At 68.3% G+C, this 85,101-nt stretch carries 81 protein-coding genes, 5 pseudogenes and 1 riboswitch (1 of these 87 running past the window's edge); of the genes and pseudogenes, 44 read left to right on the top strand and 42 right to left on the bottom strand.

Features of this window, described 5'->3' with window-relative positions:
- Positions 1–2: 2 nt before the first annotated feature.
- From J2X34_RS15330 to J2X34_RS15315, 4 genes are all read right to left on the bottom strand, one after another.
- Positions 3–779: a hypothetical protein gene (locus J2X34_RS15330; protein ID WP_429518167.1), complete on the bottom strand. Its 777-nt coding sequence runs from the start codon at positions 777–779 to the stop codon at positions 3–5.
- A gap of 127 nt (positions 780–906) precedes the next feature.
- On the bottom strand, positions 907–1,341 hold the full coding sequence (locus J2X34_RS15325; RefSeq protein WP_429518165.1) for a PPOX class F420-dependent oxidoreductase: 435 nt from the start codon (positions 1,339–1,341) through the stop codon (positions 907–909).
- Positions 1,342–1,359: 18 nt separating this feature from the next.
- Positions 1,360–2,295 carry a hydroxymethylglutaryl-CoA lyase gene (locus J2X34_RS15320; RefSeq protein ID WP_174909226.1) on the bottom strand — a complete coding sequence of 312 codons (936 nt, stop codon included), beginning with the start codon at positions 2,293–2,295 and terminating at the stop codon, positions 1,360–1,362.
- A complete protein-coding gene (locus tag J2X34_RS15315; protein WP_429518163.1) occupies positions 2,295–3,530 on the bottom strand; it encodes a CaiB/BaiF CoA transferase family protein in 1,236 nt (411 codons plus the stop codon). Before J2X34_RS15315 ends, J2X34_RS15320 begins: the two co-directional genes overlap by 1 nt.
- A 132-nt stretch (positions 3,531–3,662) precedes the next feature.
- Between J2X34_RS15315 and J2X34_RS15310 the strand changes: the two genes are divergently transcribed.
- The 3 genes from J2X34_RS15310 to J2X34_RS15300 all read left to right on the top strand — a co-directional run bounded on the left by J2X34_RS15310 (position 3,663) and on the right by J2X34_RS15300 (position 6,165).
- Complete coding sequence (locus J2X34_RS15310) at positions 3,663–4,538, top strand: SDR family NAD(P)-dependent oxidoreductase (RefSeq protein WP_114718517.1); 876 nt, start codon at positions 3,663–3,665, stop codon at positions 4,536–4,538.
- 175 nt (positions 4,539–4,713) lie between these two features.
- The gene (locus J2X34_RS15305; RefSeq protein ID WP_114718518.1) at positions 4,714–4,914 is read left to right on the top strand and encodes a hypothetical protein; all 201 of its coding nucleotides are present in this window, start codon (positions 4,714–4,716) and stop codon (positions 4,912–4,914) included.
- A gap of 72 nt (positions 4,915–4,986) precedes the next feature.
- Entirely contained in the window at positions 4,987–6,165 is a 1,179-nt protein-coding gene (locus J2X34_RS15300; protein ID WP_429518161.1) for a hypothetical protein, read from the top strand.
- A 39-nt stretch (positions 6,166–6,204) separates the two neighbouring features.
- Here the strand turns inward: J2X34_RS15300 and J2X34_RS15295 are convergent, their stop codons facing one another.
- Positions 6,205–6,423 carry a hypothetical protein gene (locus J2X34_RS15295; protein ID WP_429518159.1) on the bottom strand — a complete coding sequence of 73 codons (219 nt, stop codon included), beginning with the start codon at positions 6,421–6,423 and terminating at the stop codon, positions 6,205–6,207.
- Positions 6,424–6,758: 335 nt separating this feature from the next.
- Between J2X34_RS15295 and J2X34_RS15290 the strand changes: the two genes are divergently transcribed.
- Together J2X34_RS15290 and J2X34_RS15285 are read left to right on the top strand one after the other, a co-directional pair.
- Complete coding sequence (locus J2X34_RS15290) at positions 6,759–7,253, top strand: DUF7700 domain-containing protein (protein WP_429518157.1); 495 nt, start codon at positions 6,759–6,761, stop codon at positions 7,251–7,253.
- 115 nt (positions 7,254–7,368) lie between these two features.
- Positions 7,369–8,826, top strand: coding sequence for an alpha-L-fucosidase (locus J2X34_RS15285; protein WP_429518155.1), 1,458 nt, complete (start codon positions 7,369–7,371; stop codon positions 8,824–8,826).
- 16 nt (positions 8,827–8,842) lie between these two features.
- Here J2X34_RS15285 and pdxS read toward each other — a convergent pair whose 3' ends face one another.
- Together pdxS and J2X34_RS15275 are read right to left on the bottom strand one after the other, a co-directional pair.
- Positions 8,843–9,730: a pyridoxal 5'-phosphate synthase lyase subunit PdxS gene (gene pdxS / locus J2X34_RS15280; RefSeq protein WP_429518190.1), complete on the bottom strand. Its 888-nt coding sequence runs from the start codon at positions 9,728–9,730 to the stop codon at positions 8,843–8,845.
- Complete coding sequence (locus J2X34_RS15275) at positions 9,694–10,287, bottom strand: TetR/AcrR family transcriptional regulator (protein ID WP_429518153.1); 594 nt, start codon at positions 10,285–10,287, stop codon at positions 9,694–9,696. The genes pdxS and J2X34_RS15275 overlap by 37 nt, the downstream gene beginning before the upstream one ends.
- A gap of 371 nt (positions 10,288–10,658) precedes the next feature.
- Here J2X34_RS15275 and J2X34_RS15270 point away from each other — a divergent pair, with 371 nt between their 5' ends.
- The 5 genes from J2X34_RS15270 to J2X34_RS15250 all read left to right on the top strand — a co-directional run bounded on the left by J2X34_RS15270 (position 10,659) and on the right by J2X34_RS15250 (position 17,291).
- Positions 10,659–11,882: a DegT/DnrJ/EryC1/StrS family aminotransferase gene (locus J2X34_RS15270; protein ID WP_429518151.1), complete on the top strand. Its 1,224-nt coding sequence runs from the start codon at positions 10,659–10,661 to the stop codon at positions 11,880–11,882.
- 239 nt (positions 11,883–12,121) lie between these two features.
- Complete coding sequence (locus J2X34_RS15265) at positions 12,122–13,357, top strand: amidohydrolase family protein (RefSeq protein WP_429518149.1); 1,236 nt, start codon at positions 12,122–12,124, stop codon at positions 13,355–13,357.
- Positions 13,354–14,220 (top strand): SDR family NAD(P)-dependent oxidoreductase, encoded by an 867-nt coding sequence (locus J2X34_RS15260; RefSeq protein WP_114724272.1) that lies wholly within the window; start codon positions 13,354–13,356, stop codon positions 14,218–14,220. The genes J2X34_RS15265 and J2X34_RS15260 overlap by 4 nt, the downstream gene beginning before the upstream one ends.
- Positions 14,217–15,083 carry an amidohydrolase family protein gene (locus J2X34_RS15255; RefSeq protein WP_429518147.1) on the top strand — a complete coding sequence of 289 codons (867 nt, stop codon included), beginning with the start codon at positions 14,217–14,219 and terminating at the stop codon, positions 15,081–15,083. Before J2X34_RS15260 ends, J2X34_RS15255 begins: the two co-directional genes overlap by 4 nt.
- Before the next feature lie 6 nt (positions 15,084–15,089).
- The gene (locus J2X34_RS15250) at positions 15,090–17,291 is read left to right on the top strand and encodes an acyl-CoA dehydrogenase (protein WP_429518145.1); all 2,202 of its coding nucleotides are present in this window, start codon (positions 15,090–15,092) and stop codon (positions 17,289–17,291) included.
- A gap of 554 nt (positions 17,292–17,845) precedes the next feature.
- On the opposite strand, the gene J2X34_RS15245 is transcribed toward J2X34_RS15250, so the two are convergent.
- Positions 17,846–18,211 carry an excalibur calcium-binding domain-containing protein gene (locus J2X34_RS15245; protein WP_429518188.1) on the bottom strand — a complete coding sequence of 122 codons (366 nt, stop codon included), beginning with the start codon at positions 18,209–18,211 and terminating at the stop codon, positions 17,846–17,848.
- 494 nt (positions 18,212–18,705) lie between these two features.
- Between J2X34_RS15245 and J2X34_RS15240 the strand changes: the two genes are divergently transcribed.
- The gene (locus tag J2X34_RS15240; protein WP_429518143.1) at positions 18,706–19,062 is read left to right on the top strand and encodes a hypothetical protein; all 357 of its coding nucleotides are present in this window, start codon (positions 18,706–18,708) and stop codon (positions 19,060–19,062) included.
- A 25-nt stretch (positions 19,063–19,087) separates the two neighbouring features.
- Here the strand turns inward: J2X34_RS15240 and J2X34_RS15235 are convergent, their stop codons facing one another.
- A complete protein-coding gene (locus J2X34_RS15235; RefSeq protein WP_429518141.1) occupies positions 19,088–20,212 on the bottom strand; it encodes a T3SS (YopN, CesT) and YbjN peptide-binding chaperone 1 in 1,125 nt (374 codons plus the stop codon).
- Positions 20,213–20,412: 200 nt separating this feature from the next.
- Between J2X34_RS15235 and J2X34_RS15230 the strand changes: the two genes are divergently transcribed.
- Positions 20,413–21,585: an alpha/beta hydrolase gene (locus J2X34_RS15230; RefSeq protein WP_114724276.1), complete on the top strand. Its 1,173-nt coding sequence runs from the start codon at positions 20,413–20,415 to the stop codon at positions 21,583–21,585.
- Here the strand turns inward: J2X34_RS15230 and J2X34_RS15225 are convergent.
- Positions 21,567–22,208 (bottom strand): DUF4232 domain-containing protein, encoded by a 642-nt coding sequence (locus J2X34_RS15225; RefSeq protein ID WP_114724277.1) that lies wholly within the window; start codon positions 22,206–22,208, stop codon positions 21,567–21,569. The genes J2X34_RS15230 and J2X34_RS15225 overlap by 19 nt on opposite strands.
- Positions 22,209–22,433: 225 nt before the next feature.
- On the opposite strand from J2X34_RS15225, the gene atzF reads away from it, so the two are divergent.
- Both atzF and J2X34_RS15215 read left to right on the top strand, forming a co-directional pair.
- Positions 22,434–24,164, top strand: coding sequence for an allophanate hydrolase (gene atzF / locus J2X34_RS15220; RefSeq protein WP_429518138.1), 1,731 nt, complete (start codon positions 22,434–22,436; stop codon positions 24,162–24,164).
- Between the two features lie 253 nt (positions 24,165–24,417).
- Positions 24,418–25,116 (top strand): GntR family transcriptional regulator, encoded by a 699-nt coding sequence (locus tag J2X34_RS15215; RefSeq protein ID WP_114724279.1) that lies wholly within the window; start codon positions 24,418–24,420, stop codon positions 25,114–25,116.
- Between the two features lie 98 nt (positions 25,117–25,214).
- Here J2X34_RS15215 and J2X34_RS15210 read toward each other — a convergent pair whose 3' ends face one another.
- A complete protein-coding gene (locus J2X34_RS15210) occupies positions 25,215–25,484 on the bottom strand; it encodes a chorismate mutase (protein ID WP_114724280.1) in 270 nt (89 codons plus the stop codon).
- A gap of 131 nt (positions 25,485–25,615) precedes the next feature.
- On the opposite strand from J2X34_RS15210, the gene J2X34_RS15205 reads away from it, so the two are divergent.
- Together J2X34_RS15205 and J2X34_RS15200 are read left to right on the top strand one after the other, a co-directional pair.
- Entirely contained in the window at positions 25,616–26,152 is a 537-nt protein-coding gene (locus J2X34_RS15205) for a MarR family winged helix-turn-helix transcriptional regulator (protein ID WP_429518136.1), read from the top strand.
- Positions 26,145–27,938, top strand: coding sequence for an AMP-dependent synthetase/ligase (locus J2X34_RS15200; protein ID WP_429518186.1), 1,794 nt, complete (start codon positions 26,145–26,147; stop codon positions 27,936–27,938). Before J2X34_RS15205 ends, J2X34_RS15200 begins: the two co-directional genes overlap by 8 nt.
- 5 nt (positions 27,939–27,943) lie before the next feature.
- Here the strand turns inward: J2X34_RS15200 and J2X34_RS15195 are convergent.
- Positions 27,944–28,716 (bottom strand): annotated as a pseudogene (locus J2X34_RS15195) (SIR2 family NAD-dependent protein deacylase).
- Positions 28,717–28,814: 98 nt separating this feature from the next.
- On the opposite strand from J2X34_RS15195, the gene J2X34_RS15190 reads away from it, so the two are divergent.
- The 3 genes from J2X34_RS15190 to J2X34_RS15180 all read left to right on the top strand — a co-directional run bounded on the left by J2X34_RS15190 (position 28,815) and on the right by J2X34_RS15180 (position 31,915).
- Positions 28,815–29,687 carry a uracil-DNA glycosylase gene (locus tag J2X34_RS15190; RefSeq protein ID WP_114724316.1) on the top strand — a complete coding sequence of 291 codons (873 nt, stop codon included), beginning with the start codon at positions 28,815–28,817 and terminating at the stop codon, positions 29,685–29,687.
- Between the two features lie 109 nt (positions 29,688–29,796).
- Positions 29,797–30,315 carry a VOC family protein gene (locus J2X34_RS15185; RefSeq protein ID WP_254622867.1) on the top strand — a complete coding sequence of 173 codons (519 nt, stop codon included), beginning with the start codon at positions 29,797–29,799 and terminating at the stop codon, positions 30,313–30,315.
- A gap of 61 nt (positions 30,316–30,376) precedes the next feature.
- The gene (locus J2X34_RS15180; protein WP_429518133.1) at positions 30,377–31,915 is read left to right on the top strand and encodes an FAD-binding protein; all 1,539 of its coding nucleotides are present in this window, start codon (positions 30,377–30,379) and stop codon (positions 31,913–31,915) included.
- Positions 31,916–31,987: 72 nt separating this feature from the next.
- Here J2X34_RS15180 and J2X34_RS15175 read toward each other — a convergent pair whose 3' ends face one another.
- From J2X34_RS15175 to J2X34_RS15155, 5 genes are all read right to left on the bottom strand, one after another.
- Positions 31,988–32,683 carry a hypothetical protein gene (locus J2X34_RS15175; protein WP_429518131.1) on the bottom strand — a complete coding sequence of 232 codons (696 nt, stop codon included), beginning with the start codon at positions 32,681–32,683 and terminating at the stop codon, positions 31,988–31,990.
- A gap of 309 nt (positions 32,684–32,992) precedes the next feature.
- Complete coding sequence (locus J2X34_RS15170) at positions 32,993–33,754, bottom strand: ABC transporter ATP-binding protein (protein ID WP_114724285.1); 762 nt, start codon at positions 33,752–33,754, stop codon at positions 32,993–32,995.
- On the bottom strand, positions 33,747–34,529 hold the full coding sequence (locus tag J2X34_RS15165; protein ID WP_429518184.1) for an ABC transporter permease: 783 nt from the start codon (positions 34,527–34,529) through the stop codon (positions 33,747–33,749). Before J2X34_RS15165 ends, J2X34_RS15170 begins: the two co-directional genes overlap by 8 nt.
- A gap of 40 nt (positions 34,530–34,569) precedes the next feature.
- On the bottom strand, positions 34,570–35,595 hold the full coding sequence (locus J2X34_RS15160; RefSeq protein WP_429518129.1) for an ABC transporter substrate-binding protein: 1,026 nt from the start codon (positions 35,593–35,595) through the stop codon (positions 34,570–34,572).
- A complete protein-coding gene (locus tag J2X34_RS15155) occupies positions 35,592–36,332 on the bottom strand; it encodes a TenA family protein (protein ID WP_114724318.1) in 741 nt (246 codons plus the stop codon). Before J2X34_RS15155 ends, J2X34_RS15160 begins: the two co-directional genes overlap by 4 nt.
- Positions 36,326–36,422, bottom strand: a riboswitch (TPP riboswitch). Its footprint overlaps the gene before it by 7 nt.
- 90 nt (positions 36,423–36,512) lie before the next feature.
- Between J2X34_RS15155 and J2X34_RS15150 the strand changes: the two genes are divergently transcribed.
- Entirely contained in the window at positions 36,513–38,081 is a 1,569-nt protein-coding gene (locus tag J2X34_RS15150; protein WP_114724288.1) for a carboxylesterase/lipase family protein, read from the top strand.
- A 10-nt stretch (positions 38,082–38,091) separates the two neighbouring features.
- Here the strand turns inward: J2X34_RS15150 and J2X34_RS15145 are convergent, their stop codons facing one another.
- The 3 genes from J2X34_RS15145 to J2X34_RS15135 all read right to left on the bottom strand — a co-directional run bounded on the left by J2X34_RS15145 (position 38,092) and on the right by J2X34_RS15135 (position 40,810).
- Positions 38,092–38,442 (bottom strand): zinc ribbon domain-containing protein YjdM, encoded by a 351-nt coding sequence (locus tag J2X34_RS15145; protein WP_114724289.1) that lies wholly within the window; start codon positions 38,440–38,442, stop codon positions 38,092–38,094.
- 80 nt (positions 38,443–38,522) lie between these two features.
- Entirely contained in the window at positions 38,523–39,605 is a 1,083-nt protein-coding gene (locus J2X34_RS15140) for an acyl-CoA dehydrogenase family protein (protein WP_429518126.1), read from the bottom strand.
- A gap of 23 nt (positions 39,606–39,628) precedes the next feature.
- A complete protein-coding gene (locus J2X34_RS15135) occupies positions 39,629–40,810 on the bottom strand; it encodes an acyl-CoA dehydrogenase family protein (protein ID WP_429518124.1) in 1,182 nt (393 codons plus the stop codon).
- Between the two features lie 256 nt (positions 40,811–41,066).
- Between J2X34_RS15135 and J2X34_RS15130 the strand changes: the two genes are divergently transcribed.
- Entirely contained in the window at positions 41,067–41,885 is an 819-nt protein-coding gene (locus J2X34_RS15130) for a hypothetical protein (RefSeq protein ID WP_429518122.1), read from the top strand.
- Between the two features lie 21 nt (positions 41,886–41,906).
- Here J2X34_RS15130 and J2X34_RS15125 read toward each other — a convergent pair whose 3' ends face one another.
- The 6 genes and pseudogenes from J2X34_RS15125 to J2X34_RS15100 form a co-directional block, all read right to left on the bottom strand.
- Positions 41,907–43,112 (bottom strand): acyl-CoA dehydrogenase family protein, encoded by a 1,206-nt coding sequence (locus J2X34_RS15125; protein ID WP_429518180.1) that lies wholly within the window; start codon positions 43,110–43,112, stop codon positions 41,907–41,909.
- Between the two features lie 24 nt (positions 43,113–43,136).
- Positions 43,137–44,198, bottom strand: a pseudogene (locus J2X34_RS15120) (acyl-CoA dehydrogenase family protein); the annotation flags it as partial.
- A gap of 158 nt (positions 44,199–44,356) precedes the next feature.
- Complete coding sequence (locus J2X34_RS15115; protein ID WP_114724290.1) at positions 44,357–44,653, bottom strand: DUF2470 domain-containing protein; 297 nt, start codon at positions 44,651–44,653, stop codon at positions 44,357–44,359.
- Positions 44,650–45,915 (bottom strand): MFS transporter, encoded by a 1,266-nt coding sequence (locus J2X34_RS15110; protein WP_429518120.1) that lies wholly within the window; start codon positions 45,913–45,915, stop codon positions 44,650–44,652. Before J2X34_RS15110 ends, J2X34_RS15115 begins: the two co-directional genes overlap by 4 nt.
- Positions 45,916–46,023: 108 nt before the next feature.
- On the bottom strand, positions 46,024–48,534 hold the full coding sequence (locus tag J2X34_RS15105) for an FtsX-like permease family protein (protein WP_429518118.1): 2,511 nt from the start codon (positions 48,532–48,534) through the stop codon (positions 46,024–46,026).
- A gap of 2 nt (positions 48,535–48,536) precedes the next feature.
- Complete coding sequence (locus J2X34_RS15100) at positions 48,537–49,307, bottom strand: ABC transporter ATP-binding protein (protein ID WP_114724292.1); 771 nt, start codon at positions 49,305–49,307, stop codon at positions 48,537–48,539.
- A 109-nt stretch (positions 49,308–49,416) separates the two neighbouring features.
- Here J2X34_RS15100 and J2X34_RS15095 point away from each other — a divergent pair, with 109 nt between their 5' ends.
- Together J2X34_RS15095 and J2X34_RS15090 are read left to right on the top strand one after the other, a co-directional pair.
- Positions 49,417–50,667: a sensor histidine kinase gene (locus J2X34_RS15095; protein WP_429518116.1), complete on the top strand. Its 1,251-nt coding sequence runs from the start codon at positions 49,417–49,419 to the stop codon at positions 50,665–50,667.
- A complete protein-coding gene (locus J2X34_RS15090) occupies positions 50,655–51,299 on the top strand; it encodes a response regulator (protein ID WP_114724294.1) in 645 nt (214 codons plus the stop codon). Before J2X34_RS15095 ends, J2X34_RS15090 begins: the two co-directional genes overlap by 13 nt.
- Here the strand turns inward: J2X34_RS15090 and J2X34_RS15085 are convergent, their stop codons facing one another.
- A complete protein-coding gene (locus J2X34_RS15085) occupies positions 51,300–51,584 on the bottom strand; it encodes a hypothetical protein (protein WP_114724295.1) in 285 nt (94 codons plus the stop codon).
- Between J2X34_RS15085 and J2X34_RS15080 the strand changes: the two genes are divergently transcribed.
- Positions 51,540–51,803, top strand: a complete 264-nt coding sequence (locus tag J2X34_RS15080) for an Rv1535 domain-containing protein (protein WP_429518113.1) — start codon at positions 51,540–51,542, stop codon at positions 51,801–51,803. The genes J2X34_RS15085 and J2X34_RS15080 overlap by 45 nt on opposite strands.
- A gap of 113 nt (positions 51,804–51,916) precedes the next feature.
- Here the strand turns inward: J2X34_RS15080 and J2X34_RS15075 are convergent.
- Both J2X34_RS15075 and J2X34_RS15070 read right to left on the bottom strand, forming a co-directional pair.
- Positions 51,917–54,193, bottom strand: a pseudogene (locus tag J2X34_RS15075) (cation-translocating P-type ATPase); the annotation flags it as partial.
- A gap of 1,634 nt (positions 54,194–55,827) precedes the next feature.
- Positions 55,828–56,331 carry a hypothetical protein gene (locus tag J2X34_RS15070; RefSeq protein ID WP_429518111.1) on the bottom strand — a complete coding sequence of 168 codons (504 nt, stop codon included), beginning with the start codon at positions 56,329–56,331 and terminating at the stop codon, positions 55,828–55,830.
- Positions 56,332–56,779: 448 nt separating this feature from the next.
- Here J2X34_RS15070 and J2X34_RS15065 point away from each other — a divergent pair, with 448 nt between their 5' ends.
- From J2X34_RS15065 to J2X34_RS15040, 6 genes and pseudogenes are all read left to right on the top strand, one after another.
- Complete coding sequence (locus tag J2X34_RS15065; RefSeq protein WP_429518109.1) at positions 56,780–57,187, top strand: hypothetical protein; 408 nt, start codon at positions 56,780–56,782, stop codon at positions 57,185–57,187.
- A gap of 121 nt (positions 57,188–57,308) precedes the next feature.
- Positions 57,309–57,782 (top strand): annotated as a pseudogene (locus tag J2X34_RS15060) (class II aldolase/adducin family protein); the annotation flags it as partial.
- Between the two features lie 66 nt (positions 57,783–57,848).
- Positions 57,849–58,757 (top strand): ABC transporter substrate-binding protein, encoded by a 909-nt coding sequence (locus J2X34_RS15055; protein WP_258558173.1) that lies wholly within the window; start codon positions 57,849–57,851, stop codon positions 58,755–58,757.
- 80 nt (positions 58,758–58,837) lie between these two features.
- A complete protein-coding gene (locus tag J2X34_RS15050) occupies positions 58,838–59,710 on the top strand; it encodes a spermidine synthase (RefSeq protein ID WP_181818955.1) in 873 nt (290 codons plus the stop codon).
- Positions 59,711–59,755: 45 nt separating this feature from the next.
- Entirely contained in the window at positions 59,756–59,971 is a 216-nt protein-coding gene (locus J2X34_RS15045) for a helix-turn-helix transcriptional regulator (protein ID WP_174909285.1), read from the top strand.
- A 2-nt stretch (positions 59,972–59,973) separates the two neighbouring features.
- Entirely contained in the window at positions 59,974–60,459 is a 486-nt protein-coding gene (locus tag J2X34_RS15040) for a DUF2029 domain-containing protein (RefSeq protein ID WP_429518106.1), read from the top strand.
- Between the two features lie 256 nt (positions 60,460–60,715).
- On the opposite strand, the gene J2X34_RS15035 is transcribed toward J2X34_RS15040, so the two are convergent.
- Positions 60,716–61,459: a hypothetical protein gene (locus tag J2X34_RS15035; RefSeq protein WP_174909288.1), complete on the bottom strand. Its 744-nt coding sequence runs from the start codon at positions 61,457–61,459 to the stop codon at positions 60,716–60,718.
- 324 nt (positions 61,460–61,783) lie between these two features.
- Between J2X34_RS15035 and J2X34_RS15030 the strand changes: the two genes are divergently transcribed.
- From J2X34_RS15030 to J2X34_RS15015, 4 genes and pseudogenes are all read left to right on the top strand, one after another.
- Positions 61,784–63,199, top strand: coding sequence for an MFS transporter (locus tag J2X34_RS15030; protein WP_429518104.1), 1,416 nt, complete (start codon positions 61,784–61,786; stop codon positions 63,197–63,199).
- Positions 63,200–63,236: 37 nt separating this feature from the next.
- On the top strand, positions 63,237–63,449 hold the full coding sequence (locus tag J2X34_RS15025; RefSeq protein ID WP_114724304.1) for a heavy-metal-associated domain-containing protein: 213 nt from the start codon (positions 63,237–63,239) through the stop codon (positions 63,447–63,449).
- Positions 63,394–63,807 (top strand): annotated as a pseudogene (locus J2X34_RS15020) (hypothetical protein); the annotation flags it as partial. The gene J2X34_RS15025 and the pseudogene J2X34_RS15020, both read left to right, overlap by 56 nt.
- 139 nt (positions 63,808–63,946) lie before the next feature.
- Positions 63,947–64,081, top strand: coding sequence for a hypothetical protein (locus J2X34_RS15015; protein ID WP_258558174.1), 135 nt, complete (start codon positions 63,947–63,949; stop codon positions 64,079–64,081).
- On the opposite strand, the gene J2X34_RS15010 is transcribed toward J2X34_RS15015, so the two are convergent.
- Positions 64,078–64,455, bottom strand: coding sequence for an SdpI family protein (locus tag J2X34_RS15010; RefSeq protein ID WP_114724305.1), 378 nt, complete (start codon positions 64,453–64,455; stop codon positions 64,078–64,080). The genes J2X34_RS15015 and J2X34_RS15010 overlap by 4 nt on opposite strands.
- A gap of 34 nt (positions 64,456–64,489) precedes the next feature.
- Positions 64,490–65,275, bottom strand: coding sequence for an enoyl-CoA hydratase/isomerase family protein (locus tag J2X34_RS15005; protein WP_114724306.1), 786 nt, complete (start codon positions 65,273–65,275; stop codon positions 64,490–64,492).
- Positions 65,276–65,433: 158 nt separating this feature from the next.
- On the opposite strand from J2X34_RS15005, the gene J2X34_RS15000 reads away from it, so the two are divergent.
- Entirely contained in the window at positions 65,434–66,360 is a 927-nt protein-coding gene (locus J2X34_RS15000) for an SPFH domain-containing protein (RefSeq protein ID WP_114724321.1), read from the top strand.
- 11 nt (positions 66,361–66,371) lie between these two features.
- A complete protein-coding gene (locus J2X34_RS14995) occupies positions 66,372–66,572 on the top strand; it encodes a hypothetical protein (protein WP_114724307.1) in 201 nt (66 codons plus the stop codon).
- A 100-nt stretch (positions 66,573–66,672) separates the two neighbouring features.
- Here the strand turns inward: J2X34_RS14995 and J2X34_RS14990 are convergent, their stop codons facing one another.
- The 8 genes from J2X34_RS14990 to J2X34_RS14955 form a co-directional block, all read right to left on the bottom strand.
- The gene (locus J2X34_RS14990; protein ID WP_114724308.1) at positions 66,673–67,671 is read right to left on the bottom strand and encodes an MBL fold metallo-hydrolase; all 999 of its coding nucleotides are present in this window, start codon (positions 67,669–67,671) and stop codon (positions 66,673–66,675) included.
- A 108-nt stretch (positions 67,672–67,779) separates the two neighbouring features.
- Positions 67,780–68,058, bottom strand: coding sequence for a GNAT family N-acetyltransferase (locus J2X34_RS14985; RefSeq protein ID WP_429518099.1), 279 nt, complete (start codon positions 68,056–68,058; stop codon positions 67,780–67,782).
- Between the two features lie 225 nt (positions 68,059–68,283).
- The gene (locus J2X34_RS14980) at positions 68,284–68,754 is read right to left on the bottom strand and encodes a hypothetical protein (RefSeq protein ID WP_429518097.1); all 471 of its coding nucleotides are present in this window, start codon (positions 68,752–68,754) and stop codon (positions 68,284–68,286) included.
- Between the two features lie 159 nt (positions 68,755–68,913).
- Positions 68,914–69,306: a DUF4240 domain-containing protein gene (locus J2X34_RS14975; protein ID WP_429518095.1), complete on the bottom strand. Its 393-nt coding sequence runs from the start codon at positions 69,304–69,306 to the stop codon at positions 68,914–68,916.
- A gap of 130 nt (positions 69,307–69,436) precedes the next feature.
- Positions 69,437–70,891, bottom strand: coding sequence for a hypothetical protein (locus J2X34_RS14970; protein ID WP_429518093.1), 1,455 nt, complete (start codon positions 70,889–70,891; stop codon positions 69,437–69,439).
- A 36-nt stretch (positions 70,892–70,927) separates the two neighbouring features.
- Positions 70,928–71,323 (bottom strand): DUF7144 family membrane protein, encoded by a 396-nt coding sequence (locus J2X34_RS14965; RefSeq protein WP_114722303.1) that lies wholly within the window; start codon positions 71,321–71,323, stop codon positions 70,928–70,930.
- 158 nt (positions 71,324–71,481) lie between these two features.
- A complete protein-coding gene (locus tag J2X34_RS14960; protein WP_429518090.1) occupies positions 71,482–72,909 on the bottom strand; it encodes a T3SS (YopN, CesT) and YbjN peptide-binding chaperone 1 in 1,428 nt (475 codons plus the stop codon).
- A gap of 128 nt (positions 72,910–73,037) precedes the next feature.
- Positions 73,038–73,733 carry an NUDIX hydrolase gene (locus tag J2X34_RS14955; protein WP_114722301.1) on the bottom strand — a complete coding sequence of 232 codons (696 nt, stop codon included), beginning with the start codon at positions 73,731–73,733 and terminating at the stop codon, positions 73,038–73,040.
- Positions 73,734–73,796: 63 nt separating this feature from the next.
- Here J2X34_RS14955 and J2X34_RS14950 point away from each other — a divergent pair, with 63 nt between their 5' ends.
- The 3 genes from J2X34_RS14950 (at position 73,797) to J2X34_RS14940 (ending at position 76,431) form a co-directional block, all read left to right on the top strand.
- Positions 73,797–74,771 carry an ADP-ribosylglycohydrolase family protein gene (locus J2X34_RS14950; RefSeq protein WP_429518088.1) on the top strand — a complete coding sequence of 325 codons (975 nt, stop codon included), beginning with the start codon at positions 73,797–73,799 and terminating at the stop codon, positions 74,769–74,771.
- Positions 74,768–75,277: an O-acetyl-ADP-ribose deacetylase gene (locus tag J2X34_RS14945; protein WP_174909317.1), complete on the top strand. Its 510-nt coding sequence runs from the start codon at positions 74,768–74,770 to the stop codon at positions 75,275–75,277. Before J2X34_RS14950 ends, J2X34_RS14945 begins: the two co-directional genes overlap by 4 nt.
- Positions 75,278–75,630: 353 nt before the next feature.
- Positions 75,631–76,431: a class I SAM-dependent methyltransferase gene (locus J2X34_RS14940; protein WP_181818801.1), complete on the top strand. Its 801-nt coding sequence runs from the start codon at positions 75,631–75,633 to the stop codon at positions 76,429–76,431.
- Between the two features lie 107 nt (positions 76,432–76,538).
- Here the strand turns inward: J2X34_RS14940 and J2X34_RS14935 are convergent, their stop codons facing one another.
- Both J2X34_RS14935 and J2X34_RS14930 read right to left on the bottom strand, forming a co-directional pair.
- The gene (locus J2X34_RS14935) at positions 76,539–77,270 is read right to left on the bottom strand and encodes a FadR/GntR family transcriptional regulator (RefSeq protein ID WP_429518085.1); all 732 of its coding nucleotides are present in this window, start codon (positions 77,268–77,270) and stop codon (positions 76,539–76,541) included.
- A 59-nt stretch (positions 77,271–77,329) separates the two neighbouring features.
- Complete coding sequence (locus J2X34_RS14930; protein ID WP_114722296.1) at positions 77,330–78,997, bottom strand: L-lactate permease; 1,668 nt, start codon at positions 78,995–78,997, stop codon at positions 77,330–77,332.
- Between the two features lie 214 nt (positions 78,998–79,211).
- On the opposite strand from J2X34_RS14930, the gene J2X34_RS14925 reads away from it, so the two are divergent.
- The 5 genes from J2X34_RS14925 to recC form a co-directional block, all read left to right on the top strand.
- Positions 79,212–79,967, top strand: coding sequence for a (Fe-S)-binding protein (locus J2X34_RS14925; RefSeq protein ID WP_174909325.1), 756 nt, complete (start codon positions 79,212–79,214; stop codon positions 79,965–79,967).
- Complete coding sequence (locus tag J2X34_RS14920) at positions 79,964–81,475, top strand: LutB/LldF family L-lactate oxidation iron-sulfur protein (protein WP_429518082.1); 1,512 nt, start codon at positions 79,964–79,966, stop codon at positions 81,473–81,475. Before J2X34_RS14925 ends, J2X34_RS14920 begins: the two co-directional genes overlap by 4 nt.
- Positions 81,475–82,098 carry a LutC/YkgG family protein gene (locus tag J2X34_RS14915; protein WP_114722293.1) on the top strand — a complete coding sequence of 208 codons (624 nt, stop codon included), beginning with the start codon at positions 81,475–81,477 and terminating at the stop codon, positions 82,096–82,098. Before J2X34_RS14920 ends, J2X34_RS14915 begins: the two co-directional genes overlap by 1 nt.
- Positions 82,099–82,417: 319 nt before the next feature.
- The gene (locus J2X34_RS14910) at positions 82,418–83,899 is read left to right on the top strand and encodes an Ig-like domain repeat protein (protein WP_429518080.1); all 1,482 of its coding nucleotides are present in this window, start codon (positions 82,418–82,420) and stop codon (positions 83,897–83,899) included.
- Positions 83,900–84,191: 292 nt separating this feature from the next.
- Positions 84,192–85,101, top strand: partial view of an exodeoxyribonuclease V subunit gamma gene (recC, locus tag J2X34_RS14905; protein ID WP_429518078.1) — the 5' end (the start) only. Its footprint extends 2,342 nt past the window's final position; 910 of the gene's 3,252 nt are visible here — the first part of the coding sequence; it begins with the start codon at positions 84,192–84,194; the stop codon falls past the right edge of the window.

Here is an 85,101-nt window from a genome sequence, read left to right as displayed (position 1 = left end):
TTCTATCTCACCGGCGAAACGCCGATCAATGCGTCCAACAACACAACCCGCCCTGAACAGGGGAAAGGCGCCCACGCAAACCCGAGGAGCGCCACTGATGTTCGAGTCAATGGTCTTCTAGTTGTACTGCCCAGGCGGGGCGCCCGGCCGGATCGGCCGGCCGACGACGAGCTGGAGCGAAAACGTCTCCTCTCAGCAGTAATACCGTGGTCTTTGTCGGGATCGTCGACTACAACGTCGACGTGAGGGTTGATCACGAGCTGAGCGATCGCGTCGGACCCAGCACCAATCGACGCGAAATGGGGATCGACGTCGCACGTCACACACCACGCATGATCGGCCGGCCACACGAACGCTGGGGTTGGGGCTTCGATGTCGTGCAGAAGCGTCTTGATCTGGACCTCCCATTCGGCGAAGTCGGCAAGTGCTCCGTGGAACAGAAAGTAGTCGCGGTTCGGGATCGAGACCTTCGGCATCGGATCGTCGATGTGGAAGCTTGGCCATCCATCCCAAATGCAGAAGTAGCAATCATCAGGCGTGCCGGTGCATCGGGCCAACTGGGTCAGGACGACACTGAGTTGTTCGTTGTCGGATAGCGCGTCCGGAGCGGCGTGGACATGGTTGGCGCTTTGTCCCGGATGGCCCGGGTCCGGGATGAACCTCAGACGTGCGTACTTGTCGAAGCAGCGGGGCCCGCGAGCGGCCAGTCGCCGCCAGTCCTCGTCTCGCTGTTCGAGCCAGAGCGCAGCCGATAGATCGACACACCGTGTGATGGTCATTCGAGCAGTATGTCCGCCCCTGAATTGTCGAGCAATCAGCGAAGCTGACCCAGCAACCTCCTTCTCGGCTGACGCGGATTCATATCGCTCTAGGGGACTTGGAAGATTCCGATTCCTCGGCCCCGCGTCAGTCGTCCGAATCCGTGGCGGTGGTGTGCACCGCTCGTCGCGGCTCGTACCACACGTCGCCTGCCGGTTCGCCCGCCATGTTCCAACTCCACGACACTGTCGGGATGATCCGTGAGTACAGTCCGGCGCCGACGATCCCGACGCGTTCGATCGGCGGGTCCGCGATCCCGTAGACCCGGATGCACTTGGCGGTGAGGGGGTCGAGCGACATCAGTTCGTCGACGACGAGTGCCACCTTGTCGTGGCCGCCGAGTATGTTTCGGAACTTTCTGGTGTGAAGCACGGGCTCGCCGGTCCCACCGATCCAGAAGTGGGTGCCGTCGAACTCGAAGGCGAGTGGGACGACATCGGGTTGGCCGTCGTCGGACGTGGTCGCCAGTCGAGCGAGCGGTTGTGACCGCAGGAACTCGACCTCGTCGTCAGTGAAGGACATGGGCTCTTCCTCTCGTGATCACCCGCCCGGGCGCACCCACTCGAAAGCGTGTGCCGCGGAGCGTGTTCCCTCTGCGGTGCGGGAGCGGTTGGGCTCGCCGAGTTCGGCGAGCATCGGAGTCGCGATGTCGACGAGGCCGGTCAGTGCGGCCGGTGTCAGCCACCCGGGGCGGGTTGCGAACGCGATGTCCTCGCTGGAGGTGTTGCCGCTGGCGCCGGGGGCGAACGGACAGCCGCCGAGTCCGCCGAGCGAGCCGTCCACGACCGATGCCCCGGTGGCGATCGCGGCGAGTGTGTTCGCGACACCGAGCCCCCAGGTGTCGTGGCCGTGGAAGACGATGCGCCGCTCGGGGCTTTCGGTCGCGACCCGGCCGATCAACGCCGCCACCTGCGCGGGCACCGCCTGGCCGAGCGTGTCGGCGAGGACGATGTCGTCCGCGCCGTCCGCGCGGGGATCGTTCGCGATCGACAGCACCCGATCGGCCGGGACGTCGCCCTCGAACGGGCACGTGAACGACGTTGCGATACACAGCTGGATGCGCCCACCGACGGCGCGGGTCAACTCGATCGCCGCAGGCATCGCGGCCAGGCTGTCGTCGGTGGAGCGGCCGATATTGGCGCGGTTGTGGGATTCGGATGCGGAGAAGCAGTACTGGAAGTTGCGGGCGCCGGCAGCCGCGGCCTTCTCGACGTGGCGTGGGGTGGCCACCCACACCCAGCAGCGGTCGAGTTCCTCGGGCGTCAGTTCCCCGATCACCTCGAGGGTGTTCGCCATGGGCGGCACCAGGTCCGGCCGCGCCATCGACCCGATCTCGAGTTCGGGTACGCCCAGTGCGAGGAGCCCGCGCGCGATCTCCAGCTTGCGGTCGGTGGGCAGCACCTTGCCGGTGAGTTGCAGTCCGTCGCGCAGCGTCACGTCGCGCAGGATCGATTGCGGTGCAAACGAGTAGCTCATCAGTCCTCCGTCTCGGCGATGATCCGCTCGATCTCGGCGTCGGATCTGCCGAGCACGCTCGCCAGTACCTCGCGGGTGTGCTCGCCGAGGTCGGGGCCGACGTGATCGATCGGGAGCGACCTGTCGCCGATCACCGGCACAATGCCGGGGAACCCGACCGGCTGCGGTGAATCGGCGCCGGTATCCACGTCGAAGGTCTGAATCATGTTGCGCGCGTTGTACTGATCGTCGTCGACGATGTCGGCGGCGGTGTAGATCGGCCCGGACGGGACGTTCGCCGCGTCGAGGATGCGCAGCGCGTCGTCGCGGGTGTGGCGGGACGTCCACTCGCCGATCGCGGCGTCGAGTTCGTCGCGGCGCGCCCAGCGTCCGGCGTTGGTCTGCAGTTCCTCGTCGGCGGCGAGGTCCGGTCGGTCGATCGTCTCCATGTAGCGCTGGAAGATCGCGTCGCCGTTGCCGGAGATGATGATGCTGGTGCCGTCGTTGCACGGGTACGCGTTGGAAGGCGCGATGCCTTCCATGCGGCCGCCGACGCGTTCGCGTTTGACGCCGTACGCGAGGTAGTCGGGGATCAGTGACTCCATCATCGACATGATCGACTCGTTGAGCGCGACGTCGATGATCCGCTGCGACAGCGCGAGCGATTCGCCCGTGCGGGACTGGCGTTGGAACAGCGCCATCACCGAGCCGAAGGCGGCGTACAGGCCGGCGATGGAGTCGCCGATCGACACACCCACCCGGACCGGCGGACGGTCAGGGTCGCCGACGAGTTCCCGGAATCCGCCGAGCGCCTCGGCGACCGCGGCGAAGCCGGGCCGTTCGGCGAGCGGGCCGGTCTGACCGAACGCGGAGATCCGGGTGATCACCAGATCGGGATTGACCGCGTCCAACTGCTCGGGGCCGATGCCCCACTTCTCGAGCGTGCCGGGCCGGAAATTCTCGAGCAGGATGTCGCACTGCGCGGCGAGGTCGAGCACCAGCTGCCGGCCTTCCTCGGTCCGCAGGTCCAGCACGATCGACTTCTTGTTGCGGTTGATCGTGCGGTAGAGCATCGACGTGGTGCCCGAATACAGACGCCAGTTGCGCAGTTCGTCGCCGGTGCGGGGCCTCTCGACCTTGATCACCTCGGCGCCGAAATCGGCGAGCAGCCGACCGGCGGTGGGGGCCGCGATGTAGTTGCCCAGCTCGAGCACGCGCACGCCCTCGAGGGGCCGGGTCGGGATGTCCTGCGTCATCCCTCGATTCAAGCAGTTTCCGGCGCGTCGTGGTTCTCCCGTCCAGCGGGAAATGACATGCGGATACGCCAGCGCATACGGTGTGCTGAATGAGACGTGGGCCACATTCGATGTGTGGTCGCCCGACGACGGATGGAGTGCATGGTGGGTCTGAGTTCGGATCGGATCGTGGTGGTGACCGGAGCCAGCCGCGGTGCCGGCAAGGGAATCGCGCTCGCGCTCGGGGCGACCGGCGCGAAGGTGTACGTCACCGGACGGACGCAGACCGAGGGCGACGCACCCCTGCCGGGCACCGTGTTCGCCACCGCCGAGGAGATCACCCGCCGCGGCGGTGAGGGAGTTCCCGTCGTCCTCGACCACAGCGACGACGCCCAGGTGGAGGCGTTCTTCGCGCAGCTCCGCGAGGAGCACGGACGCCTCGACATCCTGGTCAACAACGCGCTCAACGTGCCGGACGAGCTGACCAAGAAGGGCCCGTTCTGGGAGAAGTCGCTGTCGCTGCTCGACGTGCTCGACGTCGGCATGCGGTCCAGCTACGTGTCGAGCTACTACGCCGCACCGCTGCTCGCCGCCAACGGTGAGGGCCTCGTCGTCAACACCTCGTCGTTCGGCGGTACCTGCTACATGCACGGCCCCGCGTACGGCGCCGGCAAGGCCGCGGTCGACAAGATGGCCCACGACATGGCTGTCGACTTCCGGCCGTTCAACGTCGCGGTCGTCTCGCTCTGGATGGGTCTGCTCCTGACCGAGCGCACCAAGGCCGGGTTCGATGCGAACCCGGGCGCGTACGACGGTCTGGCGGCGACCGCGGAGTCGGCGGAGTTCCCCGGACGCGTCATCGACGCGTTGGCCCGTGACCCCCAGCTGATGAAGCGCAGCGGCCAGGTGCTCGTCGGCGCCGAGGTCGCGGAGGAACTCGGGGTCAAGGACCTCGAGGGGAAGCAGCCGCCGTCGCATCGCCAGTTCCTCGGTAACCCGCCGGTGTTCTCCGACGCCGTCATCGACTGACACCGATCTGCAGCGGACTCGTATCGGATCGGTATCGACTGCGCGGACCCGACGTGTCGTCCCGGTGGGGGCGACCGTCGGGTCTAGCGTTCGCGGCGGACGTGAACTACCGCGTAGCCGTCGTTGTCCGCACACCCGAGTCGAAATCACGCGCCTGGGACGTGAGGGAGTCGTCATGGAGTCCACCGCAATCAAGTTCGTTCTGCTGAGTCTGTTCCTGGTAGGTCTGGTCGTGGCCGGTGTCGGGGTGGCCGAACTGCACGTGCACGCCACGGTCGCGGCGCTGATCGTCGCGTCGGTGTCGGGGCTGCTGCTGCTCCGCATCCGGGCCGAATCGCACGGCCGCCTCGAGCCGCGAGGCCGAATCGCAGGCTGACGGCGTCGTCGTCGCCACGCAGTTTCCGGATTTCTGGGACAGTGGTGGGCAGGAGCCCTTCGAGGAGGCGCGATGCCTGCACCCGACCCGTCCGCCGCCGTGACCGAACGGCGCGCCCGTATCAACGACCAGGTCCGCCGCTGGTGTGAGCGTGCCCGGCTCGACGGCCGGCACCCGCCGCTGTCCGACGTCGCCGCGCTGTTGATCGCGGCGGGCCGAGTGGACGGGCCGACGCGGCAAGCCCTGACCGCCCGTCGTCGTGCGGGCCGGACGATTCCGTCGATCGGCGGTTTCGGTGGTCTTCGCCTGCTCACCGACGAGCACGCCCGGCTTGCCACCCGGGCGGCGTCGTTGCGGCCCGGCCCGGTCCAGCTGGCGCACCGCTATCGCGCCGCGGAGCTGGCGAAACATATAGACAGGCTGTGTTTGGCGGTGACGATGTCGAACATGCACTACGGCGGTGGCGTCCGGGCTATTCGCCGCGAGCGCCGTGACGGCGTGCATCTGGACCCCGGACAGCGCGACGCGCTGTTCGCGGCGTTGCAGCACACCCCCGCTCCGTTGCCGGTCGGGCGGCGGCATCTGCACGAGTTCCGCAACGCGGTGCTCGAGTCGACGGCGCAGCGTGTGGCCCGGCTGTCCGAGCACACCCGGGCCGAGGACGTGGGTCGCCGGGCGGTCGACGCGCTCGAACGTGCCGTGGAACCCGACGACGATCGGTTCGCCGACCGCTACGATACCCTGCTGTTCCTCGCCGGCTCGCTCTACGACCGGATCGAGGGTTCTCCCGCATGGCATTCGGAGCACTTCGTGGTGCAGCGCGCGCAGCTGGATCTCGCGGAGGAGCTCACGCAGATCGCGGTCGACACCGTTGCGCTGCAAGGCATCCTCGGTGAACTCGACAACGCGCTCACCTCCACGCCGGCTGCTCGCGACCAAGTGCAGTCGCGCCACGACGCGTTGGTGCCGGTGTGGGACCAGCTGGTCGATCGGGTCGCCGCACTGGCCCGGATCGGGGACCTGCTGTCGCAGGCCGAGACCCAGCTGCGAGCAATGGCGTCGATGCGCTGGGCCACGAGCCTCGATACCCGGATCGACGATCTGATCGCCCGTTCCGGCAACCGCGAGCTGTCGGCGGACAACACGCACCAGGTCGGCGATCAGTTCGGTGGCGTCGAGGAACTGATGGGCACGTATCGGAGCGCGTTGGGCGGGGACATCGCCGCGCTCACCGCCCGGGGTGAGTCGTGACCTCCGGCATCAGGCCGTTACCTCGCCGTCGAACCAGTCCTATTGCCACGGGGTGATCGCCTCGAGCGCGCCCCGGAAGAGCGCGCCGCCGCTCTCGGTGCCGGTTTCGGACCATGGCGCCCCCGAATCGCGTAGTCGGGACAGAACCGTCGACGGGTTGTCCTCCACGGCCACGAGCGTGACGAGGATCGCGGCCTCGTCTTCGGCCGCGCCTTCCCGGCTCGGCCAGACCGGGGGCGCCAGGTCGGGCGCGCTCACCAGCGAACCACGCCGAGGTGACGCCGGGGACGTCGACGAGTGCGGGGACGACATCCTCGAGCTGCGTGCGATAGCACTCGTGGAGCTGCTCGCGCGACAGCCCCGGTGCGAGGACTCGTACGTCGAGCAGCATCCCGGAGACCGGTCGGAAGCACACCGCCCTGGGCGTGAGCCGCACGTGCGGTGCGATCGCGCCATGAAACCTCCTGTCGGAGGGCATTGACTGACTCGCAGACGCCCATGTATCCAATGTTTCAAAACATTCGCAAGAAAAGGTCCAGGGGAGGTCCCCCGCATCGGGATCCAGCCCACTGCGTCTGCGAAATGGAGTCGAGATGAATCCCAGTGGAATCGAGGCGTACCGCCTCGGCCGCAGCTTCGACGTCATGCCGATCCCGATGGATCCCGAGCACTGCGTCTACGTGCCGGCAGGCCCGCTCACCTTCGTCGTCGAGTCGCGACGTCTCACCGACGAGCCATCAACTCGAACGCGCGCGATCGGGGCCGTCCCTGATGCCACGTACGACAGCGGCGGCGCGTGTGTCCACGTGCTCGACACGGTAGATCGACTGGAGCGCTTGCGCTTCGACTGCTTCGACAACGAACCGCACTACCACTACATCCATCAGTCCGAGCAGGTCAACGTCGTTGTGCGCTTCGACCAGTTCGCCGAGGGGGATCCCCGGGAGTGGACTCTCGAACGCCTGCGCTCCCGCCTGCCCCACATGCTCGAGCCCCTCGGTTCGGTAAGACTCGCCGACGAGGTGCGAGCCGCGGATCTGGGGTCGGCGATCGACGAGGTCGCGCGCCTCCTCGACATCGCCGGGTAGCTCTCGACCGCGTCCCCGGACCGAGGTGCCGGACAACGGGTGCGGCGCTGCCGGTTTCGCTGCCGGGCGCGTGCCAAGCTGTGCGCATGGCGTTGCGATTCGAGGAGAGATGACGATGTTCGAGCCCACCTGGGAATCGGTGTCGGGTAGAGCGCTTCCGGACTGGTACGACGACGCCAAGCTCGGAATCTTCGTGCACTGGGGCCTGTACTCCGTGCCGGCATGGGCGCCGCAGGTCGACGACATTCAGCAGTTGCTCCGCGAGCACGGACCGCGGGGCATGCTCCGCAACAATCCGTACGCGGAGTGGTATCTGAACTCGATGGGGATCGACGGCAGCCCGACGCAGCGCCACCACCGCGACACCTACGGCGCGGACTATCCGTACGACGGGTTTATCGAGGAATTCGACCGGGAGTCGTCGTCGGCGGATCTGGACGTGCTCGCAGCGCTGTGTGCGCAGACCGGAGCGGGCTACGTCGTTCTCACCACCAAGCACCACGACGGGTTCACGCTGTGGCCGTCCGAGTCGGAACACCCGCGCAAGGGTGCCTATCACGCAAAGCGAGACCTGGTCGGCGATCTGGCCGATGCTGTTCGGGCACAGGGCATGCGGATGGGACTCTACTACTCGGGCGGATACGACTGGCCCCACAACGACGCGCTGATGGACAGCCCGGCCGACCTCGCACTGGCGGTCCCGCCCGGCGACGACTACCGCGAGTACGCCACGGCGCACGTGCGCGAACTGATCGACCGTTACGGCCCGTCGGTGCTGTGGAACGACATCTGCTGGCCGCCCGGCGGCAATCTGGCCGAACTGTTCGCGTACTACTACAACACCGTCGACGAGGGCGTGGTCAACGACAGATGGGCCGAGCAGGACGTCAAGCGGGACAGGATGTCCGAGTCGGTGCTGCGCGGTATCGGCGAACTGGTGCAGCGGGCGTGGCGCCTGCTGCCGGACGACAAGAAGGAACTCGCGTTCCCGGCGTCGCCGCACTACGACTTCCGCAGCCCGGAATACGCCACGTTCGACACCGTCGTCACCGAGAAGTGGGAATCGACTCGCGGCGTGGGACATTCGTTCGCCGCCAATCGAAACGAACGACCGGACGACATCGTCACGGCCACCGAGTTGATCCGCTCGTTCGTCGACATCGTCAGCAAGAACGGCAACCTGCTGATCGGAATCGGTCCCGACCCCGACGGCACGATCCCCGAGGTGCAGCAGGCTCCGCTGCGTGGGCTGGGGGAGTGGATGGCGGTCAACCGCGACGCGGTGATCGGCAGCCGGCCGTGGACGACTGCTGCCGGAACGACGTCCGAGGGCACTCAGGTGCGGTACACCCGCAAGGGCTCCGACGTGTTCGCGTTCCTGCTGGAACTACCCGGAACCCGACGCTTCACGCTGAGCGGAGTCGACACTCGTGACGTGGACGGGGTCGAACTGCTCGGCGACCCCGCCGCACTGGACTTCTCCACGATCGACGGCCGGCTTTCCGTCGAACTTCCTCCGCAGGTGCCCGTCTCGGCCACGTACGTGCTTCGATTGGCGGGCGTGGCCGGCTAGCCGGCCACGTGCCGGATCACCAGCCGCGCTCGGCGAGGCGGTGCGGCTGCGGGATGTCGTCGACGTTGATGCCGACCATGGCCTCGCCGAGTCCGCGGGAGACCTTGGCGAGCACGTCGGGGTCGTCGTGGAAGGTGGTGGCCTTGACGATCGCGGCGGCGCGCTCGGCGGGGTTGCCGGACTTGAAGATGCCGGAGCCGACGAACACGCCCTCGGCGCCGAGCTGCATCATCATCGCCGCGTCCGCGGGGGTCGCGATGCCGCCGGCGGTGAACAGGGTGACGGGCAGCTTGCCGGCCTTGGCGACCTCGACGACGAGGTCGTAGGGGGCCTGCAGTTCCTTGGCCGCGACGTACAGTTCGTCCTCGGGCAGCGAGGTCAGGCGGCGGATCTCCTGGCGGATCTTGCGCATGTGGGTGGTGGCGTTGGAGACGTCGCCGGTGCCGGCCTCGCCCTTGGAGCGGATCATCGCCGCGCCCTCGTTGATGCGACGCAGGGCCTCGCCGAGGTTGGTGGCGCCACACACGAACGGGACGGTGAACGAGAACTTGTCGATGTGGTTCTCGTAGTCGGCCGGGGTGAGGACCTCGGACTCGTCGATGTAGTCCACGCCGAGGGACTGCAGGATCTGCGCCTCGACGAAGTGGCCGATGCGGGCCTTGGCCATCACGGGGATGGAGACGGCCTCGATGATGCCGTCGATCATGTCCGGGTCCGACATGCGCGAGACGCCGCCCTGCGCGCGGATGTCGGCGGGCACACGCTCGAGCGCCATGACCGCGACAGCGCCGGCGTCCTCGGCGATCTTGGCCTGCTCGGCGGTGACCACGTCCATGATGACGCCGATTGGTGGAGTGGGAAAAACGTTCAGCGCTCGGGGCGCGCAGCCATGCCGTCGAGGAATACGGACATGCAGTCGTCGGAGAGCTCGCCGAGCGTGTACGGGTCGTCGGGCTTGCGCCAGTAGACGGTGAACCACACCGAATCTCGGAGGAATCGGTGGAACACCTTGGAGGGAACGTCCTTTCGGAGAACGTCCGCGTCCTTGCCGGCTTCGATGGCGTCGAGCCAGATCGTCTGGATCTCGTCGGCGAGCGCGGCGGCTGCGGTGAAGTCACGCAGCTTGCGCAGGTTGGGGAACTCGGCGTGATAGACCTTCGTCGCGTCGGGGCGGGCCGCGCCCATCGCCAGGGAGACGTCGACGATCGCCTTCAGCCGTGCGCGTGGCTCGAGCTGCTCGAGGCCGGTCACCCGATAGTTCGCGAGGAGGTCCGAGAGGAACACCGTGACCAGCTCGTTGACGATGGCGCCCTTCGACCGGAAGTAGTGGTAGAGCGCGCCCGCATTGATGCCGACCTCGTCACCGATCTCGCGCATCGAGGTTCCGGGGATCCCGCGCGCGGCGAACAGGACGGCGGCGGCGTCGAGTATCTCGGACCTCCTGTCGGGGGCTTCGGGCACGCGTGTTCCTTTCATTTGAACAATCATTCAAACCATAGTGCTGCCCGGTGCCGCCGGTCAAAAGGAGGGTGCCGAGAGTGCCGTGACCGGCGCCTCCGGGCCTCCGCGGCTCAATTGCGTTCCTCCTTGACTGCTTCGGGCAGCCGTTCTATATTCTTCCTGAATGAACGTTCAATGAGCGCCATTCAGATATCAATGTGGTCTTCGTGAGCCCGGGTCCGCTGCCGGAGCCGTCACCTCGGCCTGTGCGAATGCTGGAGGTGCGCAGGGTCTTCCGCGGCATCGCGCGCTGCGATCGCCACACGAGGGGTGCGAGGTGCCGAAACCCGACACCGCCGGACGCCTTCCGAGAAATCAAACGAGGAGATCCCATGACCAGGGTTGTCTACGCCCGAAGTGTTCACGACGAGCGCGAGATCAATGCGTGTCTCGAGGTTCTGCGGGGAGGCCCGTTCGCCCTCAAGATCGGCAAGAACGTTGCCGAGATGGAGCGCAGGGTCGCCGATCTCTACGGCAAGAAGCTGGGCCTGATGTGCAACTCGGGTTCGTCCGCGCTGTACCTGGCGCTCGAACTGCTCGATCTGCCCAAGGGCTCCGAGGTGATCACCTCGCCGCTCACCTTCTCGACCGACGTGTCGCCGATCGTCCGCGGTGGCTGGATTCCGGTGTTCGTCGACGTCGAGCCGGACACGTACAACGTCGATGCGTCCAAGATCGAGGCGTTGATCACCGACAAGACCAAGGCGATCCTGGTCCCGAACCTGGCGGGCAATGCCCCCGACTGGGACGCCATCCGCGAGATCGCCGACCGTCACGACCTCAGGGTCATCGAGGATTCGTGCGACTGCATCGGAACGACCCTCAACGGCACCAAGACCGGTTCGCGGTCCGACATCACCGTCACCAGCTTCGCGATGTCGCACATCATCACGTGTGCCGGCAACGGTGGCATGGTGTGCCTCGACGACGAGAAGCTGCGCGACAAGGGCCTCATGCTGCGGCGCTGGGGTCGCCGATCCGAGCCACACCTGTTCGGGTCTGAGCAGGCGCGGACCGGACGCGTGTTCCGCGAGAGTCTCGACGGCGTCGCGTACGACAACGACTTCATCTTCGACGTCCTGCCCTGGAACTTCGAGCCGTCCGAGCTGGGCTCCGCGTTCGGCCTGGTCCAGCTGAGCAAGCTCGACGTGAACTACAAGCGCCGCCACGAGATCTTCGACGCGTTCACCGCGGCCTTCGGCGCCTACCCGTCGCTGTTCCGTCTCCCCAAGCCGCTCCAGGGCTTCTATACCGCGTGGCTGTGCTACCCCGTCACGATCCGCGAGGACGCCGGGTTCGAGCGCTCGGACCTGCAGGAGTCGCTCGAGGGTGCGGGTATCGACACCCGAACGGTGTGGAGTGGCAATGTCACTCGCCACCCGATGATGCGCAATGTCGAGTACCGCATTCCCGAGGACGGCCTGCCGTTCGCGGACGAGGTGTTCGAGCGCGGTATGTCCCTCGGGATGAGCCACGGCACGACGGACGAGGAACTCGATCACGTGGTGGCGAGCATCCACGCGTTCGCGGCCAAGTTCGTCGCGCCGCAGACGTAGCGCATATGTAGGCGCCATTGCCGCCTGCGCAGAGTCCGCTCGTACCCGAGCCCCCGACTTCCGAGTCGGGGGCTCGTCGCGTTCTCCGGGGCCCGCGATCCCGGAGATTCCCTGATGTGGAACTGTGTTCTAGATAACCGTGAGACTTCCGCTTGACATTTGCATCTACCTCGCTAATCTCGAAGGCAATCGTATAGAACACGGTTTCACATCGAGTAGTTTCATCAGGAGTGTCCATCGTGACGAATGAAACGCCCTACATCCTCATCTCGGCTGACAGTCATGCCGGTGCCGACCATGCCACCTACCGCTCGTACCTCGAATCGACGTGGCACGAGGAGTTCGACGCGTGGCGCGGAAAGTACAAGAACCCCTACCGTGACCTCGTCGACGACGGCCGAACCCGTAACTGGGACAACGAGCGTCGACTGCGCGAGACGCAGGGTGACGGCACGGTCGGTGAGGTGCTGTTCCCCAACACGGTGCCCCCGTTCTTCCCGAGTGCCGCCGTGCTGGCGGGCCCGCCGCGGGCCGAGGACTTCGACAAGCGTCTCGCGGGCGTGCGCGCCCACAACCGCTGGCTGAAGGACTTCTGCAACGACGCTCCCGCCCAGCGTGCCGGCGTTGCGCAGGTGTTCCTCAACGGCGTCGACGAGGCGATCAAGGACGTCGAGTGGGTCAAGGAGAACGGACTGCGCGGCGGCATCCTGCTGCCGAACCTGGCGCCCGACATCAAGTGGGTCAAGCCGCTGTACGACCCCGAGTACGACCGGTTGTGGAAGGTCTGCGAGGACCTCGGCGTCCCGGTGAACAGCCATGCCGGCACCGGTCTGCCGGACTACGGCCGCTACAAGACGTCGTCACTGCTCTACATCAACGAGGTCGGCTTCTACTCGATGCGTCCGCTGGTGCAGATGATCCTCTCGGGTGTCTTCGAGCGGTTCCCGAAGCTCAAGTTCGCGGTGTCCGAGCAGGGTTGTGCGTGGGCGCCGGATCTGATGCGTCAGCTCGACACGGTGGACCTGCGGGTCAAGCGCACCGGCCGGATCGGCGAGCTGTTCTACAGCGAGGACGAGCAGCTTCCGTTGCGTCCGAGCGAGTACTTCCGGCGCAATGTGTGGGTCGGTGCGACGATGCCGTCGGCGCAGGACATGGCGTCGCGCGACACGCTCGGCGAGGGCAAGTTCATGTGGGGCAGCGACTACCCGCACAACGAGGGCACGTACCCGTTCACGCGCGAGTGCATCCGTCAGGTGATGCACGACGTCGACGAGACCGAGCTGCGGAAGCTGTTCGCGGCGAACGCTGCCGAGTTGTACGACTTCGACCTGGACGCGCTGGCCCCGCTGGCGGTGAAGTACGGCCCCACGCCGTCCGAGGTCGCCCAGCCGCTCACCGAGCTGCCGGACGAGCCGAACGACGTCCTGCTGCGTGAGTCCTTCGCCAAGCAGCTCGAGGCGGAGCTCGGCGTATGACGGGCCGACTGGGGGGACGGCGGGCGATCGTCACCGGTGCCAGCCGCGGCATCGGTGCGGGCATCGCGCAGCGGCTGGCGGCGGAGGGCGCGGCCGTCGCGATCGTGGCCCGCACGGTCGACGAACCCGATCGCGGGTTCGAGGGCACGCTGGCCGAGACCGCGCAGCTGATCCGCCAGGCCGGTGGCACGGTCGCGATCGTGCCGGCCGCGCTCGAGGATGCGGACTCCCGTGCGCGGATCGTCCCGGAGGCGGAGGCGGAGACGGCGCTGGGCGGACCGATCGACATCCTCGTCAACAACGCGGCGGCGGCGATCTTCCAGCCGCTGCGGGATTACCCGTCCAAGCGCGCGCACCTGACGTTCGAGGTGAACGTCCATGCGCCGCTGGACCTCGCGCAGCGGGTGATCCCCGGCATGCGTGAGCGCGGCGCGGGGTGGATCGTCAACATCACCAGCGGCACCGCGCGGATCCGGCCCGTCGAAGCGCTCCCCGCGGGGGAGACCACCCTGGATGCCGACATCCACGGCACGACGCTCTACGGCATGAGCAAGGCCGCCCAGGATCGGATGACAGCGGGGCTGGCCGCCGAACTGAACGGGACCGGGATCCGTGTCAACGCGGTGCGCCCACGCTCGGCCGTCGCGACGGCGGGGGCGCTGTCGGTGGCGTCGAACATGGTCGGTTCCAAGTGGTTCGTGCCCGAGTCGCTCGAGGAAATGGTCGAGGCGGTGACGTGGTTGTGCGACGCCGCACCGCACTACACCGGAAACGTCGAGGCGAGCCTGGACATCCTCGATCGTGAAAGCATCACGGTCCGTGATCTGAATGGCAGGCCGATCCCGAAGGAGCAGAGCATATGACACCCTACGACGGAATCCCGATCATCGACACCCACATCGGGTTTCGCGAGGCCGGGTACGACGAGTACGCATTCATCACGCGTCAGACCAAGGACCGGGAGAGCCGCGACGAGTTCAGCATGCCCGCCCAGTACATGTTCAAGGGCGTGCCGGACGACCTCGACACCGACGATCCGATCTCGGCGACGCTGCGGGCGATGGACAAGCACGGCATCGAGATCGGCATGGTCAGCATGGCCAAGGAGTCGGGGCAACGCGCAATCAAGTCCTTCCCGGACCGGTTCGTTCCGCAGGGCTCCGCGGTGGACCCCAACGACATCATGGGCACGCTGACGCGGATGACGCGCGAGTACGAGGAGTTCGACATCGTCTCGGTGAGTTCGTTTGCGGCGGGTACGTTCCCGCAGGTGGCGCTCAACGCGCCGCAGATGTACCCGATCTACGCCAAGTGCGTCGAACTCGACATCCCGATCTTCGCGTGTGCCGGGATCGCCGGACCGCGGGTCAAGTCCGCGGTGCAGCACGTCGAACTGATCGACGACGTGATGTTCGACTTCCCGGACCTGGTGTTCGTCACGCGGCACGGCTGCGAGCCGTGGGAGGACCTGGCGATCAAACTGATGCTCAAGTGGCCCAACCTCTACTACTCGACGTCCGCGTTCGCGCCCAAGCACTACCCGCAGGCGATCGTCGACTACGCCAACACCCGCGGCGCCGACAAGATCATCTATGCCGGGTACTTCCCGGCCGGACTGACGCTGGACCGGATCTTCGGCGACATGCCGAACGTGCCGTTGAACGCCGACGTCTGGCCCAAGTTCCTCCACGAGAACGCCCGCAAGGTGTTGAAACTGAAAGGTTGATCGGACATGCCGATCGGTATCGGAGCCGACCACGACGCGCTTGCCGACTCCCTCGCACGGTTCGCCGCGCGGACCACGCCCGTCGAGCAGACTCGTCTGCAGATCGCGGAACTCGGGAGAGGGGAGCGACCCGCCCACTGGGGCCAGTTGGTGGGGATGGGTATTCCGTCCCTGCACATCGCCGAGGAATTCGGCGGTGCCGGCGCCGGTCTCCTCGAACTGACCGTTGCCCTCGAACAATCGGGGCACGGGCTGATTCCGGGCCCGCTGCTGCCGACGGTCACCGCGAGCGCCGTGATCCAGGCGCACGGCACCGACGCGGCGCGCAAGGCATTGCTGCCGCGCTTCGCAGCGGGCGCGATCGGTGCGTGCGCTCTCGAACCCGGAACCGTGACGCTCGAGGGGGACGGCGACGAAGTGATCGCTTCCGGGACCACGGTTCCGATCCTGGGCGCCGTCGGTGCAGACATCCTGGTGCTGGCGGGCCAGTGCGGTGAGACGCCGGTGTGGTTCGTGCTCCCCGCCGACGCCGCCGGGATCGACCGAACCCCCGCAGAGGGCGTCGATCTCACCCGCGACATCGGACGGATCCATCTGTCGGAGGCCAGGATTCCCGCCGACCACATCCTCGGCGCGTTACCCGAGGAGGTGGAGTCGCTCGCAGCCGTCCTGCAGTGCGCCGAGGCCGTCGGCATCGCCCGATGGGCACAGGAGACGAGCCTGGCGTACGCGAAGATCCGCGAGCAGTTCGGACGACCGATCGGCTCGTTCCAGGCGATCAAACACAAGTGCGCCCAACTGTTCATCCGACTCGAGGTGATGACCAGTTCGGTGTGGGATGCGGCGATGGCCGCGGACGGCGGCGACCCGCAACAGCTGGCACTCGCGGCGGCGCGAACCGCGACGGTGTGTCGGCGCGAGGCCGTCGACATGGTCCTGGACAGCCTGACGCTGCTCGGCGGCATCGGCAACACGTGGGAACACGACATTCACCTGTACTGGAGGCGGGCAGCGAGCCTGCTGGCACTCGGTGGTGCACAGGACGAGTGGGCCCGGCGCGCCGGCGAACTGGCGCTCACGACGGAGCGTCGTGCGGCTCTCGGCATCGAGGATCGTCCGGAATTCCGGGCCGGGGTGGCCGCGACGATCGCGGCGGCGGCCGCGCTGGATCCGCTGTCGGCACGGGTGTTGCTGGCCGACCGTGGTCTGGTGGCGCCGCACTATCCCGCTCCGTACGGGCTGGGTGCGGACACCGCCGGACAGCTCGTCATCGCCGAGGAGTTCGACCGCGCGGGGATGGCCCAGCCCACCACTGTCATCGGTGAGTGGGCGCTACCGTCGATCCTGCAGTACGGAACCGAAGACCAGATGGAGCGGCTCGTCGCGCCGACCCTGCGCGGCGAGATCGTGTGGTGCCAGTTGTTCTCCGAGCCCGGTGCCGGCTCCGACCTGGCGTCGCTCACGACGTTCGCCACCAAGGTGGACGGCGGCTGGCGGATCGACGGTCGGAAGGTGTGGAACTCCAAGGCGCACGAGGCGCACTGGGGAATCTGCCTGGCCCGCACCGATCGCGACGTGCCCAAGCATCGGGGCATCAGCTTCTTCCTCGTCGACATGTCGGCGCCGGGCGTGGAGGTGCGGCCGTTGCGCGAGGCCAATGGCGACAGCATGTTCAACGAGGTCACGCTCGACGGAGTGTTCGTGCCCGACGCCGACCTCGTCGGCACGCCGGGGGAGGGCTGGAAGGCGGCCCGCACGACGCTCGCGAACGAGCGGGTAGCGATGGGCACCACCCCGGTCGCCGGTGGCCACCGCTTCGATCCGGTCGAGGTTGTCCGTGCTCTCGACCCTGCTGCCCGGTCCGCGGCACTGCCCGCGCTCGGCCGGATCACCTCCGGGACAGGCGCTCTCGATGCCCTCGCGCACCGGAGCATCCTCAAGCGGCTGTCGGGCCTGAATCCGGGGGTCGAGGCCAGCGCACTCAAGGCGGCGTCCGCGCGGCACATCACCGACGCCGCCGCGCAGGTGTTCGAGTGGTTCGGGCCCGAGGCCGCCGTCGGCAGCCTGGGTCCCGGTGTGGCGGGTGGAGGACGGGCGGCCAAGGCGTACCTGTCGACGCCGTCGCTGCTCATCGGCGGCGGCACGCTCGAGATCCAGCTCAACGTCATCGCCGAGCAGATCCTCGGGCTGCCGAGGGAACCTCGATGAGCACACCGCCCCTCGACGGCCGCGTCGCGATCGTCACGACATCCTCGCTACCGGTCTGTCACGGGACCGGCACAAGCTGGGCCTCGCAACGGAATTCGGTGCCGACGTGGTCGTGGACGTCGAGACCGAGGATCTACGGGAGGTCGCCCGGCAGACGACCGGCGTCCGCAGAGTTGACTTCGTGCTCGACACCTCGCCGCACGCCACCGGTCCGCTGCTCGACGCGCTCGAGATCGTCCGTCACGCTCGAGAACATCCGGCTGATCCGGTGCGACGGGTCGAATGTGCAGGCCTATCAGCAGGCGGCGGGAACTGTCGTGTCCGGCCGATTCCCGCTCAGCCGCATGTGAACCCACGTCCTCGGCTTCGATCGGATCGAGTGCGGGATCGAACTGTTCCGCGGCGACTACCCGGAGGAGTGTCCGATCAACATCGTGATCACCCCGACCGAGAGTGGTGCCTGACGGTCCGGGTTCCGTCCCGCGCGCAAGTTCGTCTGCCGCCCGCGCAATTGTGCGCGCGGGAGGCCGATTCGCGCGCGGGACGGATGCGGACTATTCGCAGGCGATTCCGTCGTTGTCGCGATCCAGGTGTGGCGCATATCCGGCCTGGCCGCGGTAGATCGGAGTGACACCGGCATTGCGTGCCTCGGTGCAGTTCTTGTAGCCGGCTCGCGGCGCGGGAGCCGGCGCGGGTGCCGGAGCCACGCGCGGACTGGCCTGGGGCGCGGGCGCGGGCGCGGGCGCGGGAGCAGGGGAAGGAGCAGGAGCCGGGGCGGGTGGTGCCGGTGCCGGCAGGGGAGCGCCGACGACATGACCTGGAACCGGCGGCAGGACAGGGCGGAGCGCATCGGCGGATCCTGTGGGGATCATATTGGCGATCTCCAGCGGCAGAAAGTCGTGGATGGTGCTGGGGCGCATCGGCGTACCGGGGGCCGGGGGCAACAACGGCTGCACGGCGTCGGCGATGAACTGCGGCACCACGGAGGCGACCGGGGCGGGAAGGAAGTCGTGGATCGTTGTTGCCTGCGCCGCCGCGGGTGCGCAGAGTGTGATTGCGGCACAGCCGATCACGGCGAACGTGTACCGGGTCTTCATGGAAAGGTCTCCTCGTCTGGTGGGTGTTTCCCGCCGGGGCGGTCGGGTGATTCTTACAGACACCGCAGCCTCTAGGTGACCGATCGGTCGGTGTTGGGTGGTTTCGGTGCGGCCGGTGATGTACGCTCTCGCGGTTCATACGATGTCCGGCAGGGGGCCGGTTACTGGGGGAGTCTCAAGTGGCTGTCATTTCTTCGAAGAGTGTTCTCGTGCGGTCGACTGCCGTCGGCGTAGGCGCAGTGGTGATCGGTGTACTTGCTGGATGTGGTTCGGGGGAAACGAGTTCCGCGTCTGCAACGTCGACCACGGCCACGACCATGGCCGCCACTACGACGACGTCGGTCGTCGCTCCGGCACCCCGTATTTCCGCGCCACCCGCCGCGGTCGTGTCGCCGGAGGTCACACTGTCCACTCCCGTGGCGCCTCCGGCCCCAGCGCCGACACGGGTGCTCATGCCGGACGTGATGTGCATGAACCTGCAGGACGCGCAGGATCTCATTCAGGCGAACGGTGTGTTCTTCTCCCGCAGCGCCGACGCGTCCGGCAAGGGCCGCAAGCAGGTACTCGACGCGAACTGGATCGTCGTCGGTCAGCAGCCCTCCGTGGGAGCGCCCGTCGGCGAGGCGGAGGCCGTGCTGTCCGTCGTGAAGATCGGAGAGCCGAGCCCCTGCTGATCCCAGCTCCTGCGGTGCGCCGCTGTTACCGCAGTTCGTCGGGGTCGTCGAACAGCGACGGCTGGACCGGGTCGTCGAACAGTTCCATCTGTTCGGGCGGGCTCCCCGGCTCTGGTTCCGGCACGAATGCCTCGGGAACCGTGTCGGTGCCCGATGTCTCGGGTGCCGTGGCCGGTTCGGCGGGCGGGAAGTGCAGCACGCCGCCGAAATGCGCCGCGAACTCTTCGTCGACGCCTCCGAGGAAGTCCGACAGGTGCTCGACCATGTCGGCGAGGTGCTGCGGGACGAACGGGTCGGCGAGCATGTCGATCATGACGCGCAGCCGATCCTCGAAGAGGGCGAAGCGGAGATACGGCCAGCGCCGATTGAGGTCGGTGATGAGCTCGGATGCTCGTGTGCGGCCACTGATGTCGCGGACCAGGGGCGCCCACAGCTGCACCTCGGGTGTGCTCTCGTTCGCGATGACGAGTGCGAGTGCGGAGCCGAAGCGCAGGACCACGTCACCGTCCGCGTCCAGTTCCGGCGCCTGCCCGTAGATGTCGGTCAGGGTGTGCGCGATCACCTCGCGCAGGTGCGCGGTGTCGCGGGGGCGGATCGACACGTGCCGGTCGAGCGGTGTCCGGACGGGGGTGACGGCCGGATCCGCTGCCGGTTCGGGATCGCCCCCGAGATGGTGCAGGGCAAGGAATGCGGGGTGTGGCACGTCCCAGGTGTCCCGCAGGACCGACACCGCCATCGAGGCCAGCTGATCGGCCCAGCGCGCCGCCTTCTCGACGACGAGCGCGGGTACGTCGCCCATGTCGAGTTCGGGATCCCCGTCGGGCGCGTCGGTGGACGCGGGATGCGTCCATCCCTGAGCCAGCAGTCGGGATTCGTCGGCAGCGGTCAATCGGCGCCGCGGCGGCAGGTGGACATCGGCGGGAAGTTCGCACCGGACGGCCGGGCCGTCGGGTCCGTCGACCGCGTTGAACTGCAGGAACGGCACACGGCCGTCGGCCTCGTCGGTGTCGCAGACCGTCTCGAGGATCACCTGGTCGTCGGACGAGATCGCAGCGATCCGATCGGCGAGTGACGAACGGAACGCAGCCCACGCCCCGGTGACTTCTCGGTCGAAATCACCGGTGGCGAACCTGTCTGCGGACTCGGACACGGGACCCCCTGCTTCACGTCGTACCACCTGGGCCGGGAGTGTCGGCCGGACCTGTGCGGTACTGATACGGTATCGCGTCCGCCGTCGCGGACTGGAACAGGTGACCGGTCCGGAAGGTTCGCGATCGAAACGAATGTTCGGTTTTGTCCGTTCGCGCACTAGCCTCCCCGGCGATACACACACGTCCTGGAGGTTGTGCGATGCGATTCGATCTGGATCGACACGGTGAGAGCCACGATCGGTTCCGGCGACGGTGGGGTCGGCGCGTCGTCGGTCTCGGTGCCGTTGCGGTTTCCATCGTGATCGCCACCGGAACCGCGACCGCGGCGCCGGCGACCAGCAGCCCGGGCAGTATCGGGGCCGGTAGTACAGGCGCCGGGAGTGTGGGCTCAGGATCGTCGATACCGGAGTCGTTCAAGGAGGATCCGGGGCCGGTCCCGCCGACACGGGACGACATCACCACCGCCGCGATCACTGGTGAGAAGCCGCAGTCGGGGCAGGCCGTTCAGTACACCGTCGCCTCGCCCGCGCTACGCCATGAGGTCACGGTCGACGTGCTGCTGCCGAAGGACCGGTCGGTGCTGCGCCCCACCCTCTACATGCTCGACGGCGCGGGTGCGCGCAACAACACCAGCGGGTGGATGAACAAGAGCCTCGGCGACGCGCCCGCGTTCTTCGAGGACGAGAACGTCAACGTCGTGCTGCTCAACGGCGGTCAAGGCAGCCTGTACACCGACTGGGACCAGGTCGATCCCGAGCTCGGACTGAACAAGTGGGAGTCCTTCATCGCCGAGGAGCTGCCGCCACTGATCGACGCGAAGCTGAACACCGACGGCGTCAAGGCGATTGCCGGCAACTCGATGGGCGCACAGTCGGCGATGATGCTGGCCCACCGGTACCCGGACCTCTACAGCGGTGCCGCGGCCTTCAGCGGGTGCTACTCCACGAGTGATCCCCTCGGCCGTCTCGTGGTCCAGACGACCGTCACGTCACGGAGCGGCGATCCGGCCAACATGTGGACCGACCCGTCAGGTCCGGAATGGCTGTCGCACGACACGGTGCGCAACGCGGAGAAGCTGCGGGGCAAGCAGATCTACCTGTCGGTGGCGACGGGCCTGCCCGGGGCCCACGAGGAAGGCTCCGGCGACGTCCGCCGTCTGCTCCTGGGTGGCGTCATCGAGGGTGCCTCCAACGTGTGCACCCGGATTCTCGAGACGCGACTGGACCAGTTGAAGATCCCGGTGACCGTCGACTACGAGGGCACGGGCGTCCACGCCTGGGACTACTGGCGCGACCAGCTGCCCAAGTCGTGGCCGACGCTCCAGCGGGCCCTCGGTCTCGACCGACGGCCGGATCAGCCGGTGACGGCCTGAACCGACAGTTGGTTCAGTCCCTCGCCGGTGCCGGCGCAGCCCTTGGTCGCGTACGGCACGAAGATCGAGCCGGTGTCGTTCGGCGGGTAGACCCGAAGTCCGGCAACGTCGGTGGGTGAGCAGGTGTCGGCCGGGTAGTTCTCCACGTTGACCGCGCGCACCGCTGCGGTCGCCGTCGCGTTCGGCGTGAGCGTCACGGCGCCGGACGATTCTCCGGAACGTGTTGCCGCGGAACCGACCTGGGCGCCGTCGGCGCCGCCCTGGACGTACGAGACGCCGGGGAAGCCGTCGAGGACGCAGTCGCGACCGCCGACGTTCGTGAAGATCAGCGGCAGTTCGGTGGAGCCGGCCGCGCCCTGCGCCTGGCCGAGGGTCAGCTGCAACTCGCTCACGGCACAACCCTCGGGGTGCGCGGTGGGTGTGAACGTCGAACCAGCCGCCTTGACGGTCGTGGTCGCGGTCGCGGCGGCCGCCGCTGCGGTCGTCGTCGCCGACGTGGCAGAGGTGGTGCCCGGCAGCGCCTCCGCCGTACCGTCCTCGTCCTTGCTGCACCCGGCGGTGGCCAGGACCGCCGCGATACCCAGGACCCCGAGGCCGCGGACGAGGGTCGGCTGTCGATTCATGGCTGGTATCTCCTCGAGCGGATCGGCGGCAGGTTCACTGCGAATATTTCACGCGTGGACCTCGCGTGCCGGTCGGCTCGCCGCGGGCCGTGGCGTCACCGAACGCCGGCGATACGTGATCGTCACGTCGGGTAGTGCGGATGTAACAGCAGCTTGCCTAGCGTATTCATCGACGTATACACGGTTGGACCGTCGCTCGCGGTCCACGCGAGAAGGCGGCCGACGATGACGCACCCCTCCATCAGCACCGACAGCAGCACCCCCACCGGCCGCGTGCGCGAGGCCTTCGCGCGCATCCACGAGTGCGGTCGGCAGGAGGTCTGGATCACGCTGCGCTCGGAGTCCGACGCCGTGGCCGACGCGGTCGCCGTGGAGCGCAGGCTCGCGGCGGGTGAGGAACTGCCGTTGGCGGGGACGGTGTTCGCCGTCAAGGACAACATCGACGTCGTCGGCCTGCCGACCACGGCGGCCTGCCCCGAGTTCGCCTACGTTCCGCAGGTGTCGTCGCCCGCCGTGACGCGGCTGCAGGCAGCCGGGGCGGTGGTCCTCGGCAAGACCAACCTGGACCAGTTCGCGACGGGACTCGTCGGAACCCGCAGCCCCTACGGTGTCGTGCGGTCGGCGACCCACCCGGACCGCGTGTCGGGCGGGTCGAGTTCGGGGTCGGGAGCGGCGGTGGGACTGGGGCTCGTCGACTTCGCGCTGGGCACGGACACGGCCGGTTCCGGCCGGGTGCCGGCGGCCTTCAACGGTGTCGTGGGGATCAAGCCGACCCTCGGACTCGTCCCGACCCGCGGTGTCGTGCCGGCCTGCGCGGACTTCGACTGCGTCACCGTGCTGGCGCCCACCGTGGGCCTCGCGGGACGCGCGATGTCGATCATGATCGGGCCGGACGCCGACGACCCGCGCAGCCGCGTCCGGCCGTCGGACGTGCCACTGTCCGCCCCGACGCGGGCGCGCGTCGGGGTGCCGGTCGACGGGCAGTTGGAGACGCTCTCCGACAGCTACCGGCGCAGCTTCGCGGCGGCCGTCGAGCGCGCCGCGGAAGCCGACATGGAGGTCGTGCGGGTCGACATCGCACCGCTGCTCGACGCCGCGACACTGCTGTACGACGGCGCCCTGGTCGCGGAGCGCTTCGATGCGGTGGGCCGGTTCGTCGTCTCCCATCCCGATGCCGCGCTGGACCCGACGGTCGCCTCGATCGTTCGGGCATCGGAATCGAAGCCGGCCCACGAGTTCGTGCGCGACATGGGCACTCTCGCGGCCGCGAAGCATCATGCCGAGCGGCTGTTCGCGGACCTCGACGTCCTGCTGCTGCCCACCGCTACCGAGCACCCCCTGATCGCGGACGTGCTCGCGGAGCCGGTGGAGATCAACAGGCGTCTGGGCACGTTCACGAACTTCTGCAACCTGCTCGACCTGGCGTCCGTCGCCGTGCCCACCCCGGGCGAACCCGGTGAATCGTTCGGGGTGATGACCGTGGCTCCGGCGTTCGGGGATCAGGTGGCGCTGGACGTGGCGGCCCGCATCCAGGGCGTCGAGACGGCGGATCTTGCGCCGGAGGAGGGGATCGGGCTCGCGGTCTTCGGGGCGCACCTGCGTGGTCAGCCGCTGCATCACCAACTGGAGGCGCTGGGGGCGCGGTTCGAACGACCTGTCGCGACCACCGCGGACTATCTGATGGTGCGGCTGGATTCGGTTCCGCCCAAGCCGGGCCTGGTGCACGTGCCCGACGGCTCGGGCCGCTCGCTTCCGGGTGAGCTGTACCGGATCTCGGCGGCCGGGCTCGGTGCCTTCCTCGCGGCCCTGCCCGCCCCGATGGCGCTGACGTCGATGACCCTCGCCGGCGGGACCGTCGCGGTCGGCTTCACCTGCACGCCCGCAGCGGCCGCGGCCGGGGTGGACATCACCGAATTCGGTGGCTGGCGTGCGTTTCTCGGTGGCGTTCCCGCGTGACGATGTGCCGGGGCTCCGCAGAGTGACGGTGCCGACGTGACGGACGTGTTACGGGTGCCGCGGCGGGGCGTTTTCGTTAACACGGCGATCACAGGGGCGACCACCGGGCGTAAACGCGTCGCGAAACAGTGTGGGGGAGCGGATACGGCGCCGTATACCGACTCGGCGCAATACTTTTCGACGTCTCGACCCCCAGGAGAATTCCATGCCCCTGCACGAGCCGATTCACTGACCCGTCGAAGGGAGTAACGAGATGACCACTGCCGACGGACCGTCGGGCACGAGCCTGCGCGAGAAGGTGTACGTGGAGTTGCGGGAGCAGATCATGAGCGGGCAAGTTCCCGCGCATGCTCGGCTGGTGGAGGGACGCCTGTGCGAGTCGCTCGGGGTGTCCCGCACACCGTTGCGGGAGGCGCTGGTCCGGTTGCATTCGGACGGTATCGTCACCCGCCGCGAGGACGGCTACTACCCGACGTTCCCCGATCTCGGCAGCATCCGTGATCTGTACGAGCTGCGGATCACCCTGGAACTGCGGGGGATCGCCCGGCACCTCGAGAACGCCGATCTGGAGTTCGACGTGCCGCTGCTCGAGGCGACACGCGCGCAGTGGCGGGACCTGAAGGCAGACCCGCCGGCACCGTCCCGCGACATCGTCCAGCTGGACCAGCAGTTCCACCTCGATCTGTCGACCGCGGCGGGGAATCCGGCGCTGACCCGGGCGCTGGCAGCGGTCAACAGCCAGATCCGGCTCGTGCGCATGCACGACTACCAAACGCCCGAGCGGGTGGAATCGACGATCACCGAGCACCTGGCGATCGTCGAGCAGGTCCTCGACGGCGAATTGGACGGTGCACTCGCCGCGCTGCATGCGCACGTCGGCGAGTCGTTGGACGTGGTCGAGGAGCGTGCGGTGCATGCCGTCACCGCGCACGCCCTGCACGGCTGGCGCTGACAGCCCGGCACGGCCGGCCCGAGACGACCGAACCGCCTCCGCTACGTGACCGAAGTCACGGGCCGGAGGCGGTTCGGTGTGTGGGCGTGGAGGCGGTGTTACCGCGATCCGGCGGCGCTCAGCCGGGTCAGTGTGCGTCCGAGAACGGGGCCGTCCGAGCCCAGCTCGTCGAACCGGGACTCGGCGTCGGTGAGCGGTCGCTCGACGGGAGTGAGGGCGCGAGCGAGATCTGCGCGGCGACGCACGGCGGCCAGTATCTGCGCATCCAGGTCGACAATCTCCTGCTCGAGGCGGTCGAGCGAGGCCGCGTCGGCGGTCCGGTGCGATCCAACGGCACGGACGGCGATCGAGTCGGTCTGAACGGACAAATCGTCTCCTCGGGTCTCGGTCGGGCAGGCGCCGATGCGGCGCCGTCTCCTGGTTAGTCGCATCTGCGGCTTGAACGTTACTTCCGGTACGCGACCAATGCATGGCGAGACGGGCGGCGTAGAGTTGCACTGTGCAACATGACGGCGAGGTCGATCAGGTGGCGGCGGTGCACGCCGAACTGGTCCAGTTGGCCCGAGAGCTGGTGGCCGGCGGCCGGGACGCGCAGGGCGGTCCGTCGTTCGCTCAGCACTCGGTCCTCTCGTTCGTCGCGCGGAACCCGGGATGTCGCGCCACCGACATCTCCGATGCGTTCGGTGTCAACCGGTCGACCGTTTCGCGGCAGCTCCGGGGGTGTACCGACGGCGGATGGGTTCGGGCCGATTCGGCCCCCGTCCGCTCCGGTCGCCCCCTGTACCTGACTGCCCAGGGCGTCGCGGTGCTCGCGGCCGCCGACCGCCGCCGCTTCGACGACGTCCGCGCGCGCGTGGACGGCTGGTCGCCGGCCGAGATCGCCCAGTTTGCCCTGATCCTGCGGCGGTTCCGTGACGGGCCGCTCGCGGGCTTGGAAGTTCCCGAAGTTCCCGAAGTTCCCGAAGCTTCCGCGATACCTGTGATTCCCGGGGTCCCCGGTGTCCCTGCAACAGCTGGAGATGACGCACATGCGTGAGTACGGCGCCCCTGCCCGCTTCACCATCGCCGACGACGAGTCCATCGTCCGCACGGTGTTCGAGCACGCGAGACGCAGTCCCGATCGCGTGCTGTTCTCCCGTCCGGTCGAGGACCGGTGGGTGGACGTCACCGCACTCGAATTCGCGGATCTGGTCACCGGGGTGGCGAAGGGTCTGGTGGCGGCGGGGGTCGGACCCGGCGACCGGGTGGCGCTGCTGTCCGCGACGCGGTTCGAGTGGACGCTGTTCGACTTCGCGATCTGGGCGGCAGGCGCTGTCTCGGTGCCGATCTACGACTCGTCGTCGCCGGAACAGATCCGGTGGATCGTCGAGGATTCCGGGGCCGTCCTCGCGATCGTCGAGACCGCCACCCACGCGGCCGGATTCGACGGTGTCATGTCCGGCCCGGGTCGTGTGCTGCAGGTCGAGGACCGGGCCGTGGAGAAGCTCGTCGCCGAGGGCGTGCGAATCGACGACGCCGTCGTCGGCGACCGGCTGGCCGGGATTCGAGCGGACGACCTTGCGTCGTTGGTCTACACGTCGGGGACCACGGGGCGGCCGAAGGGGTGCATTCTCACGCACCGGAACTTCCTGTCCGAGGTGCGCGGGATCCTGGTTGCGTCCGTCGGTGACGTGGCCAAGCCCGGCAACCGGATGCTGACCTTCCTTCCGTTGGCTCACGTGCTCGCGCGCGCGGTGTCCCTCGCGATGTTCGAGGCCGGCGGCACCCAGGCACACTGGTCGAACTTCGGCACGGTCGCGGGCCAGTTCCAGCGCTTCCGGCCACACGTGATCCTCGGTGTTCCACGGGTTTTCGAGAAGGTGCGCGACAGCGCCGCCCATGCCGCCGAGACCGGGGGCCGGATTCCGCGGGCGGTGTTCGCCTTCGCGGAGGCCACCGCGATCGCCTACAGCGAATCCCTCGACACGGGTGGCCCGTCCCGGCTCCTGAAGCTGCGACACGCGATCGCCGATCGGCTGGTGTACGCCAAACTTCGTGCCGCGCTGGGCGACCAGTGCTGGTGGGCGATCTCGGGCGGCGGGGCGCTCATGCCGCGGCTGGGCCACTTCTTCCGCGGCGTCGGCGTGCCGATCTACGAGGGCTACGGGCTCACGGAGTCCACTGCCGCGCACTGTGTCAACGTGCCCGACGAGCAGAAGATCGGCACGGTGGGCCGCCCGATGAGCGGAAACTCGGTGCGGATCGCGCCGGACGGCGAGATCGAACTCGGCGGCGGCGTCGTGTTCGCCGGGTACTGGCGCAACGACTCCGCCACGGCGGACACCTTCCACGACGGCTGGCTCCGCACCGGGGACCTCGGCGAACTGGACGACGACGGGTACCTGACGCTCACCGGGCGGAAGAAGGACCTGCTGGTTACCGCCGGAGGAAAGAACGTCTCGCCGGGCCCACTCGAGGATCGCCTGCGTTCGAACGTGCTTGTCTCACAGGCTGTTGTCGTGGGTGACGGTCGACCGTTCATCGGTGTGTTGTTGACCCTCGACCCCGAGCCCTTCGGGAACTGGAAGTCGGCGAACGGAAAGCCGGCATCGGCGACGGTCGCCGATCTCGCCACGGACACCGATCTCCGCGCCGCGCTCCAGGCCGTCATCGACGACGCGAATTCGACGGTCTCCCACGCGGAGGCGATCAAGAGGTTCGAGATCCTGCCGCACGACCTCAGCGAGGAGTCCGGGGAACTGACCGCCACGCTGAAGATCAAGCGGCAGGTGGTGTCCGAGCGTTTCGCCGAGCAGATCGAGTCGATCTACCGGGGGCACTGAGCTCGTCAGCGGCGGCCTCCGGCGTCACCGGCGGCCGCGACCAACGCCGGCAGGCCCACGGCCGCGGTCGTGCGCCACGAGTAGTGCACGTGGTCGCTCAATCCGGTTGCCTCGGGATTGATCTCGACGACCGTCGCGCCGGATCGTGCGGCCCGCAGCGGCAGTTCCGCGGCCGGATACACCACCGCGGACGTGCCCACGACGACCATGAGGTCGCAGTCCTCGACCGCGTCGACCGCGCGTTGCCACGCGTCCTCGGGCAGTGCCTCGCCGAACCACACGACGCCGGGGCGCACCGCCCCGCCGCAGTTTTCGCATGTCGGCGGCGCGAGCGGACCGGTGGGTTCGGCCTCGACGCCGCCGTCGCCGGGGAACGACGAGCCACAGTCGCTGCATCGTGGTGAGAACAGGCTGCCGTGCAGGTGCGCGGCGACCGGACTGCCCGCCCGCTCGTGGAGGTCATCGACGTTCTGGGTGATCACCGTCATCCCGGTGCGCCCGGCCCACTGGGCGATCGCGCGGTGACCGGCGTGCGGTTGCACACGCCGCGCGAGTCCGGTCCGCCACTGGTACCACGCCCACACCAGGCCGCTGTCGCGGTGCCACGCCTCGGGGTGGCCAGTTCGGCCGGCTCGAATCGTTCCCACAACCCGGTCTGTGCGTCCCGGAAGGTCGGCACGCCGCTCTCGGCCGACATTCCGGCGCCGCTGAACACCACGACACGACGGGCGGCGCGGGCGGCGCCGACGAGGGCGGGATCTGGCTCGGGTTCGGTCATATCGTCGATTGTGCAGGTCGGTGGACCGCGTGCGGAACCGGACTGGGCGCACCCGGGTGCATCGGGTTGAATTGACCCATGTCTACCTGCGTGCTGCGATGACCGCGCAGTTCCTGCCGCACCCCGGCACCGGCGAACTGTTCACCTCCCCCGTTGCTGCGGGCAGCGGCTGGCCGGGCGATCGGGCGACCCCGGACACCCCGATCGCGCACTCGTGCGCCGACGTCGTCGCCGAGGCCGCCGCCGCAAAGAATCTCGCGGAGTTGGGCGCCCGAATCAGTGTGTGCCGGGCGTGCCCTCGGCTGGTCGACTGGCGCGAGCAGGCCGCCGAGGTCAAGCGCCGCTCGTTCGCGGACCAGCCCTACTGGGGGCGCCCACTGGTCGGTTTCGGTGACGACTTCCCCAAGCTGCTGATCATGGGACTGGCACCGGCCGCCAACGGCGGCAATCGGACCGGGCGGATGTTCACCGGCGATCAGGCGGGGGATTGGTTGTTCCGGGCCCTGCACCGAGCCGGGATCGCGAGCAAGGGCGAGGTCGAGTACGCGGGCGACGGGCAGAAGCTGTTCGGCGCGCGGATGATCTCGGCGGTGCGCTGCGCACCGCCCGACAACAAGCCCAGTGTCGACGAGCGCGACTGCTGCGCGGGCTGGCTCGACGCCGAGCTCGCGCAACTGCTGCCGTGGGTGCGCGCTGTCATCGCGCTCGGCGGTTTCGGCTGGGACGCCACACTGAACGCAGTTCGGCGAGCGGGTGGCACGGTACCGACGCCGAAGCCGAAGTTCGGGCACGGTGAGGTCGCCGTCGTCCACAAGGCGGACGGCAAGCCGCTCAACGTGATCGGCTGTTACCACCCGAGTCAGCAGAACACCTTCACCGGCAAACTCACCGAGAAGATGCTCGACGACGTCGTCGCCCGTGGCCAGGACCTTGCCGGACTCGGCTGGGGGTGCGGCGGCTCCGGCCGCTGACCGCTGCATCCGGAACTCGCGAACGTCCTCTCAGTGGGACGAATGCTTGATCCACCTCCCCTCTGCGTGGCTAGGATCACACCCCGTCCGAATGTCGTTGGAGGTCCGAATGAGTCACGTGGTGGCCGAACCCGCCGTCCAGGTCGGGTACGTGGTCGGGGACCTCGACGCGAGCATCGCGCACTGGGTGGGGTCCGTCGGCGTCGGTCCGTGGACCGTGTTTCGCGGCGTGACCCTGCACGGCCGGTACGCGGGTGCGGAGACCGCGGTGACCATGGACGTGGCGATGGGTTACTCGGGCGACATGCAGATCGAGTTGATCCAGCCCACGTCGTCCGGCCCGTCGCCGTACGTCGACGAGTCCGGCTCGCCGTTGGCGGGTCCGCACCACCTCGCGTGGATCACCGAGGACCTGGACGCGTCCCTCGCGGCGGCCCGGGGGAAGGGGCTGGAGGAGCTGTTCGTCGCGGAGGGCGCAGGCACGCGCGTGGCCTATCTGCAGTCGCCCGGGGAGCCGGGCGTCATCTTCGAGTACATCCAGAGTCCCGCGATGCGCCAGATGCTCGCGTACGGGATCGAGCAGGCGCGCACCTGGGACGGCACCGATCCGGTCCGCATTATCGCCTGATCCACGGCACCGGACACACAGAGTGGAAACAGAATCCGGCACGGCCGGGAAAGGCTGAACGATGGTCAACTGGAACGAAGAATGCGATGTCCTGGTGGTCGGCTCGGGTGGCGGCGGCGTCACCGGCGCGTACACCGCGGCCCGTGAGGGCCTCGACGTGATCCTGGTCGAGGCAACCGACAAGTTCGGTGGGACCACGGCGTACTCGGGCGGCGGCGGGGTCTGGTTCCCCTGCAACCCGGTGCTCGAGCGCGCGGGCACCGACGACACGATCGAGGATGCGCTCGAGTACTACCACGCGGTGGTCGGTGATCGCACCCCGCGCGAGCTGCAGGACACCTATGTCCGCGGCGGCGCGCCGCTGATCGCGTATCTCGAGCAGGACGAGATCCTGAAGTTCGAGATGCTGCCGTGGCCCGACTACTTCGGCAAGGCGCCCAAGGCGCGCCTCGACGGCCAGCGCCACACAATGCCGAGCCCGCTGCCGATCTCGGAGGTCGGTGACCTGCACGAGCTGGTGCGCGGCCCGCTGGACTTCGACCGTCTCGGTGCGCCCCTGCCCGAGTACCTGATCGGTGGCCGCGCCCTGATCGGCCGCTTCCTCAAGGCGATGGAGAAGTACCCGAACGCGAAGCTGCACCTGAACACCGCGCTCGTCGAGTTGGTGGTCGAGGACGGCGCCGTGGTCGGCGGCATCGTCGAGCGGGACGGCGAGCGGGTCGCGATCCACGCCCGCAAGGGCGTTCTGCTCGCGGCCGGTGGCTTCGAGGGCAACGACGAGATGCGCCAGAAGTACGGCGTTCCCGGTGAGGCCCGCGACACGATGGGGCCGTGGGGCAACCTCGGTAAGGCTCACCAGGCCGGCATCGCGGTCGGCGCGGATACCGACCTGATGGGCGAGGCGTGGTGGTCGCCCGGCATGACGCATCCGGACGGGCGGTCGGCGTTCGCGCTCTGGTTCACCGCCGGCATCTTCGTCAACCAGGACGGCCAGCGGTTCGTCAACGAGTCGGCGGCATACGACCGCATCGGCCGCGACATCATCGCCCAGATGGAGGCCGGTCAGGCCACGCTGCCGTACTGGATGATCTACGACGACAAGGACGGCGAGCGTCCTCCGGTGAACGCCACCAACGTCTCGATGGTCGAGACGGAGAAGTACGTCGACGCCGGTCTGTGGCACACCGCCGACACTCTCGAGGAGCTGGCGGCGAAGATCGGTGTCCCGGCCGAGAACCTGGTCGCGACCGTCGAGCGGTTCAACTCGTTCGTCGGCACCGGCGTCGATCCCGACTTCGGTCGCGGCGACGAGGCCTACGATCGCGCGTTCTCCGGTGGTGAGCCGCCACTCGTCACGATCGAGCAGGGCCCGTTCCATGCGGCCGCGTTCGGCATCTCCGACCTCGGCACCAAAGGCGGCCTGCGCACCGACACCGCGGCGCGGGTGCTCGACACGTCGGGCAAGCCCATCGCGGGCCTGTACGCGGCGGGCAACACGATGGCGGCGCCGAGCGGCACCGTCTACCCCGGCGGCGGCAACCCGATCGGCACCAGCATGCTGTTCAGCCACCTCGCGGCGATGGACATGGCCGGTAAGTAGTCGGTCCAGCTACTACTGCGCCCCCGCTGCCGGTGAACCGGCAGCGGGGGGCGCAGTAGTTCTCGCGAAAGGCTAGTTGTTCGTGACCGCGAACCCCTTGCCGACCGGGTTGGACTGCGTGGCGATGCCGTCGAGCACCGCGGAGAAGTCCACGAACTCGAACGGCCCTCGGGTCATCCCCACCAGCTGCGTGTCGTTGACGAACGCGGGGCCGCCGGAGTCCCCGCCGTTGGCGGTGACGAACGAGTTGATCCGGGACGCGGCCTGTCCGTAGATCGGTCCACAGGTGACGCCGGTCCGCACTCCGGCCTTGCACAGCTCGCCGTCCGGATTGGACGGCCCGATGCTGTCGATCCGCACCTCTGGTCCGTTCGAGGACAGGACCGCGTCCGGGTTGAGCTTGATCACGACGAAGTCGATGCTCGGATCGCGGTATGCGATGGTTCCGATCGGATCTCCGGTCCCGGTCGACAGGAACCGGTAAACCGTTGCACCGTCCGGAAATTCGGTTGCTCCGCCCGCGACCGCGGAGACGCAGTGCCCCGCGGAGATCGCGATCTTGTTGCCGAGAGTGTCGGTGCCGACGACTCCGAGGGTGCAGTACTCCTGGTTCTGCAGCGGGTTCGATGGGCCGGCATCGGGCTTCGCCGTCCAGGCGATGCCGTTGGAGATCGTTCCCGTTGCCGCCGATGCGGCAGGGGCGACGGCCAGTGCCGGCACCAGGGCGGCGAATGCGGCGAGCGTGGCCAGCAGGACTCGTTTCGTCATCTTCTCTTCCTGTCGGATGACCATCCGGAGACGAGGTCGGGTACCGGTGAGGCAGCGAAGAACGCGCCTTCGGTCGGGTGTCGGAGGGCTCGGAGCAGACTCCGAGCGTCGACCGGCCCGGTATCTCTACGTGGTGGTGGCGCTGGTGCCGAATGGCCTCTCCGGTAGCGCCGTAACAGAAGGATAACGAGGATGTCTCGATCCGTCGAGCGTTATCCGTTGTTCGTCTCTATCGGGTCTCAACCGACCGGTTGGCTTGGGCGGTAGTAACTTTCGGGATCGCGACGTGGAGACCGGCCGGTACTGCGCTCAGTCGGCGGTCTCCTGTTCCGCCAGCGCCCGGCGGGACTCTTCGTGCAGGATCTCGATGAGGTCGTGCTCGATCGCGGCGAACTCGGGCGACGTCATCACCGACAGTTCCCGGGGCCGCGGCAGATCGACGACGACCTCGCGGCGGACCGTCGCGGGCCGGGCCGAGAGCACGATCACCCGGTCGGACAGGAACACCGCCTCGCGGATGTCGTGGGTGATCATCAGCACCGTCCAGCGATAGCGCTGCCAGACGTCCTGCAGCCACGTCTGCATCTCGGTGCGGGTGAGGGAGTCGAGGGCGCCGAACGGCTCGTCGAGGAGCAGCACCTCGCGGTCCTGGACCACGGTCCGCAGCAACGCGGCCCGCTGGCGCATGCCGCCCGACAGTTGGTGCGGGCGCGCATCCTCGAACCCGGCCAGGCCGAACACGGGGAACAGCTCGGCCGCGCGCGCCCGCGCCTGCTTCCGGGGCATCCGCTGGACCTCGAGGCCCAGGGTGGTGTTGTCGATCACCGAGCGCCACGGGAACAGCAGATCCCTCTGCGGCATGTGGGCGCACGTCGGCGCTGCCACGGTCCCGGAGTCCGGGGGCTCGAGGCCCGCGACGATCGAGAACACGGTGCTCTTGCCGCACCCGCTGGGACCGATCACCGACACGAATTCGCCGGGACGGACCGCGAACTCGATGCCGTCGAGGACGCGGCGTGTGCCGAACGACTTGGTGACGTCCGACAGTTCGACGATCGGCCGCTCAGCCACGACGCGACTCCTGGGACCGGCTCGGCTGTGCGATCCACGGCGCCACGACACGTTCGATCGCGAACGTGCACAGGTACAGCGCGACGCTGATCGCCGCCGTCACCAGGACCGCGGCGAGCACCAGGTCGGTGCGGAACGAGTTCTTCTGGATGCTCATGTAGATGCCCAGACCGGAAGTGGCGCCGACGTATTCGGCGAACACCGCACCCACCACGGCGTAGGTGACGCCGATGCGCAGCGCCGTGAAGAACCGGGGGAGGGCGGACGGTAGCCGCACGTAGCGGAACTGCTGCCACCGGGAGGCGCCCATGCTGCGCAGCAGCGCACCGGCCTCCCGGTCGGTCGAGGCGAACCCCTCGATCAACCCGATCGCCATGGGAAAGAACGTGGCCAGCGCGATCACCAGGATCTTCGGCAGCAGGCCGAACCCGAACCAGATGATCATCAGAGGCGCGATCGCGATGATCGGGAGGGTCTGCGAGATCACGAACAGGGGAACGAAAGCCCTGCGCAGCCACGGCGAGAAGTCGACGACGATCGCGAGCGCCCACGCCACCGCGAGGGACACCGCGAACCCGACGAGCGTCACCTGCAGCGTGGACCACGCGTGGACGGCGATGTCGTCGCGGTGCGCCCAGCCCTGTTCGAGGACCCGCGCCGGTGACGGCAGCACCTGCGGGCGGATCCCGCTCGCCGCGACATAGGCCTGCCATGCCGCGACGAGCGCGATCACCACGACGATCGCCGGCAGTAACCGGCGCACCGCACCGTACATCGTGTGCGCTCCGCGACGGCGCCCATCGAGCGCTCCGCGCTTACGGCGCTGCGAGGTACTCATCGGTGAAGTACGTCGACCAGTCCGGCTCGGTGGTGAGTGGCTTGCCGTCGGGGCCTGCGAGCAGACCGTGCTCGAACAGGAAGCGGGAGTACCCCGACCACTGCTCGAGTGTCTGCGTGCCGACGCGGCCCGATGCGTCCTTCATGTAGTCGGCGGCCAACATCCGCTGGCTCTCGAACACCAACTCCTCGTCGCTGAACACGCCCGGATTCGCGGCGATCAGTGCCTTGGCGCCACGGTCCGGGTCGTCGGCGGCCACCTGGTAGCCGCGCTGCAGCGCCTGCACGAACTTGCGGGCCTGCTCGGGATGCGCGGCCAGCCACTCCTCGTTCCCGTTCACCACGATCGCGTACGCGTCCGGGAAGCCGTAGTCGGTGTAGTGGAAGTAGCGCATCGGGGTGCCGCGGCGGGCGGCCTCGACGCCCTCCCACGCGAAGTACGACACCGTGAAGTCGGCCTGCCCGCCGTACACAGCCTCGTACGCCGATGTTCCCAGCACGACCGTCTCGAAATCGCCTGTGCCGCCGTCGTTTCGAATGACCTGACGGAGGATCTCGCGTTCGCCGGGGTCGCCGAACCCGGCGTAGGTCTTCCCGTCGAGGTCCTTCGGGCCGGCGAGATCGGCGCGGTCCGCCTTCACGCCGATGCCCGTCGCCCAGTGCTGCAACGGCGCCAGCACGGAGACGGTCTGCGCGCCCGCGGCACGCGAGAACGTCGCAGAATCCTGGAAGCTGGAACCGAATTCGGCGTTGCCCGAGTCGACGAGCGTGTCGGGGGACGTGTTGTTGTACGGCAGCACCTGGACGTCGAGTCCCGCGTCCGCGAAGAACCCCTCCTGCAACGCGACGTACAACCCGGTGTGGTTGGTGTTCGGTGTCCAGTCGAGGGCGAAGCGGATGGTGTCTCCGGAGTCGTCGCTGCCGCACCCGGTGAGGACGCTCAGTGCCGACGCGACGATCGCGGACGTCGCGAGGACCCTGCGCAGCCGGGACATCGACGTCACGACGCGGGCCAGGGCTGCGGGTTCAGGGCGGTGTCCCAGAACATGAACTCGTAGCGCGTGGCGATCACGAACGCGCGCGCCATCGCCTCCCGCTGCGCGGACGTCGTTGCCGCTGCCGCGACGTCGACCAGTCGGCGCGCGGTCTCGACGGACTCCTGGAACTCGGGGGCGTCGTACGTGGTGACCCACTGGGCGTACGGATGCGACGGGTCCGCCGCCAGCACCTCCGCGGCGCTCGCGGCGAGCTTGCGGCCCACCTCGCCGTAGATCCAGAAGCACGGCAACACCGCGGCGGCGGCCACGGCATACGACTCGGTGGCGGCGGTGGCCGTCAGGTACGACACATACCCGAGGCAGGCCTGCGAGTGTTCCGGCGTGGAGTCGCTCGCGGGCAGGACGCCGCCGGCGAGCAGGCTCTCGTGGAGTTCGGTCTCGACCACCGCGGCCGTCGACGCCGATGTGGCCCAGAACGCCGCGGTGTGCGGATCGGGGGACTTGGCGGCGAGCAGTGCGAGTGCCTTCGCGTACTCGGCCAGGTAGAGAGCGTCCTGTTCGACGTACGTGCGGAACACGTCGAGCGGCAGTGTGCCGTCGCCGAGACGACGCAGGAACTCCATGTCGTCGATCGCGCCGCGCAGGACCGCGGTGCGATCCCACAGGTGATCGGTGAAGCGCGCGTCGGCCGGTGCGGCGTCGTCGCTGGTGTGGACAGATTTGTCGTGGACAGGCGTGGTCATCGCCGTGACATCCCTTCGTCAGCATTACCTGATGCAGGTTCCCGGGTGTGATCTCAGCCCCGCCCGTGCGGAGCACCCCGTGTCAGTGAACGAGCCGACCTTAGCACCGCCGGATTGGTACGTTGGCAGTCGGCTGTCAGCCTCGGTCGGCTGGCGGTCGAAGGTGAGGAGGGCCGCGTGATGGAAGCCGTGGAGATCGTCGAGACACAGGCACCCGACACACTCGTGGTGGAGACGCCGCTCGGTCCGATACGCGGATATGCCGATGGCTCGGTTTTCTCGTGGAAGGGGATTCCGTATGCGGCGCCGCCGACCGGTGAGCGCCGCTTCCGGCGCCCGAGTGCGCCGCAGCCGTGGACCGAGATCCGCGACGGCAGGGTGTTCGGTCCCATGGCGCCGCAGGGCCACGACACGTCGGTGCCGATCGACCCGGACCTGCGGATCGACGAGGACTGCCTGACCGTCAACGTGTGGGCGCCGCGGCCGGACGGGACGCCGCGGCCGGTGATGGTGTGGATCCACGGCGGCGCGTACTGCCTGGGGTCGTCGGCCCAGCCCATCTACGACGGCCGCCTGCTCGCCGAGCGTGGCGACGTCGTCCTGGTGACCTTCAACTACCGGTTGGGCACTCTCGGCTTCCTGGATCTGTCGTCGTTCACCACTCCCGAGCGGACGTTCGAGTCGAACCTGGGTCTCCGCGACCAGATTGCTGCCCTCGAGTGGGTGCGCGACAACATCCAGGCCTTCGGGGGTGACCCCGGTGAGGTGACGTTGTTCGGCGAGTCCTCCGGTGGCGGTTCGATCACGACACTGATGACGGTGCCCCGCGCGGAAGGCCTGTTCCACCGCGCGATCGCGCAGAGCCCGCCGTCGACGTCGGTGTACGGCGCGGAGCGGGCCGCTTCCGTCGCGGCACGGTTCCTCGAGATCCTCGATCTGCCGGCGGAACGGGTCGCCGAGCTCTGCGACATCCCGTTCGAACGCTTGGTGAAGGCGGGCGACCTCCTCGTCGACGAGGTGCCGACGAAGGTGCCGGGCACGCTGGCGATGGCGCCGGTCGTGGACCGCGACCTCGTCCCGCACTACCCGGTCGCCGCCTTCCAGAAGGGGTACTCGCACCGGATCCCGCTCATCATCGGCTCCAACAAGGACGAGGCGTCGATCTTCAAGTTCATGCGCTCACCGCTGCTGCCGGTCAGCGCCGAGGCGGTCCAGCAGATGTTCGCCGGACTCGCGCAGGACAATCCGGGGCTGTCGGCGCTGCGGCTCGCCGAGATCGTCGCCGCCTACCCGGACGGCGCGAAACCGCGGGGCGCCCTGGCAATCTCACGGGACGCGGCGTTCCGGATGCCCGCGCTGTGGGTCGCCGACGCGCACAGCCGCCACTCGCCCACGTGGGTCTACCGGTTCGATCACGCCGCTCCGATGCTCAAGGCGGCCCGCGTGGGCGCCGGGCACGCCACCGAATTGCCCTACGTGTTCGGCAATTTCGGGACACTCAACCCGGACCCGACCTTCTGGCTCGGCGGCCGCAAGACGGCGCTCGAGGTGGCGGGGCGGGTGCAGCGACGCTGGTTGGCCTTCGCGCGCCACGCGGTGCCGGCGGCCCTCGACGGTTCCAAGCACTGGGCGCCGTACACCGAGGAGACCCGATCCACCCTGCTGATCGACAGCCACGACAGCCTGGTGGCGGATCCCGACCACGCGATGCGCATCGCGTGGGGTGACGAGGTGATGGGGTTCAGCTAGTCGGGCTGGGTCACGCCTTCTTGACGACGCTCGACTTGAGCTGCATGGGGCCGATCCCGTCGACCTTGCAGTCGATGTCGTGGTCGCCGACGCCCTGGACCAGTCGTATGTTGCGGACCTTCGTGCCGGCCTTGATGCCGGTGGGGCTGCCCTTGACCTTGAGGCTCTTGATCACCGTGACGGTGTCACCGTCGGCGAGGACGTTGCCGACGGAGTCCCGGACAACCCCGTCCGCGACGTCGTCCGATCCACCGTCGGAGGGGGTCCATTCGTGTGCGCACTCCGGGCAGACCAGGAGGGCGCCCATCTCGTAGGTGTACTCACACGAGCAGTTGGGGCAGGGCGGCAGGGGAGTGTCCACGTCGCGATCGTAGTGGGTGGGAGCGGATCAGCGGCGGTCTGGTTCGACGTCCGACAAGACGCAGGCCGGGGTCGCCCGGGCTACGAACTCGTCGGCTGCGCGAGCATCCTGCCGAGCGTGCGCAGCTGCGATGTTGCGCCCCCGAGTGCGAACTCCGCCCGCTTGGCCGCGACGAAGTACCGATGAACTGGGTAGTCGAGAAAGATCCCGATGCTCGCGTGCACGTGAACCACAGTGTGAGCGAGGCGATGGCCAGCCTCCGCAGCCCAGAACTTGGCAGCGGCGATTTCGGCGTCTGCGGACAACTCCTCGGATTCGCGCCACGCTGCCTGCCACAGTGTCATCCGAATCGCCTCGACATCGATGTAGGCATCCGCCAGCCTCTGCCGGACGGCCTGGAACGAGCCGATCGGCTTGTCGAACTGCTTTCGGGTACAGGCGTAGTCGCTCGTCAGCTCCAGTGCCTGTTCGACGACACCGAGCTGGTAGGCGCATGTGGCGATGGTCGCGCGTCGGTGTGCCCACTGTGCGCCGCCGTCGCCCGGTGTACCGATGACAGCCGTGTGGTCGACAGTCACATCCTCCATTTCGAGCAGCGCGGCATCGGTGCCGTCGACCACGTGCTGCGCGCTGACCCTGACTCCGTCGATGTCGTGATCGACGACCACCAACATCGAGCCGTCTTCGGTGGTTGCCTCAACCAGAAAGGCATCGGCGAATGAACCTGAAGGAACAACGCTTCGTGATCCTCTCAGACACCAGCCGGCAGCCTTCTTCTCGGCGACGAACCTGTCATCCTCGGTGGCCAACGCCGGCGCGATGACCATGCTGCCGTCCGCGACCGCGCCTACCCACCGCTGGACTTGGGCGCTGTCACCGAACTGCGCGACTGCGGACGCCGCGACCGCGACGCTGGACAAGTATGGAACCGCAGCGACCGCCCGGCCGATCTCGATCAGTATCGAGCACTGTTCCAGCAGCCCGAATCCACCACCGACTGGAGCGGGTAGTGCTGCATCGAGCAACCCGGCCCGCACCATCGCCTGCCACAGTGGCCGGTCGAAACTGTTGCGGTCGACGGCACTTGTGGTGGCTGAACTCGTCAGCAGGTCACGAGTCAGACGCGACAGGTCGTTCTGCGCTTCGGTGAGACTGAAGTCCATGGGTATCACACTCCTCGAGTAGGTCAGCGAGTGATGGGGAGTCCGAGCGCAGCTTTGGCGATGATGTCGCGCTGGACTTCATTCGTGCCGCCGCCGAAAGTCAGGATGAGCGACGAGCGGTGGAACCGTTCGATCCGGCCACGCAGCAACGCCGCAGGGGAGTTCGTCCGCACGATCGCGGAGTCGCCCAATACCTCCATGAGTAGCCGGTATGCCTCGGTTGCGAGTTCTGTACCGAATATCTTTGTCGCCGAGGCCTCCGCGGGTCCGAGTTCGCCAGAGTCGGCTGCCCATGCGATTCGCCAGTTGCGAAGCTTGAGGTACTCGACGTGTGCGTGAACACGCGCCAGATGCAGTTGTGCCCACTCCGCATCGATCACCCGCGAGCCGTCGGCACGTTTGGTGTGGCGTGCCCACTCCAATACCTGGCGCAGCGATTCCTGAAGGGGAGCGGCCGATGTCAGCGCCACTCGCTCGTGGTTGAGCTGATTGGTGATCAACGGCCAGCCGCCGTGTAGGTCGCCGACGACGTTGGACGCGGGCACCCGCACGTCGGAGTAGAAGGTCGCGCTCGTTCCCGGTCCCGCCATAGTATGAATCTTCGTCCAGGAGAAGCCCTCCGCCGAGGCAGGGACGATCAAGATCGACAGCCCGCGATGCTTGGTGGCCTCCTGATCGGTACGTGCCGCCAGCCACACATAGTCGGCGTACTCGATCAGGCTGGTCCAGGCCTTCTCGCCATTGATGACGTAACTGTCTCCGTCCTGACGGGCCGTGGTCCGCAACGATGCCAAGTCGGTGCCGGCCTCCGGCTCGGAATATCCAATCGAAAAGTGCAATTCGCCCTTCGCGATCTTTGGAAGGAAGAACGCCTTCTGCTCGTCGGTTCCGAATCGCATGATGGTCGGACCTACGGTGTTCACCGTCAGGAATGGGAAGGGGACCCCGGCCGCGGCAGCCTCATCGGTGAAGATCAGTTGATCCAGCATCGGGCGGTCCCGACCGCCGAACTCTTCCGGCCAGCCGACCGTCAGCCACCCGTCCTGTCCCAGCCGGCGAACAACCTCCTTGTAGGCGCTCGCATCACCGTATTCACCGCCCGGTCCGGCCAGGGCCTCCCGCAGTTCGGCGGTCATGAGTTCGGAAAAGTACCCACGAAGTTGCTTACGCAACTGCCCCTGCTCTTCGGTGAAGCTTATGTGCATCGGACCCTCGGCTCCTCCGTTGATTGGTCTCCGCATGCACCACGGCCAAACCGGTGATGCGGCTTTCGAGACCAAAACTAGGACAGGTTGCAGGTATTGGTGAAGGCTTGTGCGGGGCAGGAAGATGCCGATCTCTTGGCAGCGAATTACCAGCGCGAAGGTTCGCCTGTGAGGCGTATCACTTGCGTTGACTTCGTCTCGGGTGGATCGCACTCTGTCAACTGGGGCGATCCGCGCGAATTCCGGGGGTGGGGAAATGACGCACGACGGCATGATTGGTTCTTTCCATACAGAGAATCGCGGAGCGGGTGAGACGCAGGTTGACGTCAGTTGGTTACTCGCTGAGTCGCGCAGATTGCTCGATCGCGCGATCGTCGAACACGACACGCGGAGGAAGGGTGACTTCATTCGCATCTGTCCGGACGACCGTTGGGAACGCAACCTGCAGCATCTACTTCAGCGTGTCCGTGAGGAAGCCGTTCTGGCAGTGGCCTGCCCCCTACGAATGAAACCCAGCTACCAGGCGAGTCATCAGCTCGTCTCGGAGCATCTGGAAGCAGGCAAGCAGATTCGGCTGCTGTACTCGCCGGGTTATGCCGAAACACGTGACCATCGGTCGCTGGTTCAACAGACCACGCTCGAAGCGCAGATCAAGGTGGCCAATGCCGACTTTCACAACATGGTCATCGTCGACAGGAAGATTGCGGCAATCTGGGGCGATGGAGGTCGACAGCACCCCTATGGGTTCGTGATCAGCGATCCGGATCTGCTCAGGGCGATTCACCAGTTCGCAACTCTCATTTGGGCCTCGGCGCCTAGGTTGTCGGCGCATCTGGGCTTGCGTCGCGAGGGGTTCGACGAAATGTCACTGGCCGTATTGCGTGCGCTCAACCTGGGTCTCAAAGACGAAGTAGCGGCGCGCCGGCTGTTGGTGTCGCTGCGTACTTATCGTCGACATGTCGCCGACATCATGGTCAGGCTCGGCGTCACCACCCGATTTCAAATCGGAGCCCGAGCGGCCGAACTCGGTCTTCTGTCATCGGGCGCAACCGCTTTCGACCCCAGTCGGACGTAGAGCGTGTGTTCGTGATCGGCCTCAGCGCGGCACCCGTGGCAGGCCTAGCCCATTCACCGCGATCAACTCGCGCTGGACCTCGTTCACCCCGCCGCCGAAGGTCAGAACCAGATTGCGCTTCGCCTGGACGTCAAGCCAGGTTGCCAACTCTGCTGTCGCCGGATCGGCGAGATCCCCATGCAGGGCAACGATCTGCTCGAGCTGCTCGTAGAGTCGCTGAATTCGCTCGGACCCGAACACTTTCGTCGCCGAAGCATCGGCCGCACCGATCGGTGCGTTCGCCTCCGCGGCGGCGACCTGCCAGTTCAGTAGCTCATTGATCCGCTCGGTGGCCCGAGTCTCGATCAATGCCGAACGCACGTCCGGAATGTCGAGCCGGTCGTGTTGGGCGGCCCAAGCGTGGACCTGGTCGAACAGTCCACCGATCCTTCCCGCGGGACCGAGCATCACCCGTTCGTAGTTGAGCTGTGTGACGATCAATTGCCACCCCTGATTCTCCTCGCCGACAATCATTTGCGCTGGAACACGAACGTCGGAGTAATACGTCACATCGACGTGGTGTGCACCATCGGCAGTGATGATCGGTGTCCAGGTGAAGCCCGGATCGCGTGTGTCGACGATGAGTATCGAGATGCCTTTGTGCTTGGGCGCGTCGGGATCGGTTCGAACCGCGAGCCAGATGTAGTCAGCCGCATGGCCTCCCGTGGTGAACGTCTTCTGGCCGTTGACGACGTAGTGGTCGCCCACTCGAACCGCGGTGGTGCGAAGTGACGCGAGATCGGTCCCGTAGTCGGGTTCGGAGTATCCGATTGCAAAGTGGAGATCGCCGGACAAGATCTTGGGCAGGAAGAACGCCTTCTGCTCGTCGGTCCCGAACGCCTGCAGCGTCGGCCCGACGGTCTGCAATGTGACAGACGGTAGTTGAACGTCGGCGCGGTGAGCCTCGTTGACGAAGATGTGTTGCTCGATCGAACCGAAGCCGCGACCGCCGAATTCCTTTGGCCAGCCGACTCCGAGCCAGCCGTCGCGACCCATCCGACGGACCACGTCTCGGTAGACGGGGCCGTGCCGGTCGACAAGTGTCGTTGCCCGCTCATCGGGAGTCATCAACTGCTGGAAGTAGCGGCGCAACTCGTCCTGCAACGCGCGCTGAGGTGGTGTGAGTTCGATGAACGTTCCCTGGGCTGTGGCCTTCTCCGCGGGCTCTCGCTCGCTATCCGTGTCCAACCCGAGGACGTGGCGCGTATGTTCCGACCCGCCCAAGAATCGGCTCAGATCCTTGAGCGTGGAGTAGTGCCTATGCAGGGGGTAGGTGATGTCTGCCCCCATCCCTCCATGCAGGTGGTGACAAGTCCGAAGGGCGCTCAGCGCCTCGGAGGTCAACCAGTGACAAGCGAGTGCGAGGCTCTGATCGGAACTCAAACCGGCGGTGACGCGCCATGCGCCGGCCGAGGCCGCCAGATGCATGGTGCGCGCGGCAATGTACACATCGGCGATCTGCTGCGATACAGCTTGGAAGCTGGCGAGTGGCTTGCCGAACTGATGGCGTGTCCGGACGTGCCTGGTGGTCAATGTGAGCGCGCCGGTCAGTGCACCGTCTCCGATCGCGACCGCGCCTACAAGAGCGAAGGTACGCAGCGAGGCCACGGAGGCTCCGCTGAAGTCGTTGCCCAGTACCGCCGAATCATCGACCTGCACACCGGACAATCGAATCGTGTAGTCGGGTTGTCCGGATGCAGTGGGAGTCGGTACGAGCTCGACGCCATGGGCTGCCGGGTCGACGAGGAACACTGCAGTGCCGTCGGGGGTTGTGGCCGGTATCAGCACTCGTGTGGCTTGTGCGGCGAATGGTACCGCGATCTTCAGCCCATCGAGTTCCCAACCGCGGGTGGTGCGGATCGCCGTGGTCCGGGGTGTGTCGGTCAGGGGATCGCTCAGTTCGCTCGGGGCTCCGGTGATCAGGCTGTCGCCGGTGGCCAGGGCCGGCAACAATTCGGCCCGCTGCGCAACGGTGCCGTGGGTGGCGAGGGGCAGTACTCCGAGCGCGAGAGCTGCGAAGGCGGGAACACGAGCACCGTGGGCTGAGACTTCATGTAAGACGGCAGCCACCTCGGCGGCACCCAATCCGTCACCACCGAGGTCTACCGGAAGTGCCAACGACAGCAGACCGACGTTGGCGAGCGAGGCCCACACCCGCGGGTCGTAGCCGAGCTGCGGATCCAGGTCGACTCGGCTCAGAGGGCTGGTCTTCTCCAGCACCTCGTTCGTCAGCTCGGCTATATCTCGATGAACGTCGTTCGGGGTGAAATCCACGCCAGCTCCTCGGTGGGAATTGCAACTGACCCCGTTCTACTTCCGCATCGGCCGGCGTCTGGCGATCTGGCAGGAAGATGCCAGTTTCCGACGCTCTCCTTTGAGCGACTGCAGATTACGAACGCAGAAATCACCGTGACGAATTACCGTGCTATCGATCAGTGAGAATCCGGTTCGACGCCCAGCTTCTCGCACGCAGCCTGGTACAGCGCGACCACCTCGGTGCGGATCGAGGCGCGGTCGGTGACCGTGCCGACCCAGGGCACCCGCACGGTGCGCTCGGTGCCGTCGACGTCGGCGGACCATTCGCCGGCCTCGGTGTCCAGCCCGGTCATGCGGGCACCGGTGGCGGCGGGTTCCGCGAACGCGCGGACGATCATCAGGTTGTCGGCGGCGTGGTCGCCGTTCATGTGGCCGGTCACGGCGGCGACGACGGCGGCGTCGAAGGAGGTCATGGGCGCGATCCTAGCTCCACCGTCGGAGGCTGCCGGTCGGCGTCCAACTCACGCAGGACCGGCAGCGTGAAGCACACGAGCGCCACCGCGAGCACCGGTACCGCCAGGACGAAGAACGTGGTCTGGACGCCGACCTGATCGATCAGCGGGCCGGCCAACAGGAAGCCGAGCGGCCCGGCGGCGTACGCGGTGGAGGTCATCACTCCGACGACGCGGCCACGCATGTGCTCGGGACTGCGGGTCTGCATGGCCCAGTTGGCGATCGGACCCACCGGCCCGTACACCAGGCCGATCACGACGGACAGGCCCAGCAGCACCCACAGCGGTGGCAGGAACGCCATGCCGAGCATCGACAATCCGAGGCCGCTGACCGCGATCAGCATCAGGTTCCGGCGTTTCAGGTACGGCGCGAGCGCCCCGTAGGCGAGAGCGCCGACCAGTCCGCCGATGCTCATCGCCATCAACACCCAACCCAATTGGGCGGGCTGGCCCTGATCGGTGAAGTACTTGGGGAACAACACCGACTCGATCGGCAGATACAGCGCCACGATCACCATGTCGACCAGTGCGAGCGTGCGCAGCAGGCGGTCGTTCCACACGAACCGCAGCCCCTCGAGCGTGCCCGTCCACATCGACGCAGGCCGGGTGGCGTGGTCGGGGCGGCCGGCGTGCTCGAGGCGCAGGAACGCGATCGTCACGATCGACAGGACGAAGCAGACCGCGGTGACCCACAGGGTGCTCTCCGGGCCGACCAGCGCGATCAGGACACCGCCGATGCCGGGACCGACGAGGTAGGCGACGTTGTAGTTGGCCTCGTACAGGCTGTTGACGCGGTCGAGTTTCCATCCCGCCGCCCTCGTCGCGGCCGGCAGCATCGATTCGCGCGCCGAGATCCCGGCCGGGTCGAACGTCGCACCGAGCGCGGCCAGCAGCGCGAGCACCGGCACCGACAGACCGATGGTGCCCGCGACGACCGGGATCGCGGCCACCGACAGTGCGGAGAGTGCGTCCGACACCAGCGACGTGGGGCGGCGGCCGAACCGGTCGACGACGGTGCCCGAGAACAGGCTCGCCAGCAGCAGCGGAACGGTTGCCGCGCCCGCCACGATCGCGGCGTCGGTGGCCCGGCCGGTCTGCTCGAGCACCAGCCACGGCAGCGCGACGATGACGATGCCGTTGCCGGTCGCCGACAGCAGCGTTGCGATGTTGAGCAGAATCAACGGCCCGAATCGTCGGGTGGTGGTCACGTTCGGGGCGGTCACGTCGGCAGGCCTCTGCTTGCGGGGGTGGGGTGGTTCGAAGCTAACAGTGCGGCCGGGGACCGCGCGAACGGTTTTTCAAGCGGCACCAGCCCCGGCCGCACCACGTCGCTACTCGCGGGTGCCGATGGCCTCGACCGGGTCCTGGCGCAGCGCGGTCCGCGTCGGAAGCGCGATCGCGCACAGCCCCAGCAGGACGGTGACCGCGATGATGCCGCCGTAGACGACGGGGGAGACACTCGGGATCGGCGTACCCGATACGGCCGCCGCGATGCCGGCGAGCGGGGGGATCGCGATGAGCGTGCCGACCACCGCGGCGACCGACACCACGATCACCGACTCCGTCCGCATCATCCGGTGCACCTGCCGCTTGCTCGCGCCGACCAGGCGCAGCAGCGCGAACTCCCGGCCGCGTTCGGCGGTCGCCAGCACGAGCGTGTTGACGACGGCGACCGCGAGGTAGCCGAGCAGGACCGCCAGGGCCACGATGCTCACCCACGACTGGGTGCGCCGCTGGTCCTGACCGGCGGCGGCGAACTCGGCGCGGTCCGCGACGGCGATCCGGGGCGTCATCTGCAGCGCCTGACGAAGTTCGTCGACCCGACCGGGCTCCGCGGTGACCAGGACGACGTCGGCGGTGCCCGCGGTGGTGTGCTCCCGAACCTGCGCGGCCGGCAGCGTGACATCACCGAATCCGAGACCGCGGCCGTACGTCGCCACGACGGTCGGGGTGATCAGCGTCCCGTCGCCGAGTCGCAGCGGCACCACCTCGCCCACGCCGGCGGCCATGTCGAAGGCGGCGTCGAGACTGAGCGCGACGGTGCCGTCCCGCAGCTGTCCCAGATCACCTTCGCGCACATCGAGATCGAGCGTCGACGACGTGGTGGCGGGATCGATGCCCTGCACCGCGTGGGGCTCGGTGGTGGGGGCCTCGCTGTCGGCGCTGGTGAACAGTGCCTGACTGCGGGTGATCGGATTTGCCGCGCGCACAGCCGGTTCGGCGGCGATGGCGTCGACCAGTTCCGGCGCCAGCCCCGCGGCACCGCTCACGACGAGGTCGGCGGTGATGCCGCTGCGGGACTGGTCGTCGGCCGCCGCGGAGATGGTGCTCTGGGTGAACAGCTGCACCGACCCGATCGCGATGGCCAGGGCCAGCGGGGTGATCGCCGCGGCCAGCCGCCGCGCCCGCGCTCCGGTGTTGGCGGCCGCGAGGACGAGGGCCGGTGACGAACTGCGTCGCATCGGTCCGCCGAAGCGGGCGATCGCGGTCGATACCAGGGCGGGGCCGAGGAGTGCCGCCGAGATCACCAGCAGCACAGCCGAACTCCCCGCGCCGGCGAGAGCGGCCTGACCCGGCAGGACGGCGGGCAGCAGCGACGTCGCCAGACCGCCGGCGGCGAACACGAGTCCGGTCACGAGCCGGCCGCGCCCGATGGTGGCGGGTTCGACCGCGGACTCGCGCAGCGCCTCGGTGGGATCGAGCCGGGCCGGACGGCGGGCGGCGATCGCGGCCGCGATCCGCGCGGTGCCGACGGCCAGTAGCACGCCCACCACGGCCGGCAGCGGTCCGTACGCCAGCGCGAAGTCCGACGGGAGCACCCCGGCCTCGGTGAACTGCGCCCGCAGCATGCCGGCGACGGCGAACCCCGGCCACACGCCGAGCACCGCGGCGAGCCCGGCCACCAGCAGTACCTCGCTGCCGACCAGGCGGTGGATCTGGCCGGGGGTCGCGCCCATCGCGCGCAGCAACGCGAACTCGCGGCGGCGCTGCTGGATCGACAGCGACAGCGTGCTCGCGACCACGAACATCGCGATCAGGATCGCCAGGCCGGCGAACGACCCGCACAGCATGATCAGTTCGCTGCGGGCCGCGCCCGCGTCCAGGTACTCGACGTCGCCGCGGGCGTCGCCGGTGTAGGTGCGCACATCGCCGTCGGCGAGCGCGCCGCGGGCGCGGGCGGCCAGTGACGATGCGTCGAACCCCTGCTCGGCGAGCAGCCCCACCGTTGCGACGCGATCGGCGTGCGGCCACAGTTCCTGCGCCCGGGCGTCGGAGAGGAACACCGCCGCCGGGCGTTCGGTCGGTTCGGACGTCGGCGCGGCCGCCACGCCCACGACGGTGTAGGTGTCACCGATGCCGCCGTGCCGCAACGTGATCCGATCGCCCGGGGCCGCGCCACCGGTGACGACCGCCTCCGTCGCGGACGCGGGGGCGCGTCCGGCGGTGAGGGAATACGGCGCGAGGACGGCCGATCCCCAGCCGTGACCGTCGAGCAGCGTGCCGTCGTCGGTGGTCAGTGGCACGCTCACATCGCCCACCGCGGTACGCACGCCCGGGAGCGCGGCCAACTCGTCGACGGCCGCGGCCGGCAACAGTGCACGCTCGGCGAACGGCTGGTCGATGTCCTCCTTCACCTCGAGTGCCTGGGGCGCACCGACGACGACGTCGGCCCCGGCGTACCGGTGCGGGGTGACGCCGCCGCGGATCCCGGACTCGAACAGCACCCCGAGCGCGCACGTGAGCAGTGCCGCGCAGAACACCGCGACGAACATCGCCGCGAAGCCGCCGCGTTGTGCGCGGATGTTGGCGCGGGCGAGGGCCCGCAATCTCGACCTGTGCATCGTCACCACTCCCCGAGGTGCGTCATGTGGTCGGCGACCGCGGCGGCGGTGGGGGACTCCATCCGGCCGACGAGGCGTCCGTCGGCGAGGAACAACACCCGGTCGGCGTGCGCGGCAGCGACCGGATCGTGGGTCACCATGACGATGGTCTGCCCCAGTTCGGTGGTGGTGCGGCGCAACAGGTCGAGCACCTGGCGGCCGGTGCGGCTGTCGAGTGCTCCGGTGGGCTCGTCCGCGAACACTGCGTGGGGCTGCGTGATGAGCGCGCGGGCGATCGCGACGCGCTGCTGTTGGCCGCCCGACATCTCGGCCGGGCGACGGTCGCGCTTGCCGTCGAGCCCGACCGCGTTCAGGACGTAGTCGAGGTGCGCCCGGTCGGCGACGCGGCCGGCCAGCAGCAGCGGCAGCGTCACGTTCTGCTCCACCGTCAGCGCCGACATGAGGTTGTAGGCCTGGAACACGAAACCGATGTGGTCGCGCCGGAACACCGTGCGGGCCTTGGGCTTGAGTGAGCTGAGCTCGGTGTCGCCCAGCCATACCGAACCCCGAGTCGGCTGATCCAGCCCGGCGGCGCAGTGCAGGAATGTGCTCTTGCCCGAGCCGGACGGCCCCATGACGGCGGTGAAGCTGCCGGGCGCGAGTGTGAGGCTGACGTTGTCGAGCGCGGTGACCTCGGCCCGGCCGGAGCCGTACGACTTGGTGACGGCGTCGAGTCGGACGGCGGCCCGAGGCGGGCTCTCGATGAGCGGGGGCGTTGCGGTGAAGGAGGACATGCCCGAAACGCTATGGACGGTGGCGTGAGCGAACCATCCCGTGCGGTACCCGATCGATGGTGTAGCGGGCTATACCGACAGCGGCCCGGTCGTGCGGCATGCTGGAGCAGTGCAGTGGACCGAACGCCTGAACGAGCGGTGGCGCGCCGTCCGCTTCCTCGTGGTCGAGGCCGGCGCCGCCGTCGTCTCGCTCTGCTTCCTCGTGGTCGGGCTGATGATCGGGGCGATGCTGATCCTGATCGTCGGCTGGCTCGCGGTGCCCGCGTACGTGCGTGCGCTGCGGTGGTGGGCGGGCGGGGCGCGGGTGCGGGCCGGGCGGTACACGGGGACCGTGGTGGGCGAGCGGTATCCACAGATCACGGACCATCCGGGCTTCGACGATCTACGGCGGCTGCTGACCGCACAGTCCACGCGACGCGACTTTGCGTGGGTCGCCGTGCACTCGATCGCGGCGCTCACGGCGGGTCTGCTGGCGATAGGACTGCCGGTGGCGGCGCTGAATTCGCTGGCGATCCCGTTCTACTGGTGGGCGCTGCCGCCCGACGAGCCGGTGAGCAGCATCTATCCGGTCACGTCGTGGTGGGGTGCGGCGCCGATGCCGCTCGTCGCCGTCGGCTACGTGCTGCTGGGGTGGTGGATGATCCCCGCGATGGCCCGGGGCATCAGCGGGCTCGCGTCCCGGCTGCTCGCGCCGCGGCGGGAAACCGAACTGTCCGAACGGGTCTCGGCCCTGACCGCGAGCCGTGCCGCCGCCCTCGACGCGCACGCCGCGGAGTTGCGGCGGATCGAACGGGACCTGCACGACGGTGCCCAGAATCGGTTGGTCGCGGTGGTGATGATGCTCGGTCTCGCCGAACGCTCGCTGCGGGTGGACCCGGATCAGGCTCTGCCGCAGCTGCTTCGGGCGCAGGACGCCGCGTCGGACGCGCTGTCGGAGCTGCGGACGCTGGTCCACGACATCTATCCGCCGATCCTCGACGAGCTGGGGCTGGGCGGTGCCGTGTCGGCGCTGGCGGGACGCTGCACGGTGCCGTGCGTGCTCGACGTCGACGGCCTGCGCCGGGCGCCCGCCGCGGTGGAGGCGGCCGCGTACTTCGTCGTCGCCGAGGCCCTCACCAACGTCGTCAAGCACAGCGGTGCCGAGCGCGTGCGGCTCACGATCGGCACCCGCGACGCCGCGGCGGGGGCGACCATGGTGATCGACGTCCTCGACGACGGGCACGGCGGTGCGGTGGAGACCGCGGGCAGCGGATTGGCCGGGATCCGGCGCCGCGTGGCAGCGTTCGAGGGAACTATGACCGTGCAGAGCCCGCTCGGCGGGCCGACGAGACTCGAGGTGACACTGCCGTGCGGATTCTGATCGCCGAGGACGACGCCCTGCTCCGGGAGGGGCTCGCGCTCCTGCTGCGCAGCGTCGGGATCGAGGTGACGGCTGCGGTCGACGACGCCGAGAAGTTCCTCGCGGCGTTCGAGGCGGATCCGCCGGACGGTGCCGTGCTGGACGTGCGCATGCCGCCGACGTTCACCAACGAGGGCCTGAAGGCGGCGATCGAGGCGCGGCGGCGTCGGCCCGGATTCCCGGTCCTGGTGCTCTCGGCGTACGTCGAGGACCGGTACGCGGGGGAGCTGCTGTCCGGTGGCGCGTCCGGCGTCGGCTACCTGCTCAAGGAGCGGGTCGGCAAGGTCGAGGAGTTCGTCGACGCGCTGCGCCGGGTGGTCGACGGCGGGACGGTGATGGATCCCGAGGTGATCTCGCAGCTCATGAGCCGGCGCCGCGCCGACGATCCCATCCGCACCCTCACCCCGCGCGAATCGGAGGTGTTGGGACTGATGGCCGAGGGGCTCGGCAACGCGGACATCGCCCGCAAACTCGTGGTCAGCGACACCGCGGTGAGCAAGCACATCGGCAACATCTTCGCGAAGCTCGGACTGTCAGCGTCGGATACCGGACACCGGCGGGTGCTCGCGGTGCTCGCCCACCTGCGCTCCTGATCAGGCGCTCTCGAGCGCCTCGCCGACCTCCTGCAGCGCGCGGTGGTGCTGATCGGCGGCCAGCGCGTGCCCGGCGGCGATCGCGAGAGCCACGGGCCAGTCGATCAGCTCGAACGCCGCGAGCAGCCCGAGGGCGGCGAAATACGCCAGCTGTTCGGGCCGGGGCACCCCGATGTCCCCGACGAGCGGGAGCCGGATCGCGAAGCGCGAGCCCTGGTCGATCTGTTCGAGCGCGGCCTGGTGCGAATCGAGTCGGTGCTGCAGGTCCATGGTTGTTTCGGTCATCGTTCGCCCTGCCCATCCTCGTCGTTCACCTGCCGGACACCTACGGCCGCCATCGTGGGAGCCGTGATCGTTTCGTTACCTGCACTGTCTGCGTTCGCATCGGCTCTCGCTCCCTCGCGGACCGATCCGTTGACCGGTGCCGTCGCCGCAGTTCTGACCCCGCCGCTGCGCCACACGTACGCCGTGCTGCTGCGCGCCGGAGTGCTGATCGTCGACTGATCCGGCGCGGTGCTGCGGGCCTGCCACCACGTGAGTACCCGGGGTGCCACCGCGGCGGCCGCGGTGGCACCGGCGGCGGACCCGAGGGCCTGAGTCCATCCGACGGGGCCGATTGGGGTGCAACCGAGGAACTGGCTGACCCCGGGCGTGGTGACCACCGCGCCGAGCACCGCCAGCGAGCCCACGGCCGTCGCCACGACCAGCGGGCTGCGGGAATCGATCAGCGTCTGCCCCAGCTGGGCCCCGACGAGCGCGACGAGTCCCACCGTCGACGCCCTGCGCGGGCGCCCGGTGACCGAGGCCAGACCCCACGCGACGCCCGCACCGGCGGCGGTCGCCGCGCCCCGCACGGCGACCGTCCGCCATAGTGCGGCCGTGTCCGGCCCGCGGCCGTCGTAGGCGCGGTCCGGGTTGGGTGGGCTCACCGCGAGCGCCGCCGCCGGTAGCGCGTCGGTGAGCAGATTGACCAGCAGCAGTTGTCTCGCGTTGAGGGGGGCACGCCCGCTGATCGCGCTCCCGATCAGTGCGAACGCAACCTCGCCGGCGTTGCCGCCGAGCAGCACCGACACCGCCGACTGCACCCGCTGCCACAGCTGCCGGCCCTCGTCGATCGCGTCCAGGATCGCGTCGACGTGGCCGTCGAGCAGCAGGATGTCGGCCGCGCTGCGGGCCGGGTGGCTGCCGTGCGACGCGACGCCGATCCCGATGCTCGCGGCCCGGATCGCGGCGGCGTCGTTGGCGCCGTCCCCGACCATCGCGCAGACGTGCCCGGTGCGTTCGAGGGTCTGCACGATCTGTACCTTCTGCTCCGGCGACATCCGCGCGAACACCTGGCGCTCGCGCACCGCGGTCTCCTGCCGCCGGTGCGACAGCGCCTCCCATTCGGTGCCGGTCAGCACGTCGCCCGCGTCGAGTTCGAGGCCCAGGTCCCGGGCGATCGCGGCGGCGGTGACGGGATGATCGCCGGTGATCAGCCGCACCGAGACGTCCCGCTCCTCGAGGGCGGGGAGCAGCCCGGCGGCCTCGGGTCGGGCGGTGTCGGACAGCCCCAGCAGGCCGAGCGGCTCCAGCCCCCGGCGGCACAGGGATTCGATCGCGTCGGGATCGTCCGCGGCCCGCGCCGCCTGGTCCGCAGTGAGGGTGCGGCGGGCCACCGCGATCACGCGCAGGCCCTGCTCGGCCATCGTCTGCACCTCGTCGACGATCGTCTCGAGCGGTGCGGGTGAGGTGCCGGTGCAGGCGGCCAGCATCACCTCGGGTGCGCCCTTGACCACCAGGTCGGTGCCGGTGATCGCGGCGGCGTACGGGCGGCCGGACCGGAACGGAAGCAGCACGTCGGCGGTGTGGACGCTGCCCGACCTCGCCCTGGCCTCCACCACGGCGCGGTCGGTGGCGTGCGCGGCCGCCTTCCCGTCCGCGGTGATCGATGTGCGGGCTGCGGCGTCGACGACGTCGTCGTGGTCGTGCGAGCCGAGGGGCCGGACCGCGGTGACCTGCAGGCGGTCCTCGCTGAGCGTGCCCGTCTTGTCGAAGCACACGACGTCGACCCGGCCGAGTGCCTCGACCGAACGGGGCGCGCGCACCAGCGCCGACGAATGCGTGAGCCGGCGCGCAGCCGCTTGCTGGGCGAGGGTCGCGACGAGGGGCAGGCCCTCGGGCACGGCCGCCACCGCCACGGCGACGCCGCTCGTGATCGCGGCCTGGAGTCCACCGCCGCGCAGCATCGAGGTGAGGGTGACCAGCGCACCACCGCCGACGCTGACCGGCAGAACCCGCCGGGTCAACTCGCCCAGCTGGGCCTGCAGCCCTGTCCGGCCGACCGGTGTCGGCGACAGCGCGGATGCGCGGCCCGTCTCGGTGGCGGCGCCGACGGCGGTCACCACGGCGGTCGCCGTGCCGGTCAGGACGGTGGTGCCCGAGTAGAGCATGCAACTGCGTTCGGCGAGGGGGACACCCGGCGTCGCATCGGTCTGCTTGTCGACCGGCAGGGATTCCCCGGTCAGGGAGGACTCGTCCACCTCGACGCCGTCCGCCTCGATCAGGCGGCCGTCGGCAGGCACCACCTCACCCGGCCGTACCTCGATCACCTCGCCCGCGCGAAGCAGTCCGGCGGCCACGGCCTCGTGTCCGCCCTGTCCGCCGCCGACCACGCGAGCCGGGGTGTCCTGCACCGCGAGGAGCCGCCGCAGCAGCCGCTCCGCGTGCAGGCGCTGGACGGCGGACAGTGCGGCGTTGCCGACGAGGACGGATCCGACGAGGATCGCGTCGACGGGGGAGCCGAGCACGGCACTCGCGGCCGAGCCCGTGGCGAGGATCGGCGTCAGCGGGTCGGACAGCTCGGTCCGCAGCGAGCGCCCGAAATCCCAGGTGGCCTCCACGGGGCGCCGCATCCAGGTCGCCGTCGCCATCAGGCGGCCCGCCCCGGCCGTCTCCGACCGCGGTCCGGGCGTGCCGAGCATGGCGCGGACGCGGTCGACAGGCATCGAATGCCAGTCGTGCTGTGGATCCGGCAGGGGTGTAGCGGCGCGCAGAACCTGTCGAGCCAGCCGGTGGCCGGTCCACAGTGCGGCGCCGGCCCCGGCGCTGACGGGCCCCGGGCCGCGGCCGTGCGTCCCGGGTAGCATCAGGAGCGATCCGAGAAGTGAAGCGCCGGTGGCAATCTCGATACCGCGGCGACTGGCGGTCCGGGCCGCCGGGACGGCGCGCACCACCCGCCATGCGGCCGCCAGGTCGGGGATGAGGAGATCGCAGTCGGTGGGCGGCGGGGCGCCGCTGCGCACGAGCCCGATCCCGACGTCCGCGGTCGCGAGTGCCCGCGGACAGTCCGCGGCGAGAACCGCCACCGACGCGCCACCGTCCCGCAGGTTCAGTGCCATCTCCAGGAGGTCGGAATCGACTGCGCCGGTGGGCTTCCGGAGCTCGTCGAACGCCGAGCGCAGGGTTCCGAGGGCATCGTCGTCGATCGAGTGGACGGTCATGGCGGACCGCCGAATCTGTTCGAGCAGGCCACCGGCCAGGGGATCGCGAACGGGCGCGACCAGCACCGCGGCGTCGGGGTCGTCGGCGAGGTCCGACACCTCCGACAGTTCCGCGAGTCGATGCCACCCCTGCCCGAGCACTCCGTCGTCGACGGCGGTGCGGGCCACGTCCCAGACGCGCGCCCGACGGTCCTCGGCAACGCCCCGGATCCGGCTCACCCGCAGATCGGTGGTCAACAGCGCACGCGGGTCGACGACCAGCGCGGTCACGCAGTCGATCCGACGCAGCACGTCAGGGCCGCGGCACAGCACGCGGTGATCGGTGACCAGTCCGCGACCGAGCGCGCTCGCGAATGACTCACGTGCGGTGCGGGCCGCCTTCGGGGCCGTCACCAGAGCCGTCGTCCCTGCCGTGCGGAGACTGCCGGTGGCGGCACCGACGGCCACCGAGCCCGCGAGCTGCACCCACGCGGCCCGCTCGAGATGGCGATCGACCGCGCCGCTGGGGGGAGCGGTGTCGGCGGGCGTGCTCCGGGGGAGGGGACTGCGCTGCCACGCGCGCCGGTTGGCGACCACCTCGCCCACCACCGACGCCCGCAGCAGCGCCTCGACCGCGAGAGGGGCCGGCGCCTGCGCGGCCGCGAAGCCGGCGGCCGTCGCGGTCGACAGGACCAGGTCGGTGCCGACGCGACCGAGCCCGGCCTCCAGGAGCCGGCGCAGCCGCGGTTGGTAGTCGAGGACCGTCACCGGCGCGGCCAGCGCGAGGGGTAGCCGCGGCAACGTCAGGATCCGTCCCGCCGTCGCGAATCCGAACCCGACGGAGTGGGCGGCGAGCGCGGCCACACGGGCGCGGAGCACGGCATCGTCCCAGGCCGGCGGCGGTGGACGATCGGTGCCGGGGGAGTCGGCCTGTCGAGGCGCGAGCAGCGCGGTCAGCACACCCGCGGTCGCGGCGGTGCCGACGACCGCCGTCGTCAGTGCCGTGTCCAGGCTCCGGCGGGGCAGTGCGCGTGCCTGCCCCAGTAGTGCCCCGACCCCCGCGATCCTCACCGAGTGGTACGCCCCCGTGGCCGGGAGGTCGTGCTCTTCTTCGTCGTCTTCTTCGCAGTTGCCTTCTTGGTGTTCGCGGTGCGGTCGGGACCCGCTCGGGTGGGCTTGGCGGGCGCGCTCGCGGGGGCGGCGGCCATCGCAGCCTCCGGGTGCGCGCCGCGCTCGTGGAGTTGCCTCAACACGAGCGCGGCGCCCCCGACGGTCAGGACCACCGGCCATTCGACGAGCCCCACCGCGCCCGCGGCGGCCATGGTCAGTACGGCGGCCGGTGTGGAGTGGCTCCCAGTTTCGACGCCTCTGCGCATCCCGTCGGCCATTCCGCCGACCGCGCCCCGGACGCCCCCGACGACGGTCCCGACAGCCGCGCCGCCGACCGCGCCGATCGAGGCGGTGGTCGCCTCCGCGATCCCGGAGACGGTCCGCACGGCTCCGTCGGCGAACGACATTCGGCCGTTGCCGGATCTGTGACCGTTGTGCGAGGTGTTCCCTGTCTGTTCCATCGAACGCCCATCGTCGGATTCGCAGTCGCAGTGGGGCTGCAGTCGTCGGGGATCGGGTTACCACTCGCAGCCGAGTCTAAACCCGACCACCTGCCTTGTGAACCTTTCGGACGTTCGATCGGCACGAATCACCCGGTGTGTCAAGCGTTGTATTCAGCCAAACGGCAACCCGTGGCATTGCGACCGTCCGGTCCTAACGTTGTTCTCTGTCACCCCATCTCGTTGCGCCCCCGATCCGAGTGCGGCGCACGGATTTTCCGTCCCATTGCAACCCAGGAGTCCTCGATGTTCCGTATGCGCCGTCTGCCCCGAGCTGCTCTCGCGCTCGCGCTCGTTCCCCTGGCAGGGCTGGCGGGTACCGCTGCAGCAGACCGATGCGGCGTCCGCGTTCTCCACCGGGCAGGTGGATGCGTGGGCCTCCTTCCTTGCTCCTTACCAGGAGGCGAAAGTGAAGGGCGCCAAGGAGATCGCCACCGAGGGCAGCATCGACTCGGTCGATAACACGATCATCGCCGGCCGCACCGCGGTGCTGCAGGAACATCCCGAGGCGGTGCAGAAGTTCCTCGAGGTCACCCAGGACCTCACTCGCCGGCAGCGGGAGAATCCGGCCGCGTTCGAGAACGTCTTCGAACAGGCCGGTCCGCGGGCGCTGACCGGGCAGCGGCTCGACGACGCGATCGCGCTCGGCGGCAAGGTCACCGACTTCCGCTACCCGACCGCCGCCGACGAGGCGGATCTGCAGTCCGTGGCCGACCTGTTCTACGACAACGGCGTCATCCAGCGGCAGATCGCGGCCTCCGACCTCACGTTCGACCTGCAGGGCGCGGTGGCCGACAAGCAGGCGGCACGGCGATGACGGTCACCGCGCAACCTGCCGCCGACACCAGGGTGACGGAGTCCCTGGCGCTCGAGGGGCCCCGCTACCGGAGGACGCGCAGCAGGCCGGCGTGGCTGTCGCTGCCGCTGCGACTGCTCGCGAGGTGCTCTCCGGCACGGGATCTGCCGGCTTCGTCACCGGCTACGCCGAGGTCTTCCGCCGGCACCCCGAGATCACGTCCATCGTGCACGTGCACACGCCGTGGCTCGGTGGCTGGGCGCAGACCCACCGCACGTTGCGGATCAAGTACGCCGCCTCGCAGCGCCTGACGCTGTCCCGGGACATCCCGCCGCACATCGACCGCAGCCAGTCACCGGGCAACTTCATCCTCGATCGCCTGGTCGACGACCCGGACCTCGTCGCGACCTTCGAGGCGAACGGCGGTGTCAACGTCATCGGCCGCGACGGGCTGCTCGAGCTCGCCAAGTTCGTCGTCCTGCTCGAGGAGGGCGCCCAGTACCAGGCGCTCGGTGAACTCGTCGGCGGCACCGTCGACTTCGACAAGACCAACCTCGTCGCCCAGTGGGGCCGCAGCGGCCTGCTCGACGAGGCCCGCCGCCGCGGACTCGTCTGAGCCCGAACCGATTTCAGGAGGACTTCCGTGACCATCCGTGTCGGGTAATTCCCGAACAACAACTCCCTGTTCGCGTTGCGCCACAACGGCCTGCTCGAACTCCGTCTCCCCGACGTCGAGTGGGTCGACCTGCGCGACCTGCCTTCGACGCGACGGGTCGATCCCCGGCACGGGTTGCCGACGCTGCACTCGGACTGGCTGTTCGAGGACGGCGGCTACGACGTCATCGGGACCGGGTTCACCCCGCCGATCACCGCCCTCGGTCAGGGCCGCGACCTGGTCTACGTCGGCATCTCCGGCCCGCGGGTGGAGAACGGCCGGCTGGTGACCCTCGCCGACTCCGGTATCCGCACCGCCGCGGACCTGCGCGGCAAGCGGATCGGGATCGCGCACGGGTCGTGGCAGACCACGCTCGCGCTGCTCGCCCTCGACCGCGAGGGCCTGACGTGGTCGGATGTCGTGCCGGTGGATGTCGATGTGAACGAGGGCGGCGGGGCACTGCTGCGCGGTGACCTCGACGCCTGGGTGGGCGCCTATCCGGGCCTGGCCGACGTGGAGGCTGCCGCCCGGCTGCACACCCTCGTCGACACCGACGGGCTGTTCAGTCATCCGTCACTGTGGTTCGTGCGCCGCGACTTCGCCGAGAACCACCGCGCCGAGCTCGAGGCGGTCATCGCCGCGCTGCAGGAATCCGACGCGTGGATCGTCGCGAATCCGCGTGAAGCGGCACGGTTCTTCGTCGAGGACGCCGAAAGGCGCGGGGGCACTGCAGATCTGAACCGTTGGGAGGAGGCACTGCGCGGCCGGCCCCTCGGGATCGGTCCGGTCACCGAGGAGTTCCTCGACGAGCAGCAGCGCGCCGCGGACCTGCTGTATGCCAACGGTCTGCTGCCGAAGCCGGTGGCGGTGCGCGGCGCGGTCCTGCCGTGGATCGGCGGGGTGGTCGAGGCGACCCGGCCCGGCGCCGCGGTGTGATCGGCCGGCCGGCACCGGCTACCCTGGTCGTCGAGTGTTCGCGTTCGTGGCGGCACACGTGAGCAGCAGGGATGGCGTCGATGGGCAGGCAGCGGGGCGGCCGCAGAACCGAGGGGCGCACTCCTCGCGGTGACGAGGGAGGACCCGTCGCAGGGGCCTACGAGATCGACACCGGGATGTGCGAACTCGAGGAGGATCCGTTCGATCCGCAGAGCTGGATCGTGAAGATCAACGGTGAACCGAGTTCGCACATCGACCTCGCCGATCCGCAGACCCTCGCTTTCGACTACATGCGGTGGATATCCGAACTGTCTCGTTCCCAATGGGATTCGCAGACCAAGCTGCGGGTGCTCCACCTCGGCGGCGGCGCCTGCACTCTGGCCCGCAGCTTCGCATCCGTGTACCCGGAGGCGCGTCAGGTGGTCGTCGAGTTGGACGGCCGCCTCGCCGTGCTGGTCCGCGAGTGGTTCGACCTGCCGCGGGCGCCGCTACTGCGGGTTCGGGTGGGGGAGGCGCGCGCGGTCACCGAGACGCTCACCGACGACAGCCGGGACCTGATCATCCGGGACGTGTTCGCCGGGCGCAGCACGCCTCGGCCGCTCACCACGCTCGAGTTCACCAGGCAGGCACGCCGCGTGCTGTCCCCGGGCGGCATCTACGTGGTGAACTGCGGCGATACCCCGGATCTGCGCGGCGCGCGCGCCGAGGCGGCGACGATCGGCGCGGTGTTCGAGCACACCGCGATCATCGCGGACCCCGCCATGCTCAAGGGCAAGCGTGACGGCAACATCGTCATCGCCGGCAGCGATGTCCCGATCGGAACGTCCCCGACACTCGCCAGTCGCGTCCTCGGCGGCGGCACCCCGGCCCACGTGTGGCAGGACGCCCAGGTCCGGCGGTTCGCCGAGTCGGCGAAGGTACTGCGCGACGAGGGCACGCCGACCGAGGGGTGACAAGGATGCTTGACATCTGGGTGTCAAGCATCTTTTACTCTTCCTGTGACCGGTACACCACGCGGCAACCGGGTGCGCGAGCATCGCAAACAGGCCGGGATAACGCAGGCCGAACTGGCACGTGCGGGCGGTGTGAGCCGTCAGAGCATCGTGTCGGTGGAGGGCGGCGACTACGCGCCGAGCGTCTATCTCGCGCTGCGTCTGGCGCGGGCGTTGGACGCGAGTGTCGAGACGCTGTTCCCGTTGGACGAGGAGGGGTGACGATGAGTGTCTTCGTGAACGCCATGCGGGTCGTGGGAGACCTGGACGACGAGTTCTACAGTGACGAGCGACAGCGTGACGTGTGGAACGAGGCCGCGGCCGTCGGGTTCCAGCTGTTCCTGTGGGCGGCGCTGCTCGCCGCGGCAGTGCTGCCGTGGGTGGCCGGTGCCGTCGGCGCATGGGTGGCGCTCGGTCTGCTCGTGGTCTCCATCGCGATCTCGGCCTGCACAATGGAATTCGCGCGCAGGCGGCAGGTCGATCTGCGCGAGACGGCAACCATGGCTCGCCCGCGGATGGCAGTCGCCGTCGCGGTCTACGTGATCGGCGCGGCCGGAATTGTCGCCCGCCTGCTGGTGTCGAACAGCGACAGCGCGTCGTCGACGTGGGCGGGCGTGATTGTCGGGGCGGCGATCGGCGGCGCCGCTGCCGTCGTCGGCGTCCGGAACAAGCGGCGGCGCCGGGCGCGGTTCGAGGCGGCCGACGACTAGGGCGTGGCGCGCCACTGTCAACCGGTGGCGTCACAGCAGTTCCCGGTTCCGGTTCGGTGCGCGGATGCCCTTCGGCTTCCGTTGTCCTGCAGGGCGATCAATGCGCACATCGCCGCGCAATGTGCTGCTGCGCGAACAGTAGGGTGCATGGCTATCGCCCATGCTCGTCGGGCTGTCGATGACATCTTGCCTTCCATTTCGTCGGTGGGGTTGTTCGTCTACGTCGTTGTTGTGGAACAGATTCGGCGTCGTCGGGTCAGTGGCTGTGGTGACCGGATGCCTGCTCGGGTACCGGTGTAGTCGCGTTGTCGGCAGTCACGGTGAACTCGGCGGTACGCACCACTCCCTCGTGTCGGAAGTCCAAGAACAAGCGGTAGGCCCCGACGCTCGGCATGCCGGCGTAGAAGTTGATTGCGGGCCCAGCCGGCGTGACGCCGTCACCGGGATGGCCGTCCGGGTGGACGTGGAGATACGTGAGGTCGGAGGCGTGTAACGCGACCAGATGGCCGTACGCGCCCAGATAGGGCTGCAGGTCCGTTACGGGTTGCTTGTCGCGGCTGACCGAGAGCGTGAGCTTCGATGTTCGGCCTGCGTGGGCCGCCCCGTCGAGGGAGACGGTGTAACTGTCGACCGTCGCAGTGGCGGTCGCGAGGGGCAATGGCCGCGGCTCGTAGGTGCCTGCGACGTGCACGTCCGCACCCAGCGTGATTCCGTCGCCGCCGTCCGGGGTGAAGTCGGCGAAGATTCGATAGTCGCCAGCGTGATCGAAATCGACTGGCACATGCCAGGTTCCGGACGAATCCAGTTCGGGGTGCACGTGCTGAAATCCGGTCAGGTCGTGGCCGACCACGATCAGATGCAGTTGCTTCTCGTGGGCGTCGGTGTACCGGGTCAGTGGGATTCCGGTCGAATCGACGATCCGGAACTGCAGGGGTACCCGGCTCCCGACGGTCGTCTCCGACGCTGCCAGTTCCAGTGTGTAGCCGCTCTCGCTGAACATCAGTCCTCCAAGTGGTAGGGCGGTGGCAGCTTCCGTATCGGAAGGGCTGCGGTTGTCGTGCGTCTCGGGGTTGCGTACTGCGATGCCGCAGGCCGCATTGCAATTTGTACTATACCCCCCTAGGGTATCGATCGGTGAGACAATCACCGACGGGAGATCTGATGTGCCCCTGCGGTGGGCGCCGATCGAGGATGTTCGAGTATTGCCTGTTTGTCGGGCATTTCGCGTCCGTGCGGGCCAGTGTTCGCCGTGGCTTGATCGTCCAGATCGCCCTTGATCTTCCGTTTCATCGCCCATACCCCGTACAGGTAAGGAAGGGGCAGTATGTCCACGCAAGCACAATCCACCCGAAAGTGGTGGGCGTTGGCGTTGATAGCCGCCGCGCAGTTCATGGTCATCATGGACACCTCCATCATCGGTGTCGCTCTTCCCCAGATGCAGAGTGATCTGGGCTTCTCCCAGGAGGGCCTGACGTGGGTGTTCAACGCCTACGTCATCGCATTCGGTGGGCTGCTCCTACTCGGTGGGCGCCTCTCGGATCTGTTCGGTGCCCGCCGAGTGTTCACCGCCGGCTGGCTGATCCTGCTGGCCGGTTCCGTCGTCGCCGGTGCCGCCGGCAACGTCGCCGTCGAGCTCACGGGCCGCGCAGTCCAGGGCGCCGGTGCGGCACTCATCGCGCCGTCGGCCCTCACCCTGTTGATGATGCTGTTCGGCAGCACGCAGAAGGAGATGACCAAGGCGCTGTCCATCTACGGTGCTGCGGCCCCGGCCGGCGGCACCGCCGGGGTGTTCCTCGGCGGCGTCATCACCGAATACGCCAGCTGGCCGTGGGTCTTCTATCTCAACATCCCCATCGCCGTCATCGCACTGATCGCCACGCCCTTCCTGATGCCGAACGCCGCCGCGCGCACCGGATCGATCGATCTTCTCGGCGCACTCGCCGTCACGGCAGGCCTCGCTGTCGGAGTCTTCGGCATCGTCAGGGCACCCGACGTCGGCTGGGGATCGGGGCAGACGTGGCTTGCGCTCGCGGTATCGGCCGCATTGTTGGGCGCCTTCGTGATGATCCAGTCCAAGCGCCGCGAACCATTGGTACGACTCGGAATCTTCAAGGCACCCAACCTCGCCGCCGCCAACATCGCTCAGCTGGTCCTCGGTGCGGCGTGGATACCGATGTGGTTCTTCCTGAACCTGTACCTGCAGCAAGTGCTCGGTTACAGCGCCTTCCCGGCCGGTGCGGCTCTGCTGCCGATGACAATGCTCGTCATGCTCGGCATGATCGTTGTCGCTCCCAGGGCCATGCAGCGGTTCGGAGCCAAGACGATGATCGTGGCAGGGTTGCTGGTTCTCGGAATCGGGCTGGGGTGGATGTCGTTGGTGCGGCCCACCGGCAACTTCTGGGTCGATGTGCTGCCGGCGTCGCTGGTGGCAGCGGCAGGCATGACGCTGGCGTTCATTCCCTCACTGGGGACGGCGATTTCGGCCGCACGCCCCGAGGAGGGCGGATTGGCGTCCGGCATCGTCAATGTCAGTTACCAGGTCGGCTCTGCTGTCGGGCTGGCCGTGATGACGGCAATCGCAACCGTGTTCGGTGCTGACCAGCTCGGTGACCTGACGGAGCTGACGAACGGGTTCTCCGCAGTCTTCATCGGTGCGGCAGTCATTGCGCTGGTGGGCGCGGGTATCACCGCGGTAGCGATGCGATCGACCAAGGTTGCCCCGGAGCCTGTGAACGCCTGACCCGCAAAGCCTCGAATCGAACAGGAAGGCTCAACCCATGCCCACCGATCGCACCTACCTCGTCGCCGGAATGACCTGCGGAAGCTGCGCACGAAAGGTAGCCGGCCACGTCGAGCGGATTCCCGGAATCATCGGCGTCGACATCGACCTCGCCAGCGGCGGAATCACCCTCACCAGCGAGGGCCCGGTCAGCGATGCCGATGTCCGGCAGGCCGTCGAGAACGCCGGGTACAAGCTCACCACCAACTGAGCAACCGCACACACACAGGTCGACTTCGCCGCCCGTCCCGGCCACCCCCACCGGCGGTAAGCCGGGACGGGCGGGGAGCCGACCGCTCACGAAACCACAGAGGACTGCTATGCCTCGTTTCACACCTCTCACCCCGGATACCGCTGTCGGTGCATCGCGGGATCTTCTCTCCGAACTGGTCTCCCGTCATGGGCAGGTCGGCGGGATGGTCTCCACGATGGCGCACTCGCCCGCCGTGCTGGGCGGCTATCTGCAGCTCAGCCGGGCTATGAGGCGAACGAAACTGAACCGCAGGATCGGCGAGCGAATCTCGATCGCGGTCCAGGCCCGGCAGGGTTGCGCCGCCTGCCTCGAAGCCCGCATCGCCGCCGCGCACGCCCACGGTGTCGAGACCGACGAGATCGACCGTGCCCGCTCGGGCACCTCGGCCGGTCCCGCCATCGCGGCGATGATCGACCTCGGCCTTCGCGTCTACCAGGAACCGACCTCGATCACCGATGAACACGTCGCGGGCCTTCGCGGGGCACGGCTACAGCGACCGCGAGATCGCCGATGTCGTCGGCATCGTCGCCCTCAACCTCCTGACCGGCGCCTTCAATGTCCTCGCGGGAGTGAAGACTACCGACGGCTAGGCCGGTTCGGGTTCGGAGTCCAGCGGGACCTCCCGTGCGGCGCGGATGCCGATCCAGGCGCCGATGAGGGTGAAGCCCAGCAGGCAGCCGGCCCCCACACTGCCGAGCACCGTCAGCCAGGTCTCCGACAGCGGGGCGAGGGCGCCGAATCCGGTGAGGATCGAGCAGTAGCCACCGATCTGCATCGTGCGGCTCCCGGCTCGGTGGGCGGTGGTCCACGCCTCGTCGCTCACCATCGTCGACGGTGTCCGAATGCCGGCGTACGGGTTTCGCTTCAGACGGCCGCTGGCCGCGGCCCGCGACGCCCACACGACCGCGACCCCCGCGATGGTGAAAGTCAGCCACAGCAGCACCCGCAACCCGATCGACTCCATGGGACTCACGCTAGATCATGAGCACGACACACACTCATGCTCCGGCGGGCAACGTGCTGAAGTCGGCCGGTCGGCCCTCCGCGAAGGCGGCCAGCGCCTCCCTGTTCGCGGGCCCGCCCAGCATCTCGCGGAAGCACGCGTTCTCCCGTTCGCGCGCGGCGGCGATCTCGGCGCGCAGCGGCTCGGTCATCGTCCGTTTGACAGCGATCAGGCTCGAGATCGGCTTGGCTGCCAGGGTTTCGGCGTGGGCACGGGCAACGTTCATGAGCTCGTCCGGCGCGCACACCCGCCACACCAGGCCCATCTCCTGGGCTTGGTCCGCGTCGATCCACTCCGAACTCATCAGCACCCATGCCGCGTTCTGCCGGCCGATCAGCTTCGGCATCAGGTAGCTCGACGCGGCCTCCGGTGCCACGCCGAGATCGGTGAACGGGCACTTGAGCCGCGCCTGGCTGGACATGAACGTTAGATCCGCGAACCCGAGGATGGTGGCACCGGCACCCAGCCCGAGTCCGTTCACCGCGCAGATCAGCGGCTTGGGAAAGTTCACGAGTGCGTCGATCAGGCCATTGAAGCCATGCTTGCCGCGCTGGTAGTTCGGATCGGTTGTGAGCGCCTGCATCTCGCGCAGATCGGTACCCGCGCTGAACGCGCGTCCGTTGCCGGTGAGCAGCACCACCGCGACTTCCGGGTCGTCGGCGGCGGCCAGCAGCGCCTCGGTGGTGGCGTCGTACAGCGCCTCGCTGAACGCGTTGAGTGCGTCGGGCCGATCGAGCGTCAGTGTCCGTACGCGGGCGCGGTCGTCGATGAGAATGCTCATGCCAGCACAGTAGAACGTGTTGCAGCTTCAGGGGTGCGTATCCCGTTCAGGAGGACGCAGGGTGCCGCCGATTCACCGTTTGCTTAAAAACTGATATCACTTTAATATCTGTTTTGATGGTGCGCGACGGACTGCGCCACGCTGACGAGAGGGCACCCATGACTGCCGGGACATCCGCAATCGAATCCGTTCCGATCGAGGCCACGGGGGTGGAGGAGCGTCCCGGCTGGTCCGCGAACGGCTGGCCCTTCGCGATCGGCGGGCTGCTGGCGATCGTCGCCGGCGCTGGTCTGATCGCCGCCGGGATCCTGCTCGGGTCGGGGATCAACATTCCGCTCGTCGTCGCCGGGGGAGTGTTCCTCTTCGGCGCGCTCGACGCCCTGGTGGGGCTCGTGCTCGTCGAGCCGGGGCAGGCGCGGGTGCTTCAGCTGCTGCAGGGCTCCTACTCGGGGACGCTGCGGCAGGACGGACTGCGCTGGGTCAACCCGCTGAACACACGCCGGGCCATCTCCACCAGGATTCGCAACCACGACACCGGGAAGGCAAAGGTCAACGACGCGGACGGCAATCCGATCGAGATCTCCGCCGTGATCGTCTGGCAGGTCCGCGACACCGCTCGCGCCATGTTCGACGTCGACGATTTCGAGGAGTTCGTGGCGGTCCAGACCGAGGCCGCAGTGCGGCACATCGCCGGCAGCTACCCCTACGACGGCGGCGGGGAGTCGATCTCTTTGCGGCAGAACGCGGACGAGATCACCTCGAAGCTGTCCGACGAGGTGGGTGAGCGTGTTCGGTCCGCGGGCGTGCAGGTGATCGAGTCGCGCATCAATCAGCTCGCGTACGCCCCGGAGATCGCGCAGGCGATGCTGCGGCGCCAGCAGGCCGGTGCCGTCATTGCGGCGCGCGAGCAGATCGTGCAGGGTGCGGTCGGCATGGTCGCCTCCGCGCTGGACCGGCTCGAGCGCGAGCACACCGTCGAACTCGACGAGGAGCGCAAGGCGGCGATGGTCTCGAATCTGCTGGTGGTGCTCTGTGGCGACCAGGGCGCCCAGCCGGTCGTCAACACCGGAACCCTCTACCAGTAGGCTGCGCCGTCATGGTCGAACGCAAGAAGGTGCTGTTGCGCCTCGACCCGGCCGTGCACGACGCGCTCGCGCGATGGGCCGCCGACGACCTGCGCAGTACCAACGCGCAGATCGAGTTCCTGCTGCGACGTGCGCTGGACGACGCGGGACGGGCGCCCTCGAACGCCGAGAAGATGCGGCGACCGGGACGCCCGCGCAAGGACGACGAGTGATGCGGCGCGGGGGGGGGGGGGGGGCCCCCCCCCCCCCCCCCCCGGGGGGGGGGGGGGGGGGGGGGGGGGGCCCCCCCCCCCCCCCCGCGCCGCATGTAGCTCAGTTCCGGGCGAACCGCGCCGGCTCGGTGTTCGGCACCTGCGAGACCTGCCCGCGCGCCACCAGGTGGCGCAGGTGCGCGGCGGCCTCGGACAGCGCCATCCCCTTGGCCATCGGGTGGAACTTCTCCCACGGCCGGTACCACTTCATCCGCTCGGCCACCTGCCACACGGTGATCTCGTCGGTGCCGAACGCCTCGTACAGGTGGTCGAGGCGTTCCTCGTGGTGATCGATCAACTCACCGGCACGGCCCGCCACATCGACGATCGGAAGACCGTGCGCGCCGAGCCCGCGGGTGACGTCCATCTTCTGCACGCGGCGCAGCGACTCCATGAACTCGGCGAGCGCGTCACGCTCCTCGAGCGGGTACACGAAGTTGCCGATGTGCGGGGTGGTCTTCTGCAGCACGTGGTCGCCGGTGAACATGACGTCGGCATCCTCGAGATAGAAGCACACGTGGCCGGGGGTGTGACCCGGAGTGAACACCGCCCGCAGGTTCCGTCCGCTCAGTCCGATCAGCTCGTCGTCGACCAGGACGCGGTCGGGTGCCGATTCCGGACCCACCGGGGGATCGCCCTGCGCTGCCTTCTCGAACGCCTCCCGGTCGGTCAACGACGCGCCGGCGCGCTCGAGGTTGGACAGCTGGAAGTCCATCCACTCCTCGTTGCGGCCCGACGACATCTTCTCGAACATGTCGTGGTCGGCCTCGTGCATCGCGATCCACGCGCCTGACGCCTCACGCACCCGGCCGCACAGGCCCGTGTGGTCGGGGTGGAAGTGCGTGAGCACGACGCCCTCGACCTCGGACACCGAATGCCCGATCGACTCGAGGCCCGACGTCAATCCCTCCCAGCCCTCGTCGCCGTCCCAGCCGGCGTCGACGAGGATCACCCCGCCCGGCGACTCCATCGCGTAGACGAGGGTGCTGCCCAGCGGATTGTGGGACATGGGAACAGAAATCTGGAAGATGCCATCACCGATGGCAGAAGCACCTGACATTTGCGCAACCTCGTTGGCTAGATGAAGAACCCGCTCTACCTATGCCTTCATAGTTACTCTTCGGGTTTCGGGGCGGCGTGACCGGTCCCACTTAGCGGAAAATGGCGGCTATGCAACCAGGTCTGCGAACTCGGGGTGCGACGCGACGTACTTCTCGACGTACGAGCACGACGGCACGATCTTGAAGCCCTGTTCGCGGGAGGTGTCGAGGGCGGCCTTGACCACCTGGCCGGCCAGGCCCTGGCCGCGGAAGTCCGGGTTGGTGACGGTATGTCCGAAGTCGCGGACGCCGTTCGTCTCGATGTAGTCGGCATAGCCGGCGAGGGCGTCGTCGACGTAGATCTCGAAGCGGTTCTCTCCCGCGTTGTGCTCGATCCTGTTCGCCACGGCCGGGCTCCTTTCGTTTGCTTACGAACGCACGTTACCCGGGTACAGCGCCGGATCGAGGGCGTGTATTCCGTGCCGGTCTGGATCCGGAGCGGTTCCCGGACGACAGCGAGCCGACGACCGCGTTCGGCCGCGGCGCCGTCTACACCCGCACCTGCGCTGGTTCGCGGCTGCGTGCCGAGCCGTACCCGCACGCCGGCGTCCCGTGGGGTGGTGAACACGCGGCTAGCGATTTCCTTGCTGCTTGATCTCTTCAAATCTCGCTCTGAGCAACGGAATGAAGGCAACGGCATCAAAGTCTTGGAAGCGGTCCCTGTACCTCATGAGGACTTGCTCGAGATGGCTCACGATATCGGCGCAAAGCTGTGTCCTCATCTCCCCTTCCGATAGGTCCTCATACTCGTCTACGACGAGCATCTGATCGACCAGGAGCTTGTCGTCCTTCTTGATGTACCGAACAAGCGACCTCAGGTTGCCCTTCTCGATATTGGTCTTGTGATAGAACCGCAGGATCAGGCCGAGCGCAATGTGGCTGAACTGGGCATCAAGGTTCCGCAATTGGGGAGCAATTCGATCCTGCCAGGCGTAGTCATTCAGGCTATTGAGAACGTCGTCCAGGATGTCCTGGTTTGTAGTGGCCTTTTCCGCCGTTTTCCCTCCTTGTGAATCATAAGTGATCTTCAAGAAGATACCCATAATCAAGACGCCCTTCTTCTTCTTCTTCTTCGCGGCCTACTACGAACCGCGCGCAGAAACGCGGTGAACCCTGTCGACCACTCCAGCACCTCTGACTGCATAGAGAATCAAATACCACAACAGTCGTCACAAACTGTCGTTGTAGTAGTCGTTGCAGTACTAGATCAGGTCCAGGGGCTCCCCGAACCGGTCGTAGTAGACCTCGTAAGCGAGCCCGCCAAGATTGGCTGGATCACCGACGTCGATGTGTGCCGGCATCCGGCTCGGCTCTGTGAGAACCGCTTCGTATCTCACCCGCCCCTGGCTGACGACCCACTGCGCTGCATCTTCCAGGCCATCCTCGGACTCATCGGGCCCCAGATAGGACCGATATGGCTCGTCCTGCAGCTCGGCGGCGAAGTCCAAGAACAGATCTTGGAACTTGTAGACGGCGTCCTTCGGTAGTCGTCCAAGAATTTCGCGAAGGCGTTCACGGCTCCTCGAGGACTCCTCTACAACGTCCCAGAACCAGTCGACGTCCGGACCCTCGTCGTGACGAACATCGTCAGCCAAAGCCTCTCCCAATCTTGCAGACGAGCAGACCTACCGGCATCCCATCGGCGATGAGGCCGGCCCGACCGCAACCGCGCGCGATCACTTCATCCCAGCACACGCTTGGAGACCATGCCTTGTCGGAGACGCCCTAACGGGATGTCGACCCTTCCGGCTCCTCTGGCTTCTCCGTGTCCGCGGTGTCCTCCGCCTCCTCCGGGCCCTCTGGGGCGCCGGCGGCGTCCTCCACCTGTGGAGTGCGGGTCGGCCGGATGAGGATCTCCAGTGCGAGAAGCGCGACCAGGGCAATGACGACGATCCAGAACACGACCAGTCCGGTCGGGTACCGCCAGAACACCAACAGCAGGGCGGCGACCCCGATGATGAAGCACCGCAATGGCACTCGAGCCTGACCTGCCCACCGTTCCACGTTGGTGGGGGTCCGGTCGGTGCGTGGGTGTCGCACAAGGTCCAACGACTTCCCGTATCCGCGGCGTATGGCCATGGCCGAGGACGAGCCACCGATCAGGTACGCGCCGAGCGCGATAACCAGGCCCACCACCGCGACGGCACGCAGACTCGTCCGCAGTGGCACGGCGACGGTGTCGATGACGGCGGTCGCCGCGTCCGGGGACAGCACATCTGCCGGAACCGCGTCGAGGTAGAACGCGCGTCCGACCAGGATTCCCACTGCCAGAACGAACATTCCGACGGCGACGGCCAGACCCGCGAGGGACAGGGTGTGCAGCCGTCGGCCGCGGGGCGCGATGCCGACCGCAGCGGCGGCGCAGGCGATCCCCAGCCACGGAAGTATCGCCGAGGCCTTGTCGAGCGCGTTGACCGCGCGCTGGGCCTTGACCAGGTCGGGGGATTGGAACAGCACGAACTGCTTGTCCACCGTCGGGATGTTCTCGGCGAAGGAGAATCCCCGATCCGTCAGTTCGGTGCGCACGTTGTCGATGATCGTCGCCAAGGAGATGGTGACAGTGCCGCTCTGATCGACCTCCACGGAGCTGGGGCCGTAGTTTCCGGTCACGACCGCCACGAGCGCGTTGTGCGCGGTTCGGTTCGCCTGGATCCAGAGGTCCTGGAACTGTTGGGATTCGACGAAGGACAGCACGGTCTCGTGGACGAAGCTCTTCGCCTGTCCCGCGATCACCGGCGCCAGGCCGACGACTGCCTGATCGACGCGGGGTGCCTTCTCGTTCAGGTTCGAGACATCGACCAGCGCGTTCAGTGCGTCGGCGGTGAGTGCCTCGATGTCGACCCGCGAGAAGATCTCGTCGGTGACCTGATTGGTGATCTCCGATTGGACGGCAGGGTCCTCGGCCAGCGGTGCGACGGTGGTGACGTAGCGATCGGTATCGAGGATCTGACTGCGGGTGAATCGGGAGGTCACCGACACGATGGCGAGGAGGGCGACCAGGATCAGCAGGATCGTGACCGCCGTCCAACGCAGCCAGTGATGCGGAGTCCGCGGCGCCGCTCCGGCAGCGCCAGCGGTGTCGGATTCCCGAGCACGCAAAGTCGCGACCTCGGAGCGCAATCGGAGTAGTTCCGAACGCTCGTCGCTGTCGAGGGGGCGGTCGTTCGTGCCCTCGTCCATCACGCTCCAATCCGATACGGGCGGTCGTCGTGCGAGTCAGGCCTCCCGGGGGTTCCAGGTGGCCACCGCCCAGATCACGACTGTGTTGAGCGCGACGAGCAGGATGGCCCACAGCGGGTAGTAGGGCAACCACATGAAGTTGACGAGAATCGACAGCGAGCAGATCACCATCGCGGCGACCCGAGCCCAGGTCGCACCGGTGAAGAGGACGGCGCCGACCAGCGCGATGATCACGCCGAGCACGAGATGGATCCATCCCCAAGTGGTGACGTTGAACTTGTAGACGTACTCGAGTCCGACGACGAACACCTCGTCCTTCGCCACCGCGGAAATCCCTTGGAGGAACTCGAGCACACCGATGGTGACCAGCAGGACTGCCGCCCCCATCGACGTCCCTTTTGCTACACCCTGCTTGACCACATCGTCGGACATGACCTCGTCCCTTCACTGGAGGGTGAAACCGGCCTGGTGCGACTTATTCTCCTCCGAGAGGACGCATCACGGCACCGATTTCATCTTCCCTTTTCCTCGGGGCTCACCATGCGGACAGAATGGGCGCTCCACGGTCGTGATCCGCGCCCGCGAGACGGTCATTCACTACCTGTCGCGCGGTGATCCGGCGGTTCGATCGCGGTCGCTTCGTCGAACAGCGTCGGTTCGGTGGGGTTGCCGAACAGTTCCATCTGACGCGGCTTGATGGCGTGCGGTATCGGTCGACCAGGATCGGGCAGCGCGACGACGCGCAGTGCCGATCGCAGCGCCTCGTGGGTCTGCGCCCACGCCCTCGCCTCGTGGTCGCACACGTCGGCCTCCTCCGAATCACCCTCGGCACGGGCCTGTTCCGCGGACTCGCGCCAGCTGATCTCCTGCTCCGACGTGGTTCGCAGATAGTCGAGGAGCGCGTCGCGGTCGTGACCGCACACCTCCGCGACCTCCTCCGCGTTGAGGACACCGGCGCCGTGTGGATCCAGATGGAGCAGCGTCAACAGCGCCGCAGGCAGGTCGTCGTCGGTGTCCACGGAATCGATGGGATCCGGGTTCTCGGCGTCGGGGGACTCGACACCCGAGTCGTCGTCCGCGAACCGCGATCCGTCGAATCGGGCAGCGAACCGTGCGTCGACGGTGGGCAGGAACTTCCCGATCACGTCGATCGCGTCGACGAGATGACGCGGAACGAAGGGGTTGCCGGAGATGTCGATCGACGCGTTCAGCCGATCCTCGTCGAGGGTGAACCGGATATCGGGCCACTGTTTGGTGAGGTCGCAGATGTTCTCGGCCGCCCGCGTGCGTCCCGCGACCGCGTGCAGCAGCGGAATCCACAGTCGCACGAGTGGCTTGTCCGGGTGGGCGATGACGAAGACGGGCTGACTGCCGAGGGTGAGGACGACGTCGCCGTCATCGTCGAGCTGCGGCACGAAGCCCAGCGCCTGATCGACCGTGCGCGAGATCAGTTCCCGGAGTTCGGACGGGTCGCGGGGTGCCACCGCGGCGGTCTCGTCGAGTGTCGAGGATGCCGGCCGCGCTCCGTCGGAGGTGTCCGGTGTATCGGCACCGAGGAGATCGGTGCCCTCGAGCGTGCCGATGATCTCGGGGTTCAGAAAACTCGGGTGGGGGACGCTCCAGACCTCTCGCAGGGTGGTGACGGTCATCGCGGCGAGCTGGTCGGCCCAGCGCTGTTCCTTGTCGACGAAGAACGCGGGCGATCCCTCGTCGGGTTCCTCGTCCGGCAGGCGGGTGGGCCGCTCCCATCCCAGCGCGCACAGGCGGTCCTCGGACTCCGGCGACAGCACGTGTCGCGGCGCGAGATACGCGTTGGACGACACCTCGCTCCGCACGTATTCGTCGTCCCACACGAGGAACTGCACCCACGGTGTGAATCCGTCCACCGTGGTCTCCTCGATCCAGTCGAGAATCAGGATGTCGTCGTTCCGCATCGCGGAGAGATGGTCGGCGAGTCGACTCTGGAATCGCGTCCAGGACCGGTCGATCGCGTGGTCGAAGCTGTCGAAATCGAACATGAGCCCCCCTGTCCTTCGGGATGGAGCGTCACTCGGGAGGCGCCCCGCGGGGCCCTCCGTGTCGTGCTGTCATCAAGGTAGCGCGGACCTCCGACAAGTTCGGGAACGGCCGGTCCGGCGCGTGTTCGTCAGTTCGCGAGCAGTGCCGCGGCGCCGGCGGGCAGCTCGGATCCGGGGCGGCGTCGGAAGAGCTCCGCGGGCCGGCCGGTCCCGCTGCTCGACATCCGCCCGGTCGTCTCGAGCGAGTCGATGACCGTCCGCCGGAACGAGTCCTTCGGCAGTGCGTGCCCGTGGATCGCCTCGTACAGGCGCCTCAGTTCGAGGACGGTGAACACCTCGGGCAGCAGTCCGGACGGGTCGACGCGGTGCGCGTAGCGGGTGCGCAGATCGTCGATCGCGTGCGACACCATTTCTGTGTGGTCGAACGCGAGTGGTTCGGTGACCACGCGGCCCTCGATGCGAACGAGTCTCGCGGCGTGCGGAAGTCGGCCCAGCGGGAGGGCCGCGCCGTGCGCCATCGACAGCACCCATCCGCGGTCGTCGCGATCGGGGGCGTCGAACATCGCGAGCTGATGGAAGTCGGTGCCGGTGAGACCCGCTTTGGTCTGCAGCGCGCGCTCGGCGGCGTCGGACAACCGCTCGGCCGGGCGCAGGAACGAACCGGGCAGGGCGAGTCCGCGCGGGCCCTCGACCACCAGGACGTTCAGCTCCCCGGCGTCGACGGTGAGCACCGCGACGTCGACGGCGACGGACGGACGGGGATAGTCGGTGAGGGCCTTGCCGGCCGTGTCGGACCACGTCGTCTTCGCTGCTCGTTTCGTCACCCTTGCAGATTAGCGCAGTGATGATCTAATGTTTAGCGCAGAATCGATCTAAAGGGGGTTCGGGTGGAGCTGAACGAACGGACGGCCGACCGCGCGGCGGGCGTGCTGCTCGCGACCGCGGCCGGCGACGCACTCGGTGCGGGATACGAATTCACCACTCCCGGAACGGGAACGGTGATCGACATGATCGGTGGGGGGATCGGCGCGTTCGCACCCGGCGAGTGGACCGACGACACCTCGATGACGCTCGTGATCGCGGAGGTCGCGGCCTCGGGTCTCGACATCGGCAGTGGTCCCGGGCTGGATGCCGTTGCTGCACAGTTCGTCCGGTGGTTCGACTCCGATCCGGCGGACATCGGGAACCAGACGTCCGCGGTGCTGTCCCGGCGGCCGGTGTCGGCGTCCGAGATGGCCGAGGTGGCGTGGGCGGTGCCGGGCCGTAAGGGCGGCAACGGCTCGCTGATGCGGACCGCGCCGGTGGCGCTGGCCTACCTCGACGACGTCGACGGGTGTGTGCGGGCGGCGCGCGCGATCGGATTGCTCACCCACCACGACACCCGTGCGGTCGAGGCGTGCGAGATGTGGACGTACGCGATCCGGCATGCCGTGCTGCACGGGACCTTCGACGGTGTCCGTGGCTTCCTCGACGGTGCGCCGCGGCCGACGCGTGAGTACTGGGCGCCGCTGCTCGACACGGCCGAACGCGGCGGTCCGGCGGACTTCCCGAACAACGGCTGGGTCGTCGACGCCCTGCTCACCGCGTGGTGGGCGATCACCACCACCGACCCGTCCGGTCCCGAGCATCTTCCGCGGGCGCTCGAGCAGGCCGTGCGCGCCGGACACGACACCGACACCACCGCCGCCATCGCCGGTGGCCTGCTCGGCGCGCGGTGGGGTGTGTCGGCGGTGCCGGACCGGTGGCGGCGGATGCTGCACGGCTGGCCGGGTTACCGCGGCGAGGACCTCGCCCGCATCGGCGTGCGGATCGCATCGGGGCGCACGGTAACCGCCACTACTCTTAACGGGGAGAACGCATGACAGTCATCGACATCGCCGAGGGCGACATCACCACGATGCGGGCGGACGCGATCGTCAACGCCGCGAACTCGTCGCTGCTCGGTGGTGGGGGAGTCGACGGTGCGATCCACCGCCGCGGCGGACCCGCCATCCTCGCGGCGTGCCGGAAGTTGCGTGCGACGACGCTGCCGGACGGGTTGGCGGAGGGGGCGGCCGTCGCGACCACCGCGGGCAGCCTGGCCGCGACGTGGGTGATCCACACCGTCGGCCCGCGCTACTCGCGCCACGAGGATCGCACCGCGTTGCTGCGGTCGTGTTATCGGAGCGGTCTCGCGGTCGCGGACGACCTCGGTGCGGCCACCGTCGCGTTCCCGCTGATCTCGGCGGGCGCCTTCGGCTGGCCCACCGACGACGCGGTGATGCAGGCGGTGTCGTCGATCCGGGCGACCCGCACGAACGTCGGAGTCGTCACGCTCGTCGCCTACGATCCCGCGGTGGCGGCGACGATGCGTCGCGCGGTCGGCTAGAGCGTGTTTCGCGATCGGCGAGATGTCTGTGCCATCCGCGGACCGCCGAGGGGGCGCGCCGGCTCGGCACTTGCGCGAGATTGCCGTAGCGGCGGTGCCGCTTTCGGATCGTCTGCCACGGACCGAATTCCGCTGGCACGTCACGCCCCGCGATACCGGCCCTGGAGCGGCAGCTGATGCCTTCGAACACCCGGCTTGGATCGGCGGATCCTACTGCACTGCTTCTGTTCTCGCCGATCGAACAGGTCGCGGCGTGTCAACGTCCGTTTGATCGACGTGGCGCCTTATCGTCGGTTCGTCAAATTCGCGCATGTGCGCCCGCTGGCTGTCGGGTGATGGAGGTCGGGGTACCTATGGTGGATACGAGCACGCTCAACGGTCGGTACGGCGACGTGGTTTTCGCTCATGGGCGCAGTGACGAGCGTGATCGCCTGGACGCGCTCACCCGTTCACTCGATGAGATCTCGTTCGCGCGGCTCGACACGCTGCCCATTCGGCCGGACTCGCGGTGTTTGGATATCGGCGCGGGTACCGGAACGGTTGCCGCGTCTCTCGCCGACCGTGTCGCTTCGGGGCACGTCATTGCTCTCGATCGCAGTATTGCTCTTCTGGATCCGAATGCCCGCGAGAACCTCGAGGTGGTGGAGGCGGATATCACCACGGCGGAGTTCCCGCCCGGGAGTTTCGATGTGATCCATGCACGGTTGGTCCTCCAGCACCTCTCCGATCGGGAAGAGGTCATCGGTCGTGCGGTGTCGTGGTTGGCGCCGGGCGGCTGGATCCTGTTGAGCGAAGGCATCGACCCGTTCAGTGCCACCTCTCCGAACGACCTTTACAGCAGGCTGATGGCTGGTTTCGTTGACGCCCTCTATCGGACGATGGGCACGGATATGAACTGCGCACGCAGCTACCCGGCAGTACTCGCCGAGAACGGGATCGTGAACATTGGTATCGATGCGCACGTGCCGCCGGTCAGTGGCGGCAGCCCGACGGCAGAGTTCTTTCGTCTGAGCTGCGGTCAGCTGCGTGAGCCGATCGTTGCTGCGGGCCACCTCGACAACGACGAGTTCGACGCAGCCATGGCGCTGCTCGACGACCCGACCTTCGTTGATCTTGCGACGGGAATGATGTCGGTGTGGGGGCAGCGGGGCTGACCATCAGCGCATCCGGGTTGCGTCGGCACTGGGCAGCGCGAGACTGCCCACCACCGTCGCCGACGCTCCGGAAGACGAACTGCGGCAGTGGAGGGGCGGCGGTGCAGTCAGTCGCCGCCGCGCACGCCCTCGTAGTAGCCGCGGATGTGGTCGACGATGTGTCGTTCCGCGAGCGGGGCGTCGCCGGCGGTCACCGCCTCGACCAGTCCGCGGTGCTCGTGCCGCAGTCGGGTGCACGTCGTGGGCCAGGCGGCGATGTCCACACCGCCGACGACGTACGACTCGATCGACGCGCGGAGTCCGGCCATCATCGCGGCGATCACCTGATTGCCGGCGGCGTCGGCCATCGCCACGTGGAACTGGGCATCGAGGACGAGGAATTCGTCGGCGGTCAGCGTCGGCTCGTCCATCGAATCGAGCAGTTCGACCGCCGCGGTCAGATCCGCCGTTGCTTTCTGCGCGAGCGCGCGCATCACCTCCGACTCGAGCACGAGACGGGTCTGCACGACGTCGGAGACGGGAAATCCGTGCGCGGCCACCTGCATCCGCATCAGCATCGTCATGCCGCCCGTCGGACGGGCGACGATCATGGCGCCGGCCGTCGGGCCGGACCCGGTCTGCGCCTTGAGCAGACCGAGCGCCTCCATCACGCGCAGCGCCTCCCGGACGGACGACCGCCCGACGCCGAGATCGGCGGCGAGGGTGCGTTCGCCCGGGAGGCGCTGGCCGGGTAGGAGTTCTCCCGAGACCATCATCTCCTCGACCTTGCTGAGCACGTGCTCCCACGCACGCGGGTGCGGCGCGCTCGGCAGGTCGGGGGACGAGAACTCGGAGGACATGACAGGTCAGCCTAGGCGCAGTGCCCGGGTCGTCCGAGTGCCCGGTGTGCCGCCGATGATCATGGCAGCATCCAGTTGAGCACCGGCGTGGACTGCAGGTACACCAGAACACACAGGATGGCGAGCATGCCGAGGCTGTAGCCGATGACCTTGCGGAGCAGGATCGGCTCGCTGCCGGCCTGACCCACCGCGGTCGCCGCGATCGTCAGGTTCTGCGGGCTCACCAGCTTGCCGACCACTCCGCCGGACGTGTTGGCGGCCACCAGCAGTGTCGGATCGATGCCGGCGGTCTGTCCGGCGGTCTGCTGCAGCTTCGCGAACAGTGCGTTCGCCGACGTGTCGGATCCGGTGACTGCGGTGCCGAGCCAGCCGAGGATCGGGGAGAAGAACGCGAAGATCGATCCGGTCGCGGCGAGCCACGTACCGATCGCGACGGTCTGACCCGACTGGTTCATCACGTAGCTCAGGCCCAGGACCGTCGCGACGGTCGCGATCGGCAGGCGCATCTTCACCACGGTCACGCCGAACGTCGTGACCGAGTCGCGGGCGGTGAGGCTGAAGCGTCCGTCGTTCGTCCAGATCGCGTAGACGATCGTGACGATGATGCCGCAGATCAGCAGGAGAGTGCCGGGGTTCGACAGCCACGAGAAGTTGAAGATCGCGCTGGACGCGGGATCGCCGCTGCCGGTGAGCAGGTTGCCGTACAGGCCGGGCCACTCCACCTTCCGGTCGGTGCGCGCCAGCCAGGCGGGCACATCGAAGCCGAGGGTCCACAGCTTCGCGATGCCGAACACGACGACCACGAGCAGGTACGGGAACAGGGACAGGAACACGCGCGACGGGCCGAGGCGCTCGGCCTCGACGTGCGAGCGCTGATCCTCGGGGGTCTTCGGCGCCCAGAACTGCAGCATGATCACCGCGGCGGCGAGTCCGGCGAGCGCGGCGACGACGTCGGTGAGCTCGTACGAGAAGTGGCTCGAGCACCAGAACTGAGCCAGGGCGAACACGGCGCCGGTGACGAGCGCGATCGGCCAGGCCTGCTTCATGCCGCGGCGGCCGTCGACCAGGAACAGCAGCAGCAGCGGCACGAACAGCGCGAGGAGCGGGGTCTGGCGTCCGACCACGGCAGCGATCTCGGTGGCCGGGATGTCGGTGAGGTTGCCGGCGGTGGTGATCGGAATCGCCATGGCGCCGAAGGCAACCGGTGCGGTGTTGGCGACCAGCACGGTGACGGCGGCCCGGATCGGGGGCATGCCGAGCGCGATCAGCATCGCGCCGGTGATCGCGACGGGAGCGCCGAATCCGGCGAGCGCCTCGAGCATGCCGCCGAAGCAGAAGGCGATCAGCATGGCCTGCACGCGCATGTCGCCGCGGCCGATCGAGTTGAACACCCGGCGCAGATCCTCGAACCGGCCGCTGACGACGGTCAGTTCGTAGAACCAGATCGCGGTGACGACGATCCACATCACCGGGAACAGGCCGAAGGCGATGCCCTGTAGGGCGGACAGTCCGGTCAGCGACGCCGGCATGTCGAAGCCGATGATCGCGACCAGTGCCGCGACTGCGAGCGCGCCGAGCCCGGCGTACCAGGCCTTGAGTTTGAAACCGGCCAACAGCACGAAGAAGGTGGCCAGCGGGACGAGGCCGACCAGCGCCGAGGCGGTGAGGCTGCCGCCGACGGCGTCGGTCGCGGGGGTGAAGGTCACCGCGAGAAGCTCGGTTTCCACATGTAACTCCTGGTTCGCGCCGGGGTGACGGCGACTCGGGGACAGGCCGGATATGACCGCTGTGTGGTCAGACCACAGGGACCGTACACGATGACCCCGATCACATTCGAGGTCTGGACGAAACTTGGTGCAGAACTCCGTCTTGTGTGTGTCGGGCCGTTGACCATGCGTTACTGTGGTCTGACCACACCGTCGGACGATTCCGGAGATCCGCATGCGAATCGCGATTTTCGCCACGTGCATGGGGGACACGATGTTCCCGAATGCCCCCCGAGCGACCGCCCTCCTGCTGACTCGGCTGGGGCACGAAGTCGTGTTTCCGCCAGCACAGACATGTTGCGGGCAGATGCACGTCAATACGGGTTACCAGCCCGACGCGCTGCCGCTCGTGGAGAACTACGCCGACACGTTCGGCGACACCTCGATCGACGCGGTCGTCGCGCCCTCCGGCTCCTGCGTCGGCTCGGTGCGCCACCAGCACGAGATCGTGGCCTCCCGCTACGGGAGCGCGGGGCTGTGCGGGCGGGTCGACACCGTCAAGGCCAAGACCTACGAGCTGTCCGAGCTGCTGGTCGACGTCCTGGGCGTGACCGACGTCGGCGCGTACTACCCGCATCGGGTCACCTACCACCCGACCTGCCACTCGCTGCGCATGCTCGGTGTCGGCGACAAGCCGTTGCAGCTGCTGCGGGCCGTCCGCGAGATCGACCTCGTGGAGCTGCCCGAGGCCGACTCCTGCTGCGGGTTCGGTGGCACCTTCGCGATCAAGAACGCCGAGACGTCGACGGCGATGCTCGCCGACAAGATCCGCAACATCGGCGACACCGGTGCCGAATTCTGTTGCGCCAGCGACTCGTCCTGTCTGATGCACATCGGTGGCGGGATGTCCCGGTTGCAGATGGGTGCCCGGACGGTGCATCTGGCCGAGATCCTCGCCTCCGTCGAGTCCGATGTGGAGGTGTCCGCATGAGCGTCGTTGCGCTCGGACTGCCGGCGTTCCCGCCCCGCGCGCCCAAGGGTGTCGGGTTCCTGCGCGGCACCGAGAAGTTCCCGGCGGCCGCGCACCACGAGCTGGCCAACACGCAGCTGCGCAGCAACATCGGCAAGGCCACCCACACCATTCGCGCCAAGCGGCTGAACGTGACCGGCGAGCTGCCCGACTGGGAGGACCTGCGCGACGCCGGGTCCGCGATCAAGACCGACGTGATGAATCGGCTGCCCGAGCTGCTCGTGCAGCTCGAGGCGGCGGTCACCGCGCGCGGCGGGACCGTGCACTGGGCGGCCGACGCGAACGAGGCCAACGAGATCGTCACCCGTCTGGTCCGGGAGACCGGCTCCGACGAGGTCATCAAGGTCAAGTCGATGGCCACGCAGGAGATCGAGCTCAACGAGCACCTCGAGGCGAACGGCATCCACGCGTACGAGACCGACCTGGCCGAGCTGATCGTCCAGCTCGGCCACGACAAGCCGTCGCACATCCTCGTCCCGGCGATCCACCGCAACCGCGCGGAGATCCGGGAGATCTTCCTGCGCGAGATGGCCGACGTCGACCCCGCACTCGACGACGACCCCAGGCACCTCGCTGCCGCGGCGCGGAAGTTCCTGCGGCACAAGTTCATGACCGTGCCGGTCGCGATCTCGGGCGCCAACTTCGGTGTTGCCGAGACCGGCACGCTCGGTGTCGTCGAGTCCGAGGGCAACGGGCGCATGTGCCTCACGCTGCCGCAGACCCTGATCACCGTGATGGGCATCGAGAAGGTGGTCCCCACGTACCGGGACCTCGAGGTGTTCCTGCAGCTGCTGCCGCGGTCGTCGACCGGTGAGCGGATGAATCCGTACACCTCGATGTGGACCGGCGTCACGCCCGGTGACGGCCCGCAGGACTTCCACCTGGTGCTGCTCGACAACGGCCGCACCGCCGCCCTCGCCGACAGCATCGGCCGGCAGGCCCTCAACTGCATCCGCTGCTCGGCGTGTCTGAACGTGTGCCCGGTCTACGAGCGCACCGGCGGTCACGCCTACGGCTCCACCTATCCGGGCCCCATCGGCGCGGTCCTCACCCCGCAGCTCGCGGGCATGGACGGCAAGGACGACCCCAATTCGACGCTGCCGTTCGCGTCGAGCCTGTGCGGCGCGTGCTTCGACGCCTGCCCCGTCAAGATCGACATCCCGTCGCTGCTCGTGGAACTACGGCACCAGAAGGTGGAGCAGTCGCGGTTCGGTGCCGAGGCGGCCGCGATGAAGGCGGCGTCCGTGGTGATGTCGTCGGCCAAGCGATTCACGTTGGCGCAGAAGGCGGCCGGCCTGGGTCGGGTGATGGCGGGTAAGAAGGGCAAGATCTCGACGTTGCCGCCGCCGCTGAGCGGGTGGACTGCCGCCCGGGACATTCCTGCTCCGCCGAAGCAGACGTTCCGGCAGTGGTGGGATTCGGCCGAGGGCCGCGCCGCGATCGCGGATGCACGAAAGGACGGTCAGTGATGAGTTCGCGTGACGTGATCATGGGCCGGATCCGGGACGCGCTGACGCTCGCCCCACCGGTCCCGCAGGAGATTCCGCGCACCTACCGGACCGGACGCACGATGCCCGACGCCGAACGCGTCGAGCTGCTGGTGGACCGGCTGGTCGACTACAAGGCCGTGGTGCACCGCAGCTCGGTGGCCGAGCTGCCCGAGGTGCTCGCACGGGTGCTCGGTGATGTCGGAGCGCGCCGTGTCGGTGTGCCTGCCGGACTGGATGATTCGTGGCTGTCGCAGTTCGGCGGCGAGATCGTCGTCGACTCCGCGGACATTCCGGCACCGGAGCTGTCCGACCTGGACGGCGTCGTCACCGCGTCCGCAGTGTCGTGCGCCGAGACCGGCACCATCTTCCTCGACGCCCGCCCGGATCAGGGCCGTCGCGCACTGACCCTGGTGCCCGACCTGCACGTGTGCGTCGTGACCGTCGACAGCATCGAGGTGGGCGTACCCGAGGCCATGGCGCGCCTGGTGCCGGAGCGGCCCACCACCATGATCAGCGGGCCGTCGGCGACCTCGGACATCGAACTCGAACGCGTCGAGGGCGTCCACGGGCCCCGGAACCTGCACGTCGTCATCGTGGGCTGAGCAGTTCTCAGCGTTGTACGGCGGACCTGCGGATTCTCTCGCTCTCGGCAAACCGGTCCGCGAAAGCCCCACGGCAACTGGACGATTGTCTGTATAAAGGTGCCCGTGCGTGATTCGTATCGCGCACGGGCACCGCTTTCGCTGGGCTCCTGCAGTCACATGCTGCGGGAATGTGCTTGATCGAACGGAGATCTGTGTGGCCCGATCCGCAGTCTGTCGTATCGCCGCCCCGACCGCTCCGACACCCAGCGCAGGGCCACTCAACCAACGGTGCGACCTCGATGTCGGCGGTCGCGACACCAGCGAGCAAAGGAAACACATGACATCACGAGCGATGACGCGTGGCATCGCCGTCGGCGCGGCAACGACACTGACGGCTGGTGCATTCGCCCTCCTCGGCGCAGGTGTCGCCGGCGCAGCCCCCGGGTCGATCACCTGGGACGACGGAAGCTCCCGTTTCACCCGCACCGTCAGCAACACCGCCCCCGCGGTCGGCGACACGATCACCGTGACGACGAAGTTCGACCGGACCAGCTGGGTCGACGAGTTCATCTACAACGTCAAGGACCGGCACCCGTCCTGCCTGGCCTACGTCCCGGGCTCGGCCAAGATGATCGGCCAGAGCGAATACCCTGTCTCCAATCCCGAGGTCGTCGCCGACGAGGGCAACGGGACCGGCTACGTCCGCGCTTCCTGGGGCGTCACCGACTGGGTGGTCCAGAATCGCCCCGGTTTCTTCCGGAACCCCGTCTTCAGCGTCAGCTACAAGGTCGGCCAGAACTGCGCCCGTGATACCGCCCTGGCCACCGGCATGGACTACGGCGGATCGCTCGGCAGCGGGAACTACGGCACCAAGGGCCCGTCGATCACGATGGCCAAGACCGCCACCACGACCACCCTCGACCCCGTCGCCGGCGCCCGCGTCGGCGTGCCGAGCACGCTGACCGCCACCGTCACCGGCGGCGCGGCGGGTGACACCGTCGAATTCCGCGACGGCGCAACCGTAATCGGCCAGGCCACCATCGATGCCGGCGGAACCGCGACCCTCGCCTGGACCCCCACTCTCCGGGGCAGCCATGCACTCTCCGCGGGCTTCCTCGACACCGCGTTCTCCACCGCGTCCCAGTCGGGGACGATCACCGTGCAGGTCGCCGAGCAGAACATCACCTCGACGGTCGCGCTTGCGCCGGTGACCGGCGCCCAGGTCGGCCGCGCCTCCACCGTCACCGCCACGGTCAGCCCCACCGCGGCAGGTGGCACCGTCGAACTCCGCGACGGCACCACGACACTGGCGACCTTGCCGGTCGGCAACGACGGGAAGGTCACCTACCAGTGGGTGCCCACGGTGGCCGGCAGCCACACCCTCACCGCCACCTTCTCCGGCCGTGACGGCGTCACCGGATCGGGCACCACCGTGCAGGTCAACGTCGCCGAGGCACCCGTCTCCACCACCGACTCGACCACCACCCTCAACCCGCTCGGCAGCGTCGCCGTCGGCACGGCCACGACCCTGACGGCGAAGGTCAACCCCGCCAACGCCGGCGGTACCGTCACCTTCAAGGACGGCGGCACCGTCATCGGCACCGGCCAGGTCGGATCCGACGGGACTGCCACCACCGCGTGGACCCCGGCCACCGCCGGCCAGCGGACCGTCACCGCCGAGTACTCGGGCCAGGGCACCGTCAACGCCTCCTCCGATCAGGTGTCCGTGATCGTCGCGCCCGGCGGCGACCCCGGAGGCCCCGGAACCGGCGGAACCGGCAGCCTCGGCTCGCTCGGCGGCTTCGGATCCGGCAACTAGCAAGTAGCGCGCAGCCACCGACAACGACGGGGTCTGTTCCCGGCCGACAACGGCCCGGGAACAGACCCCGCTCGACCTGGTGCCGAGAATGTTCTGGCGGGAACCGGGAAGACCTGAGGCCTGTCGATTCCGCAGGGTCTGGTTTTGTACAAAACTCTGTCGTGCCCCGAGGTGTGCTGGCGGCTCGGACCGACGGCCCTCCGGATAGGCTGAGTTGTCCGGAGCATGTGATACTCCTAGGCCCTGGAATTGCCCGACGACACGGTGCAGGGACGCCGAGGGGGAACGGAATTTGCTGACGCTGCACCGCGCGGAGAGCGCTGGAACACTCGCGTCCGCGCTCGCCGATGTACTGGTCAGGCCCCTCTCGGATCCGTTCCAGCGCGAGGTGGTCGCGGTGCCCGCGAAGGGCGTCGAGCGGTGGCTCACACAGCGGCTGTCCCGCGTCCTCGGCGCGGTCGACGGCGACGGGATCGCCGCCAACATCGACTTCCCGTCCCCGACGCGATTGGTGGACGGGGCGCTGGCCGCGGCCACCGGCTACGACATCGACAGCGACCCCTGGCATCCCTCGCGCATGCTGTGGACGCTGCTGGCCGTCATCGACGACTGCGTGGACGAATCCTGGTGCTCGGTACTCGCGCGGCACCTCGGCCACGGCAGCGACGATCACCGTGCGGGGCGCCGCTACGGCACGGCCGCGCACCTGGCCGAGCTGTTCCGCTCCTACGGCGCGCAGCGTCCCGCGATGCTCGTCGACTGGGTTGCCGGCCGCGACACCGACGGCACCGGCGCCCTGGACGACGACCTGCTGTGGCAGCCGCAGTTGTGGCGCCGACTGCGCGAGCGCATCGGCAGCCCCAGCCCGGCCGAGCGACTCGACCACGCGTGCGCGCGGCTGCGCACCGAACCCGGGCTGCTGGACCTGCCCGAGCGTCTGTCCCTGTTCGGTCCCACCCGGCTCGGCACGGACCAGATCGCGGTGCTTTCCGCGATCGGCGCGAATCGCGATGTGCACCTGTGGACTCCGCATCCCAGTCTCGAGATGTGGGGTGGGATGGCCGACACCGATCCGCCGCGGCGCCGCGTGGACGACCACCGCGCGCTCGAGGTGGCGCATCCCCTGCTCGGCAGCCTCGCCCGTGACGTGCGTGAGCTGCAGTCCCGGCTCCGCGCCACCGACATGGTCGACGTCCACCACC

The organism is Rhodococcus sp. BE178 (assembly GCF_050433545.1).
Taxonomy (GTDB): domain Bacteria; phylum Actinomycetota; class Actinomycetes; order Mycobacteriales; family Mycobacteriaceae; genus Prescottella.
The sequence above is the reverse complement of the archived record's forward strand: the minus strand, read 5'-3'. Positions and strand labels throughout refer to the sequence as shown.

Excerpts from the sequence above, each read along its gene's own strand:
- J2X34_RS15330 (WP_429518167.1), bottom strand. The coding sequence starts at position 779 with ATGACCATCACACGGTGTGTCGATCTATCGGCTGCGCTCTGGCTCGAA.
- J2X34_RS15325 (WP_429518165.1), bottom strand. The coding sequence starts at position 1,341 with ATGTCCTTCACTGACGACGAGGTCGAGTTCCTGCGGTCACAACCGCTC.
- J2X34_RS15320 (WP_174909226.1), bottom strand. The coding sequence starts at position 2,295 with ATGAGCTACTCGTTTGCACCGCAATCGATCCTGCGCGACGTGACGCTG.
- J2X34_RS15315 (WP_429518163.1), bottom strand. The coding sequence starts at position 3,530 with ATGACGCAGGACATCCCGACCCGGCCCCTCGAGGGCGTGCGCGTGCTC.
- J2X34_RS15310 (WP_114718517.1), top strand. The coding sequence starts at position 3,663 with ATGGAGTGCATGGTGGGTCTGAGTTCGGATCGGATCGTGGTGGTGACC.
- J2X34_RS15305 (WP_114718518.1), top strand. The coding sequence starts at position 4,714 with ATGGAGTCCACCGCAATCAAGTTCGTTCTGCTGAGTCTGTTCCTGGTA.
- J2X34_RS15300 (WP_429518161.1), top strand. The coding sequence starts at position 4,987 with ATGCCTGCACCCGACCCGTCCGCCGCCGTGACCGAACGGCGCGCCCGT.
- J2X34_RS15290 (WP_429518157.1), top strand. The coding sequence starts at position 6,759 with ATGAATCCCAGTGGAATCGAGGCGTACCGCCTCGGCCGCAGCTTCGAC.
- J2X34_RS15285 (WP_429518155.1), top strand. The coding sequence starts at position 7,369 with ATGTTCGAGCCCACCTGGGAATCGGTGTCGGGTAGAGCGCTTCCGGAC.
- J2X34_RS15270 (WP_429518151.1), top strand. The coding sequence starts at position 10,659 with ATGACCAGGGTTGTCTACGCCCGAAGTGTTCACGACGAGCGCGAGATC.
- J2X34_RS15260 (WP_114724272.1), top strand. The coding sequence starts at position 13,354 with ATGACGGGCCGACTGGGGGGACGGCGGGCGATCGTCACCGGTGCCAGC.
- J2X34_RS15255 (WP_429518147.1), top strand. The coding sequence starts at position 14,217 with ATGACACCCTACGACGGAATCCCGATCATCGACACCCACATCGGGTTT.
- J2X34_RS15250 (WP_429518145.1), top strand. The coding sequence starts at position 15,090 with ATGCCGATCGGTATCGGAGCCGACCACGACGCGCTTGCCGACTCCCTC.
- J2X34_RS15245 (WP_429518188.1), bottom strand. The coding sequence starts at position 18,211 with ATGCGCCCCAGCACCATCCACGACTTTCTGCCGCTGGAGATCGCCAAT.
- J2X34_RS15240 (WP_429518143.1), top strand. The coding sequence starts at position 18,706 with ATGGCCGCCACTACGACGACGTCGGTCGTCGCTCCGGCACCCCGTATT.
- J2X34_RS15230 (WP_114724276.1), top strand. The coding sequence starts at position 20,413 with ATGCGATTCGATCTGGATCGACACGGTGAGAGCCACGATCGGTTCCGG.
- J2X34_RS15225 (WP_114724277.1), bottom strand. The coding sequence starts at position 22,208 with ATGAATCGACAGCCGACCCTCGTCCGCGGCCTCGGGGTCCTGGGTATC.
- atzF (WP_429518138.1), top strand. The coding sequence starts at position 22,434 with ATGACGCACCCCTCCATCAGCACCGACAGCAGCACCCCCACCGGCCGC.
- J2X34_RS15215 (WP_114724279.1), top strand. The coding sequence starts at position 24,418 with ATGACCACTGCCGACGGACCGTCGGGCACGAGCCTGCGCGAGAAGGTG.
- J2X34_RS15200 (WP_429518186.1), top strand. The coding sequence starts at position 26,145 with ATGCGTGAGTACGGCGCCCCTGCCCGCTTCACCATCGCCGACGACGAG.
- J2X34_RS15190 (WP_114724316.1), top strand. The coding sequence starts at position 28,815 with ATGACCGCGCAGTTCCTGCCGCACCCCGGCACCGGCGAACTGTTCACC.
- J2X34_RS15185 (WP_254622867.1), top strand. The coding sequence starts at position 29,797 with ATGAGTCACGTGGTGGCCGAACCCGCCGTCCAGGTCGGGTACGTGGTC.
- J2X34_RS15180 (WP_429518133.1), top strand. The coding sequence starts at position 30,377 with ATGGTCAACTGGAACGAAGAATGCGATGTCCTGGTGGTCGGCTCGGGT.
- J2X34_RS15175 (WP_429518131.1), bottom strand. The coding sequence starts at position 32,683 with ATGACGAAACGAGTCCTGCTGGCCACGCTCGCCGCATTCGCCGCCCTG.
- J2X34_RS15165 (WP_429518184.1), bottom strand. The coding sequence starts at position 34,529 with ATGTACGGTGCGGTGCGCCGGTTACTGCCGGCGATCGTCGTGGTGATC.
- J2X34_RS15155 (WP_114724318.1), bottom strand. The coding sequence starts at position 36,332 with ATGACCACGCCTGTCCACGACAAATCTGTCCACACCAGCGACGACGCC.
- J2X34_RS15150 (WP_114724288.1), top strand. The coding sequence starts at position 36,513 with ATGGAAGCCGTGGAGATCGTCGAGACACAGGCACCCGACACACTCGTG.
- J2X34_RS15140 (WP_429518126.1), bottom strand. The coding sequence starts at position 39,605 with ATGGACTTCAGTCTCACCGAAGCGCAGAACGACCTGTCGCGTCTGACT.
- J2X34_RS15135 (WP_429518124.1), bottom strand. The coding sequence starts at position 40,810 with ATGCACATAAGCTTCACCGAAGAGCAGGGGCAGTTGCGTAAGCAACTT.
- J2X34_RS15130 (WP_429518122.1), top strand. The coding sequence starts at position 41,067 with ATGACGCACGACGGCATGATTGGTTCTTTCCATACAGAGAATCGCGGA.
- J2X34_RS15115 (WP_114724290.1), bottom strand. The coding sequence starts at position 44,653 with ATGACCTCCTTCGACGCCGCCGTCGTCGCCGCCGTGACCGGCCACATG.
- J2X34_RS15105 (WP_429518118.1), bottom strand. The coding sequence starts at position 48,534 with ATGCACAGGTCGAGATTGCGGGCCCTCGCCCGCGCCAACATCCGCGCA.
- J2X34_RS15100 (WP_114724292.1), bottom strand. The coding sequence starts at position 49,307 with ATGTCCTCCTTCACCGCAACGCCCCCGCTCATCGAGAGCCCGCCTCGG.
- J2X34_RS15085 (WP_114724295.1), bottom strand. The coding sequence starts at position 51,584 with ATGACCGAAACAACCATGGACCTGCAGCACCGACTCGATTCGCACCAG.
- J2X34_RS15070 (WP_429518111.1), bottom strand. The coding sequence starts at position 56,331 with ATGGAACAGACAGGGAACACCTCGCACAACGGTCACAGATCCGGCAAC.
- J2X34_RS15050 (WP_181818955.1), top strand. The coding sequence starts at position 58,838 with ATGGGCAGGCAGCGGGGCGGCCGCAGAACCGAGGGGCGCACTCCTCGC.
- J2X34_RS15040 (WP_429518106.1), top strand. The coding sequence starts at position 59,974 with ATGAGTGTCTTCGTGAACGCCATGCGGGTCGTGGGAGACCTGGACGAC.
- J2X34_RS15035 (WP_174909288.1), bottom strand. The coding sequence starts at position 61,459 with ATGTTCAGCGAGAGCGGCTACACACTGGAACTGGCAGCGTCGGAGACG.
- J2X34_RS15030 (WP_429518104.1), top strand. The coding sequence starts at position 61,784 with ATGTCCACGCAAGCACAATCCACCCGAAAGTGGTGGGCGTTGGCGTTG.
- J2X34_RS15025 (WP_114724304.1), top strand. The coding sequence starts at position 63,237 with ATGCCCACCGATCGCACCTACCTCGTCGCCGGAATGACCTGCGGAAGC.
- J2X34_RS15015 (WP_258558174.1), top strand. The coding sequence starts at position 63,947 with ATGAACACGTCGCGGGCCTTCGCGGGGCACGGCTACAGCGACCGCGAG.
- J2X34_RS15010 (WP_114724305.1), bottom strand. The coding sequence starts at position 64,455 with ATGGAGTCGATCGGGTTGCGGGTGCTGCTGTGGCTGACTTTCACCATC.
- J2X34_RS15005 (WP_114724306.1), bottom strand. The coding sequence starts at position 65,275 with ATGAGCATTCTCATCGACGACCGCGCCCGCGTACGGACACTGACGCTC.
- J2X34_RS15000 (WP_114724321.1), top strand. The coding sequence starts at position 65,434 with ATGACTGCCGGGACATCCGCAATCGAATCCGTTCCGATCGAGGCCACG.
- J2X34_RS14995 (WP_114724307.1), top strand. The coding sequence starts at position 66,372 with ATGGTCGAACGCAAGAAGGTGCTGTTGCGCCTCGACCCGGCCGTGCAC.
- J2X34_RS14990 (WP_114724308.1), bottom strand. The coding sequence starts at position 67,671 with ATGTCAGGTGCTTCTGCCATCGGTGATGGCATCTTCCAGATTTCTGTT.
- J2X34_RS14980 (WP_429518097.1), bottom strand. The coding sequence starts at position 68,754 with ATGGGTATCTTCTTGAAGATCACTTATGATTCACAAGGAGGGAAAACG.
- J2X34_RS14970 (WP_429518093.1), bottom strand. The coding sequence starts at position 70,891 with ATGGACGAGGGCACGAACGACCGCCCCCTCGACAGCGACGAGCGTTCG.
- J2X34_RS14965 (WP_114722303.1), bottom strand. The coding sequence starts at position 71,323 with ATGTCCGACGATGTGGTCAAGCAGGGTGTAGCAAAAGGGACGTCGATG.
- J2X34_RS14960 (WP_429518090.1), bottom strand. The coding sequence starts at position 72,909 with ATGTTCGATTTCGACAGCTTCGACCACGCGATCGACCGGTCCTGGACG.
- J2X34_RS14945 (WP_174909317.1), top strand. The coding sequence starts at position 74,768 with ATGACAGTCATCGACATCGCCGAGGGCGACATCACCACGATGCGGGCG.
- J2X34_RS14940 (WP_181818801.1), top strand. The coding sequence starts at position 75,631 with ATGGTGGATACGAGCACGCTCAACGGTCGGTACGGCGACGTGGTTTTC.
- J2X34_RS14935 (WP_429518085.1), bottom strand. The coding sequence starts at position 77,270 with ATGTCCTCCGAGTTCTCGTCCCCCGACCTGCCGAGCGCGCCGCACCCG.
- J2X34_RS14925 (WP_174909325.1), top strand. The coding sequence starts at position 79,212 with ATGCGAATCGCGATTTTCGCCACGTGCATGGGGGACACGATGTTCCCG.
- J2X34_RS14920 (WP_429518082.1), top strand. The coding sequence starts at position 79,964 with ATGAGCGTCGTTGCGCTCGGACTGCCGGCGTTCCCGCCCCGCGCGCCC.
- J2X34_RS14915 (WP_114722293.1), top strand. The coding sequence starts at position 81,475 with ATGAGTTCGCGTGACGTGATCATGGGCCGGATCCGGGACGCGCTGACG.
- J2X34_RS14910 (WP_429518080.1), top strand. The coding sequence starts at position 82,418 with ATGACATCACGAGCGATGACGCGTGGCATCGCCGTCGGCGCGGCAACG.